The following is a 91,633-nucleotide window of genomic DNA, read 5'->3' as shown; positions in this document are numbered from 1 at the left end:
TATCAGCCGCCTCGGCCTACCGATGGACGATCTCCTGAGATTCCACAGCTAACCCACCCTACAAACCTACAGCAATTGCGACCGCACCGCCTCCGCGCCTTCCTGCAACAAGGGCAGGAAGCGGTCGATCAGTTCCTGCGCCGGCACGCGATCGACATGGGCGCCCATGTTGACGGCGGCAACGATCACGTCGTCGTAGCGGCGGACGGGGACCGAGATCGAGCGGAAATGCGGTTCGGCCTCGCGGTCGACCAGCGCATAGCCCTGGGCGCGGTCGGCGGCGATGCGCGCGAGCAGCGCCTTCGGGTTGGTCACCGTCTGCGGCGTCAGCGCCTCCCGCTTCATCGCCGTGAGGCGCGCAGCGAGATCGGCATCGTCGAGCTGGCCGAGCATGGCGCGGCCGACCGAGGTGCAGAAGGCCGGCAGGCGGTAGCCGATTTCCAACCCGCCCGAGAACATGCGCGCCGGACTGCTGCGGGCGATGAACACGACCTCGTCACCGTCGAGCACCGCGAGCGAGGAGATCTCATTCGCCGCCGTCGCGACGCGATCGAGCACCGGTTGCAGCACCGTGACGAGCTGGCTGGATCGCAAATAGGACGCCGCCAGCGTCAGCACATGCGGCGTCAGCGAGAACAGTTTGCCGTCACCACTGACGAAGCCACCACGCTGGAGCGTGAACAGCATGCGCCGCGCGGTCGCGCGTGGAAGATCGGCCGCGCGGGCGAGATCGCTCAGCGTCATCGGGCCCGCATTGGTGCCGAAGCACTGGAGCAGGCGCAGGCCGCGATCGAGGGCTTCGACGAAATCCGTCGGGCGCTCGTCGGTGTCATTCCGCTTCAGCTTGGGCATGGCGCCGGGACAATCCTGCAAAATAGTGCTTGCTGCCGATCCAAGGCATGTCATAATTCGCCCATTCGTTCAATAGGCGAACAAACGCCACTCCACAAAGGACGCGACCGCCATGATGAGCCAGGAGCAGAACGACCTGATCACCCGCACCGGGCCGAAGGATCCGTGCGGCAGACTGATGCGGAGCTACTGGCAGCCGGCGGCGCTGGTCGATGAGTTGGAGGGCGCGCGGCCGATCCGCCCCGTCAAACTGCTCGGCGAGAACCTGGTGCTGTTCCGCGACGAGACCGGACGCTACGGCCTGATCGACCGCCACTGCGCCCATCGCGGCGCCGACCTCGCCTTCGGACGGCTCGAGCATGGCGGCCTGCGCTGCGCCTTCCATGGCTGGCTGTTCGACGCCACCGGCCAGTGCATCGAGACGCCGGCCGAGCCGAAGGATTCAAAGCTCTGCCAGAACATCCGCCAGCGCTCCTATCCCGTGGTGGAGAAGAGCGGCATCCTCTGGGCCTATCTCGGCGAGGGTGAGCCGCCGGCATTCCCGGAGATCGACTGCTTCGTCGCCCCCGGCACGCACACCTTCGCGTTCAAGGGCCACATGGCCTGCAACTGGCTGCAGGCGCTGGAGGTCGGCATCGATCCCGCGCATGCCTCCTACCTGCACCGCTTCTTCGAGGACGAGGACACCTCCACCGCCTACGGCAAGCAGTTCCGCGGCGCCTCCGCGGGCAGCGACCTGCCGATGACGAAGATCCTGCGCGAATACGACCGCCCGATCATCAATGTCGAGCACACCGAATATGGCCTGCGACTGATCGCATTGCGCGAGATCGACGAGGAGCGGACGCATGTGCGCGTCACCAACCAGCTGTTCCCGCACGGCTTCGTCATCCCCATGAGCACGGAGATGACGATCACGCAGTGGCACGTGCCGGTCGACGACGAGAACTGCTACTGGTACGCGATCTTCACCAGCTACACCAACCCGGTCGACAAGCAGAAGATGCGCGACCAGCGGCTCGAGCTCTATGAGCTGCCAGACTACAAGTCGCGCAAGAACCGCAGCAACGATTACGGTTTCGATCCGCACGAGCAGCAGACCGCGACCTATACCGGCATGGGCAACGACATCAACGTCCACGACCAGTGGGCGGTGGAATCGATGGGCGCGATCCAGGACCGCACCAAGGAGCATCTCGGACAAAGCGACAAGGCGATCGTGCAGTACCGCCGGCTGCTGCGGCAGGAGATCGAGAAGGTCTCCGGCGGCGAGAAGCCGATGCTGCATCTCGACGAGAGCAACGCGCGCAGCATCCAGGGACCGGCGACCATGGACGGCATCGGGCCGACGCGGGGCTGGGAGACCTACTGGATGGAGGTCGACGTCAAGCGCCGCCGCGGCGCGCCGTGGACCGCACCGGTGCCGAAGGAGATCGCCGACAACGTGCACCGGCTGACGGCGGCGGAGTGACGTGCGTGCGCGGACCTCGTAGGGTGGGCAAAGGCGCAAAGCGCCGTGCCCACCATGTTTCCGTGCGGGCGATGGATTTGGTGGGCACGCTTCGCTTTGCCTACCCTACGGCAGTTGAGGGAGTGATGAAGTGACTTTCGTCGCGCGCCATGCGCTGTGGTCGGATGAGCAGAAGGACGCAGCGTCGCGCATGCGCCGCATCGTCGAGGACAAGAACCTCGAGGTCATCCGCCTCGCCTTCCCCGACCAGCACGGCATTTTGCGCGGCAAGACCATCGTCGCCGCCGAGGCGATCGCCTCGCTGGAGAGCGGCTGCTCCATCACCACGACCATGCTGGCGAAAGACACCTCGCACCGCACGGTGTTTCCGGTGTTCACGTCGGGCGGCGGGTTCGGCATGAAGGAGATGGAGGGCGCGGCCGATGTGCTGATGGTTGCCGATCCCGCCACGTTTCGCGTGCTGCCGTGGGCGCCGACCACGGGCTGGGTGCTGTGCGACCTCTATTTCCAGGACGGTCGTCCGGTGCCGTTCGCGACGCGCGGGCTCTACAAGCGCGTGCTCGATGAGCTCGGCGCGCGCGGCTACGATTTCGTCGCAGGGCTCGAGGTGGAATTCCACATCTTCAAGCTCGACGACCCGCACATGCGCGCGGAAGACGCGGGACAGCCGGGCACGCCGCCGTCGGTGAGCCTGCTCAGCCACGGCTATCAATACCTCACCGAGCAGCGCTTCGATCAGATGGAGCCGGTGCTGGAGATTCTTCGACGCGATGTCGTCGCGCTGGGGTTGCCCTTGCGCTCGGTCGAGGTGGAGTTCGGGCCGAGCCAGTGCGAGTTCACCTTCGCGCCGAAAAAGGGCCTGGAGCCCGCCGACAACATGGTGCTGTTCCGCAGCGCCGTGAAGCAGATTGCCCGACGGCACGGCTATCACGCCACCTTCATGTGCCGGCCGAAGCTGCCGAACGTGTTCGCGAGCGGCTGGCACCTGCATCAGTCGATCGTCTCGCGCACGAGCAGCGAGAACCAGTTCATGACGAAAGACGGCGGGGAGCCGCTCAGCGCATTCGGCCGCTCATACCTCGCCGGTTTGCTCGACCACGCCCGCGCCTCCACCGTGTTCACCACGCCGACCATCAACGGCTACAAGCGCTACCGCTCCTATTCGCTGGCGCCGGATCGCGCGATCTGGGGCAGCGACAATCGCGGCGTGATGATCCGCGTGCTCGGCGGCGCCAATGACGCAGCAACGCGCCTGGAGAACCGCATCGGCGAGCCCGCCGCCAATCCCTATCTCTACATGGCCTCGCAGATTCTCTCAGGCCTCGACGGCGTCGATCGCAAGCTCGATCCCGGCCCATCGGCCGATACGCCCTACGAGACCAAGGCACCGCTGCTGCCGAAGAGCTTGCGCGATGCGGTCGCCGCGCTGAAGGACGACCCGTTCTTCCGCGAAAAGTTCGGGGCAGAGTTCGTGGACTACTACACCCACATCAAGAACGCCGAGATCGACCGCTTCCTGTCTGAAGTAACCGACTGGGAGCATCGCGAATATTTCGAGATGTTCTGAACAAGTCCGGTTCAATCCGGCACCGGTGACCTACTTCAGCTGGATCGTGTCGATGCGACCACACGGGACACAAATATAGGCGTGCACCGGAGGCAACGTGACTGTTCCCGGTAGTGTCGCCAGGAACTTCATTGGCCTCCCGCATTTTGAGCAGATGAGGATCGGCGGGTTTTCTTCGCGATCGGAACTCATTCAACAGCCCAGCCTGAAGACGCCGCACGATATCGCCGCGCCGCGCGCGCTTCATCTCGGGAGAACTACCGGCCTCTATCGGAATCCGGCCGGCCTCTACCCGATGCAGTGCTCACACCCCTGTGAGGCGACTTCATCCGGAATGTTCCGACGACATCGTGCCATTCCGGACGAAGCCATTTTCCCGAAGCCGAGAAAAACGCCGGAAAGGCGCGCGGTCTATAAGTCGACGGCGTGATCAACAATGGAGTTCGATCATGTGGGGTCGATTGTTCAGCCTGATTTATCGCCTGTCCTGCAGGGCAACCCTGATCGAGATCGGGATGCATCGTTTCACGCGTTAGTCGCCGGTGTAGACGAATTGGGTAAGACGGATTGACCAGATGACGGGGGTTATCATGCGCAAGCTGATCCTGATCGCAGCGATGTCGCTGCTCGCAACCGGAGCTTACGCCGGCGGTTCGCGGAGCCTGAGCCTGGCCGCCAGCAGTGCCAGCCAGCAGGCGACGGAGCAGACCGCCACGACAGCGACGGCGCCACCGACCACCCAGGCCCCGCCGGCACCGCAGACCACGAATGTGCAGACGGCGACGACCGCGCCAACGTCAACAGCTGCGACCGCTCCAGCAGCATCGACAGCGCCGGCCACAGCAGCTCCAGCCGCCACAGCGCCAGCCCGACCCGCCGCGACCACGACCGAAACCGCCAAGCCGAAGCGCCGGCAGCCGTCCACTGAGGCGCGCGTGATCCGCGAGCTGCATCGGCATGGGATCTATTGGTGATGGCCCCGATGTCGTCCTGGCGAAAGCCAGGACCCATTACCCCAGGGAGAGGTTTGGCGAAGACTCCTCACCCGGTACCGATACCGACCGCAGCCAATAGATCACGCGGTATGGGTCCTGGCTTTCGCCAGGACGACGCTGAGGCGCCGGCATTCCGCACCTCACCTCGCCGGTGACAGCGCTAAATCCCCAAATACTTATGCTGCAGGTCCGGCTCGGCCATCAGCTCGTTGGACGTGCCGCTCCACACCGTCTTGCCGCGCTCGATGATGTAGTGGCGGTCGCAGATGCGGGCGAGGTGGTCGACGTTCTTGTCGACGACCAGGATCGACTGTCCGCGGCTCTTGAGCAGCGACAGGCAGTTCCAGATCTCTTCGCGGATCAAGGGCGCGAGACCCTCGGTCGCTTCATCCAGGATCAGCAGCTTCGGGTTGGTCATCAGCGCGCGGCCGATTGCGAGCATCTGCTGCTCGCCGCCGGAGAGCTGGTTGCCCATGTTGGCGGCGCGCTCGGCGAGCCGCGGGAACAGGGAGTAGATCGCGGCCAGCGTCCACGGATTGGGGCTGTCGAAACGGTCCGCGGCGGCGGCGACAAGATTTTCGCGCACGGTGAGGTTCGGGAAGATCTGCCGCCCCTCGGGGACCAGGCCGACGCCGAGTTTTGCAATTCTGTAGGACGGCAGCTGACGCACCTCGGCGCCCGCAAACCGGATCGCACCTGATCGCGCCGGCGTCAGGCCCATGATCGAGCGGATGGTCGTGGTCTTGCCCATGCCGTTGCGGCCCATCAGCGAGACCATCTCGCCCGAGCTGATCGACAGCGACAGGCCGAACAGCACCTGGGAGAGGCCGTAGCAGGTCTCGATGCCGTCGACCTCGAGCAGCGTATCAGCCATGGTGTGTCACCACATGCTGGTCGCCGAGATAGGCGCGCTTGACCTCTTCATTGGCGCGGATCGCGGCCGGATCGCCGGAGGCGATGACGCGGCCATAGACCAGCACGGAGATACGGTCGGCCAGCGCGAACACCGCGGGCATGTCGTGCTCGACCAGCACGATCGAGACCTCCTTGCGCAGTTCCTGGAGCAGTTGCACCATGCGCTGGGACTCGGTGACGCCGAGGCCCGCCATGGGCTCGTCGAGCAGCAAGAGCTTCGGCTTGCTTGCGAGCGCGACCGCAAGCTCGATCTGGCGACGCTCGCCATGGCTGAGCCTGTTCACGACGACATCGGCACGATGGCCGAGACCGACGCGGTCGAGCGCGGCGTGCGCGGCATCGCGCAGGCCCTTCTCCTTGCGCGCATTGGCGAAGAAGCGGAACGAGGTGCCGGCATGCGCCTGCGCCGCCAGCGCGACATTGTCGGCGGCGGTGAAGTCGAGCAGCAACGAGGTGATCTGGAACGAGCGCGCGAGGCCGAGCGCGCAGCGGCGGTAGGCCGGCAAATAGGTGATGTCGCGCCCCGCAAGCCGGACGCTGCCGGAATGCGGCTCGAGGTGCCCGGTGAGCTGGCTGATCAGCGTGGTCTTGCCGGCGCCGTTCGGGCCGATGATGGCGTGCAGCTCACCGGCCGCGACGTCGAGCGAGACGTTGTCCGTGGCAATGATGCCGCCGAAGCGGCGCACCAGCTTTTCGACGCGGAGCAAGGGTTCAGCCACGGCCAGCCCTCCCGAGCACGCCCATGATGCCGCCGCGGCCGAACAGCACGATCAGCAGCAGCAGCGGGCCCATGATCAGCGCCCAATATTCGGTGATCTGCGACAAAAATTCTTCCAGCAGCAGGAACACCACCGCGCCCATGACGGGACCGAACAGCGTGCCCATGCCCCCCAGGATCACCATCACCATGAGATCGCCGGAACGCGTCCAGTACATCACGGCCGGACTGACGAAATCGGTGTTGTTGGCGAGTAGCGCGCCGGCAAGGCCGCACATTGTGCCTGATATGACGAAGCAGACCAGCTTGTAGCGCTTGGCCGGAAAGCCGATCGCCTGCATGCGCTGCTCGTTGGAGCGCAGCCCCTGCACCACGAGGCCGAAGCGCGAATTGACGATGCGCCAGATCAGGAAGATCACGCCAAAGAGGCAGGCCAGGCAGAGATAGTAGAACTGCGTGCGGTCCGACAGGTCGATCAGCCCGGAGAAGTCGCTGCGCTTGTAGACGGTGAGACCGTCATCGCCGCCGTAACGCGCCAGGCCCGAGGCGACGTAATAGGCCATCTGCGCGAAAGCGAGCGTGATCATGATGAAGTAGACGCCGCGGGTGCGCAGAGAGAGCGCGCCGATCACGAGCGCATAGATCGCGGAGGCCGCGAGCGCGACCGGAAACTGGATGAAGCCGCTCCCTACGCCTTCCTGCGCGAGCATGCCGACCGCGTAGCCGCCGATGCCGAGATAGGCGGCGTGGCCAAAGCTCATCATGCCGCCAAAGCCCATGATGAGGTTGAGGCTCGCCGCCGCCAGCGCCAGGATGACGATGCGGGTGAACAGCGTCAGGATGAAGACGTTGCCGGTGAGAGATGAATAGAGCGGCAGCAGCACGAGGCCCGCCAGCATCAGGGCCGTGACGGCCTTGCTCACGCTCAGACTCTTCATCGACGGTTGGCCGGAAACAGCCCCTCCGGCCGCACCACCAGCACGATCGCCATCAGGAGATAGATCAGCATGGAGGACAGCGCGGGCGCGGCGGTGGAGGCAGCGGCGCCGCTCAGCACCTGCCGCAACAGGTTCGGCAGGAAGGCGCGGCCGAGCGTATCGATCATGCCGACGAAGATCGCGGCCAGGAACGCGCCGCGGATCGAGCCGATGCCGCCGATCACGATGATGACGAAAGCGAGGATCAGAATGTTCTCGCCCATGCCGATCTGCACGGTGAGGATCGGCGCCTGCATCAGGCCGGCAAGGCCGGCGAGCGCGGCCCCCAAGCCGAACACCAGCGTGTAGAGCAGCTTGATGTTGATGCCGAGCGCGCCGATCATCTCGCGGTTGGAGGCGCCGGCGCGGATCAGCATGCCGATGCGGGTGCGCATCACGCCGAGATAGAGCAGCAGCGCGACCAGCAGCGCCACCGCGATGATGGCGAGGCGATAGGCGGGATAGTGAATGCCGGGCAGGATCGGCACCGGCACGGTGAGCCAGGCCGGCAAGGGCAGCGCGAGACCCGCCGGGCCCCAGATCAGCCGCACGGCTTCATTGAAGAACAGGATCAGGCCGAAGGTCGCGAGCACATGGTCGAGATGGTCGCGGCCGTACAGATGCCGCAGCGCCGTCACCTCGAGCACGATGCCGAGCACCAGCGTAGCCCCTAACGCCATCAGCGCACCGAGCAGGAAGCTGCCGGTCCATGCCGCGAAGGTCGCGGCGAAATAGGCGCCCATCATGTAGAGCGAGCCGTGCGCGAGGTTGACGAGATCCATGATCCCGAACACCAGCGTCAGGCCGGCGGCGAGCAGGAACAGGAGCAGGCCGAACTGCAATCCGTTCAAGAGCTGTTCGACGACGAGCAGCATCAAGACTCTTTCAGGCGCATACGGACGCGCGCCGATGTTCGAACACAGTCGCCATCAGTGAAAGAGCTCCCCCTGCCTCATCAAGGCGGAAAAATGGGTAATGGCAGTATCGTTCCGAGGCAAGAGCGATTCGACATTAAACATGCACTTTGTTGCATCCCGGCACACGCGGCCGAGACGCGCCTCGCAATGCAAAAAGGCTGCCGCACAGGATGGGGCAACCTGCCGCACCCAAATGACATCACCCTCCCCCCGACCGGGGAGAGGGTGCGCACGTCGTCGAATGAAGGAAGGATGCGTCTAGTGCGACGTCATCTGCTGAGGAAAATCGTCCGGCTCGGCGAGCACGCTGTTGACGGTCGATGCCTCCAGTGCCGCCATCCGGAACAGATAGGCGAGCGTCGTCAGTCCGGAGTCTTCCGCCATCTGCGCGAGCTCGAGTGCCATGTCGGACATGTAGCCGAGGTTCTCGTCCTGGGTTTGCGCCATGATCTGGCTGTCCCGCATCATGTTCGACATCTCAGGCGCTCTTTCGTTGTGCGGCAGCAAGACCGCAGAGGTTGGCACGGGCGACGGCGTCCAGACGCGGGCCGTCCTGCTGCACGACGGAAGCCATGCCGATGCGATCATGCAGGGCATCGAGCGTCTGTCGTCGAATATCGATGGTGGCCGCCATGGTCCATGCGTCCTCCACCAGAGCCGGCAGGCCGAGCGGCGTCACGACGAAGCCCGCCTCGTGGAAGCGCGGCAACCACCAGGTTTCCATGATCGCGCTGACCTGCGCGATTCCCTGATTGAGACAGAACTCCTGCACCGCCGCCATCAGTTGCAGGTTGAGAGCGCCGTCGCGCCGGTCGCGGACGACGAAGTAGCGTGACCACTCCCAGACCAGCGGATCCGAAGGGCAGCCGCGCACCGCCGCCAAATGCGGGAAGACCTCGCTCATCATCGAAGGCTTGGTCGTCGGATAGAGCCGGTGGCCGCCGACGACGCGCCGGCCCTCCAGCGCAAGCAGATAAACAGTGTCCTCGTCGTCATAGGAATCGATCTCGCGGCCATCAGGCCGGCGCAGTGTCTCCCAGCGCCGCTCCTCGACGAAGATGTCGTGGCGCAGCCTGAAATGTTGCTCGAGTACGTCTTCGTAAAGGTGGCGATTGACCGCGGAAATTGCGTGAATCATGAAAACCCCCATTCAGCCTCAATGGGGGAAAGAATCTGCCAAAAGACGCAGGTTCGATATTGGGAAATTTCCCAGTACGTCGCTTACGGATTGATGATTTTACCGCGAATCGCCAGCGCCACTGCATGCGTGCGGTTGACCGCGCCGAGCTTGCGCGCGGCGGTTGCAAGATGCTCTTCGGCCGTGCGCTGCGTGATGTGCAGGATCTCGCCGATCTCCCAGGCCGACTTGCCCTGCGAGGCCCACGAGATCACCTCGCGCTCGCGCGGGGTGAGACGCGTCGAGGGATACGGCGCCGGCTCGAGCAGACGGCGGATGTGGTCGAAGCCATACATCGCCATCAGGTGCAGCGCCGGCTTGCTGCGGGGATTGAGGTCGAGATGAACGCCGCCAAGCGACACAGCGGCTTCATAGCCGGTGAGCCCGTGGATCGGCACGATGAAGCCGCGCGACATGCGAAAATCGCCGGCGCGGTTCATCACCTCGGCCGCATCAGGCTCAAGCTCGGCGTCATAGGGGGCTTCCGACCATTCGAACGGATTGACCGATTGCCGGCACAGCCGCACCACCGGGTCGACGCGGTCGTAATTGTTCTGGGTATACAGGTTGAACCAGCCCGCGGGCCAGCGCTTGGCGAGCACCATCTGCGCAAAGCGCTGATCGGGATTCGGCAGGCCCGTCACGATGATGGTTTCGAAGCCGAAGCGACCGAAGGCTGATTCAAGCGCATTCATCGCGTCTGGGACGGTGCGATAAGCCCCAAGGCCTTCAATGAAGTCGAGCGCCTCCCGGCCATAGTCTACGGCGGACATCGGTGCATTCCCTGACCCACACCGTCCCGTATAGCACGTATTCGAGGGCTGCCTCAATTCGCTAGTCCCGTAGTTTACCGGTGGGGACCTGCTCCAAGGCCTTAATCTACTTGTGGAAGAAGTGACCTCAAGTTACACCTAAAGGCGTAGAAAGCGGGAAAGCAACGATGGACGACGAGAACATCGCCCTCAACAGCGTGCTCGGCCTGGAATTGAACCGCGTGTTTTTCGCCGTACGTGAAACGGCAAACAAGCAGAAGATCATCGAGTTCGCACGCGAGGTGCTGCACAGCGAGCGCGCGGAGTTGGCGGGCAACATTTTGCCCGAGGGCCCGGCGAGCTAGAACGCAGTTGCAGCAAGCGACGCCGATGCAAAAAGATCGCGCGACGACGACGCCCTTCCATCTGAACGCGCAGATTTTAGTCGAAACACTCTGACCGGGAAATTGCTCCGCCATCCCTCACGATTGGGCTGCACGCTTACCCTCCCCTGGAGGGGAAGGCAGCGCGCGCAGCTCTCCACGTCGGCACACACTTGCCGCTGGATGACAGCGCATCTCTCGTGAGATGATCGCCGCCACGATCGTTTTCGGATACCAAGACCATGATGACGCTGCGCCAGGTTGAAGTGATCCGTGCCGTGATGGTGACGGGCACCATAGGCGGCGCGGCGAAGCTGCTCAACGTCTCGGCGCCGGGGATCAGCCGCCTCGTCAAATACACCGAGCGCTCGCTCGGCATCCGCTTCTTCCAGCGCCAGAACGGCCGCTACTTCCCGACGCCGGAAGCCGAGAACATCTTCGAGCAGATCAACGGCGTCTACAAGAAGGTCGACGATCTCTCCGAGATCATCTCCAAGATCGGCCGCGGCGGATTGTCGGAGCTGCGCATCGGGTCGGTGCCAAGCATCTCGCAGGTCATGGTGCCGCGTGCGATCGAGCGCGTCCGCCGCCGCTATCCCGATCTCGGCATCGACATCAACATCCTCAAGCTCGAGGAGGCCATCGACTATCTCCTGCTCGGCCGCGGCGAGTGCGTCGCGATGAGCTACCGGCTGGAGCATTCCGGGCTCGACTTCATGCCGCTCGCCTCGGGCGAGCTCTATTGCATCGTCCCGCCCGGCCACGAGCTCGCCGGCCGCAAGCAGGTCTCCGCCGCCGAGATCACCCGCTATCCGCTGATCGGCATCGATCCCAACGACCCTTACGGCCGCATCATGGCCGAGATCTTCGCGCGCCACCGGCTCGACTACAACATCACCATCCGCGCGCGCTTCGGCACCACGGTCTGCGCGCTGGTGAAGGCGGGCCTCGGCATCGCCATCATCGACCAGTTCACGGTGGCCCATGGCGGTTATCCCGGAATCGAGCTCTTGAAGATCACCGAGCCGACGCGGTTCGACACCTATATCGCGGTCAAGCGCGGCGCGCCGCTGTCGCTTCACGTCGAATATTTCATCGAATCCCTGCGCGCCGAGATGCGCGCGGTCGAGCCGTCCCGCGGCAACGGCAAGGCGGCTCCGGCGCGCGGACGGAAGAAATAACATTATGTTAGGTTTGCTGGATAAAAGGGTAATTGTGTTAGGCGGGGGAAAGACTATCGTCGCACGTGGAGGCCCCCTTGGACTTGCGTCGATTTCCCCGCTATTGGCCGGGATCGAACGCTCCCAACGAGACGATTGCGAACCATGTCGAAGCGCGGATACGCCGCCAGCAAAAAGCTCCTCACCGGCCTGATCGGCGCGCCGATCGCGCATTCCGCATCCCCCGCCATGCATGAGCGCGCCGCCGAGGCGCTCGGCCTGCGCGGCCATTACCAGCTCATCGAGGTCGCCGGCGCCGACGCGGCCGGCCTCGCCATGATGCTCGAAGGCGTGCGGCGGCTCGGCTTTGCCGGCGTCAACGTCACCTTCCCCTACAAGGAGGCCGTGGTGCCGCTGCTCGACGAGCTGGCACCGGCTGCGGCGAGGATGGCGGCGGTCAACACCGTCGTCGTCAGGGATAACAGGCTGATCGGCCACAACACCGACACGACGGGCTTTGCGCGCGCGGTCGCGCCGCTGCTGGCTTCTTCCGGAAATGCAGTGGCCGTGATCGGCACCGGCGGCGTCGGCAAGGCGATCGCCTTTGCGCTGGCGAGCCTGAAGGTGACTGATCTCCGCATCTTCGACAGCGAGCCGGCGCGGGCCGAAAAACTCGCCGCGCTGCTGGCGAGGCATGGTGGCGCGCGGGTCGCCGCGAGCGTCGAGGACGCGCTTGACGGCGCAACCGGCCTCGTCAACGGCACGCCGGTCGGCATGCTGCCGAACCGGGACACCCCGGTCCCGGCCTCGCTGCTGCGCGAAAACCTGTGGGTCGCCGACGCCGTCTATTCGCCGCTGATCACGCCGCTGCTGGCAGCGGCCAAAGCCAAGGGCGCGCGGATCATGACCGGGCGGGAGCTTGCGATCTACCAGGCCGCCGACGCGTTCGAACTGTTCACCGGCCTTGCCCCATCGACCGAAGTCATGGGAGAGGCATTCGACGAGGTGATGGCGGCACGAAGTTCGACCTATCACGCAGCGTAACGGAAGCGGCCGGACACAAGGCCGCCGACAACATCAACGACAATGGGAGGAGAGACCATGAAATCGACCTTGCTGGCAGGCGCCCTGCTTGCCTTCGCGACTGCAACCAGCGTTCACGCCCAGGCGATCAAGCTCGCCGACGTCGCCGAACTGTCGGGCGGCGGCGCCACCGTCGGCACCAACTGGAAGAACGGCATCGACCTCGCGATCGAGGAGATCAACGCCAAGGGCGGCGTGCTCGGCCGCAAGCTCGAGGTCACCCACGCCGACTCGCAATCCAACCCCGGCGTCGCGCGCGCCCAGGTGCAGAAGGCGCTCGACGCCGAGCCCTATGTGCTGCTCGGACCCGGCTATTCCGGCTCGGTGAAGGTCACCGCGCCGCTCGCGGCCGAAGCCGGCATCGCGCAGATCATGGGCGGCGAAGCCGCCGAGCTGACGCAAGCCGGCAACAAGTTCCTGTTCCGCACCTCGTTCGGCCAGCAATCGTCGATGCCGAAGGTCGCAAAGTACATTCACGACGAGATGAAGGCGAAGACCGTCGCGGTGGTCTGGGTCAACAACGACTTCGGCCGCGGCGGCCGCGACGTCGTGGTCAAGGAGCTCGACCGGCTCGGCTCCAAGGTGGTCGCGGATCTGTCGACCGAAGCAGGCCAGGCCGACTTCGCCGCCGACGTCGGCAAGATCAAGGCCGCCAATCCCGACGCGGTGTTCGTCTATCTCAACGAGGAAGAGAGCGCGCGCATCCTCAAAGAGCTGAAGCGCCAGGGCGTCACCGCGCCGCTGATGGGCGAGACCACGCTGATCGGCCAGAAGGTGATCGAGCTTGCAGGCGAAGCCGCCAACGGCGCACGTGGCCATGTCGGCCTCACCACCGATGCGCCGGTCGATCTGATCAAGGCGTTCCGCGAGAAGTTTTCCAAGAAGTACAATTACGTCCCCGACCATAACGGCCTGAAGGGCTACCTCGCCGTCTACATGGTGAAGGCCACCACCGAGAAGATGGGCAAGGTCGACCCGAAGAAGTTCGCCGAGACGCTGCACGGCCTGACCATCAAGGCCGCGGACGAGCCGGGCATCCTGATGGACGTCACCTTCAGCGACACCGGCGACATCGACCGCCAGAGCTTCCTGGTCGAGGTGGTCGAAGGCAAGCAGGTCGTGAAGCAGGTGCTGCCGAAGGTGAAGTGAGGCGTTCTTTGCCTCTCCCCGCACGCGGGGACAGGCCGACGCGCGAAGCGCGGCGGGTGAGGGGGACCCTCCGCGAATCCAGCTGTCACCCTCCTTGCGGAGGCTCCCCTCACCCCGACCCTCTCCCCGCAGGCGGGGAGAGGGGGAAGAGAGAGCGGGGAGAGGGAGAGGAAAGAGGGGAACATGTCCAACCTATTCGATCTTCTGGTCGCAGGACTGGCCACCGGCGCGATCTACGCGCTGGTCGCGGTCGGCTTCACGTTGCTGTGGCAAACCTCGCAGACCATCAATTTCGCGCAGGGCGAGTTCGTGATGCTGCCGGCGTTCCTGATGCTGGCGGCGATGCATGCCGGCGCGCCGTTCTGGCTCGCGATCATCCTCGGCATTCTGCTCTCGATGATCCTGCTGGGCCTTGCCTTCAAGATGCTGCTGGTCGATCCGATGATGCGCCATGGCGTGCTGCCGCTGGCGATCGCGACCATGGCGCTCGCGATCGGCATCAAGGAAGCCGTCAAGCAGTTCTTCAGCGCCGAAGCCTCGCCCTTCCCGTCGATCGTGCCGACCGGCGACATCTCCATCCTCGGCCACGCCGTCTCGCTGCAGAGTCTTGGCGTGCTCGTCGTCGCCATTCTCGCCGTCCTTGGATTGACGACGCTGCTGAACCGCACCTCGCTCGGCCACCAGATGCAGGCGGCGGCGCAGAACCCGACGGTCGCGCGTATCATCGGCGTACCCGTCGAGCGCATGATCCTCCTGACCTTCCTGATCAACGCCTTCCTGGTCGCGCTGGCCTCGCTGCTGATCACGCCGATCTACCTCGCAAAGTTCTCCTCCGGCGAGGTGCTGGGCCAGGCCGCCTTCATCGCGGCGATCGTCGGCGGCTTCAACCAGGTCCGCGGCGCGATCGCCGGCGGCCTCCTGATCGGCGTGCTCGACAATCTCGCGGCCGCCTATGTCTCGACGCAGTACCGCGCCGCCGTGCCGATGATCTTCCTGATCGCCGTCATCCTGTTCCGGCCGCAGGGCTTGCTCGGCCGCGCCGAGGAGCGCACCGTATGAGCGGCTTCGCCAAACCGTTGAAGATCGCGCTCGGCCTTGCCGTCATCGCCGGCCTGATCTTCATCCCCATGAACTTCAACCGCTACGGCCTGTTCATCCTGAGCCAATGGGCGGTGATGAGCATCGCCGCGATGGGTCTCAACCTCACGCTCGGCTATGCCGGCCAGGTCTCGCTGGCACAGGGCGCCTTCGTCGGCATCGGCGCCTATGCCGCCGCGATCATGACCACCCATGGCTGGCCGCTGCCGGCCGCGATCCTGGTCGCGATCGCCTTGAGCTTCGCGGTCGGCTGGGTGCTCGGCTATCCCGCGCTACGCGTGCAGCACCACTATCTCGCCTTCGTCACGCTCGCTTTCTCCACCCTCGCCTTCCTCGTCTTCCGCAACGAGAGCTGGCTCACCGGCGGCATCTACGGCATCTCCAACATTCCGCGTCCGCACATCTTCGGCATCGCGACCAACAAGCCGCTGCCGTTCTACTATGTCTGCCTCGGCTCGCTCGCGATCGTGTCGCTGGCGGTGTGGTGGCTGATCCGTTCGCCCTGGGGCCGCGCCTTCATGGCACTGCGCGAGAATCCCTTGCGCGCGCAATCGCTCGGCATCGACACGCGGCGCTACACGCTGATGGCGTTCGCGATCGGCTCGGCGCTCGGCGGCGTCGCCGGCGCGCTCTATGCGCCGCTGACGCAATATATCGATCCTGTTCCCTTCAACCTGTCGCTCTCGCTCGACCTCCTGATGATGGTGATCGTCGGCGGCGCCGGCTTCTATTTCGGCCCGTTCCTCGGCGCCATGATCGCGGTGCTGCTGCCGGAATGGCTGCGCTTCACCGAAGGCTATTACCTGATGCTCTACGCGGTCGCGGTGATGCTGCTCTTGATCTGGTCGCCGACCGGCATTCTGGGAATCCTCGATCGTTACATGGCGGCGCGGCGGACCAAGGCGGCCTCCGCGCTGCGCGCCGTCGCCAAGTCGCGCCTGGAGACGGTGCAATGAGCGCGGTCCTCGAAGTCACCGACATCAAGAAGAGCTTTGGCGGCATCCACGCGGTCAACGGCGTCAGCTTCGACGTGCGCGAAGGCGAGATCCTCGGCCTGATCGGCCCGAATGGCTGCGGCAAGTCCACGCTGTTCAACTGCATCCTCGGCCAGCTCACGCCATCGGGCGGCGAGGTGAAGCTCGACGGCCAGGTCGTCACCGGCCTGCGTCCCTCCGAGCTCAACAAGCTCGGGGTCAGCCGCACCTTCCAGCTGCTGCAAGTGTTTCCAAAACTCTCGGTGCGCGAGAACCTGATCCTCGCCGGGCAGGAGCACCAGGGCAACATGGCCTCGCGCCTGGTCGGCCGCTCCGACGCCGGGCTGACCGGAGCCGCCAACCAGATGATCGGCTTCTTCAAGCTCGACCATCTCGCCGACGAGCCCGCCGGCGGCCTGTCCTACGGCCAGCAAAAACTGCTCGATGCCGCCATGGCCTTCATGGGCGGACCGCGCCTCGTGCTGCTCGACGAGCCCGCCGGTGGCGTCAACCCGTCGATGCTGGCGGATCTCAAAGAGCGGCTGGTCGCGATCAACCGCGAGAAGAACGCGACCTTCGTCGTGATCGAGCACAACATGGAGTTCGTGATGTCGCTGTGCTCGCGCGTGATGGTGATGGCGGAAGGCAAGGTGCTGGCGATGGGACGTCCCGACGAGGTTCGCAAGAACCCCGCCGTGATCGAAGCCTATCTCGGACATTGAGGAGGTAACCATGAGCGACCCGATCCTCTCGGTTCACAACCTCGTCGGCGGCTACGGCAAGATGACGATTTTAAACGGCACCACATTTTCGGTGCCGCCGGCGACCATCACCACGATCATCGGTCCGAATGGCGCCGGCAAATCCACCGTGTTCAAGGCGATCTTCGGCCTGCTCAAGCTGCGCGACGGCAAGATCAGCTTTGCCGGCCGCGACGTCACCAATCTGAGCCAGCGCGCGCTGCTCAATGCCGGCATCTGCTACGTGCCACAGGGCCGCAACATTTTTCCGGAGCTCTCGGTCCGCAGCAACATCGAGCTTGGCGGGGTCTCGGCGGGGAAAGACATCGACCTGCCCAAGCGGATCGAGGCAGCCCTCGACCTGTTTCCGGCGCTGCGCCGCAAATCGGCGCAGCAGGCCTCGACGCTCTCCGGCGGCGAGCAGAAGCAGCTCGAGATCGCGCGATCGCTGCTGCTCGAACCGAAGCTGGTGCTGATCGACGAGCCCTCGATCGGCCTGTCGCCGCTGATGGTGCAGCAGACCTTCGACATCCTCAAGAGCTTGCGCGACCGCGGCGTCACCATCCTGATGATCGAGCAGAACGCGCGCTCCGCGCTGGAGATTTCCGACATCGGCATCGTGCTCGAGCTTGGCCAGACCCGCATGGTCGACAAGGCGGAGCGCATTTTGAACGATCCCCGCATTGGACAATTGTTCCTTGGGGGCGCGATGGAGGACAACGCAGCATGAACAAACGCTCGATCGCGACCGTCTCTCTCTCAGGAGCGCTGGACGAAAAGCTCCGCGCCATCGCCGCCGCCGGCTTCGACGAGGTCGAAATATTCGAGAACGATCTGCTCTCGTTCGGCGCAGGGCCGCGCGACATCGCAAAGCTCTGCGGCGACCTCAATCTCAAAATCTGCGCGTTCCAGCCGTTCCGTGATTTCGAGGGCATGCCGGAGCCGCAGCGCGCGCGCAATTTCGCACGCGCCGAACGCAAATTCGATCTGATGCAGGAGCTCGGCACCGATCTCTTGCTGATCTGCTCCAACGTGTCGCCCGCCTCGCTCGGCGGCATCGATCGCTCAGCGGACGATTTTCGCGAGCTCGGCGAGCATGCCGCAAAACGTGGCTTGCGTGTCGGCTACGAGGCGCTGGCCTGGGGCCGCCACGTCAACGACTATCGTGATGCCTGGGAGATCGTGCGCCGCGCCGATCATCCCGCGATCGGCGTCATCCTCGACAGCTTTCATGCGCTGGCGCCGGGCTTTCCGACCCGCGCCATGGCCTCGATCCCCGGCGACAAGATCTTTCTGGTGCAGCTTGCCGACGCGCCAAAACTCGAGCTCGACATTCTCTCGTGGAGCCGGCATTTCCGCTCCTTCCCCGGCCAGGGCGATCTGCCGGTCGGCGAGTTCATGCAAGCGATTGCGGCGACCGGCTATGCCGGGCCGCTGTCGCTGGAGATCTTCAACGACCAGTTCCGCGCCGGCTCGGCCGCGCAGACCGCGGTCGACGGCTTGCGTTCGCTGATCCTGCTGGAAGACCAGCTCGCACCGGACTGGCCGAAATTTGCCGGCGAGCCGCTGGCGCCGAAGGCGAAGAGCCGCGGCACGGGGTTCATCGAGTTTGCCGTCAACGAGAGCAAGGCCGGCGAGCTCGCCCACCTGTTCTCGCAGCTCGGCTTCCGCAAGAGCGGCAAGCACCGCAGCAAGGCGGTGGAACGCTGGTCGCAGGGCAAGGTCGAGCTTGTCATCAATTGCGAGACCGACGGTTTTGCGCATTCGCACTACGTGACGCATGGCCCCGGCGTCTGCGCGATCGCGCTCGACGTCGACAATGCCGGCCGTGCCATGCAGCGCGCCGAGACGCTGAAGGCGCGCACCTTCTACCAGCCGGTCGGACCGGGCGAGCTCGAGATTCCCGCGATCCACGGCGTCGGCGGCAGCCTGCTCTATTTCCTCGATCAGGCCGGCAAGAACTGGGACACCGATTTCGAACCAGTCGCAAGCGATGCAAGCGCCGACGCCCTGCTCGCCGTCGATCACATCGCGCAGTCGATGCCCTATGACGAGATGCTGTCCTGGCTGTTGTTCTACACCGGCATCCTCGACCTGAAGCGCCTGCCGCAGATGGAGATCGCCGATCCCAGAGGCCTCGTGCAGAGCCAGGCCATCATCAACGCCGACCAGAGCCTGCGCTTCGTGCTCAACGGCTCCTCTGCCAACCGCACGCTGCCGGCGCGCTTCATCTCGGAATTCTTTGGCTCAGGCGTGCAGCATGTCGCCTTCGCATGCCAGGACATTTTTGCCACCGTCGCCGCGATGCGCAAGCGCGGCGCCGATTTCCTGGACATCCCCGACAACTATTACGACGACATCGAAGCCAAATACGATCTCGCACCCGAGCTGATGGCGCAGCTGCGCGCCAACCACATCCTCTACGACCGCGAGGGCGACAGCGAGTTCTTCCAGGTCTACACCCACATTTTTGACGAGCGCTTCTTCTTCGAGATCGTCGAGCGCAGGAATTATCAAGGCTTTGGCGCCGCCAACGCCGGCATCAGGCTCGCAGCGCAGGCGCGCGAGGTGCGGCCCGCGAGCATGCCAAGGGTGTAGGTCTCCGCCTCTCCCCGCAAGCGGGGAGAGGGGAAGAGCGAGAGCTCACTTCATCTTGCACTTGTCGTGGAAACGATCCTGGTCGTTCTCGACGATGGTGGCGACGGTCTTCAGCGCGAGCTGGCCTTCGGCGTCCTTGACCACGTCCTGCAGGTAGAAATTCTGGATCGGGATGTGGTTGTTGCCGTACTTGAACGGACCGCGCACCGATTTGAAGTTCACCTTCTCCATCTCGGCCTTCATCTCGTCCTTCTTGGAAGTGTCGCCCTTCACGGCAACCACGGCGCTGTTGATCAGGTTCGCGGCGTCATAGGACTGCGCGCCGTAGAAGGTCGGGCGCAGGCTGGTGTACTTCTTGCGGTAGTCGGCGACGAACTTCTTGTTCTCCTCGTTGGGCAGGTCGTTGACCCATTGCTGCGCGCCGGGCACGCCGAGCGCGTTGTCCTTCTGCAGCGGCAGCGACAATTCGTCGATCGTGAAGGCGGTGTAGAGCGGGATCTGCTGCTTGATGCCGGCCTGCGCATATTGGTTCAGGAACTGGACGCCGGCCGCGCCCGGATAGAACACGAAGATCGACTCGGCCTTGGAGTTCTTGGCCTTGGTGAGCTCGGCGGAGAAGTCCAGCTGGCTCGGCCACACCGTATATTCCTCGCCGACCACCTCGCCCTTGAAGGTGCTCTTGACGCCGGCCAGCATGTCCTTGCCGGCCGCGTAGTTCGGCCCAATCAGGAATACGGACTTGACGCCCTTCTGGTTCATGTAGGTGCCGACCGCCTGCGGGGTCTGGTCGTTCTGCCAGGAGGTCGAGAACACGTAAGGCGAGCAGAGCTCGCCGGCGAGCTGCGACGGGCCGGCATTGGCCGAGATCAGGAAGGTCTTGGAATCCACCGCGGTCTTGAGCGAGGCCAGGAGCACGTTCGACCAGATGTAGCCGACGATGAAATCGACCTTGTCGGACTGCACCAGCTTCTCGGTCTTCTGCTTGCCGACATCCGGCTTCTGGCCGTCGTCCTCGTAAATCACCTCGACCGGCTTGCCGCCCATCTTGCGGCCGAGATGGTCGAGCGCGAGCTCGAAGGAGTTGCGCATGTCGTTGCCGATCACGGCGGTCGGGCCGCTGAAGGTCGAGACGAAACCGATCTTGATGGTGTCGCCGGCGAATGCCGGGCTCGCCAGCACCAGCGCCGCTGCGCCCGCCAGCCAGAATGCCGTCCTCATAACCACTCCCCTCCTTATTATTGGTCCCGGAAACGGGGTGATCGCCGCCCCGGGCCTGTCTCTATTGAACGCAAAATCTGTCGAGCCGCCAATGGCTCAGCGCCTACCCCTGCACCATATTTCGCCCCAATCGGCGATGGCAAGAAATATAATTCTACTCACTTCGACCGAGGCCGGCCTAGGGCCGGTCCGGGGACTGCGGCGCTTTTTCGCGGGATGTTCGATACACCCGGCCTATGCCGCGATTGATGACGGCTATTGGACCGCGCGGCCCAATCCGCACTTAAATAAGTAAGAGAAGCAGCGAGATTCGAGGTGCATCATGGCCGCAAATCCCCATCGCGTCGTCATCGTCGGCGCCGGCTTCGGCGGGCTGGAGGCGACTCATCGGCTCGCAGGCGCCCCGGTCGAGATCACGCTGATCGACCGCCGCAACCACCATCTGTTTCAGCCATTGCTCTACCAGGTCGCGACTGCCTCGCTCGCGACCAGCGAGATCGCCTGGCCGATCCGGCATTTAATGCGCGACCGGCGCGAGGTGACGACGCTGTTTGCCACGGTGAGCGGCGTCGATGCCGAGCGGCGCTGCGTGCTGATCGACGACGGCAGCGAGGTGCCTTACGACACCTTGGTGCTCGCGACCGGCGCACGGCACGCCTATTTCGGCCATGACGAATGGGAGGCATGGGCGCCGGGCCTGAAGACGCTGGAGGATGCGACCACCTTGCGCCGGCACATCCTGGTGGCATTCGAGCGCGCCGAACGCGAGACCGATCCGCAGCGGCGCGCGGCGCGATTGACCTTCGTCATCGTCGGCGCCGGCCCGACCGGGGTCGAGCTCGCCGGCACCATTGCCGAGATGGCGCATCACACCCTGCCCGCCGACTTCCGCAACATCGACACCCACAAGGCACGCGTGGTGCTGATCGAGGCCGGTCCGCGCGTGCTCGCGGGCTTCCCCGACGAACTCTCCGCGTATGCGCAGGCCTCGCTGGAAAAGATCGGCGTCGAGGTCGTGCTGGGACAGGCCGTCACCGAGATCAACCGCGAGGGCGTCGTGTTCGGCGGCAAGCTGCTCGAGGCCAAGACCCGCATCTGGGCCGCCGGCGTGCGCGCCTCACCCGCCGCCGAATGGCTCGGTGCGCCGAGCGATCGCGCCGGGCGCGTGCAGGTCGAGGCCGACCTCACCATTCCAGGTCATCCCGAGATCTTCGCGATCGGCGACACCGTCAGCATCAACGCCTGGGACGGCAAGCCGGTGCCGGGCATCGCGCCGGCCGCCAAGCAGCAGGGACGCCACGTCGCCGAAACCATCAAGGCACGGCTGCGCGGCGAGAATCAAGGCGCGTTTCGCTACAAGCATTCCGGCAACCTCGCGCAGATCGGCAAGCGGCTCGCGATCATCGATTTCGGCAAGGTCAAGCTGCGCGGCACCATCGCGTGGTGGATCTGGGGCATCGCCCACATCTACTTCCTGATCGGCCTGCGCCACCGCCTCAGCGTCGCGCTGAGCTGGCTCTGGATCTACGCGCGGGATCAGCGGGCGGCGCGGTTGATCACGCAGGGGTCGAGCAAGGTGGTGTAAGGGCGTTTCTCTTACCCTCCCCTGGAGAGGGAGGGTCGGCGCATGTTGAGCGAAGCGAGACATGAGACGGGGTGGGGCGACAGTCTCTCCGCTTCGAGGAGTGCCCGCGAGGAGAGATCACCCCACCCCGCTCGCGCTGCGCGCGATCGACCCTCCCCCTCCAGGGGAGGGTGACAGACCGCGCTCTCTCCCGCTACTTCACCAATTCGCACCCACCTTCCGCCAGCGGTCGGAAGGCCTGGTCCGCCGGAATGGTCGAGACCAGCTTGTAATAGTCGTACGGATATTTCGACTCTTCCGGCTTCTTCACCTCGAACAGGTACATCGGATGCACGACGCGGCCGTCCTGGCGGATCGTGGTGTCGCCGAACAGCTTGTCCTTGCCCCTGAACTTCTTCATCTCCGGCACGGCGTCCTTGGCATTGTCGCTGCCGGTCGCCGCGACCGCATTGAGATAGGCGAGCGTCGAAGCATAGACGCCGGCCTGGTTGCCGCTCGGCATCTTGCCGTTCATGCCGGGCCGCGCGGCGAAACGCTTGGCAAATGCGCGGGTATCATCGTTCATGTCCCAGTAGAAGGCTTCCATGAGCTGGAGGCCCTGCGCGACCTTGATGCCCATGCCGTGGACGTCGTTGATGAAGAGCAGGAAGGCGACGAGCTTCTGCCCGCTCTGCTGGATGCCGAACTCGGCGGCCTGCTTCACCGCATTGATGGTGTCGCCGCCGGCATTCGCAAGGCCGATCACTTGCGCCTTCGAGCTCTGCGCCTGCAACAGGAAGGAGGCGAAATCGGAGGTGCCGAGCGGATGTTTTGACGAGCCGATCACCTTGCCGCCATGCGACTCGATGTATTTCTGCGCTTCCGCCTCGATGCCCTTGCCGAGCGCAAAGTCCACGGTGAGGAAGTACCAGTCCTTGCCGCCGCGCGACACCATTGCGGCCGCGGTGGTGTTGCCGGTCGCCCAGGTGTCGTTGACCCATTGGATAGTGTTGGGTGAGCAGGCCTTGCCGGTGAGATCCGAGCTTGCCGTCGAGGACGCCAGGAAGGTCATGCGGCTGTCGCGCAGCAGCGTGTTGATGGAGAGGCCGACGGCCGAATTCGGCACGTCGACGATGGCATCGACACCTTCGACATCGAGCCATTTGCGCGCGATGGCATTGCCGACGTCGGCCTTGTTCTGGTGGTCGGCATAGACGATCTCCACCTTGATGCCCTTGCCGCCGCCGTTGAAATCCTCCGCCGCCATGCGCGCGGCCTCGACCGAGCCCATGCCGTTGGTGTCCTGGAAGATGCCCGAGATGTCATTGAGCACGCCGATGCGTACGACGTTGTCCGATATCTCGGCATTCGCCGCGCCGGCCATCAGGCTCGCGGCCAGCGCGAGCGTCCACTTCAGATGCTTCATCATTCCCTCCCCTGTGTGTTGGTCGCCGGTCGTTGCCGGCACATCGAGATTCAGACCTGCCGATCCGGCAGACGCAGCACGAGCCCATCGAGTTCGGGCGTGATGTTGATCTGGCAGGACAGCCGGCTGTTCGGCAGCCGCTCGGCGGCGGTGCCGTCGAGCAGCGCGTCCTCGTCGTCGGCCATCGCAGGCAGGTGCGCGAGCCAGCTCTCGTCGACATAGACGTGGCAGGTCGCGCACATGGCGTTGCCGCCGCATTCGGCCAGGATGCGGTCGAGACCGTGACGGGTCGCAGCCTGCATGGCGCTCTCGCCGCCTGCGGTCTCGACGCGGTCGGACTTGCCGTCGGGATGAATGAAGGTGATGGCGGGCATCAAAACTCCTCGTCAGGCCGGGGTGATGGTGACAGGCAGGCTGTCGAGCCCGCGCAGCGTGTTGTTGAAGCGGCGCTTCGGCTCGCCCGTGATCTCGATCTTCGCGATGCGACGGGCCAGCGCCGTCAGCATCACCTCGCCTTCGAGGCGGGCGACGAGCTGGCCGACACACATGTGGATGCCGGAGCCGAAGCCGACATGGCCGGAGGTGCGGCGGGAGATGTCGTAGCTGTCGGGGCTGTCCCAGCGCCTGGGGTCGCGATTGGCGGCAGCAAGGAACATCAGCACCTTCTCGCCCTCGCCGATCCGCGCGCCCGACAGTTCGACCTCGCGCGTGGTGGTGCGGAAGAAGGTCTGCACCGGGCTCTCGAACCGCACCGCCTCCTCGAAAGCGCCGCGCGCCAGCGAGAGATCGCCGCGCAGGCGCTGCCACTGATCGGGAAAGCGTGCGAGACAATAGACCGCCGCACCGATGCCGTTGACCGTCGTATCGAGGCCCGCCGACAGCAGCGAGCGCACCAATAGCGGCGCCTCGGTGGCCGTGATGGCGCCCTCGTCGACTTGCGCATGAATGCAGGCGCCAAAGCCGCCAGGCGCAAGGTTCTCGCGCTGGCATTGCTCGGCGACATAGGCCTGGTGCGGCATCGAACGCTCGATCGCCTCCTGGCGGAGCTGGTTGGGCGGACCGAAGGCGTTGAACACGACGCTCGCATAGGGAATCAAATGCTCGCGGCCTTCAGCCTTCAGCCCGAGCGCATCGGGAAAGATCGACAGCGGATACGCCTCGGCGAGGTCCGTGATTGCATCGAAGCTGCGCTTTTCGATCAGCGCATCCACCCGCTCCTCCGCCGCCGCGGCGAAACGGTCGCGCACCTGCTTCATCACGGTCGGCGACAGCACTTTTGACAGCACGGCGCGGGTGCGGGTGTGCGCAGGTGGATCGGCCTCCAGGATCAGGCTCGGCGGCCGCCACGGCGTCTCCTTCTTGAAATCGGACAGGCCGACGCCGCGGCTGGAGCAGAACGTCGCGGGATCGTTCAGCACGGCATGGACCTCGGCATAGCGCGCCACGCCGTAGACCTTCCACTTGTCGAGATAGACCACCGCCCCCGCCTCCCTCAGCAGCTCATGCGTGGGATAGGGGTCGGCGAAAAAATTCATGTCGAAGGGATCGACGTCGAGATGCGGGACGCCTGATACGGCGGAGCCGGGTGCGCTCATTGAAGTCCTCCCTCATTTTGATCTTGTGAAAGGGCGGCGCATGCCCTTAGGTCTTCGGGCACCTCGCGAGTCAGAAGCCCGATATGCCGCCGTCCTCGACCAAAGCCCGCCAGAAGCCCGCGCCCACGGATGCGGGGCCGACGCTCGACCTCGAGCGTTACGTGCCGGCGTTCATCACCTTCATCGCCAACAAGCTCTCGAACAGCGCGACCGCGTTCTACCAGAAGCAGTTCGGCGTCAACGTCACGGAATGGCGGATCATGTCGCTGCTGGCGATCGAGCCCGGCATTCCCGCCTCGCGCATCTGCCACGTCATCGGCTTCGACAAGGGGCCCGTGAGCCGAACGCTCGCCGGCCTCGAGAAGCGCGGGCTGATCTCGATCCGCACCGATCCCAACGACGGCCGCACCCATTCGATCTCGCTGACCGCAAGGGGCCGCGCCACCCATGACAAGGTGATCGTGGCAGCGTTCGAGCGCGAGCGGCGCCTGTTGTCCTGCCTGAGCAAGGACGAGCGCGAGATGCTGATCGATCTGCTCCGCCGGCTGCACGAGAATCTCGGCGCGGTGACCGACAGCGGCTACAGCTGACGCGCCGCGCCGCGGCTGCGTCGTACTGGCGGCTTTGGGCATGCGCCCGCGTGTGCCCGCGGCACCCTTCCTGCCGAGCATTGTTTCCTCCGAGATCGGACGCAGCGGTTCGCCCGCCGTCGTCCTCGTCTCGAACGGTTCGCACAAATTAGTTGCTTAGGCAACAAAAGAATCGGCAGGATATTGCGACAGGATGACTGGCGTATCCCGCTCGTCATTCCGGGGCGCGCGCAGCGCGAACCCGGAATCCATCGTGCAACCACCTGCGGTGAAATGGATTCCGGGCTCGCGCCAAGAGGCGCGCCCCGGAATGACAGCGGAATGTGGCTTCGCTACCTCGGCCGTTACAACCCGACCCACTCCCCCGACGCATCGTCGTTCAGCCGCGCCACCGCCTCCGCACGCCGTGTCAGCACGGCGCGCTGGTTGATGTAGCCCTTGTCGGTGATCTCGCCGCCGTCCACCGACGGCGGCTCGGCGAGCAGCAGCGCGCGCGTGGCATGGCCGGAGGAGTTTGCGCTCTGCCGTTTCAGCTTCGCGAGACCCTGCGCGATCGCGCTGCGAACCTTGGCATGCGCCAGCACGTCGCCCACAGCTGCCGTCTCGGGCAAGCCGGCATGAGCGCGGCAGGCCGCGATGTTCGGAAACACCAGGAAGCGCACCTCGTCGCCGCCATGGCCTGACACGACAATGTCCTGCGCGAGCGGCGCCAGCGCGGCGATGCCGGCCACCCGCAGCGTGCCGACACTGACCCAGGTGCCGGAATTCAGCTTGAAGTCCTCCGCAACACGGCCGTCGAAGAACAGGCCGCGCTCCGGCCGCGCGCTATCGGCAAGCTTCACCGCATCGCCGATTAGATAAAACCCCTCCTCGTCGAACGCCTGCTTCGTCAGCTCGGGCGCCTTCCAGTAGCCCGGCGTGACGTTAGGGCCGCGCACGCGCACCTCGAGCTTGTCGCCTGACGGGACGAGCTTCAATTCGGTGCCGGGAATCGGCACGCCGATATTGCCGGAGCGTTCGGCGAGGAAATGACAGTCGGCCGCGAGCGGCGAGGTCTCGGTCGAGCCCCAGGCCGAGACCATCGGCAGCGCACGGCCGACGGTCTCGACGGAGAGCTCTTCGAGCGCATCCCAGAGATTCTGCGGCAGCGCCGCACCGGCATAGAAGGCGAATTTCACTTCGCTGAAGAAGCGGCGGCGCAGCTCCTCGTCGCCGCGTAGCGCCGCGATCAGCATGTCGAAGCCGCGCGGCACGTTGAAATAGACCGTCGGCATCACGCTCTTCAGATTGGCGAGTGACGTCGCAAACAGACCGGGCGCAGGCTTGCCGCCGTCGATATAGAGCGAGCCGCCGTTGCGCAGCACGAGGTTGAAATTGTGGTTGGCGCCGAAGGTGTGGCTCCAGGGCAGCCAGTCGAGAATGACGAGATCGCGGCTCTGCTCGAGGAACGTCCAGGTCTGCGCCTTGGCCTGCTGGCTCGAGGTCAGCATGCGCTGGGTGTTGATGACCGCCTTGGGCGTTCCGGTCGAGCCTGACGTGAACAGGAATTTTGCGATCGTATCAGGCGTGAGCGCAGCGAAAGCCTTTGCTACCTCCGGACTTTCCGGGGTTGCTGCAACGGCGCGGAACGCGAGCGCATCGGCGTCATCGGCATTGCCGCTGATGATCTGCGCGTTGTGCAGCGGCTCGATCGCGGCCAGCGCGGCCGCAAACGGCTTTGTCGCAGAGACATAGATCGCACCGGGCTCCAGCAACGCGATCATGCTCTTGAGCTTGTCAAAATCTTTCGACATCAGCGAATAGGCCGGCGAGATCGCGGCCGAGGGCACGCCGACATGCTGGGCGGCCAGTGCAAGCAGAGCGTGATCGATGCTGTTGTCGGAGAGGATTGCAAGCGGGCGCTCCACGCTGAGGCCTTGTGCGAGGACCCACGACGCCGCCCCGCGCACCTGCCGCAGAGCCTGCGCGTAGGTGACGGTGGTCCATGGCGCGTCGATGCTTCCACGCTCGGCGAGGAAGATCGTGTCGGGCGTCTGCCGCGCAAAATGCTCCAGCCAGTCCCCGATGCAGCGGGCGCTCTCGCGCAAGGGCTCGGGCGAACGCAGCACGATGCTGCCGTCGGCGCGATGCTCGGCGACGGTCCTGGGCGCTGCGAACAGGCTTGAAGCTTCACCGCGTGCGGCGGTTGTCATGGTTTCCTCCTCGCCCGTAGCAGGGATCGGCTGCAGCCTCGTTCCGGGCTGCTTTGACCATAATGTTGGGCAGGACAATTGTTGTCGTCAACAACAATCTTTCGTTCGGATCGTCGAGGCGCTAAGGTTGCCCGGCAGGAGACACGATGTGACAGCCACGGCAGCGCAGACTTCCCCACGCAAACGCAGAGGCAACGGCGCCGCGCGGCGGATCGACGCGGACGAGATCGGCCTCGATGCACTGGTCGGCCACGCCGGCTATGCGGTGCGGCGCTTCCAGATCTGGATTTTCCAGGACTTCACCAGGACGCTCGGCGATGTCGATATCCGGCCGACGCAATATTCGGTGCTGACGGTGATCGGCGCCAATCCCGGCCTGTCCCAGATGGCGGTAGCAAAACGCCTCGGCATCGAGCGCGCCCGCCTGGTGCATCTGCTCGACAGCCTCGAGCAGCGCAAGCTGGTGAAGCGGATCAAGTCGAAACAGGACCGGCGCTCCCACGCGCTGCATCTCACCGCGCAGGGCGCCACCGCGCTGGCGAAGTTCAAGCGTCTCGCCGCCGAGCACGAGCGGAATGTCGAAGAAAAGATCGGCAAGGAGAACCGGGAGCAGCTGCTTCGTATCCTTGCCGGCTTCACTTGACCCAGTCCGCCTAAAATTTATGCAAATGCCCTTGGCGGGGCGCTGATGTGATGGCCTGCCCTGCCGACGAAATATCCCCAAGCCACTGATCTCACGATAATATCCGGAGCAACCGCCCTGCCCGGATTGTGTACACAATGGCACATCGCTTGCTTCAATCCGGGTGACACCTGTTGCCGGAGTTTGGACGCCATGGGGGCTGAGCAGCCTGAAACGATCGCCGCGATTGTGGCCGCGCATCGCGCGGGGACGATGACGCCGGCAGAGACGATCGCGCGGACCTATCAGCGCATCCGCGATTACAACGATCCCGCCGTGTTCATCAGCCTGCGCGACGAGAAGGACGCGATCACGGAGGCCGAGAAACTCGCCGCCCGCGCGGATGCGGCCAGCCTGCCGCTCTATGGCGTGCCGGTCGCGGTGAAGGACAATATCGACGCGCTGGGCTTTCCGACCACGGCGGCCTGCCCGGCGTTCTCCTATGCGCCCACCCACGATTCGACTGCGGTGGAGCGCCTGCGCGCGGCGGGCGCCATCATCACCGGCAAGACCAATCTCGACCAGTTCGCGACCGGCCTCGTCGGCGTGCGCTCGCCTTACGGCATTCCTAAGAACTCGATCCGCGAGGATCTGATTCCCGGCGGATCGAGCTCGGGCTCGGCAACCGCTGTCGGCGCCGGCCTCGTACCGCTGTCGCTCGGCACGGACACTGCCGGCTCGGGCCGCGTGCCGGCGATGCTCAACAACATCGTCGGGCTGAAGCCGAGCCTCGGCATGATCTCGACCGCGGGCCTGGTGCCGGCCTGCCGCACGCTCGACTGCATCTCGGTGTTCGCACTGACTGTGGACGATGCCGCACTCGCACTCTCGGTGATGGCAGGCCCCGACCAGGCCGATCCGTTCTCGCGCGACCGGCCACTTGGTCCGCTCACGCAATTCCCCGCAAACTTGCGCCTCGGCGTGCCGCGCAACGGTCAGCTCATCTTCTTCGGCGACAAGAAATCAGAAGCCGCCTATGCCGATGCGCTGAAGCGCTGGACCGCACTTGGCGCTGATCTGGTCGAGTTCGACCTCGAGCCGTTCTACGAGACCGCGCGGCTGCTGTATGAAGGACCGTGGGTCGCCGAGCGTTATCTGGTGATCAAGAACCTGCTCGCCTCGGCACCCGACTCAATTCATCCGGTGACGCGCGAGATCACCGCGGCTGGCGCGCGGCTGACCGCGGCCGAAACCTTCTCGGCGCTCTATCGCCTGCAGGGTCTGCGCAAGATCGCCGAGCGCACGTTTGCGAACATCGACGCGCTGGTGCTGCCGACCGCCCCGACCGCCTACACGACCGCGCAGGTGCTCGCCAATCCGATCGAGCTCAACAGCCGGCTCGGCACCTACACAAACTTTGTGAATTTGCTCGACCTCAGCGGCCTCGCGGTGCCGGCTTCGATGCGCAGCGATGGCATCCCGTTCGGCATCACGCTGCTCGCGCCCGCAGGACGCGATGCGCTGCTCGCGAGCATCGGCCGCGTATTTCATGCCGATACGAAGCTGACCGTTGGCGCGAAGGGTGTGGCGCAGGCCCCGCTCGCGCCGCTGCCTGCAAGCGGCGTCGATGAGATTCCAATCGCAGTCGTCGGGGCGCATCTCTCCGGCATGGCGCTGAACGGCGAGTTGAAGGCGTTGAGCGCGAGGCTGGTCGAAGCGACCAAGACGGCGCCCGACTACAAGCTCTATGCGCTTCCGACCACGCCACCGAAGCCCGGCATGCTGCGCGTCGAGGCCGGCAAGGGTTCTGCGATCGAGCTGGAGATCTGGTCACTGTCTGCGGCGGCGTTCGGCAAGTTCGTCAACGCAATTCCCGCGCCGATGGCGATCGGCACGATTTGGCTTGCCGATGGCCGCAGCGTGAAGGGCTTTCTCGTCGAGCCCGAGGTGCTGGGCGAGGCGCGGGATATTACGGCGTATGGTGGCTGGCGCGCCTTCATGAAGGAAGCCGCGACAACGTAGGTCTCGTAGGGTGGGCAAAGCGACTTGTCCGCCGTAGCTCAAAGAGCGAAGGCGGAAGCGTGCCCACCATTCCGTCCATCATGAAGAAGATCGTGGGCACGGCGCTTTGCGCCTTTGCCCACCCTACGGCACTGTGTGTGTGCGGCCCTACACCGACACCGCGTAGATCTCGTACTCCCCACGCACCAGTTCGATATGGGCGCGCATGGCGGCGGCGGCGCCCTGCTTGTCGCCGCGCATGATGGCGACGACGACGCGGTCGTGCTCGGCCTGCGACTTGGCGAGGCGGCCGAGATTGCGGAACTGGGCGCGGCGGAACGGCTGCACGCGCACGCGCGTCGCCAGCGTGATCTCGGCGATGTAGCCGTTCTGCGAGCCCGCATAGATCGTGTTGTGGAAGCGCTCGTTGACCTCGTGGAAGCGCTCGGGATTGCCGGCGTAGCTCAAGAGCCGCAGCTCTTCGTGGACGGCCTCGAGCGCATGGCGCTCGGCAGGGGACATGCGCTCGGCGGCAAGGCCGGCGCACAACGCCTCGAGTTCCGCCATCGCCTCGAACATGCTCTTGAGACGCTCGATCGAGGGCTGCGCCACCACCGCGCCGCGATGAGGCCGCGCCTCGACCAGGCCGCTCGCGACCAGCTGCCGCAACGCCTCGCGCACCGGCGTGCGCGAAACACTGAAGCGCCGCGCGATGTCGGTCTCGTCCAGCGGCGAGCCCGGCGCCAGGGTTCCACGCACGATCTCGTCGGCAAGCTGCAGGCGCAGCTCCTCGGCGCGCGTGACCTTCTGCACCGACGGCAGTGCCCGGTCGACGCGGGGCACCACCGGCTCAGCCGGCAGTGTCCCGGGCGGAAGATCGTCAAGCGTCATTCGATCAGGTCTCTTTCGGCTCGTCGATGATGCTGACATGGGCGGCGACGACACGCCAGCCCTCCGGGAAGCGAATCCACGTCTGCATCTGCCGGCCGACCTTGCCGGGCGCCGTATCGCGATAGAACAAGGTGGAGGCCACGGCCGTGTCGCGACCATAGCTGGTGATCACGGTCTTGGCGGTGCGGCGGTTCAGCCCGACCGGCGAGCGGCCGGCGCGGAAGCCGGAGATCGCCTCGTAGCCGTAGAGGTTCTCGCCGATGCCATAGCGCAGCGTGCGGGGATCGTTGCGGAACAGCTCGCCGAGCACGGCGACGTCATTGCTGACGAGGGCCTGCTCATAGCGCTCGAACGCGGCTTTGACTTCTGCGATCACCTCGGGGAGATCGATCTCCATTTCAGAATCCTCTCGGCGATGGCGCGGCGACGACGCCCATCTGTTCCAGGGCGTATGCGACGCGCAAGGCGACGTCCTCGCGCCAGGGCGCAGCGATGATCTGCACGCCGATCGGCAGCGGCTCGAGCGGCACCGGGACGGCGACGACGGGCAGACCGATGAAGGAGATCGGCTGGGTGTGGATGCCGATATTGGCGCGCACCGGCAGCTCGACGCCGTCGAGATTGAAATTCACCTGGCCGAGTTTTGGCGCGGTGCAGGGTGTTGCCGGCGCGATCAGCACGTCGACCGATTTGAATATCTCGGCGAGTTGCGCGCGATACCAGCGGCGGAATTTCTGTGCGCGGTCGACCAGCGCTGCCGGCACCATGGCGCCGGCGATCAGACGGTCGCGCACGGCGGGATCGAAGTCGTTCGGACGCTTGCGCAGGCGATCGAGATGCAGCGAGGCGCCTTCGGTGGTGGTGATGACGTAGGCTGCCGCACGGGCGCGCGAGGCTTCGGGCACATCGATCACCTGCGTTGCGCCAAGCGCCTTGGCGACGCGGCCGACGGCTTCGACAGCTTCCGGAAACACGTTCTTCTGAAAATGGCCGCCGGCAATCGCGACGCGCAAGCCCGCGATGGATTCAGCTAGCAGCGGCATGACGGGCTCTAACCCACGCGTCGTGCAGGCGCCGTCGTCCGCGTCCGGCCCCTGCATCACGTCGTAGGCGAGCGCGAGATCGGTGACGGAGCGCGCGAACGGGCCGAGATGATCGAGGCTCGCGACGAACGGGAACGAGCGCGCCCGCGACAGCCGGCCATAGGTCGGCTTCAGGCCAAAGATGCCGCAGAACGAGGAGGGCACGCGGATCGAGCCGTTGGTGTCGGAGCCGAGCGCAATCGGTACCAGCGCGCCGCCGACGGCGCTGCCCGAGCCGCCCGACGAGCCGCCGCTCATCCGCGTGGTGTCATGCGGATTGCGCGAGGGACCGTCATGGATGTTCTCGCCGGTGAAGTCGTAGGCGTATTCGCCCATGTTGAGCGCGCCGACGAGGACGGCGCCGGCCGCTTCCATCCGCTCGATCAGCGTGGCGTCGCGCTTGGCGGGCGCGAGGTCGCGGTTGATCTTCGAGCCGGCGCGCGTGGCAAGGCCAGCGACGTCGAACAGATTCTTCACGGCGAAGGGCACGCCGGCGAGCGGGCCGACCGTCTTGCCCGCGGCGACGTCCGCATCGATCGCGCGCGCTTTCGCGCGGGCGCGTTCGGCGGTGACGTCAGTGAAGGCGTTGAGGACCGTGTCGTGCTGCTTGATGCGCGCGAGCGCGGCTTCGGTGGCAGCGAGCGCGGACAATTGGCCGCCGGCCACCGCTTTCGCGATGTCGGAAGCGTTCATCTCTGGCTTGGCGGTCATGACGGCGTCAGGCGGTGAAGATCGGCGCCGGCTCGGTCTCGTCCGGCAGCGTGAATTCATCGACGAGGCGGGCGAGCCGCAGCGAGACTTCGAGGTTGGCGCGGACCGCGGGCCTGAAGGCCTCCTCGACCGGCAGCGCCAGCGCTTTCGATACGGCGTCGATATAGTCGTCCAGCGGCTCGGCCATCACGCTCCCAAACAATCAGTGCGCTCTCAGTGTACCGGCAACGGCGGATGCGGGATCGCCGTCAGCAGCTCCTTGGTGTAGTCGTCCTTGGGATCGCTGAGGACCTCTTCGGAAGAGCCTTCCTCGACGATTCCACCCGTCCGCATGACAATGACACGATCGCACAGCAAGCGCACTACATTCAAATCATGCGAGACGAACAGATAGCTCATACCTAGCCGCACCTTGAGGTCCTGAAGCAGGTTGAGGACCACCGCCTGCACCGAGACGTCCAGCGCCGCCGTCGGCTCGTCCAGGATGACCAGCTTCGGATGCAGGGCGATGGCACGGGCGATGCCGACACGGGCCTTCTGGCCGCCGGACAATTGGTGCGGGAAGCGGTCGAGCAGATTGTGCGGCAGGCCGACCATGGTGGCCAGTTCCTCGCAGCGGGCGCGGAGCGCATCGCGCCCCTTGATGTCGCCGAGCTGCATGATCGGGTCGGCGATGGCGCGGGCGGCGGTGAAGCGCGGGTTGAGGCTATCGGTCGGATCCTGGAACACCATCTGGATGCGGCTGCGCTGCGGCAGCCGGGCGAAGGCAGCAGGCTGAATGCCGCCGATGTCCTCGCCGTCGAACTGGATCAGGCCGGAGGTCTGGTCCAAGAGGCGCATCACCATCATCGAGGTGGTCGATTTGCCGCAGCCGGATTCGCCGACGAGGCCGACGCTCTCGCCATGGCCGATCGAGAAGCTGATGCCGTCGACCGCGCGGAACACGTCCGGCTCCACCGGCGGCTTGCGGCCGAACAGCTTTCCGAGCGTGGCCGTGGCGCCTTGCCGGGGATATTCCTTGACGAGCTTTTCGATGAGGAGGAGGGGCGTCTCGCTCTTCGCGCCATCTTGCGAGGCGTGATGGATGGCCGGCTCAGGCCCGGCCATGACGGATGCGGACGGAGACGCGCTCTCCTCTTCCGGCAAAAGATCCCGCAAGCTCACACCGAGCCGCGGCGTCGCGCGCATCAGCTTCTTGGTGTAGGGGTGCTGCGGATTGGCGAAGATGTCGGCGGCCTTGGCGGTCTCGACCACGCGGCCCTTCTCCATCACGACGACGCGGTCGCAATAGGCCGCGGCAAGACCGAGATCGTGCGTGATCAGGATGGTCGACATCGCACGGCGTTTTGTCAGTTCGACGATCAGGTCCATCACCGCCTTCTGCGTGGTGACGTCGAGACCGGTGGTCGGTTCGTCCGCGATCAGCAGCTGCGGATTGCAGGCAAGCGCGAGCGCGATGACGACGCGCTGGCACATGCCGCCCGACAGCTCGAACGGATAGGCGTGGTAGCGCTCGCGCGGACGAGCGATCTTGACCTGCTCCAGCGCCTCGATCGCCTTCTCGCCGCCATCTGTGACCTGGGCCTGCTGCACGTGGGTGCGCAGCACGTCCTCGATCTGGTCGCCGACCTTCCGGATCGGATTGAGGGCAGCACGCGGGTTCTGAAAAATCATCGAGACTTCGCGGCCGCGGAGGTCGCGCATCTGGTCTTCGGTCGCGGCCTTCACGTCGATGCCCGAGAACATCACCGAGCCCTCGGCGATCTTGCCGGCGCGGTCGAGGATGCGCATCACCGCATAGGACGTCACCGACTTGCCGGAGCCGGACTCGCCGACAATGGCCAGCGTCTCGCCCTTGGCGACGGAGATGTTGACATGCTGCACGGCTTTGACGATGCCGCGGCGGGTGGTGAATTCGACCGTGAGGTCCTGGACGTCGAGCAGGGGCTGGGCGGTCATGGATGCCCGCCAATCAAAAAGGTCGAAAACAACCCCATGCACAGTAGAACGGGGTTGGAATCATTGGTGAATTTCGGCCGGAAATTTGCCATCACGTCCTCCGCTGGGGGTCGACGATGTCGCGCAGGCCGTCGCCGAGGAGGTTGAAGCAGAACACGGCGATCATCAGGGCAAGGCCCGGGAACAACGCGATCCACCATTCGCCCGAGACCATGAAGCCCGCGCCTTCGGCGACCATGATGCCCCATTCGGCGGTCGGCGGACGGACGCCGAGACCGATGAAGGACAGGCCGGCGGCATTGAGGATGGCGTAGCCCATGGTCAGCGACATCTGCACGATCATGATCGGCATGATGTTCGGCAGGATGTGCACCAGGAGGATGCGGAACTCGCCGTTGCCTGAGAGACGCGCGGCCTGCACGAAGCCGGCGTTGCGGCGGACATTGGCCTCGGCGCGCGCGACGCGGGCGTAGAGCGGGAAGTTCACGATCGCGGTGGCGAGGATGATGTTCTGCACGGTGTTGCCGAGGGCTGCGACGATGCCCATGGCGAGCACGAACAGCGGGAACGCCATGATGGTGTCGGCGATGCGGCCGACGATGCGATCGGTCCAGCCGCCGAAATAGCCGGCCGCGATGCCGGCGAGGCCGCCCATCAGGAACACCAGCACGACGGAGGCGATCGCGATGAAGGTATCGAGCCGGGTCGCCACGACCACGCGGCTGAAGATATCGCGGCCCAATTGGTCGGTGCCGAACCAGTGCGCCGCCGAGGGCGGCTTCAGTGCCGCAGCCGTGTCGGAGGCCAGCGGATCATACGGCACCACATAGGGGCCGAAGATCGCCGCGATCAGGATCACGATCAGCAGCGCGAAAGCAAAGCCGGTGACCTTGTTCTCGCTGAGAACGTAGCGGGTCTGTTCGAGGATCGCAGTGAGACCCGACGTTCGCGCGGGGCCGACAGGTTCAACAGCAGGCGCAACGGAGCTCATGATTTAGCCCTCCAACCTGACACGCGGATCGATCACGCCGTACAAGATGTCGATCACGAGATTGAGCAGCACGTACATGACCGCCATGGTCAGCACGAAGCCTTGTACCGGCGCGAAGTCCGACGAGATCAGCGCTTCGACCGCGTAGGAGCCGATGCCCGGCCATGCGAAGACTTTTTCCACCAACACGTTGGCGCCCAGCAGGAACGAGAACACCATGCTGAGCGTGGTGATGACAGGCAGCATCGCGTTGCGGAAGGCGTAGGTGACGATCACGGTCGCCGGCGACAGGCCGCTGGCGCGCGCGGTGCGGACGAATTCGGATGCGAGCACCGCCAGCATCGAGGCACGGGTCATGCGCGCGATCGGCGCCAGCGAGAAGATCGCAAGCGTCGTTGCGGGAAGAATGAGCTGGCTCAGCGCCGAGCGGAACGCTTCAAAATCGCGCGCGATCAGCGTGTCGATCAGATAGAAGCCGGTCACGGTCGGCGGCGCGCTGTAGAACACGTCGAGACGGCCGAGCGGCGCCGGCGACCAGCCGAGCCGGAAATAGAAGACATAGACCAGCACGAGGCCGGTGAAGAACACCGGCAGCGACACGCCAGCTGTTGTTGTCACCCGACATAAATGGTCGACCCATGATCCTGGTCGTGTCGCCGCCAGCACGCCGAGAGGGATTGCGATGACGATCGAGACGATGAGGCCGAGCAGCGTCAGCTCGGCCGAAGCCGGCAGGCGGTTGCGGATCTCGGCCGCGACCGGTTGGCCGGTGGTGAGCGAGTTGCCGAAATCACCATGGGCGAGATCGTTGGTGTAGCGGAAGAACTGCTCGATCAGCGGCCTGTCGAGGCCGAGTTTTTTGCGGATCTGCTCGACGGCTTCCTTCGTCGCGGCGGGGCCGGGGAAGTACGCCGCGGGATCACCGGGCAGCGCGCGCGTCAACAGGAAGGTGACGATGACGACGCCGATCAGCGAGGGAATCGCAAACATCAGGCGCTTGCCGATCATGGTCAGCATGATGAGTTCCTCGTGCGCGTGTTGGGCACGCTGCTAGCCGCGAGCGTTGCTGCGTTCCCTCCCCCCTTGCGGGGGAGGGCTAGGGAGAGGGGTGGCCCCGGGAGAGGTCTGAGTTCGTGGCTACCCCTCTCCCCAACCCTCCCCCGCAAGGGGGGAGGGAGCCTGAAGAGCGTGCTCACCTCACTCGACCACGATGCCCAGAGAGACGCGGACATATCGCTCGCGCCAATCATCGCCTCACCCCTTCGCCATCGCGCGATAGTCGAGCCTCCGGTGAAACCAGTATTGGTAGCCGCTGATGTTCTTCTGCATCGCGACGTTGACGAAGGGCTGGTAGAGCGGGATGCGCGGGACGTCGGCGAAGGCGAGATCGACGAAACCCTTCACATCCTTGTCGTAGGTCGCGGTGTCGCCGGTCGCAGCCGCCGTGCGCGCGCCGTCGATGAACTTGTCCATCTCCGCCGACTTGTAGCTCATGGTGTTGAAGACGGAATTGTTGCCGTGATAGCACCAGTAGAAGAAGTACTCGGGGTAATCGAGCCAGCCCGAGAACACGTTGGTGAACAGCGGCATCTCCTTCTTGTTCAATTCGGTGCGCCAGTTGGCGCCGGGCACCTTGTTGATGGTGGTCTTGATGCCGAGCTGGGCGAGGCTCTCCTGCACCAGCACGCAGAGCGGCTCGTTGACGCCGGCGAAATTGAGATCGAACGAGATCGTGGTCTCGAAGCCGTTGGCGTAGCCGGCCTCAGTGAGCAGCGCTTTCGCCTTCTCCATGTCGGTGTTGTATTTGTGCGGCTGCGGCCAGGCGACCTCGGTGACCTTGTCCTTGGCCGCGCCGAACATGGGATTGCCGAGACCGAACAGCACGGCGTCCATGATCTTCTGATACGGCAACGCATAGGCGATGGCCTGGCGCACCTTGACATTGTCGAATGGCGGCTTGGTGACGTTCATGCCGATATACTGGATGCCGTTGGAGAACGGCAGCGACACCACGTTGAGCTTGCCGTTCGCCTTCATCTCCTGGAAATCCTTGAACGGCAGCTCGTAGGAGATGTCGGCGTCCCCGCGCTCGAGCAGCGCACGGCGGTTGCCGGCCTGCGGCACCATGCGCCAGATCACGCGCTTGATCTTGGGCAGCGGACCGCCGACCCAATCCTCGTTGCGCTCCATGATCACTTCGGTGCCGGCGGTCCACTTCGTCACCTTGTAGGCGCCGGAGCCCGCGGTCTGCTGTTTTGTAAACTCGAGACCCCAAGGGTCTTTCTCGCTCGCGTTCTTCTTCACCAGTTCCGAATTGACGATGCAGGGCACGATCACGGCGAGATCGGGAACCGTCAGGCGATCCTTCTTGGCGAAATCGACGCGCACGGTGGCATCGTCGACCACGACGAACTGCTCGGGCTTCGTGAGCGAGCCCGCGCTCATCTGGAAAGTCGGGAAACCGCCGACGCTGACGGCGCGGTCGAGCGACCATTTCACGTCCTTGGCGGTGACAGGCGCGCCGTCGTGGAATTTGGCGTTCTTCTTCAGCTTGAAGGTGACCGACATGTCGTCGATCTTGAAGTCGTCGGCGAGCTCGCCCTTGAACTTGTCGCGGTCGTAATAGGGCACGCCGCCGGGGCCGCTCTTCATCTCGTGGCTGATCAGGCGGTCGTAGCAATTCCAGGACACCTCATAGCCGGGCACATTGGTACCGACGCCGTGGATGTCGAGATTGTTGGGGCCGCCTTCCGAGACGATCAGCAGCGTCTCCGACCGCGCATCGGCCCTGGCGGAGGAGATCACCGTCGGCATGGCCGGAAGCGCCGCGCCAGCGGCCAATCCGGAAACGGACTTGAGGAAATCGCGGCGCTTCATGAAATCGCTCCAACACAAAGTTTCTGGTTGGAACTGGATTCGCAAGGTTCGTGCCAAGGCTTAACGGGCGTTTACGGTCGCGATAAGCGACTGAAGTCTTTGATGAATTATGATTGTTGCGGCAAGAGGCCGTCGCTTCCTACGCAACGGCATTGCATACAAAGATTGTTATTTGCACATAAAATAGACTGTCACGGGGACCGGCTCATTTGGTGAGCGCGCCCTCTCAGCTGTCGTCCCGGCGAAGGCCGGGACAACACCCCTTGTTGAATGAGCGGCGCTCGCCGCCCTCCGCTGTCGTCCTGGCGAAAGCCAGGACCCATTACCCCAAGGAGCGGTTTGGCGAAGACCCGTGGTTACCGGCGCCACGCAGCAACCGCTCCCTGGGGTAATGGGTCCTGGATCGGCGCTCCGCTTCGCTGCGCTTGTCCAGGACGACGATGTTGATACGGCTCGGCGTCTCAACGCGCGGCCGCACTGAAGTCACTCCGCCCAGATCAGCTCCTGCAGCTCGACGAGATCGTCCGCCCTCTCCTGCCAGCCCTCGATGCAGATGTGGCTGTTGAGGTCGCTGGCCTGGTGCAGCAGCATCAGGGCCATCAGGCGGCGCTTGAGCGTGGCGTCCGGCTTCGCATAGCCAAAACCTTCGAGCAGGCTCTTCACCCTCCCCGGCCGTCCCGCCGCCATGAAGGCACTGGGGCCGAGCAGGTCGTAGTCGCACCAGCCGGCGCGGACGTCGCCGAAATCGAACAGGCCTTTGAGCGACCATGTGCCGTCATCGCAGGCGAGCAGGAAATTCTCAGGGATATATTCGCCGGTCAGGATCACCGGCGGTGCGTCCATCGGAATCAGCGCGGCCGCATCGCGCAGGAGATCGTCGAGGCCTTCGAGGAATTTTGGCGCAAGGCCGAGGCGCTCGTGCCTGGCGCGGCAGCCCTGCATCTGGGCGCGCATGAAGTCGCCCCAGCGCGGCTCGATGTGTGCGAGCGGACCGAGCGGCGCCCGCTGCACCGACGCGATGGTCTCGCCGATCTGGCGCAGCACGCGCTCCTTCTGGTCTTCCGGCAGGTGCGGCCAGGCCTCCGAGCCGAGCGTGCCGGCAAGGCGCGTGATGACGAGATAGGGCCAGCCGTCACGCACCCCTTCCGCGACGATCTCGGGGATCGGCAGGGACAGCCGGCCGGCAAGTTGCGTCAGCGAGCCGCGCTCGGAGACGAATTGCGCGCGCAGCAGCGGTGGGAAGATCTTGAGGATCAGGCGCTCACTGAAGCCGACCACGAGATTGGTGCCTGTCGCAAACACATGCGGCGCGCTGACATCGAGACCGTGGCCGCGCGCGATGTCGAGCGCGACCGGCAGCCATCGCGCCCGGTCGGCACGCAAGGCGCGGTAGGCCTCAAGGCTCGTCGACGCGGACATGCCCCAAACGCCCGCGGACTCCGGCGGCAGCGTCCCCTCCATCACGGCCTATTCCAGCACATCCTTGACGCTGCTCTTGATGGCCGGGGGGACCGCATGCTCGGGGACTTCGATCGTCTGCGCGCCGCGCGTGATCCGGTAGCTGAACGCGTCGGCCTGGCCCCGTCGCGCGGCAGGGACCTTGCCGGGATCGGCAAACAGCTGCTCCACCGTATTCTGATCGGCAGCCGACAGATCCGACAATGCCACCTCGCCGCGGCTCTTGAGGTGAGGGCCGCCGAAGCCGGCGAACCCTCCGACGCGCTCGATCTTCAAGCGATCCACGCTTGCTTCCTTTCGTAACGCCGTGCGGCCCGGCTACAGCCCGACCTTCTTCCATCCCGCATCGACGGCGGCGAACACGGCGGCATCGCCCGGATACAAGGTGTGGGCACCCTGCCGGGTCCGCGCAGCGAACGCCTTCATCGTCATGTTCGGCGTCGGCCCGAAACCGGTAAGCGCATTGTACCACACCTGGCCGATTTTGGCCCAACTGTATCCGCCGAACGTGGTGCAGGCCGTGTAGAAGGCGAGGTTCGGCGGGCCGCTGGAATAATGCGGGTCCATGCCCGGCGTCACTTGCGAATATTTGGTCGGTTGCGGCGCCAGACAGTGCTTGGCTGCCGGATTGGCCATGTCGCGCAGGCAGGCGAACCCTTTCTTCTTGGCGCCCGGCCCCATGATGTCCTTGCCGATCAGCCAGTCGGCTTTCTTGACATCCTGCTTCGCCTCCCACTGCCGGAACATCGAGCCGAAACAGTCGGAGATGCTCTCGTTGAGGCCGCCGGCATCGCCGCTATAGGCGAGCTGGAGGCTGTGCTGGGTGACGCCATGGGTGAGCTCGTGGCCGATGACGTCATTGCCTCTGGTGAAGTCGACGAAGATGCTGCCGTCGCCGTCGCCATAGATCATCTGCGAGCCGTTCCACATCGCGTTGTTGTACTTCTCGCCGAAGTGAACCGACGACATCATGGTCATGCCGTGGTCGTCGATCGAATTGCGGTTGAAGACCTGCTGGTAGAATTTTGCGACCTTGGCGGTCTGGTTGAAGGTGCGCTTGACCGACGCATCCGAAGACGTCTTCGGCTTCGCGATCGGCGTGCCCGGCAGCGTCTGCGTGTGCTTGCAGTCGTAGACGGTGACGGACGGCGCCGCCGCCAGCGTGACCAAACCTCTGGTGCGCGCGGCGGTCACGCTGGTGAATTTCGCGGCCTGGTTCCGCAATTCGCGCAGTTCATGGCTGATCTGGACCGTGTCGACCATTTGCTTGCGCAGCGGGGCGGACAGCTTCTTGTCCTGGGACAGCCTGGTCAGAACGTCGTTCGGGATAATGCAGCACGTGCAGGGCATCGATGATCTCCATTGCACTTTTTCCGAAAATAGATGGATGAAATGAGCTTGAAGATGATTGCTGCCGGCGACCGGCAGGCGTCGGCGTCCTCTCGGCGTCACGCATGCGGGATTATCGCAGGCGCAGGCCGCGTTGCGTGTGAGATCGCACACACTTCCGGGTTGCGTGATGTCGGATGGGATTCGTCGAGGACGCGAGGGTCGCCCGAGCGACGGGTTTACCGCTCCGGGCTGGCGCGCTCGAACTGGCGGAGCAGCTTGTTGCCGCGCTCGACGGCGGAATCGAGCGCCTTCTGCGCGCTCTTCTGGCCGGCAAAGGTCTGCTCCAGCTCGTCCTCGATCACGCCGCGGATCAGGACGAAGGAGCCGAGCCGGATGCCCTTCGAGTTCTCCGTCGGCGGATGCAGCGTAATCTCCTCGAACGAGATCGCCGAGCCCGGATTGCGCTCGTAAAAGCCTTGCGCCCGCGTCAGCTCGAAGGCGGCGCGGGTAACCGGCAGATATCCGGTGTTCTGGTGCCAGGCGGCCTGCACGCCGGGCTGCGACAGATAGGCGAAGAAGCGCGCCACGCCCTTGTATTCCTCGCGCGGCCGGTCGCGCAGCACCCACAGCGTGGCGCCGCCGATGATCGAGTTCTGCGGCGCATCCTTCACGTCCGGCCAGTACGGCATCATGCCGTAGCCGATCTCGAATTTCGAATTCGCCTTGATGTCGGCGCGCGTCGCCGAGGAGCCGATGAAGATGCCGCATTCGCCGTTCTGGAAACGCGGCTCGGCCGCTTGTCCGCGACCGCTATAGTCGAACAGCTTGCTCTTCTGCCACTCGCTGAGCGCTGCGATGTGATGCACGAGAGACGGATTGTTGATGGTCAATTCCGCATCCAGCCCGGCAAAGCCGTTGGTGCGGGTCGCGAGCGGCAGGTTGTGGAAGGCGGAAAAATTCTCGACGTGAATCCAGGACGGCCAGGACGTGGTGAAGCCGCATGGCGCGCCGCGGTCGCGCAGACGCTTCGCAGCGGCGCCGAGCTCGGGCCAGGTCTTCGGCGGCGTCTCCGGATCGAGGCCGGCGTCGCGGAACATGGTCTTGTTGTAGTACAGGATCGGCGTCGAGGAATTGAACGGGAACGACAGCAGGTTGCCGGCCGCGTCGGTGTAGTAGCCGGAGACGGCGGGAAGGTAATCGTTGAGCGAGAACGGCTCGCCCTGGTCCCGCATCAGGCTGAACACCGGATAGATCGCGCCCTTGGCCGCGGTCATGGTGGCGGTGGCGACCTCGTTGACCTGGACGATCGCGGGCTGGCTGCGCGAACGGAAGGCGAAGATCGCGGCCGTCACCGTCTCGGTGTAGCTGCCCTTGTAGGTCGGGACGATGCGGTAATCCGGTTGCGAGGCGTTGAAGGCGGCGGCGAGCTTGTCCAGCTGCCGCCCGAGCTCGCCGGACATGGCGTGCCACAGCGCGATGTCGGTGGCGGCGCGCGCCGGCGCGGCCAATGCGACAGCCGTAAGGACGGCGACGATCTGCAGAAGGCGCGATGTGGACGTCACGATGGCTCTTCCCGTCTCGCACGACAAAGGCGACTGTCCCTGCTTAAGGCGGGGCATTGGCGGTTTCAACGGGAATGAGAGGCCGCCGCGCCGCACAATCAGCCCGCGGGCCGGGCGCGGGATGGCCTTCCCTTAACCATCTGCTAGATTGCATTGAACCTTTTCCTCCTGCCATAGACTCCATCTCTGAGGGGTTGAGTGTGCCAGTGTTGAGCCGTGCCGAACTCTCGCGGACCGGGGTGATCTTCGTCGCGCTTCTGCTCGCCGTCTGCGCGACGGGCGCCGTCGCGCGCGAGTTTCGCGCCGCCGACACCCAGACCGAGGACTACCCGACCGTGCAGGCGCTGCGCTACATGGGCGCCCTGATCGCCGAGCGCACCGGCGGCCGGCACGAGGTCAAGGTGTTCCACTCCCGCCAGCTCGGCGAGGAGAAGGAGACCATCGAGCAGACCCGGGCCGGCGCAATCGACCTCAACCGGACCAATGTCGCCCTGATCGGCAATTTCGTTCCGGCGATGAACGTGCTCGCCATGCCGTTCCTTTTCCGGTCCATCGAGCACATGCAGAAGGTGCTGGACGGGCCGATCGGCGGCGAGATCCTGAACAGTTTCGAGCCCTACGGCTTCGTCGGGCTCTGCTTCTACGATTCCGGGGCGCGGTCGATCTACAACGGTATCCGCCCTATCAGGAGCATCGCCGACCTCCGGGGCCTGCGGATCCGGGTGCAGCAGTCGGAGTTGATGAGCCAGATGATCCGCTCACTTGGCGCAGAACCGGTCGAGATGCCCTATGGGCAGGTGCTGACCGGGCTTGCCAACCACCTGATCGACGGCGCCGAAAACAACTGGCCATCCTTCGTGACGACCGACCATTACAAGCATGCCGGGCACTACACGCTGACCGAGCACACGATGAGCCCCGAGGTGCTGGTGATCTCGCTGAAGGCCTGGCGGAGCCTTTCGGCGGAGGACCAGATCGTCTTCAGGGAGGCCGCGCAGCGCTCCAGCCGGTTCATGCGCGAGAAGTGGCGCGACCTCGAGGAGCAGTCACAGCTCAAGGCGCGCGCGGCCGGCGTCAGCATCGTCAGGGATCTCGACCGCAAGCCGTTCGAGGACGCCATGGCCGCGATCTACACCAAGGCCGCCCAGGAGCCCGCGGCGGCCGCGCTGATCGAACGCATCCGCAAGGTGGAGTGAGCCCAGTTGCCCGCGCTTGGAAACAGCGAGCACGCAGACAGGCCGCCCGGCCCGCTCGGGCGGGTGCGCGCGCGGCTCGTCGGCGCGCTCCGGGCCGTGCCGATCCGCTGGCGCATCCTGTCGATCGCGGGCTTGAACTCCGCCGTCGTGGTGGTGCTGGTGGCGCTGATCTGGAACGGCTCGCAGGTGCTGGGCTCGGCCTGGGACGACGTGCGCCAGGTGCGCGAATCCGACCGCATCCTGGCGCTGCTCGAGAGCGAGACCGGGCGCCTGCACAATCTGATCCACCGCTACATCAACCAGCCGAGCCCGGACCTGTTCGCCGAGATCCTGTTGCTGCGCGAGGCGGTGCTGGGCACGCTGAGCAACCGCGCCGCCAAGGACCCGATGCTGTCGGGCTCGGTCGAGGAGCTGGAGCGCACCACCGAGCGCTTCCTCAACGGCTTTGGCGAGCTGCGCAGCGTGCAGGCGACGATCGCCAAGACCTACGAGGACCAGGTGCAGGGCCCGGCCAGGGACATGGCGGGGCTCTATTCCATCATCGAGGGCGCCACCGGCCATCGCGACGCGCTGATCTGGCCCTCGCTAGGCAAGTCACGCGAGGCCTTCACCGCGATGCTGGTCGCGGCCAATTCCTACTATCTGTCGCAGTCATCGGGCGCCGCCGACGATGCGCGCCGCCACACCGAGACGATCGAGAAGACCATTCCGGTGATGATCGATCTCGCCGACAACGATCTCCAGCGCATGGCGCTGCAGCGCCTCGGGGCCCGCACCGCCGCGCTGCGCGAGGGTTTTGCAAAACTCTCCGAGCAGCTGATGAGCCGCACCGAGCTGCTGCGCAACACCATCGACGCCAGCCAGGCCGAGGCGATCGGCGCCATCGACGACCTCTCCACCAAGATGCGCCAGCGCGAGCAGAAGGCGCAGGAGACCTTCGACCGCACGCTGGCCGACATCTCCCGCCGTGTGCTGTCGATCGCGGTGATCTTCCTCGGCATCATCCTCACCGCCGGCGTCTTGATCGCGCTGTCGATCCGCCTGCCGCTGCAGCAGATCATGGCCGCGATGCGCGCGATCACGCTCGGCAATCTCGACCGCGAGGTGCAGGGCACCAAGGCACGCGACGAGGTCGGCGCCATGGCGCGCGCGGTGGAAGTATTCCGCGAGAACGCCATCGCGAAGCGCGAGACCGAGGATGAGCTGCGCGCGTCGAAGGAGAAGGCCGAGAGCGCGCTGCTCGAGCTCAATACCGCACAGCAGAATCTGATCGATGCCGAGCGGCTGGCCGCGCTCGGCGGTCTCGTCGCCGGCGTCGCCCACGAGGTCAACAACCCCATCGGCATCAGCCTCACGGTCGCCTCCAGCTTTGCCCGGCGGACCGAGATCTTCGAGGCCCAGCTCAAGGGCGACGGCGGCCTGCGCCGCTCGCAGCTGGAGGAGTTCGTGCAGTCCTCGCGCGACGCCTCGCAGCAACTCGTCGCCAACCTCACCCGCGCCGGCGAGCTGATCCAGTCGTTCAAGCAGGTCGCGGTCGACCGCTCCCATGCCGAGCGGCGGCAGTTCTCACTCAGCGAAGCCACCGACCAGATCATCGCGAGCCTTCGGCCCGTGCTGAAGCGCTCGCCGATCACGCTCGAGGTCGACGTGCCCGAGGGGCTGCTGCTGGACGGCTATCCCGGCTCCTACGGCCAGATCCTGACCAATTTGTTCCTCAACGCCGCCAACCATGCCTTCGCCGACGGGCGCGCCGGCACCATCACGATCTCGGCGCGGCCGCGCGGGGCCGACGATATCGAGATCATCTTCACCGACGACGGGGCCGGCATGACCCCGGACGTGCAGCGCCAGGCCTTTGACCCATTCTTTACCACCCGGCGCAATGAAGGTGGCACGGGACTCGGGCTGCATATCGTCTATAACCTTGTCACCCAGCAGCTCGGCGGTCGCATGATGCTGGAATCCAAGCTGGGACAAGGCACCACTTTTCGCATTATCATGCCCCGGGTCGCCAAGGGCGGCGCGCAAAGCACAGAGACTGACGGGACTTCTCAATGGCCGAACAGGACGATGTCCTCCACCTGATCGACGATACCGGCACCGCGTCGGAGGACCAGAACGCACGAAAGTGGAAGATCGCCGTCATCGACGACGACCCGGCCGTGCATGACGGCACCCGTTTTGCACTTTCGGACTACAGCCTCAACGGCCAGAGCCTGGAGATCCTGTCCGCCTATTCGGCGGCGGAAGGGCGCAAGCTGATGGCCGCGCACAGCGACATCGCCGCGGTGCTGCTCGACGTCATCATGGAGACGGATGTGGCCGGCCTCGAGCTGGTCGAGTTCATCCGCAACGAGATCAGGAACGAGACCGTGCGCATCATCCTGCGCACCGGCCAGCCCGGCCAGGCGCCCGAGCGGCGCGTGATCGTGCAGTACGACATCAACGACTACAAGGCCAAGACCGAGCTCACCGCCGACAAGCTGTTCACCTCGCTGACCGCGGCGCTGCGCTCCTATCAGCAGCTCGAGCGCATGGTGCAGACGCGGCGCGGGCTCGAGATCATCATCGACGCTGCCTCCACGCTGTACGACTTCAAGTCGATGCAGCGGCTCGCCGAAGGTGTGCTGACCCAGCTCGCCTCGCTGCTCAACGTCGACTGCGCCGGTATACTGGTCCTGCGCGACAATGGCGGCGTCGACCCCGAGCTTTCGGTGCTCGCCGGCAGCGGCTGCTACAGCCGCTTCATCGGCACCACGTCGTCGAAGGCGCTCGACCCCGAGCTGCGCGAGATGGTGGAGGCCGCGTTCCAGCGCCGCAAGAACGAATTCGCCGACCATCGCAGCGTGATCTATTTGCGCACCGGAAGCGGCCGCGAGGTGGTGGTGCTGCTGCAGGCCGAGCGCGAGCTGTCGGAGACCGACCGCTCGCTGGTCGAGATCTTCTCCAGCCGGCTCTCGATCGCGTTCGACAACGTCATCCTCTACCAGCAGCTGCAGGACGCCAACACCCAGCTGGAAGACCGCGTCGCCCAGCGCACCCGCGCCCTGATGCAGGCCAACCGCCGCCTGTCGGCGCAATGGCTGCGGCTGCAGCGCGCCAACGGCTTCAAGAACGAGATCCTGGGCACCGTCGCGCACGATCTGAAGAATCCACTCGGCGTCATCCTCGGCCGCACCGAGATGCTGAAGGAGCTGATCTCGACCGGCGCGTCGGAAGGCGGCGTGGTCGCCCAGGTCGATCACATCCGCGACGCCACCAAGCGCCTGACCACGATGGTCGACCATCTGATCTCGGACGCGATGGCCGATGCCTTCGACATCACCATCCGCCGCGAGCAGGTCGACGTCGCCGCGCTGGTGAAGGAGGTCGCCGAGGCCAACCAGCCGCTCGCCGTCAACAAGCAGCAGGCGATCAGCGTCACCGCACCGGCCAACATCGTCACCATGTGCGACACCGACCGCATCCGCGAGGCGATCGACAACCTCATCAGCAACGCCATCAAATACTCGCCGATCGGCGGCAAGATCGGCGTCGCCGTCAGCCATGAGGGCAGCGACACCGTCGTCCGCGTCAGCGACGAGGGCGCCGGCCTGTCGCCGGAGGATCTCGGCCGCCTGTTCGGCCGGTTCCAGCGGCTGTCCGCCAAGCCGACCGCCGGCGAAAGCTCGACGGGGCTTGGGCTTTCCATCGTGAAGCGTATCATCGACATGCACGGCGGCGAGGTGACCGCCGACAGCGACGGCCCCGGCAAGGGCTCGACCTTCACCATCACCCTCCCCGCGACCGAGATACCGATCTAGAGACCATGACCCAAAGCCAGCACATCATGATCGTCGACGACGAAGCTCCAGCCCGGGAGATGGTCGGCGATTACCTCAAGATGCACGGCTTCACCGTGACGCTGTGCGACGGCGGCAAGAGCTTGCGCGCCGCGATCCAGGGCGGCATGCCCGATCTCGTCGTGCTCGACCTCAACATGCCCGAGGAAGACGGGCTCTCGATCATTCGCGATCTCAAGAGCCGCATCAACGTGCCCGTGATCATGCTGACCGCGACCGCGAGCCCGATCGACCGCGTCGTCGGCCTCGAGCTCGGCGCCGACGATTACGTGGCAAAGCCCTGCGAGCTGCGCGAGCTGATGGCGCGCATCCGCTCGGTGCTGCGGCGGAGCACGCCGGTGAAGGCCGCGGCAGAGGCAGCAGCCGCGAAATCCGACAAGGAGCAATTGGTGCGCTTCGGCACCAAATGGCTCGACCTCGAAGCGCAGGCGCTGCGCGACGACGAGGGCAACGAGCATCCGCTGACCGCATCCGAATTCGGGCTCTTGAAAGTGTTCGCGGCCAATCCGAAGCGCGTGCTGTCGCGCGAGCGTCTGCTCGAACTCGCCAACGCGCGCGACGCCGAAGCCTTCGACCGCGCGGTCGATCTGCGCATCATGCGCATCCGCCGCAAGATCGAGCCCGATCCCGCAAAACCCGCCGTGATTCGCACCATCCGCGGCGGCGGCTATCTGTTCTCGCCTGGGGGCGAGAAGGCGTAAGGCGGGCGGCGAAGCCAGATGCCGTAGGGTGGGCAAAAGCGACTTGTCCGCCGTAGCTCGAAGAGCGAAGGCGGAAGCGTGTCCACCGTTCTCACCTACTCGCGAAAAGATCGTGGGCACGGCGCTTCGCGCCTTTGCCCACCCTACGGGATCGCCGTCCCGGCTACCCGTGTCGCCCCCGGGACGACGGCGCTGGGTGTCGCGCGACCAAACGCAATCCCCCGAAATACGTTCCAGGCGCCTCCGCCCAGCCACAAATCCCCACCCCCGTATTTTCCGTATATTGAAATTCCACGGTTTTTTGCCCCGAATGTTTCGTCGCGTCCTCTCCGACGAAACAATTTGGCGGCGCACGAAACCATTTTCCGCTTTTCGCGCAGACGTCCCGAAACGGTGGCTGATTAACACTTTGGTCCAAGGAAACGCCGCTCGGTTGCGGCGCTACGGGGAGCCAAGTCCATGCCGAACGTCATCGCCATCAACGCCCAGGCCAGCCAGAGCATCATCGCCGCTCAGGCGACTTCGGACGACATGCTCCTCGAGAGCATTGCCGACGGCAACCGGACCGCCATGCACATCCTCTATTGCCGGCACAATGTGCGGGTCTACCGTTTCATCCTGCGCATCGTGCGCGACGCCACCACGGCGGAAGATCTGGTCAGCCAGGTGTTCCTCGACGTGTGGCGCACCGCCGGCCAATTCCAGGGCCGCTCGCAGGTCTCGACCTGGCTGCTCTCGATCGCCCGCTTCAAGGCGCTGACCGCGATGCGCCAGCGCCGGTTCGAGGACATCGACCAGGAAGACGTGCGCCAGATCCCCGACGATTGCGACACGCCGGAGACCTCGCTCGACCGCAGCGACACCAGCGCCATCTTGCGCGCCTGCGTCGCCAAGCTGTCGCCCGCGCATCGCGAGATCATCAACCTCGTCTACTACCACGAGAAGTCGGTGGAAGAGGTCGGGCAGATCATCGGCATCCCCCAGAGCACGGTGAAGACGCGGATGTTCTATGCCCGCAAGCAACTGGCCGATTTGCTTAAGGGCGCCGGCGTCGACCGTTTCGCCGCCTAAGGACAATGATTTCAAAGGGATAGGACCGGAATCCCGGCCCTCTCCCCGGACACGGAAGCGTTACCACTGACGAAACAATTGAAACAAACGACAACATCAGGCGGAAAAACTTCCCTCCTATAAAGATCACATACGGTTTCGTTAAACCTCCCAAGACCTCCAGCGACCCGGACGATGCCCCCGTCCGGGTCGTTTTGTATTTGGGGGTGAGGCGGCCGCCGCAAGCTCCTGTTTCTCCCGCTGAGTTAGGCGGGCACCGCTCTCTCATTCCCTCCCCCCTTGCGGGGGAGGGGCAGGGAGAGGGGTCCACACGGGGACTCTCTCAATGTGAGCGCGCGGAACGAGCGCAGATGGGTGGACCATTTCCTGGGCTACCCCTCTCCCCCACCCTCCCCCGCAAGGGGGGAGGGAGCGCACCGTCGCCGTAGTCGGCACGATTGCCTCCCCTGCCCCACCAGGCAACCGCCCCGTCACGAAGGCGTGACGTCGCGTAACGCCTGACGCATTCATTCCGAACTGGCCTCGTGACCTCCATCACGAGTGCGCCATGATCGAGCTTTTCTTCGCCCTCCTCGCCGGCATCCTCACCATCGCCGCGCCCTGCACGCTGCCGATGCTGCCGATCCTGCTCGGCGCCTCGATCGGGCGCGTGGGGCACTTGCGCCCCGCGATGATTGCGCTCGGCTTCGTCGTCTCCTTCTCCGCGGTCGCGCTGCTGTTAGGTGCGCTCACGCACCTGTTCGATTTCGATCCGAACGTGCTGCGCGAGGCGGCGTCGATCCTGCTGCTCGGCTTCGGTCTGCTGATGCTCTGGCCGGCGCCGTTCGAGTGGCTATCGATCCGGCTCAATGGCTGGCTCGATCTCGGCAACTCGAGCGGCGTGCAGCGCGAGGGCGCGCTCGGCGGCCTCATCCTCGGCACCACGCTCGGCCTGGTCTGGACGCCCTGCGCAGGCCCCGTGCTCGGCTCGATCCTGACGCTGGTGGCGACCTCGAAGAATCTGGCCTGGGCCGGCACGCTGCTGGTCGCCTACGCCATCGGCGCGGCGATCCCGATGCTGGCAATAGCCTATGGCGGACAGGCCGCGACCACGCGCGTGCGCAGCCTCGCGCGGATCTCGCCGCGGCTGCAGCAGGGCTTTGGCGTGGTCGTGATCGCCTTCGCGGTCGCCGCCTATTTCCAATACGACACGCTGATCGTGGCGTGGCTCACCGGCTTCTACCCCACCGGCCAGATCGGCCTGTGATCATTATCCCAAAACTTCACCGGAGGACGCTTCCATGACTCTCAAACTGCTCGCCGTGTCTGCTGCACTGATCGGCATCACCGTCACCGGCGCCGTCATCCCCGGCATCTGCGACGAGGCTGCGCGTGCGACGCCTGTCGTCACCGCCGCCGCAAGCCAGCAGACCGCGCCCGACTTCACCGGGATCACCAACTGGTTCAATTCGAAGCCGCTGAGCCTTTCCGACCTGCGCGGCAAGGTCGTGCTGGTCGACTTCTGGACCTATGGCTGCGTCAACTGCGTCAACACGCTGCCGCACGTCACCGACCTCTATGCCAAATACAAGGACCGGGGCCTCGTCGTGGTCGGCGTGCACACGCCGGAATTCCCGTTCGAGCGATCGGCCGCGAACGTGCAGGCCGCGCTGAAGCGCCATGGCATCACCTATCCGGTGGCGCAGGACAACGACTCCAGGACCTGGAACGCCTACAGCAACCAGTATTGGCCGGCGCAATACATCATCGACCAGAGCGGCAAGATCGTGTTCCAGCACGCCGGCGAAGGCCGCTACGACGAGATCGACCGCACCGTGGCCAAGCTGCTGAACGTCAGCAGTTAGGCGAGCGTCGCGCGGCCGGCCTCGTCTAACACCCTTGTTGCTTGACTCCACGGACCCGTCCGTGGAGTTTCGCGCCATCGGAATCAGCCGCCCGCAATGGCCGACGCGAACACCAGCACCGACATTCGCCTTCGTGAAGGCTCTTCGATCGCGCAGCGACTGGTCGTGGCCGGCTCCGCGGCCGCGGTTGCGCTCTGCTTCACGCCGGGCCTGTTCACGCACGACACCATGGAGATTGTCATCTCGGTGGTGGCACTGCTGGTGGGAGCCGGGTTCGTTGTCGGCATCATGATGGCGCCGGCGGTGGTGTGGATCATCACGCCTGACGAGATCCTGATCGGGCATCAGCGTCCATTCGGGAAACTGCAGACGCGGATCATCGCGAAGGACGAGATCAGCGGACTGCAGGTCCCGGGCAGCAAGCGGGTGAAGGCCCGGTTTCAACTGGTCTTCACGCTTGTTTCGGGGGAGCGCCTGACGTCGCCGCCGATCTCCGACGTCACACATGTTCATGACACCGTGGCGCGGATCGCCGCGCATTTCGACGTTCCCAATGTCGAGGAACCGGTCAATCCGCTCGATGCCAGCAATCCCGAGATGCATCTCGGCGAACCGCTCGAGGCGTTTTCCGCGCGGGACATAAGGATCGTCGCGCTGATCGCCGTGGCGCTGTCCGCCGTGCCCTACGCCTACAAGCTCTGGCGCGGATGGCCGCCCAGCCATGTCGACATCCTGCTGCTGCCGCTCGGCGCGCTCGCGGCGTTCGCCGTCTACAGATACGCCAACCTCGCGACCGGCGCGTTCTGGGTGATCCGGCAGGGCGATATCCGCGTGGAGCGCCTGTGGGGCGACGGTACGCCGCGCACGGACAGCATCGCCGGACATGAGGTGAAGACGATCACCGTCGATCGCCGCGGCCGTTCCGAGGACGAGCACTGCATCGTCACGATCCGCCTGCGCTCGGGAAAGAGGTTTCGCAGCCCCCGGATCGGCTCACGACTCGAAGCCCGCGCCGTCGGGACCGAAATCGTGCGGCGGCTCGGGATCGCGGCGGAGAGCAACAAGATCTGAAGCGAGGCGGCTTTTGAGTCGGACTCGATGGCGCGGCGGGCTCCCTTAGCCTCTCCGCTTGCGGGGAGGGAGCCCACTACCAGTGCGGCACCGATCTAAGCTTTTCGCGCCATCCCCTGTTTGTGGCATTGCCCCGGCCCCGTCAAAAAACCAAAGCATTCTCGTGACATATCAGCTGCGCGCGCCATTAACTTGCCATGAACATGCCCCTGAGATTTGATGGTTCCGAATGATTTGCGCTGTGGCAGCGGGGAGAGCTTGAAATGACGGATTATCGTCGCCTGACCGGGGCGTTCATCACGGCCCTCAGCCTGGTTCTGACCACCTCATACGCCTCCGCCCAGCAGCCGGACCGCGGTGACGAGCCGGGCCTGATCGCCGACGATGCCTACCAGCTCGATCCGGAATGGCAGAAGCAGGTCGTGTACTTCCGCACCACTGAACCGCCGGGCACGATCATCGTCTCGACCGCCGAGCGGCACCTCTATCTGGTGCAACCCGGCGGGCGCGCGATCCGCTATGGCATCGGCGTCGGCCGCGACGGCTTCCAGTGGCAGGGGCTGGTGACCATCACCAACAAGAAGGAATGGCCGGACTGGACGCCGCCGCCGGAGATGATCCAGCGCCAGCCCTACCTGCCGCGCTTCATGGCCGGCGGCCCCGGCAATCCTCTCGGCGCCCGCGCGATGTATCTCGGCACCACCGTCTATCGCATCCACGGCACCAACCGTCCTGACACGATCGGCACCAAGGTGTCCTCGGGCTGCTTCCGGCTCGTCAACAATGACGTCGCCGATCTCTATGATCGCGTCCCTGTCGGCACCAAGGTGGTGATCCGGCAAAAGCCCGAGCTCTGAGAGTTACGGTCGGAGCATGATCGCACTGATCATGCTCCGCGTCCCCCCTCCGAATTCCTTTTCCCGATTTTTCGAGAGAGCAACATGATGCGCACATTTCGAGGCGGCCTGCTGATCGGGCTCGCGGTCGCCGTGCTGGTCGGCGTCCTGGCCATCGTCTATGAATTCTACGACACCCGCACCCTGAAGCGCACGGTTCGCCGCGGCGAGGTGCTGTGCGGCGTCAACAAGGGCCTGCCGGGCTTCTCGATCCCCGATGACAAGGGCAACTGGACCGGCTTCGACGTCGATTTCTGCCGCGCGGTAGCGGCGGCGATCTTCAACGACCCGAACAAGGCGAAGTTCGTGCCGCTCGACGCCAGCGAGCGCTTCAGGGAATTGCAGAGCCGGAAGGTCGACATCCTCTCGCGCAACTCGACCTGGAGCATGGCGCGCGAGCTCGACTACGATCTCTATTTCCCCGCTGTCGCCTATTACGACGGCGCCGGCTTCATGCTGCCGCGGTCGCGCAACAAGGAGACCTCGCTGGACCTGACCGGCAGCAAGGTCTGCGTCCAGGCCGGCACCACCACGGCGCTCAACGTCTCCGACTACTTCCGTGCCAACAACATGAAGTATGAAGAGGTGAAGTTCGACAAGCTCGACGACGTGGTGAAGGCCTACGACACCGGCAAGTGCGACACGCTCTCCGCCGACGTCTCGCAGCTCTATGCGCTGAGGCTGAACCTGTCGAAGCCCGGCGACCACATGATCCTGCCGGACATGATCTCCAAGGAGCCGCTCGCTCCTGTCGTGCGCCAGCGCGATGACGACTGGATGATGATCGTGAAGTGGACGCTCTACGCCATGATCAACGCCGAAGAGCTCGGCGTCTCCTCGGAGAACATCGACGAGGCCCTGAAGTCGAAGAAGCCGGAAGTGATGCGTCTCGTCGGCACCGAGGGCAATTACGGCGAGCAGCTCGGCCTCACCAAGGACTGGGTCGTCCGCATCATCCGCACCGTCGGCAATTACGGCGAGATGTACGAGCGCAACATCGGCGAGAAGTCCAAGCTGAAGATCCCGCGCGGCATGAACCAGCTGTGGAATGCGGGCGGCGTGCAGTACGCGCCGCCGATGCGGTAAGGGGCGGTCTCGCCACCGTCGTTGCGAGCGTGGGAGCAAGCGCCTCCCATTCACTCCCTGTCATCGCCCGCGAAGGCGGGCGATCCAGTATTCCAGAGACGGTTTTGATCAATCGAGAGGCCGCGGCGTACTGGATCGCCCGGTCAAGCCGGGCGACGACACCGATTGTGAGGCGTTACCGCCGTAACCCGCATGAGCGAAGCGATATGCGGGGTCGGTGCCCGCGGCATTCCCGGATGTCGCTGCGCTCATCCGGGCTACGCGCTCTCCCCGCCCGCCCTCAATACCCCCGCGCCCGCGCGAGCTGCTCGGTGTGGTAGTTCGCGTCGCCGAACAATTCCTCGCAGACCCGCGCGCGCTTCATGAAGAAGCCGATGTCGAACTGGTCGGTCATGCCCATGCCGCCATGCATCTGCACGCCTTCCTGCACCGCGCGCGTGGCGGTGGTGCCGGCGCGGGCCTTGGCCACGGCAACGGCCGAGGCAGCCTTGGCAACGTCGGCATCCAGCGCCTGCAGCGCCTTCATGGTGGCGGCGCGGGTGATCTCGATGTCGACATAGAGCTCGGCGGCGCGGTGCTGCAGCGCCTGGAATTCGCCGATCAGCTTGCCGAACTGCTTTCTATTCTTGAGATACTCGACGGTGCGGCCAAACACCTCGTCGCTGAGGCCGACCATTTCGGCGGCGACCGCGCCGCGGCCGATGTCGAGCACGCCGTCGAGCAGGTTTGCTGCCTGATCGACCTCGCCGAGCACGCTGTCGGCGGTGACCTCGACATTGGCAAGCTCGATCCGCGCCGCGTTGTGCGCGTCGACCATGATGGTGCGTTCGATCGCAACGCCCTTGGCCTTGGGGTTCACCAGGAACAGCGTCAAGCCGTCGCGCTCGCCGGCCGAACCTGCGGTGCGCGCCGCGACGATGAAGAGATCGGCGACATGACCGTCGACGACCAGTGCCTTGGCGCCGGAAAGCTTGAAGCCGTTGCCGGCGCGCACGGCCTGCAGGCTGGTCTGCAGCGGGCGATGCTTGGCGCCCTCGTCGACCGCGAGCGTCGCAAGCAGCGAGCCGTTCGCAATCTTCGGCAGATATTCCGACTTCTGCGCGGCGTTGCCGCCGCGGTTCAGCGCGGAGGCCGCGACCACGCTGGTGGCGAGGAATGGTGACGGCATCAAGGTGCGGCCGATCTCCTCCATCACCACGCCGGCCTCCATGAATCCGAGACCACTGCCGCCGAACTCTTCCGGCACGAGCAGGCCGGCAAAGCCCATCTCGGCGAAGGATTGCCACAGCTCCTTGGAGAAGCCGGTGGGATCCTTGGAATCGCGCAAGTGACGCAGGTGCGACACCGGCGCCTTGTCGCTGATCAGCCCGCGCGCGGAGTCGCGGAGCATCGATTGTTCTTCGGTGAGGACGAGGGCCATGGTGCTTGGTTCCGATTCGAAATCTATTCTAGTTCGTCATTCCGGGATGGCCCGAAGGGCCAGGCCCGGAATCCATCAGGCGGCATTTCCGCGGTGAGATGGATTCCGGGCTCGTGCTACGCGCGCCCCGGAATGACGGGCGGTGAGAGCGTGGCTCACGCCCCCGGCAGATCCAGGATGCGCTTGGCAACGATGCCGAGCATGACCTCGGACGTGCCGCCCTCGATCGAGTTGGCCTTGGTGCGCAGCCAGGCGCGCGGGCGGGCGCCTTGCCTGGAGCGCTCGCTTTCCCATTCCAGCGCATCGACGCCGCCGGCCGACATCAGGATTTCGTAGCGGCGCTTGTTGAGCTCGGTGCCGTAATATTTCATTGCCGAGGAAAACGCCGGATGCGCCTGTCCCGCCTTGGCGAGATCGACCGCGCGCTCGGCGCAGGCCGCGAGCGCGGCCTCGTCGACGTCGAAGCTCGCGATTCTACCGCGCAGCATGGAATCATCCAGCTTGCCTTGCGCATCGGTACCGACGGAGTCGGCGGCGATCTGGCCGAGCGGACGGCCGACGCCGCGCTCGCCCATGCCTGAGATCATCGCGCGCTCGTGCTGGAGCAGATATTTCGCGACGTCCCAGCCGCGGTTGACGGTGCCGACCACATGCGATTTCGGCACGCGGACGCCGTCGAAGAAGGTCTCGCAGAACGGCGAGTAGCCGGAGATAAGCAGAATCGGCTTGGTCGAGACACCCTTCGAGGTCATGTCGAACAGGATGAAGCTGATGCCGTCGTGCTTCTTGGCGGCGGGATCGGTGCGGACCAGGCAGAAGATCCAGTCGGCGTAGTTGGCGTAGGAGGTCCAGATCTTCGACCCCGTGATGAGGAAATCGTCACCGTCGCTTTCAGCGCGGGTCTGCAGCGAGGCGAGATCGGAGCCGGCGTTCGGCTCGGAATAGCCCTGGCACCAGCGAATCTCGCCCGCGGCGATTTTTGGTAGATGCTCCTTTTTCTGCGCCTCGTTGCCATACTTGAGCAAAGCCGGCCCGAGCATCCAGATACCAAAACTCGACAGCGGCGGCCGCGCGCCCATCCTGGCCATTTCGGCACGCAGCACCTTGTGCTCGGCGGCGCTGAGGCCCCCGCCGCCGTATTCCTTCGGCCAATCCGGCACGGTCCAGCCCTTGTCGCGCATGCGCTCGAACCAGATGCGCTGCGGCTCGGACGAGAATTTTGCGTTACGTCCGCCCCAGAACACGTCGGTATCCGACGTCGCGGGCTTACGCATCTCCGGCGGGCAGTTGGCTTCCAGCCAGGCGCGTGTCTCGTTGCGGAATGTTTCGAGCTCGGCCGTCTCAGAATCGCTGGTTGTAGAGTCAGTCATTGGTCGTTTCCATCAATCAAAATCGACTTGTTGGCGGCGACTCTGGGCCATCGCCCCGTGGAATTCAACCACTTCCGCTGCCGCATTCGGCTATAGTCGCTGCCATGGCGGTGCTTGAAAACAAAGAGGAAACGACAATGCGCCTGAAACTTCTTTCGCCTGGCGAAATGAACGAGAGCCAGCGGCAGACCTATGACGAGTCGATCGCCGGCAAGCGCGGCAAGCCGCCGGCGCCGATGATGGCCTGGCTGAGCAGCCCGGAGATGGCGCGCCACGCCACGCGGCTCGGCGAGGTGCTGCGCTTCGACACGATATTCCCGGCAAAACTCTCGGAGATCGCGATCCTGGTGACCGCGCGGCACTGGACCGCGCATTACGAATGGTATGCGCATAAGCGCCTCGCACTCGCGGGCGGCATGGATCCGAAAATCATCGACGCCATCCGCGATCGCCGCACGCCTGAGTTCGACGATCCCAAGGGAAAGATGATCTACGACGTCGCGAAGTCGCTGCATGAGGGCCACGGCGTCGAGAAGGGGCTCTACGACGAGGCGGTGAAAGTGCTCAGCGAACGCGGCGTCGTCGAGGTGATCGGGTTGTGCGGCTATTACACGCTGGTGTCGATGACGCTGAACACGTTTGAGTTCGGGCTGCCCGACGGCGAGGTGTCGGAGCTGTCATAGTTTCACGTCTGGAAACGATGGGTTTCGGGATAGGCCAATAGCACTGTCCCGGGACTGGACTTAAGTGGAGTTCAATAACGGAGCATCCCATGTCGCAAAGCCCAGCCGTCGCCGCCGGCACCCGGATCGGCCACGTCCATCTCAAGGTCGCCGATCTCGATCGCGCGCTCGGCTTCTATTGCGGCGTGCTCGGCTTCGAGCTGATGCAGCGCATGGGCTCGGGCGCCGCCTTCATCTCGGCCGGCGGCTATCATCACCACATCGGGCTCAACACCTGGGAGAGCAAGGGCGGCTCGCCGCCGCCGCCTGATGCGACCGGCCTGTTCCACACCGCGATCCTCTATCCGACGCGCCCCGCGCTGGCGGATGCGCTGCACCGGGTGCTCACGGCCGGCATTGCGCTGGACGGCGCGAGCGATCACGGCGTCAGCGAGGCGCTGTATTTGCGCGACCCCGACGAGAACGGCGTGGAGCTGTATTGGGACAAACCGCGGGAGCAATGGCCGTTCGGGCCGGACGGGAAGCTGGCGATGTTCACGAAGCGGCTGGATGTGGAGGCGTTGTTGAGGCAGCGGGAGGGGTGATGGCGTAGGGTGGGTTAGCCGAAGGCGTAACCCACCATGCCTCTGCGAATGCGGGACGAAGTTGGTGGATTACGCCTTCGGCTAATCCACCCTACGGGAGCTTCGCCCGCGGCTTACCGCGCACCATGATCAACGCAACCGCCACCACCTCCAGTGCGATGCAGAGATAGAACGGCAGCGTGTAGCCCCCGGACCAATCGCGCAAGGCCCCGACGACGCCCGGGCCGAACGCATAGGTCACCTGGTTGATCGCGGTGTTGAGGCTGATCAGCACGCCGAACGCGGCGCTGTCGAACTCCTGCTGTACGATCAGCGACGGCAGCGTGATGAGATTGCCGACCGAGAAGCCGAACAATGCGCAGGCTGCGATCAGCACATAGTCGTTGTGCAGGTTGATGACGACACACAGCGCGGCAGCCTGGCTCAGGAAGGAGATTGCGGAGGCCAGCCGCTGGTTGAGGCGGTCGATCACCAGCGAGAACAGCACGCGCCCGACCACCGCCATCGCGGTCAGCACCGCGACGGCAACCGCGGCGCGCTCGCGGCCGATCACGGGATCGAGGAACGAGATCAGGTGCACGATGAAGCCGACCTGCGCGAACAGCACCAGCGCAAACGCAATGGTCACCGTGAGGAAGCCGACGTCGCGCAGCGCCCAGGCGCGGATCTCTGTCGACGATTGCGGCTTCGCTCTCGCCGCTGCCTTCCAGCCGTGAAGGTCGGGCGGCCGGCCGACGAGAAGCAGGATCACCGGCACGAGCAGCACCAGCATGGCGCCGGCGGCGGCGTACATCGCACTGGCAAAGCCGACATGGCCGATCAGCGTCACTAGCAGCGGCACGCCGACGATGCCGCCGAAACTGGCGCCGTTGAGCGCGAGGCTGATCGCCATGCCGCGCTTGTGGTCGAACCACAGGCTGATCGTGTTGGTGATCATGGCAAGGCTGGTGCCGGCCCAGCCGAAGGCGAGCACGGCGTCAGCGAGATAGAGCTGCCAGGGCTCGCGCACCGCGCCGATCGCGACCGCAGCGGCCGCCATCGCCAGCGTGCCGGCGATCAGGCTGAGCCGCGGACCGTATTTTCGCACGGCCTCGCCGACGAAGACGACCAGCAACGCGCCGAACAAATAGAAGAAGGTCGTGCCCGAGGAGATCAGCGAGGTGGGCCAGCCCCGCGCGCGCTGCAGCTCGGCGACATAGACGCTCTGGCCGTAGAAGCCGAGGCCCCAGCCGAAGGTGGCGAGCAGGAAGCACACCGCGACGATGCGCCAGCCTTCGTAGCGGAGCGAGGATTCGTCGATTGGCGCGGTATGACGGGGGTTGTCGAGCATTTGCGCTTGTCCTTCGTTTCCCCCGCGAGCGCCGTGCGTCACGCCCGTCTGTTGATGACGAGCATCATGTAACAACCGTACTCCCGAAAATCACTTCGACGGCGATCGAAGCATCAACGCTGCTGACAGCCTCCCGCCAATTCACACCGCGTCCGGGAACTCGCCCATGGCCGCCTCCAAGCGCGCCTTGCGGCGTCTCGCCCAGGACACCAGCGAGAGCACGGCAAGGCCGAGCACGACCGGCGGGAACACCACCATGTTCACTGCGGACCAGCCGTAATTGGCGAGCAACTGCCCCGAGGAGAACGAGCCGATCGCCATCATGCCGAACACCAGGAAATCGTTGAAGGCCTGCATCTTGTTGCGCTCCTGCGGCCGGTGCGTCTCCAAGACCAGCGCGGAGGCGCCGATGAAGGAGAAGTTCCAGCCGACACCGAGCACGATCAGCGTAGCCCAGAAATGCATCGCAGTGAGGCCGGAGAGGCCGATGCCGGCGGCACCGGCTTCCAGCAGCAATCCGGCGGCCACGATCTTCGGGGCGCCGAAGCGCGCGATCAGCGCGCCCGTGAAGAAGCTCGGCCCATACATGGCGACGATGTGCCATTGCAGGCCGAAATTGGAATCGGAGACGCTGAGGCCGCACAGCTTCATGGCGAGCGGCGCCGAGGTCATCACCAAATTCATCATGGGATAGGCGATGACGCCGCACAGCGCCGCCGCGATGAAGCGCGGCTGGGTCACGATGGTGAGCAGCGGCCGCCCGCCGTGCAGATCGGCCGGGGCGGGCCTGGGCATGTCGACGCCGGCGACGATGCCCATCGCAATCAGCGCCACCGCAGCCTGCACCAGGAAGCTGAAGGCGAACAGATAAGGCTGCCAGACATCCATGGTCCATTGCACGAGCTGCGGACCGAGCACGCCGGCGAACACGCCGCCCGCCATCACCCAGGACACCGCCTTGGGGCGATACGCGGCGCTGGCGCCGTCGGCAGCGGCGAAGCGGTAGGACTGCGCCACCGCGCCGTAGAGGCCGCCGAGGAAGGTCGCCAGACAAAACAGCGCGAACGAGCCCTGCAGGATCGCGAATGAGCCGAGCAAGCCGGTGAGCGCGCCGAGACCGGTGCCGGTGATGAAGGCGGCGCGGCGGCCGAAGCGGCGCGAGATCGCGCCGGTCGGCAGCGTGCCGGCGGCGAGCCCCACCACATACATCGAGATCGGCACCGTCGCGAACGACATGTCCGGCGCGAGCGTGGCACCGACGATCGCGCCGGTGGCGAAGATGACCGCCGAGTTGGCGCCGGTCAGCGCCTGCGCGGCGGCAAGGCGCACCACATTGGCACGCACGCGGGCATCGGCGGCGATCTCATTGACAGCAGTTACGTCCAGCATCGGCACTTCCGCCCCAAGGGGCTCTTGAGGCTTTCGAGGGCCTTGTTGATTCCCGCCACTATGGAGGGGCGCGGAGGAGCGGGCAACCGACGCAAACGGGCGCGGGCCATGCCTCTGACGCAATCGCTGGGATGATAGCGGAGCGCGCCCTTGACGGCTTGCGCTCGATCAAATCCTATCCGCCGCGATTTTACGGAGTTTCGTTCATGTCCGTCGACGACAGGCCCACGCTCAGCGCTCCCGACGACGATCCCTGGCTGTGGCTGGAGGAGATCGAAGGCAAGCAGGCGCTCGATTTCGTGGAGCGGCAGAACAGCCTGACGCTTCAGGCGTTCGGCGGCGCGGCGTTCGAGCGCGACCGCGATATCCTTGCCGCGATCTACGACCGGCCCGACAACATTCCCTATGTCAGCCGCCGCGGCACCGACCTGCACAATCTCTGGAAGGACGCAATCAACCCGCGCGGCCTGTGGCGGCGGACTTCGCTGGCGGAGTTTCGCAAAGCCGAACCGGCGTGGGAGACCATGCTGGATATCGACCAGCTCGCGGCAAAGGAAGGCGAGGACTGGCTGCTGAGCTCCATCACCACGATGCCGGGAAGCGCGCGCGCCATTCTGAGCCTGTCGCGCGGCGGCAGCGACGCCGTCACCCTGCGGGAGTTCGACCTCGACACCAGGAGCTTCGTTGCCGATGGCTTTACACTGCCGGAGGCCAAGGGCGGCGCCGACTGGCTCGATGCCGACACGCTGCTGCTGTCGAGCGCCCATGGCGAGGGCATGGCGACGAGCTCGGGCTATGCGCGCACGGTCCGCCTGTGGCGGCGCGGCCAAAAGGTCGAACAAGCATCGGTGCTGTTCGAAGCCTCGGCGAGCGACATGGCCGCGTATTGCTACGTCGATCGCATCACGTCGAACCGGACGATATGGTTCGGTCGCATGCTGGATTTCTTCAACTTCAGCGTCTCGATCGGCGACGAGACCGGTCCGCTCGCGAAGCTGGACCTCCCGACCAACATAGAACTCCAAGCCCATGGCGACTGGCTCGCGATCAAACCGCGCGTGGATTGGTCCGCGGCCGGACGGACGTACAAGGCGGATGCGGTGCTCGGCATCTCGCTCCCGGCTTTCCTCGCCGGCGACCGCGAGTTCACGGTGCTGTTCGAGCCGGCGCCGCGCCGGGCGGTCCAGGGCTTCTTCTGGGCGGCGGGCAGACTGGTCATCTCGATCCTCGACGAGCTCAGGCCGCGTTTCGAGATCTGCACGCCATCCGCCGCGGGCTGGAGCCGCGAGACGCTTCCCGGCCTGCCGCAGATCGGCGTCGTCGACGTCTGGCCGCTCGATCGCCATGCCTCCGAAAGCAACGGCGATCTGCTCGCCAATGTGCAGGACCCGCTCACGCCGCCCTCGATGCTGCTGATCGAGCGCGGCGTCGCAAGCCCGACCGTGCTGAAGCGGGCGCCGAAGACGTTCACCGCCGACGGTCTCGTGGTGACGCAGCACGAGGCGATCTCTGTTGACGGTGAGCGCATCCCCTATGTGCAGACGGGCCCCGCCGGCGAGACCGGCGATGCGCCGGTCTATATGAGCGCCTATGGCGGCTTCGCCGTCTCCGTGAAGCCATACTACAACGCCTCGCTCGGCAAGCTGTGGCTGGAGCGCGGCGGCACCACCGTGCAGGCGAATTTGCGCGGCGGCGGCGAGTTCGGCACGCGCTGGCACGATGCCGGGCGCCTCGCCGGAAAGAAGCTCTCGCATGACGATTTCGCGGCGGTGGCCGCCGACCTCGTCCGCCGCGGCGTGACGAGCGCGAAGCGCATCGCGGCACAGGGCGGCTCCAACGGCGGCATCCTCATCACCAACATGCTGGTGCGCTATCCCGAGCGCTTCGGCGCGCTGTTCTGCACCATCCCGCTGATCGACATGCGCCGCTATACAAAGCTGCTCGCGGGCGCGAGCTGGATCGCGGAATATGGCGACCCTGACAAGGCGGAGGAGTGGGAATGGCTGAAGACCTACTCCGCCTATCACAACGTCAGGGACGGCCAGCCCTATCCGCCGATCCTGATCGCGACGACGCGGCGTGACGACCGCGTCCATCCCGGCCATGCCCGCAAGATGGCGGCAAAGCTTCAGGCGATGGGCTATGAGGCCTGGTTCTACGAGCCGGCCGCAGGCGGCCATGGCTATGGCAAGGACAACAAGGAGCGCGCCGGTTTTGAGGTGCTCGGCTTCCGGTTCTTGAAGGACAGGATCGGCTGGCGGGATGGTGAAGGCTGAAGGGGCGAACATGCAATTCATTGCGTCCGGTCGCGCCAGGCTCGCGACCGAAGTCGTGGGCGACGGCGCCGCCGTTGTGTTTCTTCATGCCAATGTGTGCGACCGGCGCATGTGGCGCGCCCAGTTGGATGCGATCGGCGCCACGCACAAGGCGATCGCCTATGACCGGCGCGGGTTCGGCGCAACGCGCGCCGAGCCGGAGGATTTCTCCGCCCTCGCCGACCTGGTCGCGGTGCTGGAGGCGACTTCGGACGGCAAGCCCGCAATTCTCGTTGGCTGCTCCCTTGGCGGCCGTATCGCGCTCGATGCCGCCATCCGACACCCCTCGCACGTTCGCGCCCTCGTTCTGATCGCCCCCAATGTCGCCGGCGCGCCTGATCCGGTCTACACACCCGACATCGCAAGACTGATGGCGCAGTCGAAAGAGGCCGAGGCGTCCGACGATCTCGATCGGTTGAACGCGTTGAAAGCGCGCCTCCTGCTGGATGGAGCGCTGGCGGGCGAAGGTCGCGTCACAGGGCCTACGCGCGATCTGTTCCTCGACATGAACGGCATCGCGCTTCGCTCGCCGCCGTTCGGAACGGATGTCGACATTCGGCCCTTCTTCGACCGGCTCGGCGACGTCGCGGTGCCAACCCTCGTGGCTTGGGGCGACCTCGACTTGCCCTATGTTCAGGACCGCAGCCGTCACGTTGCGGCGGTCGTGCCGGGCGCGGAGAAGCGGGAAATGGCGGGCGTAGCGCATCTGCCGAGCCTGGAGCGCCCGGCAGAAGTGACAAGTCTCATTTCCGAATTCGTCGCCCGATTCGCATGAGCAGGTGGTCAGGTGCGATAGCGCTGCCTCTTCGCTCTCACCATCACGATGTGATGCAGGCGCCGCTCTCTCATTCCCTCCCCCCTTGCGGGGGAGGGGCAGGGAGAGGGGTAGCCACACGAGGACTCTCTCGATGTGCGCGCGGGGCACGATCGGAGATGGTTAGACCTATTCCTGGGCTACCCCTCTCCCCCGCCCTCCCCCGCAAGGGGGGAGGGAGCGCACCGCCTTCGTGGCATGCACCCGGACCGAAATCAGTGGCACTTCAACCTAGCGCGAAAACACCAGCGTCAGATTGTTCGCGGGCATCTCGATCGTGTCGACAAGGCGGAGGCCCGCCGCCTTCGCCAGCTTCTCGACATCGACGACGTCGCGGACGCCCCAGTCGGGATTGCCCTCGCGCAACGAGGTGTCGAACACGGCATTGCTGAGCGCAGTGTGCTTGCCGTCGCGCTTGAACGGGCCATAGAGGAACAGCTTGCCATCGGCGCGCAAATAGCGGCCGGCGCCGGCGAACAGGCCTTCGGCCACGGTCCAGGGCGCGATGTGGATGACATTGGCGCAGAACACGGCGGCGAGGCTGGTCGGCCCCTGCCCGCTCTTCATCTCCGGACACCAGTCGGGATCGGTGAGATCGATCCGCAACGGCGAGCGGATGTTCTGCAGGCCCGAATGCACGCGCCAGGCCTCGATGCTCTTCACGTGCCGCTGGTTGAGATCGCTCGGCCACCAGATCAGGCCGGGCGTATGGCGAGCGAAATGGACCACGTGCTGGCCGGTTCCGCTGCCGACCTCGACCACGTTGCCGGTCAGCCCAGCCAGATGCTTCTCCAGCGCCGCCCAGATCGGCTCATGATTGCGATGAAAGGCGGGCGCATCGAGACGACCGTCGGGCTCGACCCGTCCGCCGTCCCTGCCAAATTCGACGACATATTCAGCCAAGTGAGGTCCCCTTGAAAAAACGAGAACGCGATGAAAACAGGATGAGCGCCCAAACGCCCTGGAAACAGCCGGCCCGCGCCCATTGCCCTAAAGTCTTGAGGCCAAATCGACCGAACAAATAAGCTCTTCAGTTGCAATGCGGAAGATATTAACTCCAATTTGCGGCGTGCATAGTCTTGATTGTCAGCGACCGCCCTTTGTGCTTTGGAACGCTTCTATTGCCGCGATCGAGACCATCGCCATAACGCCTCGGAATGACGCCTTGACCGCCCTTTTCCGGATGCCTGTCCTGTTCCTCCTGCTGGCCGTCGCCGCCGGCCTCGCCAGCCCGGCACGAGCACAATCCGCCGTGACCGACGGCCAGAAGCTCGCCTTCGACCGCGGCAAGGGCAATTGCCTGACCTGCCATGTCATCAAAGGCGGCGACCTGCCGGGAACGATCGGCCCGGAACTGAAGGACATCAAGTCAAAATACCCTGATCGCAACGAGCTGGTGGCGATCATCTTCGACGAGACCAAGCGCAATCCCCAGACCATGATGCCGCCGTTCGGCCGGAACCGGATTTTGACCGAACAGGAGATCAGCGCGATCGTTGATTTCCTGCAGACGCTGTAACGGCGGGCCCAGGAGACCTGAGATGACCACCACCACCGGCCCTCATCCGACGCGGCGCCTGATCCTTCAGGGCGCAGCCTCGGTCGCGCTGCTCGGCCTCGGCAATCTGCCGTTCGGCGCCATTTCTGCGCTCGCGGCGGCGAACGACAAATATCCGGACGAGGCGTTCAAGCAGAAGAACGAGGCGGACGCGATCAAGGCGCTCTACGGCAAGACGGCCGAGCCCTCCGACAAGATCAAGCTGGATGCGCCCGAGATTGCCGAGAACGGCGGCGTGGTGCCGATCTCGGTGACGACGACGCTCGACAAGGTGACCACGATCTCGTTCTTCGTCGCCGAGAACCCGTTCGCGCTCGCAGCAAGCTACAGGATTCCGGACGGCACGATGCCTGGTGTCGCCAATCGCCTGAAGATGGCCAAGACCACCAATGTGACCGCGATCGTGGAAGCCGACGGCAAGCTCTACAGCGCGACCAAAGAGGTCAAGGTCACCGTCGGCGGCTGCGGCGGCTAAGGAGAACGGAGATGGCATCCAGCATTCGCGTACGCGCCACCGCCAACGGCGACATCACCGAGGTGCAGGCGCTGATCCAGCACCCCATGGACACCGGCCTGGTCAAGGATTCCAAGGGCGAACTGATCCCGGCGCATTTCATCCAGCAGCTGAAGTTCGAATGTAACGGCAAGGACGTGTTCGTCGCCGATTGGGGCACCGCGGTCTCCAAGGACCCCTATGTCAAGTTCAGCTTCAAGGGCGCCAAGAAGGGCGACGAACTCAAGATCACCTGGACCGACAACAAGGGCGGCTCGGACACGACCACCGCGAAGATCGCGTGATGAAGGCCCGCATCCACCTCCTGCTTGGCTCGCTCAGCGCCGCGCTGGTCGCGTTCGCCCTGACCTCTCCGCGCGTGGTCGCGGCCGACAAGGTCGATCCCGTCACTGACGCCAAGGCGTTCCAGAACTTCTTCTTCCAGAAGTTTCCGAACGTGAAGCACGAGGATTTCGTCAACGGTCCTTATTCCATGAACGAGGACATGAAGCGGCAGTGGCAGGAGAAGGAGGAATTCCCGCCTTACGAGTTCGCGCTCGACGCCGGCAAGGAGATGTTTTCGACCCCGTTCAAGAACGGCAAGACCTATGCCGACTGCTTTCCGAACGGCGGCATCGGCATCCGCCAGAACTATCCCTATTTCGACGAGAAGGAAGGCAAGGTCGTCACGCTGGAGCTCGCGCTCAACCGCTGCCGCGAGGCCAATGGCGAAGCGCCCTATTCCTACGTCAAGGACGAGATGGCCTCGCTCACCGCCTACATGGCCTATACCTCGCGCGGCAAGCCGATGGACATCAAGATCCCCGATGATCCCCGCGCGCTCGCGGCGTTCGAGAACGGCAAGCGCTATTTCTACACGCGGCGCGGCCAGATGAACTTCTCCTGCGCGAGCTGCCATGTGCAGAGCCCGGGCGAGCGCATCCGCGCCGAGATCCTGGCACCGGCCCTCGGCATTCTGAACGCGATGCCGATCTACCGCTCGGAATGGAGCGGCATGGGCACGACCAGCCGCCGCTTCGTCACCTGCAACAGCCAGACCCGCGCGGTTCCGCTGGAGCCGCAGGCAGATGAATATCGCGACGTCGAATATTTCCTCTCCTACGTCGCCAACGGCCTGCCGATCTCGGGCCCGGGAGCGCGGCCATGAAGCGGTCACTTCCCCTCGCCATACTGCTGGCCTTAAGCCTTGCGCCATCCGCGCGCGCGGCCAATGAGGCGGATTACAAGGCGGCCTATGCCGCCGCCGAAGCCGCCTCCAAGGAGGCAGCCGGCATGCGCAACCAGTGGACCGTGACCGTATCTGCGCTGGCGGCCGCCAAGAGGGCGGCAGACGGCGGCGATTTCGACCGCGCGCTGGCCGCAGCCAAGGAAGCCGAAGCGCTGGCAAAGGCGTCGATCTTCCAGGCGACGTCCGAAAAAGAAGCCTGGAAGGCGATGGAAATCCGCTAGACTGGGCCTGTTGGAACTGTCGGACCGTCGTTGAAGGGGCGCGGAGAATTCGAGATGGCTTTCCGCCGCCGCGATTTCCTGAAGACTGCAGGCCTTGCCGCCGCATCGCTCAGCCTGCCCCGGCTTGCGCGCGGCACCGAGACCGCGAGCATTTACGAGCTCGAACGGTTCGGCAATGCGCGGATCCTGCACATCACCGACGCGCATGCGCAGCTCAACCCGGTCTATTTCCGAGAGCCAAGCGTCAATATCGGCATCGGCGAGATGGCGGGACGGCCGCCGCATCTGGTCGGCCGCGCCTTCCTGGAACGGTTCGGCATCAGGCCCGATAGCGCCGACGCCTACGCCTTCACCTGCTTCGAGTTCGAGAAGTCCGCGGGCCGCTTCGGCAAGCTCGGCGGCTTTGCCCATCTGAAGACCCTGGTCGATCGCCTGCGCGGCGATGTCGGCGAGAAAGATTCCATGCTCGTCGACGGCGGCGACCTCTGGCAGGGCACAGGGCTTGCCAATGTCATGCAGGGCCGCGACATGGTGGAGGTCGCCAATCTGCTCGGCATCGAGGCGATGACCGGGCATTGGGAATTCACCTATGGCGAGCAGGTGCTGCGCGACAATCTCGAGCGCTTCAAGGGCGAGTTCCTGGCGCAGAACGTGTTCCTGACCGAGGAGGCCGCGTTCAACGACGCCCGCGCCTTCGATCCCGCGACGGGGCGCGTGTTCAAGCCCTCTTTCATCAAGGAGCTCGGCGGTCATCGCGTCGCGATCGTCGGCCAGGCCTTTCCTTACGTGCCGATCGCGCATCCCAGGCGCTTCACGCCGGACTGGACCTTTGGCATCCGCGAGGAAGAACTGCAGAAGCATGTCGATGCCTTGCGCGGCACCGACAAGGTCGATGCCGTCATCCTGCTGTCGCACAACGGCATGGACGTCGACCTCAAGCTCGCCAGCCGCATCACCGGCATCGACGTCATCCTCGGCGGCCACACCCATGATGCCGTGCCGCAGCCGATCGCCGTGAAGAACGCCGGCGGCACGACACTCGTCACCAATGCCGGCTCCAACGGCAAATTCCTGGGCGTGCTCGATCTCGCGCTCGACAAGGGCAAGCTCAACGACGTCCGCTATCATCTGCTGCCGGTCTATTCGGAGCTCCTGAAGCCCGATCCGGCGATGGCCGAGCTGATCGGACGGGTCCGCGCACCGCATGTCGCCGACTGGTCCGAGAAGATCGCGACACCCGACCGCCTGCTCTATCGCCGCGGCAATTTCACCGGGCCCATGGACGAGCTGATCTGCACCGCGCTGCGCACCGAGCTCGACGCCGAGATCGCGTTGTCGCCGGGCTTCCGCTGGGGCGTCACCGCGCTGTCGGGCCAGGCGCTGACCATGGAGGACCTGCTCGCGGAAACCGCGATCACCTATCCCGAAACTTACGTGCAGGAAATGACCGGCGCAGAGATCAAGACCGTGCTGGAAGACGTCTGCGACAATCTCTTCAACGCCGACCCCTACTATCAGCAGGGCGGCGACATGGTGCGCGCCGGCGGGCTCAGCTACACCTGCACGCCGACGGATGCGATCGGCAGCCGCATCTCGGAGCTGAGGCTCGATGGCGGCAAGGCGATCAGCGCCAACCATCGCTACAAGGTCGCGGGCTGGGCCTCGGTCAACGGCCGGCAGGGCGCTCCGGTGTGGGACGTCGTCGGCAAATATCTGCGCTCGGGCCGGATGCTTCAGGAGCGGCTCGGCACCGGCATCGCGCTGAAAGGCGTCGACGGCAACCCGGGCATTGCGGGATAGGGATGATGGGGTTGCGGATGTTTCGCACGATGCTGCTGGCGCTGCTGGCCTGGGCAACGATGTCGCCCGCTTCGGCACAGCCGGTACCGCTCCAGGACAAGCCATTCGCCGAGCACAAGATCGTGCTGCAGCTCTCCGACGGCGATGCGAGGAAGCAGGCGCTGGTGCTGAGCGTCGCCAACAATCTGCTGAAGGCCTATGACCCCGACAAGGTCGCGATCGAGGTGGTGGCGTTCGGTCCCGGCATCGACTTGCTGCTCGCAGGCAGCGAGCGCCGCAAGCAGGTCGAAAGCCTGATCGCCCAGGGGGTGCGCTTCGACATCTGCCTCAACACGGTCGACACGCTCGAGCGCGAGACGGGCAAGCGGCCGGAGTTCATCCCGGCGGCGACGCCGGTGCAGGTCGGGGTCGGGCAGATCCTGTTCCTGGCGGAGAACGGCTACACGGTGGTGCGGCCGTAGTCTGAGCCACACCCTCCGCTGTCGTCCCGGCGCAGGCCGGGACCCATACTGCGTGATCTTTCGAGAGAGGCGGTGGCAGTACCGAACGACTAATCTTCGCCAAACTCCTCCCTGGGAGTATGGGTCCCGCCCTTCGCCGGGACGACACCGAATTTGGGGCACTCGTCCCTGCCCTCATCCGCAATAAAAATCTTCTAAATTTTCTTGTTTACACAGTGAATTGCTTCTCTTCCTAGCCCGGAACATAGTAGAATCTTGGAAGTCAGTTCCAAGCCGGGTCCTGCCATGATCTTCCGCCAGCTCTTCGACAGCGTTTCGGGCACCTACAGCTATGTCCTCGCCAGCCGCCCCGGCGGCGAGGCGCTGATCCTCGATCCCGTGCTGGAGAAGGTCGACCGCTACTGCCAGCTGCTGCGCGAGCTCGACCTCAAGCTGGTGAAAGCGGTCGACACCCATCTGCATGCCGACCACGTCACCGGGCTCGGCGAGCTGCGCGACCGCACCCATTGCATGACCGTGATGGGCGATCAGACCAAAGCCGACGTGGTGGCGATGCGGGTCGCGGACGGCGACAAGGTGACGATCGAGGGGCTTTCGCTCGACGTGATGTACACGCCGGGCCACACCGACGATTCCTATTCCTATCTGATGGGCGACCGCGTCTTCACCGGCGACACGCTGCTGATCCGCGGTACCGGCCGCACCGATTTCCAGAACGGTTCTTCACGCGCGCAATACGATTCGATCTTCAACCGCCTCTTGAAGCTGCCGGACGAGACGATGGTGTTTCCGGCCCATGACTACAAGGGCGACACCGTCTCCACCATCGGAGAGGAGAAGCGCTACAATCCGCGGCTCCAGGTGCGCTCGGTCGACGAATATATCGAGCTGATGGCGAACCTGAAGCTACCGAACCCGAAGATGATGGATGTGGCGGTGCCCGCCAACATGCGGGTCGGCCTGCACCAGGAAGAGCTGGAGAAAGAGGGCCGCGCGCTCAGCGCGGTCGAGGCGATCCGCTCGCTCCACCGGCCCGACATCCTGCTGGTGGACTTACGCGAGAGCAATGAGCGGATGAAGCACGGCATGCTCGAGGGCGCGCTGCACACGCCCTATCCCTCCGTCGAGGAAAGCCTGAAGCCCGGCGGCATGCTGCGCGAGGTCGCGGCCGCCACGGGGCGCCGCGTCGTGTTCTTCTGCGCCTTCGGCGAGCGCTCGGCGATGGCGGTCGCGGCGGCAAAGGACGCGGGCCTGCTCAACACCGCCCATATCGCCGGCGGCATCGATGCCTGGAAGAAGGCGGGCGGGCCGATCGTGCACTGACGGCCCTTCTTGCGGTAAGTCAGGAACCGCACATATTTAGCGGGTAGATTCGGATGCAGCATCACCATCCGGGACCAGCCATGGCCAAAACCGCCAACAAGACTGCCAAGCCGGGCGAGCCGCCCAAATCCGCGGAGGACAAGGCGAAGAAGCCACCGCCGCCGCACGACATCGACGACGACGATTACGAGGACGGCGACATCGCAACGCCGAAGCGCGATCGATACGGCCCGGATGACGAGCCGTTGTAGAGACAGCGAGCGCTTCAAATTCCGCTGTCGTCCCGGCGAAGGCCGGGACCCATAACCCCAGAGCGCAGTTTGGCGGAGGATCGTTGTTCGGTACTGCGATCGATCACAATCGAGGGATCACGCGGTATGGGTCCCGGCCTTCGCCGGGACGACGATGTGGGGGCATCGTAACGCCCCCGCCCGCGCTACCTGCCATGCGCCTGCGTTCATGGACAAATAACCGCTCTCCCCGATAGTTTGCGCGTCCATCGGGAGTGAAACGGAACTGGAATGGTCGACGTTCTCGCCGCACCGCAGCAAGGCAAGGCGGATAGTGCGCTGCGCACGCTGACGGGGATTTCGATCGCGCATTGGGTCAGCCATTTCCATCTGCTGGTCCTGCCGATGCTGTTCCCGTTCCTAAAGCAGAAGCTCGGCGTCGGCTATATCGAGCTCGGCTTCTCGCTGACCACGCTCGCCGTCGGCTCGGGCCTGACGCAGGCGCCGACCGGCTATCTCGTCGACCATTTTGGCGCGCGCAAGATCCTGCTGATCGGGCTGACGCTCGGCGGCTGCGCGCTGATCCTGCTCGGCCTGCATCTGAGCTACGCCTCCCTGATCGCCTGCGCCGTGCTGCTCGGGCTCGCCAACAGCGTCTATCACCCCGCCGATTACGCGATCCTGGCCGAGCACATGGACGAGGCGCGGATGGGCCGCGCCTTCTCGATCCACACCTTTGCGGGCTTTCTCGGCGGCGCGGTGGCACCGGCGATCGTCGCGGCACTCGTCACGATGTCCGGCGGTACCGGCGCGTTGATCGCATCGGGGGCGATCGCCGTGCTGGTGGCGTTGCTGCTGATCGTCATGAACATTCCCGATGCCGGCGCGAACAAGAAGAAACCGGGGGCGGAGAGTGCCCCGAAGCAGGCCGTCATCACGCCAGCGCTGATGATGCTGACCATGCTGTTCATGCTGCTCAGCCTGTCGGTCGCCGGCATCAACAATTTCGGCGTGGTCGCGCTGATGAGCGGCTATGGCGTCTCCTATTCCTCGGCCAACGTCATGCTGACCGCGTTCCTTGGCTGCAGCGCTGCGGGCGTGCTCGCGGGCGGCTTCCTCGCCGACCACACCGAGCGCCACGGCTATGTCGCTGCCGCCTGCTTCGCCGCGAATGCGGCGATCGTGCTGCTGATCGCGCTGGTGACGCTGCCGGGCTGGGCCCTGACGGCCACGATGGCGACCGCAGGCTTCCTCTCCGGCGTGATCGCGCCCTCGCGCGACATGCTGGTGCGCAATGCAGCGCCTGCGGGTGCCGCCGGCCGCGCTTTCGGCATCGTCTCCACCGGCTTCAATCTCGGCGGCATCGTCTCACCGCTGCTGTTCGGCTGGATCATGGACCAGAGCGCGCCGCATTGGGTGTTCGGCGCGTCGGTGATCTTCATGGTGGCGACGGTGGTGCTGTCGCCGTTCACGGAGCGAAAGCCGGCCAAGGCATAGTAACGGGTTCAGGCGTCGTCCCGGCGAAGGCCGGGACCCATACTCACGAAGGCAGTTGTGCGCGAGCTGGTCATTGCCGGTCTTCGCAAAACCAACAGTCGTGGTTATGGGTCCCGGCCCCCGTGCGCAATTGCGCACTAGGCCGGGACGACGAAAACAAGCAACAACAAAACGGGAAGAGACACCATGAGCAATCCTGATCTCGTGATCCGCGGCGGCACCGTTGCGGATGGAAGTGGCGGCGAGCTGTTCGAGGCTGATGTCGCCGTCACCGGCGGCAGGATCAGCGAGGTCGGGAAGGTCGCTGCGAAGGGACAAGAAGAGATCGACGCGCGCGGCAAACTGGTGACGCCGGGCTTCGTCGACGTGCACACGCATTACGACGGCCAGGTCACCTGGAGCCAGGACATCACGCCGTCGTCGCAGAACGGCGTCACCACGGCGATCATGGGCAATTGCGGTGTCGGCTTTGCGCCGTGCAAGCCTGCCGACCACACCCGCCTGATCCAGCTGATGGAAGGCGTCGAGGACATTCCCGAGCCGGTGCTGAGCGCCGGCATTCCCTGGGCCTGGGAGAGCTTTCCGGACTACATGGACTGGCTCGCAAAGCGCGATTTCGACATCGACGTCGGCGCGCAGCTGCCGCATGCCGCACTGCGGGTCTATGTGATGGGTGAGCGCGGCGCGCGCCGCGATCCCTCGACCGCCGAGGACAATGCGGCGATGGCGAAGCTCGCGGGCGAGGCGGTGCGCTCCGGCGCGCTTGGCTTCTCGACCTCGCGCACGCTCAACCACCGCACCTCGACCGGCGATTTCACCCCGACCCTGAAGGCCGGCGAGGACGAGCTCACCGCGATCGCCGGCGCCATGCATCGGCAAGGGCGCAGCGTGCTGCAATTCGTGCTGGATCTCTCCACCATCCACGAAGACCTGCCGATGATGCTGCGGGTCGCGGACTCAACGAAATGCCCGATCTCGTTCTCGATCACGCAGAACGACAAGGCGCCGAACCGCTGGCGCCAGACGCTGGACGAGATCAACGCGGCCGCACAGCGCGGCCTCTCCATCACCGCGCAGATCGCGGCGCGGCCGGTCGGGCTCTTGCTCGGGCTCGAACTGTCGCGCAATCCATTCCAGACCCATCCAAGCTACAAGGCGATCGCGCATCTGCCGCTTGGGGAGCGACTGGCGCGGCTGCGTCAAGCCGACGTGCGCAAGGCGATTTTGAGCGAGACGGCGACCGCGACCGACGATCCGCTGTTCTTCCGCCCCAACTACGACAAGATGTTTTTGCTCGGCGATCCCCCGGACTATGAACAGCCGCCGGAGAACGCGCTGGGCCCGCAGGCGCGCAGGCAGGGCCGTCAGCCGGAAGAGCTCGCTTATGATGCGATGCTGTCGGACGAGGGGCGCGGCATGCTCTATGTGCCCTTCCTCAACTATGCCGACGGCAATCTCGATGCGACGCGCGAGATGCTGCTCGATCCGCAATCGGTGCCGGGCCTGTCCGACGGCGGCGCGCATTGCGGCATCATCTGCGATGCGAGCTTCCCGACCTATCTGCTGACGCACTGGACCCGCGACCGCACGCGCGGCGAGAAGCTGTCGATCCCGTTCGTGGTCGCCGCGCAATCGCGCAAGACCGCGCTGTCGGTCGGCCTCACCGACCGCGGGCTGATCGCGCCCGGCTACAAGGCCGACGTCAATGTGATCGACTACGACCGGCTGCACCTGCATCCGCCGAAGGTGCATTACGACCTGCCGGTCGGCGGGCGGCGACTGCTGCAGGATGTCGACGGCTATGAGGCGACGATCGTCTCGGGCGTGGTGACGCGGCGGCACGGCGAGGCGACGGGACGGCGGCCGGGGAAGTTGATTCGTGGGGCGCAGGGGGTGAATTGAGGCGAGGCGGCCGCTTACCCTCCCCTGGAGGGGGAGGGTCGGCTCACATGGAGCGCAGCGGAATGTGAGACGGGTTGGGGTGACAGTCTCCCCCCATCCAACAGTGTACGAGCGGAGAGATCACCCCACCCCGCTCGCGCTTTGCGCGATCGACCCTCCCCCTCCAGGGGAGGGTAAGAACCGCACTCCTTACGTCGGCGACACCGCGCGCTTCAGAGGCGCACCTTGCGCCGCCGCACCACGGGTCAACCTCGCCTTTTCCGTGTTCGGCCACAGCAGCAGCAGGCCGATGACGCCGGAGCCGACCATCACCACCGCGTTGATGGTGAAGCCGGTCAGGTAGCCGTCGAGCATGCTGCCGGAGCGCTGGATCACGGTGCCCATCACGCTCGGCGCGATGATGCCCGAGAGCGTGTAGAGCGCGCCGTAGATCGCGATCACCGCGCCGCGCTGCGAGGCCGGGGTGAACTCGCCGAGCATCGGCGGGCAGACCACGTAGATCGCGCCGCACAGGCCGGAGCCGATGACCAGCGACGCGATCTGCAGGCCCGCGCCCTCGACATGCCCCATCATGGCGAGGATCAGGCCGCCGATGATCAGCGGCACCGAGCCGAGCACGCCGCGCGAGATGCGCGTGGTGTAGCCGCGCGCCATCATCACCTGCGAGATCCACCCCGTGAGGATGACGATCGTGGCGCCGAACACCCAGGGCAGGATCGAGATGAAGCCGGCCTGGCTCTGCGAGAAGCCGAGCCCCTTGACGATGAAGGGCGTGAACCAGGTGAGGCCGAGCGACAGCGCCCAATAGGCGCCGAAGGTCGCGATCACGCAGCCGAGGAAGGTGCGCGAGGTCAGGAGCTGCACATACGGAATCTTCGGCTCGGTGACGGCGAGGACCTGGGTGTCCTCCAGCGGGCCTTCCTTGCCGAGCGCGAGCCAGGCCGCGACCCAGATCAGGCCGACGACGCCGAGCGCGCCGAAGGCGTAGTGCCAGGAATGGTTGACGATGACCCAGTTCAGCGCCGGCACCGCCAGGATCACGCCGAAGGCCGAGCCCTGCGACAGGATCGCGGTCGGCAGCGTGCGCTTCTCGTCGGGGAACCATTTGTAGATCGCGTGCGCGGCGACCGAGAAGGCCGGACCTTCGCCGGCGCCCAGCACGATGCGGCAGATCAGGAGCGTGGTGAAGGAGACGGTGCCGACCATCGGGAATTGCGCCAGCGCCCAGATCACCGCCAGCGTCAGCAGCACCCAGCGCGTCGGCACCTTGTTGACGATGAAGCCGACCACGATGGCCGAGATCGAGAACAGGAAGAAGAACGAGGACCCGAGCAGGCCGAACTGCTCGGCGCTGAGCTTCATGTCGGTCATGATCGGCACGCCGGCGAGACCGACGACGATCTTGTCCGCGAAGTTCACCACCATGAAGAGAAAGAGGAGAAATGTGACGGTCCAGGCGCCCTTTGGCGTCGCCCTGGAATCCCCTGCCGTCCTGCCCATGTCGGGCGTTCCCTGAGCGCTCATCGTTCTCCCTATAGGTCTTTATTGTCGGCACTTTTTGATTTGGCCGTGCTGGGAGCTAACAACGGCTTGAAAGCCAACGCAACCCCGGCATTTCCACGGCAGGTGTGCTACGCAACATTGAGTTAAATTCCGTGCGGCGCGATCGAGTCTTGCTAAATATCCGAACCCTCTCGAAAACCTATTCCTCGGCCGGCGAGCCGGTCCACGTGCTGCGCGGCGTCGACCTTGATCTCAAGGCCGGCGAGCGCGTCGCACTGACCGGCGAATCCGGCAGCGGCAAGAGCACGCTGCTGCACTTGATCGCCGGGCTCGACGTCGCTGATAGCGGCACGATCCGGCTGGGGGAGACCGAGGTCACTGAGCTCTCCGACGCGGGGCGCGCAGAGCTCCGGCGCGACCGGATTGGCCTGGTTTTCCAGCAGTTCAACCTGATCCCGAGCCTGTCGGTCGCGGACAATCTGGCCTTCCAGGCGCGGATCGCCGGCCGCCACGATGCGGCCTGGAGCACGGAGCTGATCGAGCGGCTCGGACTCGGCGGCCTGCTCAAGCGTTATCCCGAGCAATTATCGGGCGGCCAGCAACAGCGGGTCGCGATCGGCCGTGCCTTGGCGACGAAGCCGTCGCTGCTGCTCGCGGACGAGCCGACCGGCAATCTGGATGAAGCCACCGCCGAGGACGTGCTGGCGCTGACGCGCGACCTCGTCGCGCGCACCGGCTGCGGCTTCCTGATGGTGACGCACAGCCTGCATCTGGCCGGCACGCTCGACCGGCATCTCACCTTGCACGCGGGACGAATCGCATGAGACGCGCGCTCTGGGTGCTCGCGGTGCTCCTGAGCCATTGGCGGCGCCACGGCATGCAGTTCGCGACGCTGCTGATCGGGCTGATCGCCGCGACCGCGCTGTGGAGCGGCGTGCAGGCCATCAACCAGCAGGCCCGCAACGCCTATGACCGTGCCGCGGCGACCTTCGGCGGCGTGCGCACGGCAATGCTGGTGGCGCCAAATGCGGCAACCTTCTCCCAGGAGCTGTTCGTCAAGCTTCGCCGCGCCGGCTGGCCGGTGTCGCCGGTGCTGGAGGGGCGCGTCCAGATCAACGGACGCTCGGTGCGGCTGCTCGGGATCGAGCCGGTGACGCTGCCGGTCGACGTCGGCAATGCGCCGCGCCTGGGTGCCTCGGATCTGAGCAGATTTGTCGCTCCGCCCGGCCAGACACTGGTGGCGCGGGAGACACTGAGCGATTTGCAGGAAACGGAAGGCACGGCACCTCCGATCAGCAACGGCGCAAAGCTGCCGCCGCTGCGCGTACAGCCGCAGCTCGCGCCCGACGTGCTGGTGGTCGATATCGGCGTTGCGCAGCGCCTGCTGAACAAGCCGGATCAGGTCTCGCGGCTGCTGATCGGCAAGCCGAAGGGCAAGCCGGCGCCGCTGCAAGACGTCGTCGGCGAGCAGTTGCAGCGGGTCGAGCCGACTGCGGAGACGGAGCTGGAGCGTCTCACCGACAGCTTCCATCTCAACCTCACCGCTTTCGGCCTGCTGTCGTTCTTCGTCGGCCTCTTCATCGTCAACTCGGCCGTCGGCCTCGCCTTCGAGCAGCGGCTGCCGATGCTGCGCACCTTGCGGGCCTGCGGTGCCTCGGCGCGGCTGGTCAACACGGTGCTGGTGATCGAGCTGGTGGCGCTGGCGCTGGTCGCCGGCCTGATCGGGCTCGTCTGCGGCTATTTCATCGCGGCCGCGCTGCTCCCTGACGTCGCAGCATCCCTGCGCGGGCTCTATGGCGCGCAAATTCCGGGACAGCTCAGCTTGCGAGGCGAATGGTGGCTCGCCGGCATCGGCATCAGCGTTGCCGGCGCCCTTGTTGCGGCGGCGACCAGCCTGATCAAGGCGATCAGGATGCCGGTGCTGGCGACCGCCCAGCCGCGCGCCTGGCAGCAGCGGCAGCGCCGCTGGCTGATCCTGCAAAGCCTCGCCGCCTGCGCCGTTTTCGCAATCGCGCTGCTGCTGCTTCATTATGGTGTGTCGTTGATCGCTGGCTTTGGCGTGCTGGCAGCGCTGATGCTGGGCGCGGCGCTGATCCTGCCGGCGTTCCTCGACATCATGCTGCTCGTGGGCCAACGCCTCGCGCGGGGGCCGCTTGCGAACTGGTTCTGGGCGGACAGCCGGCAGCAACTCTCCGGATTGTCGCTGGCGCTGATGGCGCTGCTGCTCGCGCTCGCCGTCAATGTCGGAGTGTCCACCATGGTGGAGACGTTCAGCCGCACCTTCATCGGCTGGCTCAACGGACGGCTTGCGGCCGATGTCTACATCAGCGCCTCCGACAATTCGCAGGGCGTCGCGATCCGCAACTGGCTGAAGGAACGAAGCGATGTGCAGGCGATCCTGTCGGGCGGGCGCGCGGAAGCGCAGGTGCAGGGCCAGCCGGTGGAGCTGTTCGGCCTCCCCGATCACCCGCTCTATCGCGAGCGCTGGCCGCTGCTCGAGACCGCGCCACGCGCCTGGACCCAGCTGGTGCCCGGCAATGCCGCCTTCATCAGCGAGCAATTGAGCCGCCGCCTCAACGTCCGCGTCGGCGACGTCATCGAGGTGCCGGCGCCTGGCGGGACCTGGGAGCTCGACATCGTCGGCATCTATGCCGATTACGGCAATCCCAAGGGTCAACTCGCCGTCAATGTCGCGGCGCTGATCCGGCATTTTCCGCAAACGCCGCAGACGCGGATTGGGCTCATCGTTCCGCGGGACAAGATTGCGGGCCTGATCGCGGCCCTGCAGAAGCAGTTCGCGCTCGACGACCGCAGCGTCGCGGATCAGGCGACGGTGAAGGCGGAATCGATCCGCATCTTCAACCGCACTTTTGCGGTGACCTCGGCACTCAATGCGTTCACGCTCGGCGTCGCCGGCATTGCGCTCCTGACCAGCCTGCTGACGCTGGCGAATTCCCGCCTGCCGCAGCTCGCGCCGCTATGGGCGATCGGCCTGACGCGGCCACGCCTTGCCGCGATCGAATTGACCAAGACGCTGTCGGTCGCGCTGTTCACGGCGCTGCTGGCCGTGCCGCTCGGACTGGTGGTGGCGTGGTGCCTGATCGCGATCGTGAACGTGAAAGCGTTCGGCTGGCGGCTGCCGTTCCATGTATTCCCGCTGCAGCTGATCGAGCTGGTCGCGGTTGCGCTGTTGGCCTCGCTGCTTGCCGCACTTCTGCCGATGCTGCGGCTGGCGCGGATGCAGCCGGCGAACCTCGTCAAGGTGTTTGCCAATGAGCGCTGACAGGATCTCGCGGCGCGCTTTTGCCGGCGGCATCGCCGCACTTGCGCTCGCGCGCCGGGCACAAGCGCAAGGTTATGCCGGGCTCGGCGAGACCGCCGACGGGTTTGCGAAGGTGACGCCTGGGAAGACATTCACCTTTCCCGGAGATCACGGACCGCATCCGGAGTTTCGCATCGAGTGGTGGTATCTCACGGCGAATCTCGTCGACAGCAGCGGTGCGGCTTGCGGCCTGCAATGGACGCTGTTTCGCCAGGCGACGCAGCCGGGTCCGCAAGGCGAGGGCTGGGCCAATCAGCAGATCTGGATGGCCCATGCGGCAGTGACGCGCGCGGGCACGCATCGCTTCAACGAAGTGTTTTCGCGCGGCGGAATCGGGCAGGCCGGCGTCACGGCAAGGCCGTTTGCAGCCTGGATCGACGATTGGGGGATGACAGGTTCCGAGCGCACGGACGATCGCACCCTATCGCCGCTGACGCTGAAAGCGTCCGGCACCGACTTCAGCTACGCCCTGACGCTGGAGGCCGATCGTCCGGTGATGCTGCAAGGCGACCACGGCTTCAGCCGCAAGTCCGAGCGCGGGCAAGCCTCGTACTATTACAGCCAGCCGTTCTACCGTGCGCGCGGCACGCTCAGCATCGACGACAAGCCGGTCGATGTGACTGGCCAGGCCTGGATGGACCGCGAATGGAGCAGCCAGCCGCTCGACACTGATCAGACCGGCTGGGACTGGCTGTCGCTGCATCTTGCATCCGGCGACAAGCTAATGCTGTACCGGCTGAGGCAGAAGGACGGCAAGGACTATCCGTTCGGCAACTGGATCAGCACCGCCGGCGACACGCAAATGATTGCGGGCAGCGACATCCAGATGATGCCGATGGCGACGGCGGAGGTTGCGGGACGCAAGCTGCCGGTGGAGTGGCAGATCGCGATCCCCTCGCGCTCGTTCTCGATCCTGTGCAAGCCGCTCAATCCGAACGCCTGGATGGGGACGGGATTCTCGTATTGGGAAGGCCCGATCAGCTTTGCCGGTACCCATGACGGCGTTGGCTATCTCGAGCTGACCGGGTATTGAGGCGCGGGTTCTTCAAGGGGATTCGCATGTATCATCTCACTGCCCTCGTCACGCTGCTGGCGATCGCATTTTATTTCTTCGTGACCATCAACGTCTCGCGCGCGCGGTCGAGGACGGGGATCAAGGTGCCAGCGACATCGGGGCATCCGGATTTCGAGCGCGCCTTCCGCATCCAGGCGAACACGCTGGAATGGATGCCGATCTTCCTGCCGGCGCTCTGGCTGTTCGCGATCTATATCGGCGATGTCATTGCAGCCGCGATCGGCGCGGTGTGGATCATCGGCCGCATCGTCTATTTCATCGGCTATTCGCAGGCCGCCGCCAAACGCGGCCCGGGTTTCGCGATCCAGGCACTGGCCGCGATTGCGCTGTGGGCGGGGGCGCTGGGGGCGGTGGTGTTGCGGTTGGTGTAGTGAAGCGCGGCATCACGCGCGCTCGTGTCCCGGGCGCAGTGCAGCGTGTAACGCTGCGCCGCTGAACCGGGACCCATTTTGGACGCGACGCTCGGAGAAACCTGGGTCCCGGCTCTGCGCAGCAGCGTTTCACGCTGCAGCGCGTCCGGGACACGAGAGCCTCACTTCGTCAGCGGACACCCGCTTTCCTTGGCGGTGAAGAAGGCCTTGTCGCCAGGGACGGTGGCGAGCAGCTTGTAATAGTCCCAGGGCTTCTTCGACTCCGAGGGCTTCTTGACCTCGAACAGGTACATATCGTGGACCATGCGGCCGTTCTCGAGCACCTTGCCGCCCTGCGCGAAGTCGTCGTTGACCGGCAGCTCCTTCAGCTTCTTGGCGACCGCATCCGGATCCTTGGTGCCGGCGGCCTTGACCGCCTTGAGATAGCTCAGTGTCGCCGAATAGGTGCCGGCGTGGATCATGCTCGGCATCCGGCCGGTGCGCTTGAGGAAGCGTTCGCCGAGATTGCGGGTCTTGTCGTTGAGATCCCAGTAATAGCCTTCGGTGAGCACCAGGCCCTGCGCGGTCTGCAGGCCGAGGCCGTTCACCTCGGCGAGCGTCATCAGCAGGCCGGCGAGCTTCTGGCCACTGGCGACGATGCCGAACTCGGACGCCTGCTTGATCGAGTTGGTGGTGTCGAGGCCGGCATTGGCGAGGCCGACGATCTTCGCCTTCGAGCTCTGCGCCTGCAGCAGGAAGGAGGAGAAGTCCGAGGAGTTGAGCGGCACGCGCACCGAGCCGACCACCTTGCCGCCATTGGCGGTGACGATCTCGCTGGTGTCCTTCTCCAGCGCGTAGCCGAAGGCGTAGTCGGCGGTGAGGAAGAACCAGGTGTCGCCGCCGGCCTTGGTCAGCGCACCGCCGGTGCCGACACCGAGCGCGCGGGTGTCATAGGCCCAGTGGAAGCCGTAGGGCTGGCAGGCATCGCCGGTCAGGCGCGAAGTCGCGGCACCGACGACGATGTCGATCTTCTTCTTTTCCTTGGAGAGCTCGTGGATCGCGAGCGCGACCGATGAGGTCGTCAGCTCCGTGATCATGTCGACGTTCTCGACGTCGTACCAGCGCCGCGCGATCGAGCTCGCGAGGTCAGGCTTGTTCTGGTGGTCTGCAGTGACGAGCTCGATCTTCTGGCCGAGCACCTCGCCGCCAAAATCCTCGATCGCCATCTTGGCCGCTTCGACCGACCATTTGCCGCCGTAATCGGCGTAGACGCCGGATTGGTCGTTGAGGATGCCGATCTTGACACCCTGCGCGGAGGCCGGCGCCGTCAGCAATGCGATCGAGGCCGCAGCGGCCAAAAATGCTGATTTCATATGTTAACTCCCAGCAGTCTTCTGTTGTGAAATCGCGCGGATACTAGTGAAGAACACCGCGCATGCCCATCCATTGCATGTTGGTCGTTAGTATGAAGGGCGTGCCGCAAAAATGGTGTCGTCCCGGCCTAGCGCGCAATTGCGCGCGGGGGGCCGGGACCCATAGCCACCGAATTGAGTTTGACGAAGACTCTTGGTTACCAGCTTGCGCCACAACCCCTCCCTGGGGTTATGGGTCCCGGCCTTCGCCGGGACGACGCTGTGAATGCTGCAGCACTGGTGGCCATCACTGACAGTTAAGAAGCCACCACCTCCGGCTTCTTGTCCCGCCGCCCTTCCGCCAGGTTCCGCACCACCACATAGAAGATCGGCGTGAACAGCAGGCCGAACAGGGTGACGCCGATCATGCCGAAGAAGACGGCGACGCCGACGGCCTGGCGCATCTCCGAGCCGGAGCCGGTCGAGATCACCAGCGGCAGCACGCCGAGGATGAAGGCGAAGGAGGTCATCAGGATCGGCCGCAGGCGCAGGCGGCAGGCGTCGATCACCGCCTCCAGCCGCGGCTTGCCTTCGTTCTCGATGTCGCGCGCGAACTCGACGATCAGGATCGCGTTCTTCGCCGCCAGCCCCACCAGCACGACAAAGCCGATCTGGGTGAGGATGTTGACGTCCTGGCCCATGATGCGGACGCCGATGGTGGCGGCCAGCAGGCACATCGGCACGATCAGGATCACCGCGAACGGCAAGGTCCAGCTGCCATATTGCGCGGCGAGCACGAGATAGACGAACAGCACGCAGATCGGGAATACCAGCAGGCCGGCATTGCCGCCGGTGATCTGCTGATACGACAGATCGGTCCATTCGAAGGTGAAGCCGCTCGGCAGGGTGTCGTCGGCGAGCTTCTTGATGGCGTTGAGCGCGGTGGTCGAGCTGGTGCCCGGCGCCGGCTCGCCCTGCAATTCGGACGCCGCGTAGAGATTGTAGCGCGCGACGCGGTCCGGGCCCGAGACGTCCTTGAACTCGACCACGCTGCCGAGCATCACCATGTCGCCGGAGGCGTTGCGCGTGCGCAGGCGCGAGAGGTCGCTGGGTTCTTTCCGGAACGGAAAGTCCGCCTGCGCGGTGACGTGATAGGTGCGGCCGAACAGGTTGAAGTCGTTGACATAGGTCGATCCGAAATAGGTCTGGATCGTCTCATTGATATTGGCGATGGGCACGCCGAGCTTCTGCGCCTTGGTGCGGTCGATGTCGACGAAGAGCTGCGGCGTGTTGGCCGAGAACGGCGAGAACACCGTGGGGCCGAGCAGCGAGGGCGATTTGCGCGCCGCGGCGACAAGCTCGTCGGTGGCCGCGGCGAGCAGCTCAGGCCCGCGGCCCTGACGGTCCTGGATGCGGATGGTGAAGCCGCCGCCGGTGCCGATGCCGGGCACGGCGGGCGGCGGAATCACGATGATGAAGGCGCCCTGGATCGCGGACAGGCGCTTGCGCAGCTCGACCGTGATGGCGTTCGCAGACAATCCCTTCTTCATCCGCACCTCGGGCTCGTCGAACACCGGGAAGAGCGCCGCGGCATTGCCGGCCTGCGTGCGCGTCGCGCCGGAGAAGCCGGCGAAGGCGGCGACGCGGACGATGCCGGGCGTATCCAGCGAGATCCGCTCGATCTCGCGCACGACCTCGGTGGTGCGCGCCAGCGACGCCGCGCCCGGCAATTGCACGGATATGATGACGTAACCGCGATCCTGCGCCGGGATGAAGCCCTGCGGCGTGGTCACGATCAGCCAGCCGGCGCTGCCGATCAGCACGACGTAGATCAGGAGCATCACCACCGAATGGCGGATCACGAAATTGGCGAGGCCCGCATAGCCGTGGGAGAGCCGGTCGAACACGCGGTTGAACACGCCGGTGAAGGCGTTCCAGCCGCGCGCGATGACGTTCCAGCTCGCCGGCGGCCGCTTCTCCTCATGCGGGGTGAGGATCTGCGAGGCCAGCGCCGGCGACAGCGTCAGCGAGCAGAAGCAGGAGATCGCGGTGGCGACCGCAATGGTGACGGCGAATTGCTGGAAGAACTGCCCGGAGATGCCGCCGAGGAACGCGGTCGGCACGAACACGGCGCACAGCACCAGCGCAATCGAGACCAGCGCGCCGCCGACCTCCTCCATGGTTTTCAGCGCCGCATCGCGCCGGCCCAAGCCGTGTTCGAGATGGCGTTCGACATTCTCGACCACGACGATGGCATCGTCGACGACGATGCCGACGGCGAGCACGAGGCCGAACAGAGTGAGATTGTTGATGGAGAAGCCGAGCGCCGCCATCACCGCGAAGGTGCCGACCAGCGAGACCGGGATCGCGATGATCGGGATGATCGCGGGCCGCCAGCCCTGCAGGAACACCAGCACGACGATGACCACGAGCAGCATGGCCTCGTAGATCGTCTTGATCAGCTCGTGGACCGACTGGGCGATGAACTCGGTCGGGTTGTAGCCAATATTGTAGTCGAGGCCCTTCGGAAAGCTCTCCTTCAGCTTCGCCATGGTCTCGGAGATGTGCTTCGCGGTCGCAAGCGCGTTCGACCCGGGCCGCTGCGTCACCAGCATGGCGACCGCTGATTTCCGCAGCAGGAAGCTGTTGGTGGAATAGGCGAGTGCGCCGAGCTCGATGCGGGCGACGTCGCGCAGGCGCACCGTGCGGCCGTCGGAGCCGGCCTTGATCAGGATGTCCTCGAACTGCTTCTGGTCCTTGAGCCGCCCCGTGAAGGTCAGGTTCGGCTGGAAGGCGCGGTCCGCGATCGGCGGCTCGGCGATCTGCCCGCCCGCGATCTGCACGTTCTGGGCCCGGATCGCCGCCAGTACCTCGGTCGAGGTCAGGCCGAGATTGGCGATGCGGTCAGGATCGAGCCACATCCGCATCGAATAGTCGCGCGCGCCGAAGATCTGGATGTCGCCGACGCCGTCGATGCGCAAGAGCTGGTCGCGGACCTGGAGCAGCGCATAGTTGGAGATGTAGAGCTGGTCGAACGTGTCGTCGGGCGACAGCATGAACACGACCATCAGGATATCGGGCGAGTTCTTGCGGGTCGTGACGCCGTTGCGCTGGACCTCCTCGGGCAGGCGCGGCTGCGCGATCGCGACGCGGTTCTGCACCAGCACCTGGGCCTTGTCGAGATCGGTGCCGAGCTTGAAGGTGACGGTGATTGTGAGCTGGCCGTTCGAGGTCGCCTGGCTGTAGAGATACAGCATGTCCTCGACGCCGTTGATCTCCTGCTCGATGGGAGCAGCGACCGTGTCGGACACGGTCTGCGCGGAGGCGCCGGGATATTGCGTGGTGACGACGACAGTGGGCGGCACCACTTGCGGATATTCGGAGACCGGCAAGGTGGTGTAGGCGAGCGCGCCGACGATCAGCAGCACGATCGACAGCACCATCGCCAGGATGGGCTGGTTGATGGAGAGACGGCCGAGATTCATGACTTGCCACCGACTGGCGCTTGCGCGGTCTGGGGGGCGACCTTGGCGCCGACGCGGGCGCGCTGGATGCCGTTGACGATGACGCGGTCATCAGCCTTCAGGCCCTCGCGGATCACACGCAAGCCTTCGTCGAGCGGCCCGAGCACGACGGGGCGCGCTTCGACTGTGTCATCAGGCTTCACCACGAACACGATCTTGCGGGACTGGTCGGTCGCGATCGCAACGTCGGGGATCAGCAGCGCCTCGTAGGGCGCGCTGCCGATCAGGCGGACGCGGCCGAACTGGCCGGGCAGGATCGACAGATCGGTGTTCTTGACCACGGCGCGGCTGCGCAGCGTGCCGGTGGAGACGTCGAGGCGGTTGTCGAGGAAGTTGATGGTGCCTTCACGCGACGGCTTGGTCTCGCCGGCGAGCGTCACCTGCACGGGGTTCGCCGTATCGCGCGAGCTCGGGCGCTTACCTTCGAACCACAGCTTGCTGTATTTGATGAAGGTCGCCTCATCCATGTCGAAATAGACGTAGATCGGATCGAGCGCGACGATCGAGGTCAGCAGCGTCGAGGTGCCGGTGTCGCTGCCTTGCACGAGATTGCCGGGGCTGACGAGATGGCGGCTGACGCGCCCCGTGAGCGGCGCGGTCACATGCGTGAATTCGATGTTGAGGCGTGCGGCCTTGAGCGCGCCCGCGGCCTGCACTTCCGCGGCATGCGCGGCCTGCAAGGCCTGCCGGCGCTGATCTACGACCTGCTCGGAGACGGCGCTGGTCTGCACCAGGTTGAGGCCGCGATCGAGCTCGCGCTTGGCAAGCTCGACCTTGGCGCGCGCGTCGGAGAGCTGACCGTCGGCCTGCTCGGCCACCGCCTCGAACGGGCGCGGGTCGATGACGTAGAGCAGATCGCCCTGACGCACGATGGCGCCGTCCTGGAATTCGACGGAGTTGACGAAGCCGCCGACGCGGGGGCGCACCTGGACTTCCTCGACCGCCTCGAAGCGGCCGGTGAATTCGTCCCAATCGGTGACGGTGCGCTTGACAGGCTGGGCGACGGTCACCGGCGCGGGCGGCGGCGCGGACGCTTGCGAAGCCGGCTGGCCGCAGCCGGCGAGGGCGAATGAAGCGACGAGGAGGCTCGCTAACGCGTAATGCCGCAATTGAACGAAATCGTGCTTTTTGACAAATGGCTCGCTTCCGTCCGGTCCAGTCATCCCAGGTCCTCACTCAAAAAACCGCGGAAAAAGCAGGGTATTCGCCATCGCGCGGGCCCTACAGGATGGGCGGCAATGATGAACACTTCAAGACCAATGCGCGCGCAATGCCCGCACGCGCGCCCTGACCGGATGGCGGGTTGACAGGGGAGTTAGCCGGCCGCGCGCGCGATGATTAGCGGGCGGGATGCGAATGGACTTATTCGCGGAGCTCATGAATGGAGCGCACGATCTTTCGCGCTGCGCTGCCACCCTCCCCTGGAGGGGGAGGGTCGATCGCGCGTAGCGCGAGCGGGGTGGGGTGATCTCTCCACACGGGCACTGTTGGACGCCGAGAGACCGTCACCCCACCCCGACTCACATCTCGCTGCGCTCAATGTGAGCCGACCCTCCCCCTCCAGGGGAGGGTAAGGAAGCGGCCAGCGTCTTCGCGCATGACTGGCGCGGCGGGCTCGGCTAGACTTCCCCTTGCAAAACAAGACGAATTGTCCGGGGAGGACAGGCGTGCACCAGGGACGTGTCGTTTACGGCGCGATCGAGGAGGTCGTGTTCGGCCATCCTGCGGCCAGCGCGATCGTCGCGCAGATGGATCGGCTGGGAGCCCGCCGCGCCTTCCTGATGGTCTCAGGGACGCTGAACCGGCAGACCGACGAGATCGCGAAAATCAAGGAAGCACTCGGGCCGCGCTGCGCCGGCCTGTTCGACACCATGCCGGCACACACGCCGCGCGAGGCGGTGATCGCAGCAACTCGCGCGGCGCGCGAGGTGGGCGCCGATCTGATCATCACCGTCGGCGGCGGCTCGATCACCGACGGCGCCAAGGCGGTGCAGCTCTGCCTTGCCAACGGCATCGACACGATCGACGGCATCGAGCGCATCCGCGTGCACAAGGGGGTCGCGCCCGAGATGAATGCGCCGACCGTGCGACAGGTCAGCGTACCGACCACGATTGCCGGCGGCGAGTTCTCATCGATCGCCGGCGTCACCGACCGCAGCACCAACGTGAAACAGATGCTGCGGCATCCGCTCACCGTGCCGCGCGCGACCATCCTCGACCCGGCCATCACCGTGCACACGCCGGAATGGCTGTTCCTGTCGACCGGCATCCGCGCCGTCGACCATTGCGTCGAGGCGATCTGCTCGCGCGAGACGCATCCCTATGCCGACGCGCAATCGGTCAAGGGCCTTGCCATGCTTGCCGACGCGCTGCCCCGGGTGAAGGCCAACCCATCCGATCTCGACGCGCGCATGGACGCGCAGATCGGGACCTGGCTGTCGATGGGGGCGCTCGCCGCCGGCGTGCCGATGGGCGCGAGCCACGGCATCGGCTACGTGCTGGGCGCGGCCTTCAACGTGCCGCACGGCCACACCTCCTGCGTCATGCTGCCGGCGGTGATGCGCTGGAATGCGCGCGACAATGCCGAGCGCCAGGTGATCGTCGCCGCCGCGATGGGCTTTCCCGGCCATGACGCCGCCGACGTGCTCGATGCCTTCATCCGCTCGCTCGGCATGCCGCGCAGCCTCGCGGACGTGCACGTCTCGCCGGAGCATTTCGACGCCATCGCCGAACAGGCCATGCGCACGAACTGGATCCCGCGCAACCCGCGCAAGATCGCCGGCCCCGCCGACATCAAAGAAATCCTGTCTCTCGCCGCATGATCCAAGCCGGAGGATAGATGTACACTGGTCACCATGCCCGCCTGCGCCCGCTGCAGCCCGCGTTTATCATGGCGGCGACCGGCGAGGCCGTCACCTATCGCGAGCTGGACACGCGCAGCAACCGCCTCGCGCATCTGTTCCGTAAGCACGGCCTCAAGCGGCTCGACCATTACTCGATCTTCATGGAGAACAATGCGCGCTATCTCGAAGCCTGCGGTGCGGGCGAGCGGTCCGGCCTCTACTACACCTGCATCAACTCGTTCCTGACGCCGGGCGAGCTCGCCTATCTGCTCGTCAACAGCCAGTCGAAGATCCTGATCACGTCGATGGCGAAGCTCGACATCGCGCGCGAGGCGATCCAGGCCTGCCCCGACGTCAAGCTCTGCATCGTCGCCGACGGTCCCGGCGAGAGCGAGCGCATCGTCGGGCTAGCGGACGCCACCGCCGGTCTGCCGGCGACGCCGATCCAGGACGAGTGGCTCGGCACCGCCATGCTCTATTCGTCGGGCACGACGGGGCGGCCGAAAGGCATTTTGCGGCCGCTGCCGGAGGAGCCGCCCAAACACAATCTGCCGCTGTTCGATTTCCTGACCAAGCTGTGGCACTACCGCGAGGGCATGGTCTACCTGTCGCCGGCCCCGCTCTACCACTCGGCGCCGCAGGCGGCCGTGAATCTCACGATCCGCATGGGCGGCACCGTGATCATCATGGAGAGCTTCGATCCGGAACGCTATCTCCAGCTCGTGCAGCAATGGGGCATCACCCACACCCAGCTGGTACCGACGATGTTTTCGCGCATGCTGAAGCTGCCGGAGGAGGCGCGCAAGCATTACGACCTGTCGTCGCTGGAGATCGCGATCCACGCCGCTGCGCCCTGCCCGGCCCTGGTCAAGGACGACATCATCAAATGGTGGGGGCCGATCATCCACGAATATTACGGCGCCACCGAAGGCCTCGGCTTCACCGCCTGCAACAGCGAGGAATGGCTGGCGCATCGCGGCACCGTCGGCAAGGTGCTGCTCGGCGACCTCCATATTCTCGACGAGAACATGAATCCGTGCCCGACCGGCACGCCTGGCCAGGTCTGGTTCAAGACCGGATCGCCGTTCGAATATTTCAACGATCCCGAGAAGACGAAGGAAGCGCGCTCGGCCGACGGCAGCATGAGCACGGTCGGCGACGTCGGCTATGTCGACGCCGACCGCTTCCTCTACCTCACCGACCGCGCGACCTTCATGATCATCTCGGGCGGGGTGAACATCTATCCGCAGGAATGCGAGAATCTCTTGATCACCCATCCGAAGGTCGCCGATGCCGCGGTGTTCGGTGTGCCCAACCCCGATCTCGGCGAAGAGGTGAAGGCGGTGGTGCAGCCGATGCCCGGCGTCGTGCCGGACCCCACGCTCGCCGAAGAGCTGATCGCGTTCTGCGGCCAATCGCTGTCGCGACAGAAGGTGCCGCGCTCGGTGGATTTCGAGAAGGAACTGCCGCGCCTGCCGACCGGCAAGCTGTACAAGCGGCTGCTCCGGGACCGGTACTGGGGGAACAAGACGTCGCGGATTGTGTGAGCCCCCCGCCGTCGTCCTGGCGAAAGCCAGGACCCATACCGAGTGATCTATCAGTCGCCACCGGCGTCAGTACCGAACGACCAGTCTTCGCCAAGCATCTCCCTGGGGTAATGGGTCCCCTGAGTTCACAAACGAAGTGCAACACTTCCTGGAGGAGGTGTTGCCATGGGGCGG

The 91,633-nt window shown here is 65.2% G+C and carries 81 protein-coding genes; 47 read left to right on the top strand and 34 right to left on the bottom strand.

Going from position 1 to position 91,633, the window contains the following annotated elements; genetic code table 11:
- Window positions 1-66 precede the first annotated feature (66 nt).
- Window positions 67-852 carry an IclR family transcriptional regulator domain-containing protein gene (locus XH79_RS10630; RefSeq protein ID WP_271581667.1) on the bottom strand — a complete coding sequence of 262 codons (786 nt, stop codon included), beginning with the start codon at window positions 850-852 and terminating at the stop codon, window positions 67-69.
- Between the two features lie 112 nt (window positions 853-964).
- On the opposite strand from XH79_RS10630, the gene XH79_RS10625 reads away from it, so the two are divergent.
- The 3 genes from XH79_RS10625 to XH79_RS10615 all read left to right on the top strand — a co-directional run bounded on the left by XH79_RS10625 (window position 965) and on the right by XH79_RS10615 (window position 4,864).
- Window positions 965-2,323 carry an aromatic ring-hydroxylating dioxygenase subunit alpha gene (locus XH79_RS10625; RefSeq protein WP_271581666.1) on the top strand — a complete coding sequence of 453 codons (1,359 nt, stop codon included), beginning with the start codon at window positions 965-967 and terminating at the stop codon, window positions 2,321-2,323.
- A 130-nt stretch (window positions 2,324-2,453) separates the two neighbouring features.
- Window positions 2,454-3,890 carry a glutamine synthetase family protein gene (locus tag XH79_RS10620; RefSeq protein ID WP_271581665.1) on the top strand — a complete coding sequence of 479 codons (1,437 nt, stop codon included), beginning with the start codon at window positions 2,454-2,456 and terminating at the stop codon, window positions 3,888-3,890.
- A gap of 590 nt (window positions 3,891-4,480) precedes the next feature.
- Window positions 4,481-4,864: a hypothetical protein gene (locus XH79_RS10615; protein ID WP_271581671.1), complete on the top strand. Its 384-nt coding sequence runs from the start codon at window positions 4,481-4,483 to the stop codon at window positions 4,862-4,864.
- Between the two features lie 181 nt (window positions 4,865-5,045).
- On the opposite strand, the gene XH79_RS10610 is transcribed toward XH79_RS10615, so the two are convergent.
- From XH79_RS10610 to XH79_RS10580, 7 genes are all read right to left on the bottom strand, one after another.
- Window positions 5,046-5,759: an ABC transporter ATP-binding protein gene (locus XH79_RS10610; RefSeq protein ID WP_212340722.1), complete on the bottom strand. Its 714-nt coding sequence runs from the start codon at window positions 5,757-5,759 to the stop codon at window positions 5,046-5,048.
- The gene (locus XH79_RS10605) at window positions 5,752-6,519 is read right to left on the bottom strand and encodes an ABC transporter ATP-binding protein (protein WP_212340720.1); all 768 of its coding nucleotides are present in this window, start codon (window positions 6,517-6,519) and stop codon (window positions 5,752-5,754) included. Before XH79_RS10605 ends, XH79_RS10610 begins: the two co-directional genes overlap by 8 nt.
- Window positions 6,512-7,456, bottom strand: a complete 945-nt coding sequence (locus tag XH79_RS10600; protein ID WP_271581664.1) for a branched-chain amino acid ABC transporter permease — start codon at window positions 7,454-7,456, stop codon at window positions 6,512-6,514. Before XH79_RS10600 ends, XH79_RS10605 begins: the two co-directional genes overlap by 8 nt.
- Window positions 7,453-8,370: a branched-chain amino acid ABC transporter permease gene (locus XH79_RS10595; RefSeq protein ID WP_271581663.1), complete on the bottom strand. Its 918-nt coding sequence runs from the start codon at window positions 8,368-8,370 to the stop codon at window positions 7,453-7,455. Before XH79_RS10595 ends, XH79_RS10600 begins: the two co-directional genes overlap by 4 nt.
- A 300-nt stretch (window positions 8,371-8,670) precedes the next feature.
- A complete protein-coding gene (locus XH79_RS10590) occupies window positions 8,671-8,889 on the bottom strand; it encodes a hypothetical protein (protein ID WP_212340716.1) in 219 nt (72 codons plus the stop codon).
- A 1-nt stretch (window position 8,890) separates the two neighbouring features.
- Window positions 8,891-9,562: an acyl-homoserine-lactone synthase gene (locus tag XH79_RS10585; protein WP_245003635.1), complete on the bottom strand. Its 672-nt coding sequence runs from the start codon at window positions 9,560-9,562 to the stop codon at window positions 8,891-8,893.
- A 71-nt stretch (window positions 9,563-9,633) separates the two neighbouring features.
- Entirely contained in the window at window positions 9,634-10,362 is a 729-nt protein-coding gene (locus XH79_RS10580; protein WP_271581662.1) for a LuxR family transcriptional regulator, read from the bottom strand.
- Between the two features lie 167 nt (window positions 10,363-10,529).
- Between XH79_RS10580 and XH79_RS10575 the strand changes: the two genes are divergently transcribed.
- The 9 genes from XH79_RS10575 (at window position 10,530) to XH79_RS10535 (ending at window position 19,526) form a co-directional block, all read left to right on the top strand.
- A complete protein-coding gene (locus tag XH79_RS10575) occupies window positions 10,530-10,706 on the top strand; it encodes a hypothetical protein (RefSeq protein ID WP_212340712.1) in 177 nt (58 codons plus the stop codon).
- Window positions 10,707-10,966: 260 nt separating this feature from the next.
- Window positions 10,967-11,905 carry a LysR family transcriptional regulator gene (locus tag XH79_RS10570; protein ID WP_271581661.1) on the top strand — a complete coding sequence of 313 codons (939 nt, stop codon included), beginning with the start codon at window positions 10,967-10,969 and terminating at the stop codon, window positions 11,903-11,905.
- 144 nt (window positions 11,906-12,049) lie between these two features.
- Window positions 12,050-12,928 (top strand): shikimate dehydrogenase, encoded by an 879-nt coding sequence (locus tag XH79_RS10565; RefSeq protein WP_212340708.1) that lies wholly within the window; start codon window positions 12,050-12,052, stop codon window positions 12,926-12,928.
- A 57-nt stretch (window positions 12,929-12,985) separates the two neighbouring features.
- A complete protein-coding gene (locus tag XH79_RS10560; protein ID WP_212340706.1) occupies window positions 12,986-14,116 on the top strand; it encodes an ABC transporter substrate-binding protein in 1,131 nt (376 codons plus the stop codon).
- A 183-nt stretch (window positions 14,117-14,299) separates the two neighbouring features.
- Window positions 14,300-15,175, top strand: coding sequence for a branched-chain amino acid ABC transporter permease (locus tag XH79_RS10555; RefSeq protein ID WP_271581660.1), 876 nt, complete (start codon window positions 14,300-14,302; stop codon window positions 15,173-15,175).
- Window positions 15,172-16,170, top strand: a complete 999-nt coding sequence (locus tag XH79_RS10550; protein ID WP_212340705.1) for a branched-chain amino acid ABC transporter permease — start codon at window positions 15,172-15,174, stop codon at window positions 16,168-16,170. The genes XH79_RS10555 and XH79_RS10550 overlap by 4 nt, the downstream gene beginning before the upstream one ends.
- Complete coding sequence (locus XH79_RS10545; RefSeq protein ID WP_271581659.1) at window positions 16,167-16,910, top strand: ABC transporter ATP-binding protein; 744 nt, start codon at window positions 16,167-16,169, stop codon at window positions 16,908-16,910. The genes XH79_RS10550 and XH79_RS10545 overlap by 4 nt, the downstream gene beginning before the upstream one ends.
- Before the next feature lie 10 nt (window positions 16,911-16,920).
- Window positions 16,921-17,658, top strand: coding sequence for an ABC transporter ATP-binding protein (locus XH79_RS10540; protein ID WP_271581658.1), 738 nt, complete (start codon window positions 16,921-16,923; stop codon window positions 17,656-17,658).
- Entirely contained in the window at window positions 17,655-19,526 is a 1,872-nt protein-coding gene (locus tag XH79_RS10535) for a bifunctional sugar phosphate isomerase/epimerase/4-hydroxyphenylpyruvate dioxygenase family protein (RefSeq protein WP_271581657.1), read from the top strand. The genes XH79_RS10540 and XH79_RS10535 overlap by 4 nt, the downstream gene beginning before the upstream one ends.
- A 45-nt stretch (window positions 19,527-19,571) precedes the next feature.
- Here the strand turns inward: XH79_RS10535 and XH79_RS10530 are convergent, their stop codons facing one another.
- A complete protein-coding gene (locus XH79_RS10530) occupies window positions 19,572-20,744 on the bottom strand; it encodes an ABC transporter substrate-binding protein (RefSeq protein ID WP_212340701.1) in 1,173 nt (390 codons plus the stop codon).
- A gap of 322 nt (window positions 20,745-21,066) precedes the next feature.
- On the opposite strand from XH79_RS10530, the gene XH79_RS10525 reads away from it, so the two are divergent.
- Window positions 21,067-22,329 (top strand): NAD(P)/FAD-dependent oxidoreductase, encoded by a 1,263-nt coding sequence (locus XH79_RS10525; RefSeq protein WP_271581656.1) that lies wholly within the window; start codon window positions 21,067-21,069, stop codon window positions 22,327-22,329.
- A 193-nt stretch (window positions 22,330-22,522) separates the two neighbouring features.
- Here XH79_RS10525 and XH79_RS10520 read toward each other — a convergent pair whose 3' ends face one another.
- Genes XH79_RS10520 through XH79_RS10510 form a run of 3 tightly spaced genes read right to left on the bottom strand, consistent with a single transcriptional unit; the run spans window position 22,523 to window position 25,329 of the window.
- The gene (locus tag XH79_RS10520; protein WP_271581670.1) at window positions 22,523-23,734 is read right to left on the bottom strand and encodes an ABC transporter substrate-binding protein; all 1,212 of its coding nucleotides are present in this window, start codon (window positions 23,732-23,734) and stop codon (window positions 22,523-22,525) included.
- 50 nt (window positions 23,735-23,784) lie between these two features.
- Window positions 23,785-24,108, bottom strand: a complete 324-nt coding sequence (locus XH79_RS10515) for a 2Fe-2S iron-sulfur cluster-binding protein (RefSeq protein ID WP_271581655.1) — start codon at window positions 24,106-24,108, stop codon at window positions 23,785-23,787.
- A gap of 12 nt (window positions 24,109-24,120) precedes the next feature.
- Window positions 24,121-25,329 (bottom strand): cytochrome P450, encoded by a 1,209-nt coding sequence (locus tag XH79_RS10510; RefSeq protein WP_271581654.1) that lies wholly within the window; start codon window positions 25,327-25,329, stop codon window positions 24,121-24,123.
- Window positions 25,330-25,412: 83 nt separating this feature from the next.
- Here XH79_RS10510 and XH79_RS10505 point away from each other — a divergent pair, with 83 nt between their 5' ends.
- Complete coding sequence (locus tag XH79_RS10505) at window positions 25,413-25,919, top strand: MarR family winged helix-turn-helix transcriptional regulator (RefSeq protein WP_271581653.1); 507 nt, start codon at window positions 25,413-25,415, stop codon at window positions 25,917-25,919.
- A 344-nt stretch (window positions 25,920-26,263) separates the two neighbouring features.
- Here the strand turns inward: XH79_RS10505 and XH79_RS10500 are convergent, their stop codons facing one another.
- Window positions 26,264-28,111 carry a feruloyl-CoA synthase gene (locus XH79_RS10500; protein ID WP_271581652.1) on the bottom strand — a complete coding sequence of 616 codons (1,848 nt, stop codon included), beginning with the start codon at window positions 28,109-28,111 and terminating at the stop codon, window positions 26,264-26,266.
- Between the two features lie 148 nt (window positions 28,112-28,259).
- On the opposite strand from XH79_RS10500, the gene XH79_RS10495 reads away from it, so the two are divergent.
- Window positions 28,260-28,754 (top strand): MarR family winged helix-turn-helix transcriptional regulator, encoded by a 495-nt coding sequence (locus tag XH79_RS10495; RefSeq protein ID WP_271581651.1) that lies wholly within the window; start codon window positions 28,260-28,262, stop codon window positions 28,752-28,754.
- Between the two features lie 192 nt (window positions 28,755-28,946).
- The gene (atzF, locus tag XH79_RS10490) at window positions 28,947-30,755 is read left to right on the top strand and encodes an allophanate hydrolase (protein WP_271581650.1); all 1,809 of its coding nucleotides are present in this window, start codon (window positions 28,947-28,949) and stop codon (window positions 30,753-30,755) included.
- Between the two features lie 147 nt (window positions 30,756-30,902).
- On the opposite strand, the gene XH79_RS10485 is transcribed toward atzF, so the two are convergent.
- From XH79_RS10485 to ugpB, 12 genes are all read right to left on the bottom strand, one after another.
- Complete coding sequence (locus XH79_RS10485; RefSeq protein WP_026312216.1) at window positions 30,903-31,625, bottom strand: GntR family transcriptional regulator; 723 nt, start codon at window positions 31,623-31,625, stop codon at window positions 30,903-30,905.
- A 4-nt stretch (window positions 31,626-31,629) separates the two neighbouring features.
- Window positions 31,630-32,022 carry an oxalurate catabolism protein HpxZ gene (gene hpxZ, locus XH79_RS10480; protein ID WP_212340687.1) on the bottom strand — a complete coding sequence of 131 codons (393 nt, stop codon included), beginning with the start codon at window positions 32,020-32,022 and terminating at the stop codon, window positions 31,630-31,632.
- A gap of 1 nt (window position 32,023) precedes the next feature.
- Complete coding sequence (locus tag XH79_RS10475; RefSeq protein WP_271581649.1) at window positions 32,024-33,418, bottom strand: AtzE family amidohydrolase; 1,395 nt, start codon at window positions 33,416-33,418, stop codon at window positions 32,024-32,026.
- 7 nt (window positions 33,419-33,425) lie between these two features.
- A complete protein-coding gene (locus XH79_RS10470; protein ID WP_162500504.1) occupies window positions 33,426-33,605 on the bottom strand; it encodes a DUF4089 domain-containing protein in 180 nt (59 codons plus the stop codon).
- A 26-nt stretch (window positions 33,606-33,631) separates the two neighbouring features.
- Window positions 33,632-35,377, bottom strand: coding sequence for a dipeptide ABC transporter ATP-binding protein (locus XH79_RS10465; RefSeq protein WP_271581648.1), 1,746 nt, complete (start codon window positions 35,375-35,377; stop codon window positions 33,632-33,634).
- A gap of 91 nt (window positions 35,378-35,468) precedes the next feature.
- Window positions 35,469-36,368 (bottom strand): ABC transporter permease, encoded by a 900-nt coding sequence (locus tag XH79_RS10460; RefSeq protein ID WP_130363691.1) that lies wholly within the window; start codon window positions 36,366-36,368, stop codon window positions 35,469-35,471.
- Between the two features lie 3 nt (window positions 36,369-36,371).
- Complete coding sequence (locus tag XH79_RS10455; protein WP_271581647.1) at window positions 36,372-37,385, bottom strand: ABC transporter permease; 1,014 nt, start codon at window positions 37,383-37,385, stop codon at window positions 36,372-36,374.
- A 237-nt stretch (window positions 37,386-37,622) separates the two neighbouring features.
- Complete coding sequence (locus tag XH79_RS10450; RefSeq protein WP_271581646.1) at window positions 37,623-39,245, bottom strand: ABC transporter substrate-binding protein; 1,623 nt, start codon at window positions 39,243-39,245, stop codon at window positions 37,623-37,625.
- A 483-nt stretch (window positions 39,246-39,728) separates the two neighbouring features.
- A complete protein-coding gene (locus XH79_RS10445; RefSeq protein ID WP_271581645.1) occupies window positions 39,729-40,664 on the bottom strand; it encodes an aminoglycoside phosphotransferase family protein in 936 nt (311 codons plus the stop codon).
- 48 nt (window positions 40,665-40,712) lie between these two features.
- The gene (locus XH79_RS10440) at window positions 40,713-40,979 is read right to left on the bottom strand and encodes a protealysin inhibitor emfourin (protein WP_271581644.1); all 267 of its coding nucleotides are present in this window, start codon (window positions 40,977-40,979) and stop codon (window positions 40,713-40,715) included.
- A gap of 42 nt (window positions 40,980-41,021) precedes the next feature.
- The gene (locus XH79_RS10435) at window positions 41,022-42,053 is read right to left on the bottom strand and encodes a M4 family metallopeptidase (RefSeq protein WP_212340669.1); all 1,032 of its coding nucleotides are present in this window, start codon (window positions 42,051-42,053) and stop codon (window positions 41,022-41,024) included.
- Between the two features lie 218 nt (window positions 42,054-42,271).
- Complete coding sequence (ugpB, locus tag XH79_RS10430; RefSeq protein ID WP_212340668.1) at window positions 42,272-43,654, bottom strand: sn-glycerol-3-phosphate ABC transporter substrate-binding protein UgpB; 1,383 nt, start codon at window positions 43,652-43,654, stop codon at window positions 42,272-42,274.
- A 143-nt stretch (window positions 43,655-43,797) separates the two neighbouring features.
- Between ugpB and XH79_RS10425 the strand changes: the two genes are divergently transcribed.
- From XH79_RS10425 to XH79_RS10380, 10 genes are all read left to right on the top strand, one after another.
- On the top strand, window positions 43,798-44,793 hold the full coding sequence (locus XH79_RS10425; protein WP_271581643.1) for a TRAP transporter substrate-binding protein: 996 nt from the start codon (window positions 43,798-43,800) through the stop codon (window positions 44,791-44,793).
- Window positions 44,794-44,799: 6 nt separating this feature from the next.
- Complete coding sequence (locus XH79_RS10420) at window positions 44,800-46,878, top strand: ATP-binding protein (protein WP_212340662.1); 2,079 nt, start codon at window positions 44,800-44,802, stop codon at window positions 46,876-46,878.
- Window positions 46,848-48,596, top strand: coding sequence for an ATP-binding response regulator (locus XH79_RS10415; RefSeq protein ID WP_271581642.1), 1,749 nt, complete (start codon window positions 46,848-46,850; stop codon window positions 48,594-48,596). Before XH79_RS10420 ends, XH79_RS10415 begins: the two co-directional genes overlap by 31 nt.
- A 5-nt stretch (window positions 48,597-48,601) precedes the next feature.
- Complete coding sequence (locus tag XH79_RS10410) at window positions 48,602-49,336, top strand: response regulator (protein ID WP_212340655.1); 735 nt, start codon at window positions 48,602-48,604, stop codon at window positions 49,334-49,336.
- Between the two features lie 459 nt (window positions 49,337-49,795).
- Window positions 49,796-50,407 carry a sigma-70 family RNA polymerase sigma factor gene (locus tag XH79_RS10405; RefSeq protein WP_018644455.1) on the top strand — a complete coding sequence of 204 codons (612 nt, stop codon included), beginning with the start codon at window positions 49,796-49,798 and terminating at the stop codon, window positions 50,405-50,407.
- Between the two features lie 547 nt (window positions 50,408-50,954).
- Window positions 50,955-51,653 (top strand): cytochrome c biogenesis CcdA family protein, encoded by a 699-nt coding sequence (locus tag XH79_RS10400; protein WP_271581641.1) that lies wholly within the window; start codon window positions 50,955-50,957, stop codon window positions 51,651-51,653.
- Between the two features lie 34 nt (window positions 51,654-51,687).
- Window positions 51,688-52,251 (top strand): thioredoxin family protein, encoded by a 564-nt coding sequence (locus XH79_RS10395; protein ID WP_212340650.1) that lies wholly within the window; start codon window positions 51,688-51,690, stop codon window positions 52,249-52,251.
- Window positions 52,252-52,347: 96 nt separating this feature from the next.
- On the top strand, window positions 52,348-53,322 hold the full coding sequence (locus XH79_RS10390; RefSeq protein WP_271581640.1) for a hypothetical protein: 975 nt from the start codon (window positions 52,348-52,350) through the stop codon (window positions 53,320-53,322).
- A gap of 263 nt (window positions 53,323-53,585) precedes the next feature.
- Window positions 53,586-54,179 carry a L,D-transpeptidase gene (locus tag XH79_RS10385; protein ID WP_212340646.1) on the top strand — a complete coding sequence of 198 codons (594 nt, stop codon included), beginning with the start codon at window positions 53,586-53,588 and terminating at the stop codon, window positions 54,177-54,179.
- Window positions 54,180-54,266: 87 nt separating this feature from the next.
- Window positions 54,267-55,304 (top strand): amino acid ABC transporter substrate-binding protein, encoded by a 1,038-nt coding sequence (locus tag XH79_RS10380; RefSeq protein ID WP_212341524.1) that lies wholly within the window; start codon window positions 54,267-54,269, stop codon window positions 55,302-55,304.
- A gap of 280 nt (window positions 55,305-55,584) precedes the next feature.
- On the opposite strand, the gene XH79_RS10375 is transcribed toward XH79_RS10380, so the two are convergent.
- Together XH79_RS10375 and XH79_RS10370 are read right to left on the bottom strand one after the other, a co-directional pair.
- Window positions 55,585-56,724 (bottom strand): acyl-CoA dehydrogenase family protein, encoded by a 1,140-nt coding sequence (locus tag XH79_RS10375; protein WP_271581639.1) that lies wholly within the window; start codon window positions 56,722-56,724, stop codon window positions 55,585-55,587.
- A gap of 155 nt (window positions 56,725-56,879) precedes the next feature.
- A complete protein-coding gene (locus tag XH79_RS10370; protein ID WP_271581638.1) occupies window positions 56,880-58,094 on the bottom strand; it encodes an acyl-CoA dehydrogenase family protein in 1,215 nt (404 codons plus the stop codon).
- 137 nt (window positions 58,095-58,231) lie between these two features.
- Between XH79_RS10370 and XH79_RS10365 the strand changes: the two genes are divergently transcribed.
- Complete coding sequence (locus XH79_RS10365; RefSeq protein WP_271581637.1) at window positions 58,232-58,777, top strand: carboxymuconolactone decarboxylase family protein; 546 nt, start codon at window positions 58,232-58,234, stop codon at window positions 58,775-58,777.
- Between the two features lie 89 nt (window positions 58,778-58,866).
- A complete protein-coding gene (locus XH79_RS10360; RefSeq protein ID WP_271581636.1) occupies window positions 58,867-59,361 on the top strand; it encodes a VOC family protein in 495 nt (164 codons plus the stop codon).
- 91 nt (window positions 59,362-59,452) lie between these two features.
- On the opposite strand, the gene XH79_RS10355 is transcribed toward XH79_RS10360, so the two are convergent.
- Together XH79_RS10355 and XH79_RS10350 are read right to left on the bottom strand one after the other, a co-directional pair.
- A complete protein-coding gene (locus XH79_RS10355; protein ID WP_271581635.1) occupies window positions 59,453-60,691 on the bottom strand; it encodes an MFS transporter in 1,239 nt (412 codons plus the stop codon).
- A 141-nt stretch (window positions 60,692-60,832) separates the two neighbouring features.
- The gene (locus XH79_RS10350; protein WP_271581634.1) at window positions 60,833-62,080 is read right to left on the bottom strand and encodes an MFS transporter; all 1,248 of its coding nucleotides are present in this window, start codon (window positions 62,078-62,080) and stop codon (window positions 60,833-60,835) included.
- Between the two features lie 206 nt (window positions 62,081-62,286).
- Here XH79_RS10350 and XH79_RS10345 point away from each other — a divergent pair, with 206 nt between their 5' ends.
- The gene (locus tag XH79_RS10345) at window positions 62,287-64,356 is read left to right on the top strand and encodes a prolyl oligopeptidase family serine peptidase (protein ID WP_271581633.1); all 2,070 of its coding nucleotides are present in this window, start codon (window positions 62,287-62,289) and stop codon (window positions 64,354-64,356) included.
- Between the two features lie 10 nt (window positions 64,357-64,366).
- Window positions 64,367-65,170, top strand: a complete 804-nt coding sequence (locus XH79_RS10340) for an alpha/beta fold hydrolase (protein ID WP_271581632.1) — start codon at window positions 64,367-64,369, stop codon at window positions 65,168-65,170.
- 270 nt (window positions 65,171-65,440) lie between these two features.
- On the opposite strand, the gene XH79_RS10335 is transcribed toward XH79_RS10340, so the two are convergent.
- On the bottom strand, window positions 65,441-66,112 hold the full coding sequence (locus tag XH79_RS10335) for a DUF938 domain-containing protein (protein WP_212340624.1): 672 nt from the start codon (window positions 66,110-66,112) through the stop codon (window positions 65,441-65,443).
- Between the two features lie 262 nt (window positions 66,113-66,374).
- Here XH79_RS10335 and soxX point away from each other — a divergent pair, with 262 nt between their 5' ends.
- From soxX to XH79_RS10280, 11 genes are all read left to right on the top strand, one after another.
- Window positions 66,375-66,728, top strand: a complete 354-nt coding sequence (gene soxX / locus XH79_RS10330; protein ID WP_271581631.1) for a sulfur oxidation c-type cytochrome SoxX — start codon at window positions 66,375-66,377, stop codon at window positions 66,726-66,728.
- Window positions 66,729-66,750: 22 nt separating this feature from the next.
- Window positions 66,751-67,242 carry a thiosulfate oxidation carrier protein SoxY gene (gene soxY, locus XH79_RS10325; RefSeq protein WP_271581630.1) on the top strand — a complete coding sequence of 164 codons (492 nt, stop codon included), beginning with the start codon at window positions 66,751-66,753 and terminating at the stop codon, window positions 67,240-67,242.
- A gap of 11 nt (window positions 67,243-67,253) precedes the next feature.
- Window positions 67,254-67,565 carry a thiosulfate oxidation carrier complex protein SoxZ gene (gene soxZ, locus XH79_RS10320; protein WP_212340620.1) on the top strand — a complete coding sequence of 104 codons (312 nt, stop codon included), beginning with the start codon at window positions 67,254-67,256 and terminating at the stop codon, window positions 67,563-67,565.
- Window positions 67,565-68,428: a sulfur oxidation c-type cytochrome SoxA gene (soxA, locus tag XH79_RS10315; protein WP_271581629.1), complete on the top strand. Its 864-nt coding sequence runs from the start codon at window positions 67,565-67,567 to the stop codon at window positions 68,426-68,428. The genes soxZ and soxA overlap by 1 nt, the downstream gene beginning before the upstream one ends.
- Window positions 68,425-68,730 carry a hypothetical protein gene (locus XH79_RS10310; protein WP_271581628.1) on the top strand — a complete coding sequence of 102 codons (306 nt, stop codon included), beginning with the start codon at window positions 68,425-68,427 and terminating at the stop codon, window positions 68,728-68,730. Before soxA ends, XH79_RS10310 begins: the two co-directional genes overlap by 4 nt.
- 54 nt (window positions 68,731-68,784) lie before the next feature.
- On the top strand, window positions 68,785-70,530 hold the full coding sequence (soxB, locus tag XH79_RS10305) for a thiosulfohydrolase SoxB (RefSeq protein WP_271581627.1): 1,746 nt from the start codon (window positions 68,785-68,787) through the stop codon (window positions 70,528-70,530).
- Window positions 70,531-70,547: 17 nt separating this feature from the next.
- Window positions 70,548-70,991, top strand: a complete 444-nt coding sequence (locus tag XH79_RS10300) for a DsrE family protein (protein WP_245003632.1) — start codon at window positions 70,548-70,550, stop codon at window positions 70,989-70,991.
- 285 nt (window positions 70,992-71,276) lie between these two features.
- The gene (locus XH79_RS10295) at window positions 71,277-72,314 is read left to right on the top strand and encodes an MBL fold metallo-hydrolase (protein ID WP_271581668.1); all 1,038 of its coding nucleotides are present in this window, start codon (window positions 71,277-71,279) and stop codon (window positions 72,312-72,314) included.
- An 80-nt stretch (window positions 72,315-72,394) separates the two neighbouring features.
- Window positions 72,395-72,565 carry a hypothetical protein gene (locus tag XH79_RS10290; RefSeq protein WP_212340605.1) on the top strand — a complete coding sequence of 57 codons (171 nt, stop codon included), beginning with the start codon at window positions 72,395-72,397 and terminating at the stop codon, window positions 72,563-72,565.
- 270 nt (window positions 72,566-72,835) lie between these two features.
- The gene (locus XH79_RS10285; RefSeq protein WP_271581626.1) at window positions 72,836-74,041 is read left to right on the top strand and encodes an MFS transporter; all 1,206 of its coding nucleotides are present in this window, start codon (window positions 72,836-72,838) and stop codon (window positions 74,039-74,041) included.
- 186 nt (window positions 74,042-74,227) lie between these two features.
- Window positions 74,228-75,943: an N-acyl-D-amino-acid deacylase family protein gene (locus XH79_RS10280; RefSeq protein WP_271581625.1), complete on the top strand. Its 1,716-nt coding sequence runs from the start codon at window positions 74,228-74,230 to the stop codon at window positions 75,941-75,943.
- A 189-nt stretch (window positions 75,944-76,132) separates the two neighbouring features.
- Here the strand turns inward: XH79_RS10280 and XH79_RS10275 are convergent, their stop codons facing one another.
- A complete protein-coding gene (locus XH79_RS10275) occupies window positions 76,133-77,467 on the bottom strand; it encodes an MFS transporter (RefSeq protein ID WP_271581624.1) in 1,335 nt (444 codons plus the stop codon).
- A gap of 149 nt (window positions 77,468-77,616) precedes the next feature.
- On the opposite strand from XH79_RS10275, the gene XH79_RS10270 reads away from it, so the two are divergent.
- The 4 genes from XH79_RS10270 to XH79_RS10255 are packed head-to-tail and all read left to right on the top strand — an operon-like array spanning window position 77,617 to window position 82,214.
- Window positions 77,617-78,270: an ABC transporter ATP-binding protein gene (locus XH79_RS10270; protein WP_271581623.1), complete on the top strand. Its 654-nt coding sequence runs from the start codon at window positions 77,617-77,619 to the stop codon at window positions 78,268-78,270.
- Complete coding sequence (locus XH79_RS10265; RefSeq protein WP_271581622.1) at window positions 78,267-80,729, top strand: FtsX-like permease family protein; 2,463 nt, start codon at window positions 78,267-78,269, stop codon at window positions 80,727-80,729. The genes XH79_RS10270 and XH79_RS10265 overlap by 4 nt, the downstream gene beginning before the upstream one ends.
- Window positions 80,719-81,801, top strand: a complete 1,083-nt coding sequence (locus XH79_RS10260; RefSeq protein ID WP_271581621.1) for a lipocalin-like domain-containing protein — start codon at window positions 80,719-80,721, stop codon at window positions 81,799-81,801. The genes XH79_RS10265 and XH79_RS10260 overlap by 11 nt, the downstream gene beginning before the upstream one ends.
- Before the next feature lie 26 nt (window positions 81,802-81,827).
- A complete protein-coding gene (locus XH79_RS10255) occupies window positions 81,828-82,214 on the top strand; it encodes an MAPEG family protein (protein ID WP_271581620.1) in 387 nt (128 codons plus the stop codon).
- Between the two features lie 161 nt (window positions 82,215-82,375).
- On the opposite strand, the gene XH79_RS10250 is transcribed toward XH79_RS10255, so the two are convergent.
- From XH79_RS10250 to XH79_RS10240, 3 genes are all read right to left on the bottom strand, one after another.
- A complete protein-coding gene (locus XH79_RS10250; protein ID WP_271581619.1) occupies window positions 82,376-83,566 on the bottom strand; it encodes an ABC transporter substrate-binding protein in 1,191 nt (396 codons plus the stop codon).
- 296 nt (window positions 83,567-83,862) lie between these two features.
- Window positions 83,863-87,030 carry an efflux RND transporter permease subunit gene (locus tag XH79_RS10245; protein WP_271581618.1) on the bottom strand — a complete coding sequence of 1,056 codons (3,168 nt, stop codon included), beginning with the start codon at window positions 87,028-87,030 and terminating at the stop codon, window positions 83,863-83,865.
- Entirely contained in the window at window positions 87,027-88,232 is a 1,206-nt protein-coding gene (locus tag XH79_RS10240; protein WP_212340588.1) for an efflux RND transporter periplasmic adaptor subunit, read from the bottom strand. The genes XH79_RS10245 and XH79_RS10240 overlap by 4 nt, the downstream gene beginning before the upstream one ends.
- 504 nt (window positions 88,233-88,736) lie before the next feature.
- Here XH79_RS10240 and XH79_RS10235 point away from each other — a divergent pair.
- Window positions 88,737-89,891, top strand: a complete 1,155-nt coding sequence (locus tag XH79_RS10235) for an iron-containing alcohol dehydrogenase (RefSeq protein WP_271581617.1) — start codon at window positions 88,737-88,739, stop codon at window positions 89,889-89,891.
- 17 nt (window positions 89,892-89,908) lie between these two features.
- Window positions 89,909-91,459: an AMP-binding protein gene (locus XH79_RS10230; protein WP_271581616.1), complete on the top strand. Its 1,551-nt coding sequence runs from the start codon at window positions 89,909-89,911 to the stop codon at window positions 91,457-91,459.
- Window positions 91,460-91,633: the final 174 nt, after the last annotated feature.

Source organism: Bradyrhizobium sp. CCBAU 45389 (assembly GCF_028128625.1).
In the GTDB taxonomy this organism is placed as follows: Bacteria; Pseudomonadota; Alphaproteobacteria; order Rhizobiales; family Xanthobacteraceae; genus Bradyrhizobium; species Bradyrhizobium liaoningense_B.
This window is presented reverse-complemented; position numbering and strand designations above follow the sequence as displayed.

Coding starts and splice junctions, on each gene's coding strand:
- XH79_RS10505 (WP_271581653.1), top strand. CDS start 25,413: ATGCCGCCGTCCTCGACCAAAGCCCGCCAGAAGCCCGCGCCCACGGAT.
- XH79_RS10625 (WP_271581666.1), top strand. CDS start 965: ATGATGAGCCAGGAGCAGAACGACCTGATCACCCGCACCGGGCCGAAG.
- XH79_RS10350 (WP_271581634.1), bottom strand. CDS start 62,080: ATGCTGGACGTAACTGCTGTCAATGAGATCGCCGCCGATGCCCGCGTG.
- XH79_RS10525 (WP_271581656.1), top strand. CDS start 21,067: ATGGCCGCAAATCCCCATCGCGTCGTCATCGTCGGCGCCGGCTTCGGC.
- XH79_RS10370 (WP_271581638.1), bottom strand. CDS start 58,094: ATGACTGACTCTACAACCAGCGATTCTGAGACGGCCGAGCTCGAAACA.
- XH79_RS10520 (WP_271581670.1), bottom strand. CDS start 23,734: ATGAAGCATCTGAAGTGGACGCTCGCGCTGGCCGCGAGCCTGATGGCC.
- XH79_RS10450 (WP_271581646.1), bottom strand. CDS start 39,245: ATGAAGCGCCGCGATTTCCTCAAGTCCGTTTCCGGATTGGCCGCTGGC.
- XH79_RS10575 (WP_212340712.1), top strand. CDS start 10,530: ATGGACGACGAGAACATCGCCCTCAACAGCGTGCTCGGCCTGGAATTG.
- XH79_RS10355 (WP_271581635.1), bottom strand. CDS start 60,691: ATGCTCGACAACCCCCGTCATACCGCGCCAATCGACGAATCCTCGCTC.
- XH79_RS10465 (WP_271581648.1), bottom strand. CDS start 35,377: ATGACCGCCCAGCCCCTGCTCGACGTCCAGGACCTCACGGTCGAATTC.
- soxB (WP_271581627.1), top strand. CDS start 68,785: ATGGCTTTCCGCCGCCGCGATTTCCTGAAGACTGCAGGCCTTGCCGCC.
- XH79_RS10250 (WP_271581619.1), bottom strand. CDS start 83,566: ATGAAATCAGCATTTTTGGCCGCTGCGGCCTCGATCGCATTGCTGACG.
- XH79_RS10630 (WP_271581667.1), bottom strand. CDS start 852: ATGCCCAAGCTGAAGCGGAATGACACCGACGAGCGCCCGACGGATTTC.
- XH79_RS10510 (WP_271581654.1), bottom strand. CDS start 25,329: ATGAGCGCACCCGGCTCCGCCGTATCAGGCGTCCCGCATCTCGACGTC.
- XH79_RS10260 (WP_271581621.1), top strand. CDS start 80,719: ATGAGCGCTGACAGGATCTCGCGGCGCGCTTTTGCCGGCGGCATCGCC.
- XH79_RS10540 (WP_271581658.1), top strand. CDS start 16,921: ATGAGCGACCCGATCCTCTCGGTTCACAACCTCGTCGGCGGCTACGGC.
- XH79_RS10400 (WP_271581641.1), top strand. CDS start 50,955: ATGATCGAGCTTTTCTTCGCCCTCCTCGCCGGCATCCTCACCATCGCC.
- XH79_RS10580 (WP_271581662.1), bottom strand. CDS start 10,362: ATGTCCGCCGTAGACTATGGCCGGGAGGCGCTCGACTTCATTGAAGGC.
- soxA (WP_271581629.1), top strand. CDS start 67,565: ATGAAGGCCCGCATCCACCTCCTGCTTGGCTCGCTCAGCGCCGCGCTG.
- XH79_RS10410 (WP_212340655.1), top strand. CDS start 48,602: ATGACCCAAAGCCAGCACATCATGATCGTCGACGACGAAGCTCCAGCC.
- XH79_RS10280 (WP_271581625.1), top strand. CDS start 74,228: ATGAGCAATCCTGATCTCGTGATCCGCGGCGGCACCGTTGCGGATGGA.
- XH79_RS10590 (WP_212340716.1), bottom strand. CDS start 8,889: ATGTCGAACATGATGCGGGACAGCCAGATCATGGCGCAAACCCAGGAC.
- XH79_RS10245 (WP_271581618.1), bottom strand. CDS start 87,030: ATGAATCTCGGCCGTCTCTCCATCAACCAGCCCATCCTGGCGATGGTG.
- atzF (WP_271581650.1), top strand. CDS start 28,947: ATGGGGGCTGAGCAGCCTGAAACGATCGCCGCGATTGTGGCCGCGCAT.
- XH79_RS10285 (WP_271581626.1), top strand. CDS start 72,836: ATGGTCGACGTTCTCGCCGCACCGCAGCAAGGCAAGGCGGATAGTGCG.
- XH79_RS10345 (WP_271581633.1), top strand. CDS start 62,287: ATGTCCGTCGACGACAGGCCCACGCTCAGCGCTCCCGACGACGATCCC.
- XH79_RS10275 (WP_271581624.1), bottom strand. CDS start 77,467: ATGAGCGCTCAGGGAACGCCCGACATGGGCAGGACGGCAGGGGATTCC.
- XH79_RS10595 (WP_271581663.1), bottom strand. CDS start 8,370: ATGCTGCTCGTCGTCGAACAGCTCTTGAACGGATTGCAGTTCGGCCTG.
- XH79_RS10515 (WP_271581655.1), bottom strand. CDS start 24,108: ATGCCCGCCATCACCTTCATTCATCCCGACGGCAAGTCCGACCGCGTC.
- XH79_RS10610 (WP_212340722.1), bottom strand. CDS start 5,759: ATGGCTGATACGCTGCTCGAGGTCGACGGCATCGAGACCTGCTACGGC.
- XH79_RS10550 (WP_212340705.1), top strand. CDS start 15,172: ATGAGCGGCTTCGCCAAACCGTTGAAGATCGCGCTCGGCCTTGCCGTC.
- XH79_RS10385 (WP_212340646.1), top strand. CDS start 53,586: ATGACGGATTATCGTCGCCTGACCGGGGCGTTCATCACGGCCCTCAGC.
- XH79_RS10460 (WP_130363691.1), bottom strand. CDS start 36,368: ATGAGCTCCGTTGCGCCTGCTGTTGAACCTGTCGGCCCCGCGCGAACG.
- XH79_RS10455 (WP_271581647.1), bottom strand. CDS start 37,385: ATGCTGACCATGATCGGCAAGCGCCTGATGTTTGCGATTCCCTCGCTG.
- XH79_RS10500 (WP_271581652.1), bottom strand. CDS start 28,111: ATGACAACCGCCGCACGCGGTGAAGCTTCAAGCCTGTTCGCAGCGCCC.
- XH79_RS10470 (WP_162500504.1), bottom strand. CDS start 33,605: ATGGCCGAGCCGCTGGACGACTATATCGACGCCGTATCGAAAGCGCTG.
- XH79_RS10600 (WP_271581664.1), bottom strand. CDS start 7,456: ATGAAGAGTCTGAGCGTGAGCAAGGCCGTCACGGCCCTGATGCTGGCG.
- XH79_RS10290 (WP_212340605.1), top strand. CDS start 72,395: ATGGCCAAAACCGCCAACAAGACTGCCAAGCCGGGCGAGCCGCCCAAA.
- XH79_RS10265 (WP_271581622.1), top strand. CDS start 78,267: ATGAGACGCGCGCTCTGGGTGCTCGCGGTGCTCCTGAGCCATTGGCGG.
- XH79_RS10230 (WP_271581616.1), top strand. CDS start 89,909: ATGTACACTGGTCACCATGCCCGCCTGCGCCCGCTGCAGCCCGCGTTT.
- XH79_RS10475 (WP_271581649.1), bottom strand. CDS start 33,418: ATGACCGCCAAGCCAGAGATGAACGCTTCCGACATCGCGAAAGCGGTG.
- XH79_RS10435 (WP_212340669.1), bottom strand. CDS start 42,053: ATGCCCTGCACGTGCTGCATTATCCCGAACGACGTTCTGACCAGGCTG.
- soxY (WP_271581630.1), top strand. CDS start 66,751: ATGACCACCACCACCGGCCCTCATCCGACGCGGCGCCTGATCCTTCAG.
- XH79_RS10390 (WP_271581640.1), top strand. CDS start 52,348: ATGGCCGACGCGAACACCAGCACCGACATTCGCCTTCGTGAAGGCTCT.
- XH79_RS10545 (WP_271581659.1), top strand. CDS start 16,167: ATGAGCGCGGTCCTCGAAGTCACCGACATCAAGAAGAGCTTTGGCGGC.
- XH79_RS10310 (WP_271581628.1), top strand. CDS start 68,425: ATGAAGCGGTCACTTCCCCTCGCCATACTGCTGGCCTTAAGCCTTGCG.
- XH79_RS10395 (WP_212340650.1), top strand. CDS start 51,688: ATGACTCTCAAACTGCTCGCCGTGTCTGCTGCACTGATCGGCATCACC.
- hpxZ (WP_212340687.1), bottom strand. CDS start 32,022: ATGGAGATCGATCTCCCCGAGGTGATCGCAGAAGTCAAAGCCGCGTTC.
- XH79_RS10530 (WP_212340701.1), bottom strand. CDS start 20,744: ATGAGGACGGCATTCTGGCTGGCGGGCGCAGCGGCGCTGGTGCTGGCG.
- XH79_RS10560 (WP_212340706.1), top strand. CDS start 12,986: ATGAAATCGACCTTGCTGGCAGGCGCCCTGCTTGCCTTCGCGACTGCA.
- XH79_RS10535 (WP_271581657.1), top strand. CDS start 17,655: ATGAACAAACGCTCGATCGCGACCGTCTCTCTCTCAGGAGCGCTGGAC.
- XH79_RS10300 (WP_245003632.1), top strand. CDS start 70,548: ATGTTTCGCACGATGCTGCTGGCGCTGCTGGCCTGGGCAACGATGTCG.
- XH79_RS10375 (WP_271581639.1), bottom strand. CDS start 56,724: ATGGCCCTCGTCCTCACCGAAGAACAATCGATGCTCCGCGACTCCGCG.
- XH79_RS10485 (WP_026312216.1), bottom strand. CDS start 31,625: ATGACGCTTGACGATCTTCCGCCCGGGACACTGCCGGCTGAGCCGGTG.
- soxZ (WP_212340620.1), top strand. CDS start 67,254: ATGGCATCCAGCATTCGCGTACGCGCCACCGCCAACGGCGACATCACC.
- XH79_RS10415 (WP_271581642.1), top strand. CDS start 46,848: ATGGCCGAACAGGACGATGTCCTCCACCTGATCGACGATACCGGCACC.
- XH79_RS10555 (WP_271581660.1), top strand. CDS start 14,300: ATGTCCAACCTATTCGATCTTCTGGTCGCAGGACTGGCCACCGGCGCG.
- XH79_RS10585 (WP_245003635.1), bottom strand. CDS start 9,562: ATGGGGGTTTTCATGATTCACGCAATTTCCGCGGTCAATCGCCACCTT.
- XH79_RS10565 (WP_212340708.1), top strand. CDS start 12,050: ATGTCGAAGCGCGGATACGCCGCCAGCAAAAAGCTCCTCACCGGCCTG.
- XH79_RS10295 (WP_271581668.1), top strand. CDS start 71,277: ATGATCTTCCGCCAGCTCTTCGACAGCGTTTCGGGCACCTACAGCTAT.
- XH79_RS10570 (WP_271581661.1), top strand. CDS start 10,967: ATGATGACGCTGCGCCAGGTTGAAGTGATCCGTGCCGTGATGGTGACG.
- XH79_RS10360 (WP_271581636.1), top strand. CDS start 58,867: ATGTCGCAAAGCCCAGCCGTCGCCGCCGGCACCCGGATCGGCCACGTC.
- XH79_RS10405 (WP_018644455.1), top strand. CDS start 49,796: ATGCCGAACGTCATCGCCATCAACGCCCAGGCCAGCCAGAGCATCATC.
- XH79_RS10340 (WP_271581632.1), top strand. CDS start 64,367: ATGCAATTCATTGCGTCCGGTCGCGCCAGGCTCGCGACCGAAGTCGTG.
- XH79_RS10255 (WP_271581620.1), top strand. CDS start 81,828: ATGTATCATCTCACTGCCCTCGTCACGCTGCTGGCGATCGCATTTTAT.
- ugpB (WP_212340668.1), bottom strand. CDS start 43,654: ATGCCCCGCCTTAAGCAGGGACAGTCGCCTTTGTCGTGCGAGACGGGA.
- XH79_RS10365 (WP_271581637.1), top strand. CDS start 58,232: ATGCGCCTGAAACTTCTTTCGCCTGGCGAAATGAACGAGAGCCAGCGG.
- XH79_RS10380 (WP_212341524.1), top strand. CDS start 54,267: ATGCGCACATTTCGAGGCGGCCTGCTGATCGGGCTCGCGGTCGCCGTG.
- XH79_RS10445 (WP_271581645.1), bottom strand. CDS start 40,664: ATGTCCGCGTCGACGAGCCTTGAGGCCTACCGCGCCTTGCGTGCCGAC.
- XH79_RS10615 (WP_271581671.1), top strand. CDS start 4,481: ATGCGCAAGCTGATCCTGATCGCAGCGATGTCGCTGCTCGCAACCGGA.
- XH79_RS10240 (WP_212340588.1), bottom strand. CDS start 88,232: ATGACTGGACCGGACGGAAGCGAGCCATTTGTCAAAAAGCACGATTTC.